This is a genomic window from Paenibacillus sp. 01T431, assembly GCF_056398625.1.
Genome location: NZ_JBFTPT010000016.1, coordinates 1 through 115343, shown reverse-complemented (window position 1 = coordinate 115343; position 115343 = coordinate 1). Strand labels below are relative to the sequence as shown.

Here is a 115343-nt window from a genome sequence, read left to right as displayed (position 1 = left end):
TTAATGGAACGATGCATGTGCCTCTATCAGCAGTCAAGCTGCTGTGGAATGCCACTTATGTGTTTAATGCACAGCTTAAGCAAATTAGCATAACGATTCAGCCGGAGCCAAACGTGCCGCCAGTAGCCCGCTTCGAAGCTCCGTATGAGGTGAAGCTCGGGGAGCCTATCGAATTTAAGGATTTGAGTTACGACCCTGATGGCAAAATCGTGAAGACAGAGTGGACCGGTCGTAAAAGTACATATTTTGAGCCAGGTGTTTATACCGTTACTCAAAGTGTCTACGACAATGATGGCGCACGAAGTGAAGTCGTGTCTCAAGATATTCGTGTAACAGAAGAGGTTATGTATACGCCTTATGAATACTACATGCGTTATGGTAACCCGGGCGATAAATTTGAAGTTGACGGGAAACTGATGAACACCTTCAAAGAGGTGGATACGATTGAATCCAAAGGCGGCCGCACATTGTATATGTCGAATGCGCCGGAGCGTTTCTTTGGAGAAGGTTTGCTGTACGAAGATACTTTGAATGATGCAAGTCGTTTATTCCTTCATCACCGCAACGGCTCAGACGAGCGATTGAAGCTGGCGGTTGTGGTTACGAATAACGAAAGCGAAAGCGTAAAGCTGACGATTGGCAATCGCGGCCTTGCTGGACCAAGCGTTAGTGCAATGCAATTTGGATCGGCTGCAGTGGCTAGATATTTTGCAAGCTCACAGCCGCGCGAGATGATTATTGAGCCTGGCACTTCCGCTGTGCTGCTGCCGGAGCTTGAGAAAATTATTATGAATCCAGACGAAGGTTTCTCGGGCTTGCTTGATGTCGACATGGACGGTAAGCTGACATTTTCCACGATGGCGCTTAAAGTAGACACCGACCCGATTAGTGCAGTGTCTATGGTTACTGAGCTGGAGAAGGTCGGAAATCGCGGCAAGTTCTTCGATACCGATCAATATATTGAAGTGAATGAGAAGGTTGGCGTTACAGAAAGCAAGCTGCGCTTAGGTCAACGTGGCCCTGCTATGGCAGGTGTAGATGCATTGACAGGCGGAATGACAATTAACGGCGGGGAATATGGTGCCGTAACGACGGTCAAGCTCAAAAATGTCGCTTGGGGAACACGGATTATTCTTAATCCTCGAGCGGGAATTTTCCAAGGCGCAGTTAGTGTAAATGGAAAAGTGGTGTACGTCCCTTCAGGCGGTCATGTGAAGGTAGGCGAAGGCGCATTGATCTATACGCAACCGAATCAACCCGCTGGAGCAGCTGGCATGCAGCCTGCGCCAGAAGTAACGATTCAGTATTCATCACCGGGCGCAAGCTCATTACCGATCTTATTCGTATTTTTTCCAGGCTCGGACTTTAAATAACCAATAGAAGGAGGAAACGTCGCTGCCAAGCGATGTTTCCTCCTTTTTTTGTTGTTAGCCCACCTAGTATTGTATAATAGAGATTCATTATCATTTGAACCAACTAGGAGGATGATCAGCATGGATCAACCAATTACAAATAACGGCGCGAGCCGAAAAGAAGCAAAAGCAATGTTCGCAGGAGGCTGCTTCTGGTGCATGGTATCGCCATTCGAGGAAATGCCGGGAATTATATCGGTCGTATCCGGATATACGGGTGGACATACGGTAAACCCAACGTATCAGGAAGTATGCTCGGAGACGACAGGTCATGCGGAAGCGGTACAAATTACGTATGATCCTGCGATCTTCCCTTATGAGAAGCTGCTTGATATTTTCTGGAAGCAAATCGACCCTACGGATGCAGGCGGTCAGTTCCATGATCGCGGGGAATCTTATCGGACAGGTATTTATTATTATGATGAAGAGCAGCGCGAGCTGGCGGAAGCTTCTAGACAAGAGCTTGAAGCTAGCGGTCGCTTCGACCGGCCAATCGTAACGGAAATCGAACCGGCACAAGCTTTTTATCCGGCAGAGGACTATCACCAGGGCTATCACAAATCGAATCCGTATCGTTACAAAATGTATCGTAAAGGCTCTGGCCGCGACGCTTTTATTTCACAAAACTGGGCGATTAAGAAAGACCCTGCAGAATTGAAGCAGCGTCTTACGCCGATCCAGTATGAGGTCACACAAAACAGTGGAACAGAACGTCCATTCACAGGGGAGTATTGGGATCACACCGAGGATGGCATTTATGTAGATATCGTTTCTGGAGAGCCGCTGTTCAGCTCCCGCGATAAGTACGATGCTGGCTGCGGTTGGCCGAGCTTCACGAAGCCGTTGCAAGCAGCAGCTGTTTCTGAGCATACGGACTCCTCGCATTATATGGTACGGGTCGAGGTTCGCAGCAAAGAGGGCGATTCTCATCTCGGTCATGTATTTGATGATGGACCGCAGCCGACGGGGCTTCGTTATTGCATCAATTCCGCCTCACTGCGTTTTATCGGCAAGGATAAGCTGGAGGAAGAAGGATACGGCGAATATTTGCATCTGTTTGAGCAATAAGCTTTTAAGCATCTTATTATAGACATTTGGGTGGAGGAGAAGCTGAAATGAACATAGAAGAAGCGATTCGCACGAGAAGAACGATTGGAAGAGTGAAGAAGGACCCTGTTGACCGTGCACTTATTGAACGGTTGTTGGATGCAGCTGTTTGGGCGCCTAGCCATCATAATACGCAGCCTTGGTCATTTATTGTGATGACGGGTGAAGGCAGAGGGCGGCTTGCAGAAGGATATGCGCGTGTATCCGCGGCCGCTGTTCCTGAGCTGAGCGGACAGCCGCTTGAAGATCGTTTGGCTAAAGAACGTACCAAAGCATTCCGTGCCCCAGTCGTTATTGCGGCAGTATGCTCACCGTCGGATGATCCGCGTGCTGTACTGGCAGAGGAGCTTGCTGCTGCTCAAGCAGCGGTGCAAAATTTGCTGCTTTCAGCACATGCGAATGGACTTGGGGCGATATGGCGTTCGGGCGATCCAATGTACCACCCGATTATGAGAGAAACATTCGGCCTGCGTGAACAAGATCAAATCGTAGGTTTTATTTACCTAGGTTATCCGGATATGACGGCTCCAGAGCCGCAGCGTGTACCTGCCACTGCAAAAACGGTGTGGTTGGTTTAATAAATAAAAAAGAAGGCCGTACCGTTCGATTATGCCGAACGATACGGCCCTTCTTTTTATCTGTATTAAATCATTAATTATATGAGCTTTTTCACTTTAAAATTGGCTTGCAGCACATACCAGTTTTGCGGGAACGGTACGCCGAGCACCCAATAGCCGATGCCGCGAAGCTTATATATTTTGACAAGATTGAATTTGGCTTGAACGCTGCGTGCATCCTCATACCAGACCACATGCTCTCGGCCTTCCTTGTCGTAATAGTTATAGTAAGGTGATTGTCCCTCATCATCATATTGAATAGTGGCTCCGTAAGTATTCGCACGAATTACCGCTTCATGCGGACTGATCGTCGGTGCCCACTTTCCGCCTTGGACGTAGGGAAGTGTCCAATCGTAGCCATACAAAGGCATGCCCATTACGATTTTTTGGGGAGGAATAACGCTGAGGGCATATTGCAGCACCTTGTTGACCTCGTTCAGCGGAGCGACGGCTCGCGGCGGCCCGCCCGACCAGCCCCATTCATAGGTCATGAGAATAACAAAATCGGCAATGCGGCCTAGAGCCTGGTAATCATGCGCTTCATATAGTGTGCCTGCTTGGTCGGCATTCAGCTTGGGCGCGAGGCAAACGGATACGAGATAATTTTCCGGGTGCAGGCTGTCGACGAGATTTTGAATAAAATGTTGAAATAACTCACGATCGGCAGGCGGAACATATTCGAAATCAACATTGAGCGCTAGATAACCTTTCTGCTTCATCATAATGAGAATGCTCGATATGAGTTTTTGTTGAAGCCCGGCATCGGCGAGCACCGCATGGGCAGTATCAGGACTGAATGTGCCGTTTTCGAAATTAGTTAGAACCATCATAGGTGTTGTTTGTGTCTGGTAGGCTGCATTTATAATAGCTGAATCATCTAAAAGCGTAAAAGTACCGTCAGCCTGTACACGGTAACTGAATGGGTTTAAATAGGTTAGATGTTGGCCAATGTCCTCAATTAAACGAACACCGGCAGCGTCAAATTTCTGTGTATAGGCGTTTACTTCAATTGTTGGCCGCACGGTTTGAGGAATAACGAGTGTTTGCCCCGGGTAAATAAGGGCGGGATTAGAGATTTTGTTTATTTTCGCGAGCTCCTGCAGTGTAACGCCATATCGCTGGGCGATTAGCCAGAGCGATTCACCGTAATGTACTTTATGAGTGCTTGCATCAGTTGGAATAATAAGCGCCTGACCAATAACGAGTACGTTTGGGTCGCTAAGGCCGTTTGCATCTGTGATATCGTTTATCGACAAATCGTATATTTGAGAAAGCTTATAGATGGAATCTCCTTTTTGCACGACATGAATATGCACCCTATTCGAGCCTCCTTTTTAAAATGATTAGCTATTGCGGTCTCGGCTGCGGTGCCTGCCTGAATGCTAAGAAAAGACTCTTTTATAATGTATTCATTAAATGGCTCTCGCATTCGAATGGGAAATGACAATCCGTTCGCTTAAGGCAGACGGAGAAATGGGAATGATAAGGAAGAGGCCAAAGAAAAAGTACGAAAGCCAATACGAATGGGGGTTGTACAGAATAGTAAAGAAGGTAAGTTTAGGGAATGATCAGGTGCGATACACCTAAATATGGTTATTTCATACGGGATTTCCGATTATTTTGTTCAAAAAAACGAACCTTTATAAAACATTCTCTTTTAATGTTCGTATTTCATTGACAGTGGTTTGGGGATTAGATAAACTAGAATAGGTTTGAGGCGGAATTGTCCGCTGGAACGTATTGCTGTTTGTTTGTCTTCCTACTATTTCATTTAAAGTTTACTCGTATATATTCGGGATCAGGCCTGAATGTTTCTACCCGAGAACCTTAATTTTCGGACTACGAGCAAAATGAGACGATAAGCGATATCGAATCGTAAGGTTTCGGATCGCCATAAAGCAAATGCAAGTCTGCAAAGTGCCTTGTTAGTTGGACACTGGTTGCCTCCTTTACGGGGCAGCCTTCTGTTGTCTTTTCGGCTCTGCAGCACGATTTGTCTCGTCCTCATTGAAGTGAAGCTTGATTGGCCATGGATTCGCATGAATACCGGTCTGTGCTTCCGCTCCGGTCCTGCGGCATCCCCATTCTTATGGCTGCTGAAGGGCCTTTTCTATTTTGGATGTGTTGTTTTATAGGATGCTTGATCATTAATTATCTTATAGATGAAAGTGGGTTTGAACGCATGTCTGCGAAGGTTGGCGTCATCATGGGCAGCAAATCGGATTGGGACACAATGAAATTAGCCTGCGACGTACTAGAGGAATTGCAAATTCCTTATGAGAAAAAAGTCGTTTCCGCGCATCGGACACCGGATTTAATGTTCGAGTATGCAGAAACTGCAGTAGAACGAGGGCTTAAGGTAATTATTGCCGGAGCCGGCGGAGCTGCACATTTGCCCGGCATGGTCGCTGCTAAGACGATTTTGCCGGTTATTGGCGTTCCCGTGAAGTCCTCGAATTTGAGCGGACTTGATTCCTTGCTCTCTATCGTTCAAATGCCTGGCGGCATTCCAGTAGCTACGGTAGCCATTGGCAACGCAGGCGGAACGAATGCTGGACTGCTCGCGGCACAAATGCTGGGAGCGTTTGATCCCGAGGTGCAAGCGCGTGTAATCGCACGTCGCGAGCGTGTAAAGCAGGAAGTGCTGGAAAGCAGTGAGACGTTATGAGTCAAAAAACGGACAAGCAAACGATCCAGACGCTGTTGCCAGGCAGTACGATCGGCATATTAGGCGGCGGGCAGCTTGGACGAATGATGGCGAATGCAGGCAGCGCGATGGGGTATCGCTTCATTGCTCTTGATCCAACGCCGGATGCTCCGACTGGACAAGTAGCAGAGCAAATCGTCGCAGCTTACGACAATCACGATGCAGCGAGGGAGCTTGCAAAACGATCGGACGTCATCACATACGAATTCGAGAATGTGGATGCAGATGTAGCGGCGATGCTGATGGCAGAGTCTTATGTGCCGCAGGGAAGTGAGCTGCTGTATACAACGCAGCATCGGCTTCGCGAGAAGCGGGCGATTGAAGCAGCTGGCGTACGTGTTGCCCCTTACCGCGAGATTCGCAGCGCAGACGAGCTGCGCGAGGCTGTTACCGCCTTTGGAACACCTTGCGTATTGAAAACAGCTATGGGCGGTTACGATGGCAAAGGCCAATGGGTCATTCGCAGCGAAAGCGAAATAGAAGAAGCGTATGAGACCTTAGCACGAGCGCGCGTCCAACTGGTGCTTGAGCAGTTCATTCGTTTTGATAAGGAAATATCAGTTATAGCGGCGAGAAGTCCGCAGGGTGAGATCAAGGTTTTCCCTGTCGCGGAAAACATACACGTCGATAATATATTGCATTTGTCTATCGTGCCAGCAAGAATTACGGAGGATTTGCAGCAGCAAGCAGAACGGCTTGCAGAGCGTATCGCTGAGGGATTAGGCGTAGTTGGTCTAATTGCAGTAGAGCTGTTCGTTACAGCGGATGGTGAGCTGTTCGTAAATGAGCTTGCACCACGCCCGCATAACAGCGGTCACTACACGATGGAAGCCTGCCGAACGTCACAGTTCGAGCAGCATGTACGCGCGGTATGCAATCTGCCGCTCGGAGATACGACGCTTATGAGTCCTGTTGTTATGGTGAACGTGCTGGGTGAGCATGTCGCACCGCTTCTAGAGCTCACAGCTCGCGCGGATGAAGCGGCTAAGCGCTTGAATGTCGCTCCGAAATTGCATTTGTACGGGAAAAAGGAAGCTGTTGTGAAGCGGAAGATGGGCCATGTCAATGTTTTGGCAGAAACGACGGATGCTGCGCTTAGCTGGATCGAAGAAACAACTATTTGGAAGGTGTGAAGCAATCATGTTAGATCGTTACAGCAGACCGGAAATGAGAGCTATTTGGACAGAGGAAAATAAATTCAGAGCATGGCTGGAAGTTGAGCTTTGCGCATGCGAGGCTTGGTCTGAGCTAGGCGTTATTCCGAAGGAAGACGTTGTCGCGCTTCGCGCATCAGCTGATTTCGATATCGATCGGATTTATGAAATTGAGCAGGACACTCGTCATGACGTTATCGCGTTTACACGCGCCGTATCTGAGAAAGCAGGCCCTGAAGGCAAATGGGTGCATTACGGCCTTACTTCTACGGACGTTGTAGATACAGCTATCGGTTATTTGCTTCTTCAAGCTAACGCGATTCTTGTGAAAGATATCGAACGTTTTATCGAAATTCTTAAGAACAAAGCATTGCAATACAAGGATACGCCGATGATGGGCCGTACGCATGGCGTACACGCGCAACCAACAACCTTTGGTCTGAAAATGGCGCTTTGGTATGAGGAAATGAAGCGTAACCTGGAGCGTTTCCACCATGCTGCGAACAACGTGCAGTTCGGTAAAATGTCCGGTGCGGTAGGTACATTCGCAGATATCGATCCTTTTGTTGAAGAATTTGTATGCAAGAAGCTTGGCATTACCGCAGCTCCAATCTCAACACAAACGCTGCAGCGTGACCGTCACGCTGAATATATGGCGACTCTTGCACTCGTAGCCTCTTCGCTTGATAAGTTTGCAACTGAAATTCGCGCTTTGCAGAAGAGTGAGTTCCGTGAAGTAGAAGAAGCGTTCGCAAAAGGTCAAAAAGGTTCATCCGCAATGCCGCACAAACGCAATCCAATCGGCTGCGAGAACATTTCCGGTTTGTCCCGCGTTATTCGCGGACATATGGTTACAGCTTACGAGAACATTGCCCTTTGGCATGAACGCGATATTAGCCACTCGTCTGTTGAACGTATTATTTTGCCGGATGCAACGATGCTGCTTAACTACATGCTGAACCGTTTGGGCAACATCATCAACAACCTGACCGTGTTCCCGGAAAACATGAAGCGCAACATGCAAGCGACATATGGCGTGCCATTCTCTGGCCGCGTATTGACGAAGCTGATCGACAAAGGCTTCAGTCGTGAGAAAGCTTATGACACGGTTCAACCGCGTGCAATGCAGGCATGGGAAACAAAACGTCAATTCCGCGAACTCATTGGTGAGACAGAGGAAATTACAAGCGTGCTGACGACAGAAGAAATCGATGATTGCTTCGATCCAGCTTGGCATCTAAAGCATGTTGATACGATTTTCACACGTCTTGGATTGATTTAAGGGGAGGCTGGCCTGATGACTGCACCATCGCAAGCTCTATCGACAGCTGTCGATTATATTAAAGCTCCGCTGATTTACAAAGGAAAGGTTCGTGAGCTGTACGATCTGGGCGAGCATTTCCTCATCGTCGTAACCGACCGCATTTCCGCATTCGACTACGTGCTTGACCCGGCAGTGCCGGACAAGGGCAATGTGCTGAACCGTTTGTCCGCTTACTGGTTCGAGCAAACCGCTGACATTCAAGTGAACCACGTCGTTCATACCGATGTGGAGAAGCTTGGCGGTCTCGTAACCGAGCCGGAGCTGCTCAAAAACCGGATTATGGTTACCCGCAAAGCGGAGCGCATCGATATCGAATGTGTGGTTCGCGGCTATATCACTGGCGGCGGCTGGAGACAGTATCAGCAAACGTCAGCGATTAACGGTATAGAGCTTCCAGCGGGCCTCCGCAAAAACGAACGTTTTCCTGCTCCAATTTTTACGCCGGCAGCGAAAAACGACGTTGGTCACGATGAGGACATCCCATTTGAGAAAATGGCTGAAATGGTCGGTGCTGAGCTTGCCGAGGAGCTTCGTGACCGCAGCATCAAGCTGTACGAATACGCTCATGGCTATTGCGCAGAGCATGGCATCATCCTTGCCGATTGCAAATTCGAGTTTGGACTCATCGACGGCAAAGTGATCTTGATCGACGAAATCTTCACGCCTGACTCCTCCCGCTTCTGGGCGGAAGGCAATTATGCGCTGGATATCGAGATCGACAGCATGGACAAAGAGCCGGTTCGCACGTACTTGCTAGGCTCAGATTGGGATCGCGACAGCAAGCCAGCACCGCTGCCGGATTCCGTAGTAGCTGAAACAACGTCCCGCTACCGCGATATCTACCGCCGTCTTACTGGCGTAGAGCTGTAGGAAGCTTTGTTAGCTTAGTGAAGAACGGGAAAACGGGCGTTAAATGCTGCGAAATCGAGCTAGGACGCCGAAATTGATGCAATTAACGCCCAAAATTCCCGCTATTCGCAGCAAATTAGCATTCATAATTGAATTAAAGGGAAAAACGGGCGTTAAATGCTGTGAAATCGAGCTAGGACGCCGAAATTGATGCAAATAACGCCCGAAATTCCCGCTATTCGCAGCAAACTTGCATTTATGATTGATTTAACGGTAGGAACTCCCGTTATATGAAAATCCGGCGATGAAGGCCGGATGGAATGACTTTAACAACGTCGAGCGAGAGCGATGACGCTGACATAGGGGTGCTGAAGCGCATGCCGCTAAGGCAGGCAGTCAGCGAGAGCGCTGCTGCACCCCATTAACAACAGCCTGAGCACGAAAGTGCAGGGCTGCAGCAAAAATATTGACTGGCAGTGCAAGCACAGGCCAATCACAATAATCATGGTGGCCAGCGATAGCGCGGCCGCCAAACAAACGCTTCACCGACCACCCTCGCAAAGGTTTTATCTCAAAGTGTGTGAGCTCGGAGAGTGGGAAGTTGTTGCTGGAGAGCGACAGCGATCGCTTCTTGAAGCCGGGAAATTACCGCAAAGCGTGTAATCAGAATTTCCCGGCTTCGAAAGCGGCGTAAGCAATAACTCCCACGCCCGAGCGGCAATCACATTTTGACGAAAATCTGCTGCGAGAAAAAACCCACATTTTCAGGAGGCTATTATGAAGGCAACCGTCTACGTCACTATCAAGCAAAACGTTTTGGATCCACAAGGAACCGCTGTACAAGGAGCGCTTCACACACTTGGTTTCTCTGAAGTCGAAAAAGTACGCATCGGCAAATATTTGGAGCTTGAGCTTGATACGACTGACCGCGCAGAAGCGGAAGTACGCATTAAAGCTATGTGCGAGAAGCTGTTTGCAAACACGGTTGTAGAAGATTTCCGTTTTGAGCTGGAGGGATAGGGCGATGAAGTTTGCAGTACTTGTATTTCCAGGCTCCAACTGTGACATCGATTGCTACAAAGCAGTCGAAGACACGATCGGCCAGTCGGTTGACTACGTATGGCACACAGCTACAGACTTGTCTTCTTATGATGCGATTCTAGTACCTGGAGGCTTCTCTTACGGCGATTACCTGCGCTGCGGCGCAATTGCGCAATTCGCTGCTGTTATGGCGGAAGTTCAAAAAGCAGCCGAAGCAGGCAAATATATTCTAGGCATTTGCAACGGATTCCAAATCTTGACGGAGGCTGGCCTTCTGCCAGGCGCCTTGATTCGCAACAACGGACTGAAGTTCCGCTGCCATCAAGCGCCGCTTGAAGTGGTAAACAACAACACAGCATTTACCAACCAATATTCGCAAGGTGAAATTATAAATATTCCAATCGCACACGGCGAAGGCAACTACTATTGCGACGACGCAACGCTTGCTGAGCTTAAAGCGAACGATCAAATTATTTTCCGCTATGCGGGCGACACGAATCCGAACGGTTCTGTAGAGAACATTGCGGGCATTAGCAACAAAGCAGGTAACGTAGTAGGCATGATGCCGCATCCAGAGCGTGCAGTTGATCAATTGCTTGGCTCGGAAGACGGCAAACGGATGTTTACATCGATTTTGAATGCATGGAGGGAACAACATGGCGCAGCAGTTAACAGCTAAGGAACCGACAGCGGAGCAAATTGCCGAGCAAAAAATTTACAGCCAGTTTGGTGTATCCGATTATGAATTTGAGCTCATTTGCGGCTTTCTTGGCCGTAAGCCAAACTACACGGAGATCGGCGTATTCAGCGTTATGTGGTCAGAGCATTGCTCTTACAAAAACTCCAAGCCTATTTTGAAAAAATTCCCGATCACAGGACCTCGCGTTCTCATGGGACCGGGCGAAGGCGCGGGTATCGTCGATATCGGCGACAACCAAGCGGTTGTATTCAAAATCGAATCGCATAACCATCCATCAGCGGTTGAGCCTTACCAAGGCGCTGCAACTGGCGTAGGCGGCATTATCCGCGACATTTTCTCCATGGGTGCACGCCCAATCGCATTGCTGAACAGCTTGCGTTTTGGCCGTCTTGAAAATGAGCGCGTTAAATATTTGTTTGAGCACGTCGTTAGCGGAATTGCTGGCTACGGCAACTGTATCGGTATTCCGACAGTTGCGGGCGAGGTTATGTTCGATGAGAGCTACGAGGGCAATCCGCTCGTTAACGCGATGTGCGTTGGCCTAATCGATCATGATAAAATTCAGCGCGGTGTCGCAAAAGGGGTAGGCAACCCGGTATTCTACGTTGGTCCTGCTACTGGCCGCGACGGTATTCACGGTGCTACTTTTGCATCGGTTGAGCTTTCCGAGGAATCAGAAGAAAAGCGTACAGCTGTTCAAGTCGGCGATCCATTCATGGAGAAGCTGGTTATGGAAGCAACGCTTGAGCTGATCAACTCCGGTATCGTTCTTGGTATTCAAGACATGGGCGCAGCGGGTCTTACTTGCTCCAGTGCTGAGATGGCTTCGAAAGCTGGCAACGGCCTTGAGCTTTACCTTGATGAGGTACCGCAGCGTGAGACAGGCATGACGCCTTATGAAATGATGCTTTCCGAGTCGCAAGAGCGTATGCTCTTCGTCGTAGAGCCGCAGCATGAAGCGCAAGCGAAGGAAATTTTTGATCGTTGGGGCATTATTTGCGCCAAAGTAGGTAAAGTAACGGATGACGGTCGTCTTCGTTTGTTCCACCAAGGCCAAGAGGTTGCCGATATGCCGGTTAAAGCGCTCGTTGACGAGTGCCCTGTATACGACAAACCATCGAAAGAGCCTGCATATTACAGCGAGAATGCCGCAGTAGATACATCGGCATATGATGAAGTAACGGATTTGACTGGCGCGCTGGAGAAGGTTCTTGCTTCCCCGACAGTTGCTAGCAAAGAGTGGGTTTACAATCAATATGACTACATGGTTCGTACATCGACAGCTGTTCAGCCAGGCTCCGATGCGGCAGTCGTAACGATTCGCGGTACGCGCAAAGCGCTTGCGATGACAACGGATTGCAACGGACGTTACGTATATCTAGATCCAGAAGTAGGCGGACGTATTGCGGTGGCAGAAGCTGCACGTAATATCGTGTGCTCAGGCGCTGAGCCGCTTGCTGTAACTGACAACCTTAACTTCGGTAACCCTGAGAAGCCAGAAGTATTCTGGCAGCTTGAGAAATCGGCAGACGGGATGTCCGAGGCTTGCGTCGTGCTTAACACACCAGTTATCGGCGGTAACGTAAGCTTGTACAATGAGAACGCGAAGGGTGCTATTTACCCGACACCAGTAATCGGTATGGTCGGTCTTGTACACGACATCGATCACATCACAACGCAAGGCTTCAAAGCAGAGGGCGACGTTATTATTCTCGTAGGCGAAACAAAAGCGGAAATGGGCGGAAGCGAATTCCAGTACGTTACGCAAGGCGCTGCTGCTGGCCGTCCTCCAGAAATCGATCTTGCTACAGAGAAGAAGGTTCTGGATGCTGTCCTTGGCGCGATTCAAAAAGGTCTCGTAGCATCGGCTCATGACTTGTCCGAAGGCGGTATTGCGGTAGCTGTTGCAGAATCATGCATTAGCGGCCGTCTAGGCGCAGAAGTGGCATTGTCATCTGATCTACGTGCTGATCACCTATTGTTCAGCGAATCGCAATCCCGTATCTTGCTGTCGGCTAAGCCGGATCAAGCAGCGGCATTGCAAGCATGGCTTACAGAGCAAGGCGTTGTTCATGCACAAGTTGGTAACGTTAAAGGCAGCAGCCTGACCATAAGCGTAAACGGAAAATCCGGCATTCAGGCGCCGGTAACACAACTGGAGAAGGTCTGGAAGGATGCGATTCCATGTCTGATGAACAAATAAGACAGGAACCTTTGTTATGGACGGGCGACCACTATAACGAAGGTATTGGCCGTGACGATATGTTTGATAAATTGCGTGAGGAATGTGGCGTTTTCGGGGTTTTTAATCTCCCCGAAGCGTCCAACCTGTCCTATTATGGTCTTCATGCGCTTCAGCATCGCGGTGAGGAAAGTGCGGGAATCTGTACGGTTGATACGAAAAATGGCAATAAGTTCGCTTATCACCGCGGTATGGGTCTCGTAAAAGAAGTATTCAACAAGGAAAATCTTGATATGCTTGCCGGGGACCGCTCTATCGGCCATGTACGTTATTCGACAGCGGGAGAAAGTAAGCTTGCGAACGCACAGCCGCTTATTTTCCGCTATCGCGACGGTGACCTTGCGGTTGCTACAAACGGCAATATCGTGAATGCGCCGGAAATTCGTCGTGAGCTTGAGATGTCCGGCTCGATCTTCCAAACGTCCAGCGACACGGAAGTTATCGCGCATCTTATTGCACGTTCATCGAAGGATTTCGAGACGGCTGCGAAGGAAGCACTGCAGCGCATCGTTGGCGGATTTGCTTTCTTGATTATGACGAACGACAAGCTGCTCGTTGCAGCTGATCCGCATGCTCTTCGTCCGCTTGTTATGGGCCGTATTGGCGAAGGTTATGTATTCTCGTCGGAGTCTTGTGCATTCGAGACAATTGGTGCCGTGTATGAGCGTGATGTACAGCCTGGTGAATTGCTCATTCTTGATGCAGACGGCATGCGCGAGGAACGTTACGCGGAGGTTGACCGCCGCGCAACTTGTGCGATGGAGTATATTTATTTTGCCCGTCCTGATAGTGATATCAACGGCATTAATATTCATATGGCCCGCAAACGGATGGGTCGCCAGCTTGCTTCCGAATCTTTTGTTGATGCGGATATCGTAACGGGTGTGCCGGATTCGAGTATTTCAGCAGCAATTGGATATGCGGAGCAAACCGGTATTCCATACGAGCTTGGCCTTATCAAAAACAAATATACCGGCCGGACATTCATCCAGCCTTCTCAAGAGCTTCGCGAGAAGGGTGTAAAAATGAAGCTGTCTGCCGTTCGTAAAGTAGTGGAAGGCAAACGTGTCGTTATGATTGATGATTCAATCGTTCGGGGCACAACATCGCTGCGGATCGTAAACCTGCTTCGTGAAGCAGGAGCGACTGAGGTGCATGTGCGCATCACATCGCCGCCTTTCAAAAACCCATGCTACTACGGAATTGATACTCCTGACCGCAAAGAGCTCATTGCTTCTTCAAGGACAGTAGAGGAAATCCGCAAGCAAATTAATGCTGATTCATTATCTTTTATAAGCAATGAAGGTTTTGTTGAGTCTGTTGGCGGCAATGATGGGGCTTATAATCGCGGCATGTGCCTAGCTTGCTTCGATAATGACTACCCAACACCAGTTAACGAAGAATCAGACAAAAGCTGCAGCTGTTAATAACATAAATGATTAACCTCATGGAGCGATTGCTGCTCCTAAATTAGTTAAGGAGTTGACCGAGAGTGTCAGAAGCGTACAAAAAAGCCGGCGTCGATATCGCGGCAGGCAACGAAGCGGTTGAACGGATGAAGAAGCACGTAAAACGGACTTACCGTCCAGAGGTGCTGGCAGAGCTTGGCGGCTTTGGCGGACTGTTCAGCCTAAACAAGGACAAGTACGATGAGCCTGTACTCGTGTCTGGAACAGATGGCGTCGGAACGAAGCTGAAGCTTGCTTTTGCCATGGACAAGCATGACACGATCGGCATTGATGCCGTAGCCATGTGCGTGAACGATATTATCGTACAAGGCGCAGAGCCGTTGTTCTTCCTTGATTACTTGGCATGCGACAAGGTCGTTCCTGAGAAAATCGAAGCGATCGTTAAAGGTATTGCAGAAGGCTGCGTACAAGCTGGCTGTTCACTCATCGGCGGCGAAACAGCTGAAATGCCGGGCATGTATCAAGGCGGAGAATACGATATCGCTGGTTTTACAGTAGGTATTGTGGATAAGAAAAAAATGATCGACGGATCAACTATCGCTGCTGGCGATGCGGTTATCGGTTTTGCTTCCAGCGGTATTCACAGCAACGGCTTCTCGCTCGTTCGCCGCTTGCTGCTTGAAGACGCAGGTTATTCGCTTGATCAAGAGCTTGAAGAGCTTGGCGGCGCGAAGCTAGGCGATGTGCTGATTGAGCCAACACGCATCTACGTGAAATCGGCGCTTAAGCTGGTTGAGCAAGTGGAAGTGAAGGGCATGGCGCATATTACTGGCGGCGGCTTTATCGAGAACATTCCGCGGGTACTTCCTGACGGTGTGAACGTTGATGTGGAATACGGCTCATGGCCGATTTTGCCAATCTTCGATTTGATGCAAAATAAAGGCGCTATTACGAATCGTGATATGTTCACGACTTTCAATATGGGTATTGGTCTAGTTGTTGTTGTTCCAGCTGATCAAGCAAATGAAGCACTTCGCATCGCTTCTGAGCTTGGTGAGCAGGCTTACCGTATCGGAACGGTTACGGAAGGAAGCCGCATCGTAACGTTTACGGGAGCGGAAGTATAATGGGAGCACTTCGCATCGCTGTTTTCGCTTCGGGACAAGGTACGAATTTCCAAGCGATTGTAGATGCGGTGCAGGAAGGGAAGCTCGATGTAACCATCGAGCTTCTTGTTTGTGACAAGCCTGCCGCTCCCGTTGTGGAGCGCGCACGGAAGGCAGGTGTGGACACGTTCCTGTTCACGCCGAAGGAATACCCGTCTCGCGAAGCTTATGAGACGGAAATTATCGCTGAGCTAGCGCGGCGCGGCGTGGAGCTGATCGTGCTTGCAGGCTACATGCGCATTATTACGCCTTTGCTGGTTGAGCCGTTTTATGGTCGGATGATTAATATTCATCCGGCGCTGCTGCCGGCATTTCCCGGCGTGAACGGCATCGGGCAGGCACTTTCGTATGGCGTTAAGCTGACTGGCGTCACCGTTCACTACGTGGACGGCGGCATGGACAGCGGACCAATTATCGCGCAGCAGGCAGTCGAAGTGCTGGACGGAGATACGGAAGAATCACTCGCGGAGCGTATTCACGCAGCCGAGCAAGCGCTGCTGCCCTCAGTTATTCAGCATATCGCGAAGGGTCGCGTCACACTGAATGGTCGTTATGTGACAGTAAACGGCTAATCGTTTATTGAAATAAGATCTAATATCGGCAAGTGTGGATGCAATATTTGGAGAAGAGAAATTGTTTGGTCAAATAGATGAGGAGGGATTTGCATGGCAATTCGCAGAGCGTTAATTAGTGTTTCGGATAAGTCAGGAATCGTGGAGTTTTCTAGAGAACTGGCTAGCCAAGGTGTGCAAATTATTTCGACGGGCGGTACATTCAGCCTGCTGCAAAAGGAAGGCATTCCGGTTATCGGTATTTCCGATGTAACGGGCTTCCCGGAGGTTTTGGATGGTCGTGTCAAAACGCTTCACCCGGCCGTACATAGCGGCTTGCTCGCGGTGCGTGACAATGAAGAGCATCAGAACACGATGAAGGAGCTTGGTCTGGATTACATCGACCTCGTTGTCGTTAACTTGTATCCGTTCAAAGAAACGATTGCGAAACCTGATGTTTCCTATGAGGATGCAATCGAAAATATCGATATCGGCGGCCCGACGATGCTTCGTTCAGCTGCCAAAAACCACGCATTCGTAACGGTTGTAGTAGATACAGCCGACTACGGTACGGTGATTGAGGAATTGAAAGCACAAGGCGATACGACGCTTGAGACGCGCAAACGCCTGACTGCCAAAGTGTTCCGTCATACTGCGGCTTATGATTCCCTTATCTCTGATTACTTGACCAAGCAAGTGGGCGAATCATTGCCTGAAACGTACACCGTTACTTATGAGAAGGTACAGGATCTGCGTTACGGCGAGAACCCGCACCAGAAAGCTGCATTCTACAGCAAGCCGCTTGCAGCAGCAGGCAACGTAACGACTGCTGAGCAGCTGCACGGCAAAGAGCTTTCCTATAACAATATTAGCGATGCCAACGCTTCACTCGCAATTCTAAAAGAATTCGACGAGCCAGCGGTCGTTGCAGTCAAACATATGAATCCTTGCGGCGTAGGAATCGGCGCTACAATCCATGAAGCTTATCAAAAAGCGTATGCAGCAGACCCAACGTCGATCTTCGGCGGTATCGTAGCTGCTAACCGTACGATCGGTGCAGACACAGCTGAGCTGCTTGGCGGTATTTTCCTCGAAATCATCATCGCGCCTGACTTTACGCCTGAAGCGCTTGAGATTTTGACGAAGAAGAAAAATATCCGTTTGATGAAGCTGGGAGAGCTTTCGGCAGCTGGTGAGCGCAAGCCGGAATGGCTTGTTACTTCAGTTGACGGCGGTATGCTCGTACAAGAGAGCGACGTTCATTCGGTTACAGAAGCAGATTTGCAGTTTGTTACAGATCGCAAACCGACTGCGGAAGAGCTGAAACAGCTGCTATTCGGCTGGAAAGTTGTTAAACATGTAAAATCGAATGCGATTTTGCTTGCGAAGGACGATATGACGATTGGCGTTGGCGCTGGTCAAATGAACCGCGTCGGCGCAGCACGCATTGCAATTGAACAAGCTGGCGAAGCGGCAAAAGGAGCATCACTTGCATCGGACGCATTTTTCCCAATGGGCGATACGGTAGAGCTTGCTGCTAAAGCTGGCATCACAGCGATCATTCAACCAGGCGGCTCAATCAAAGACGAAGAGTCGATTGCTGCGGCTAATGCGAACAACATCGCGATGGTGTTCACAAGCGTACGTCACTTTAAACACTAGAACCTGGCGCAGCTATTCAAATAGGCAGCCGCACGTTAACGACAGACAGCTGGCGCGGGCGGCGGCTGCATTTTTTAAAATAAGTTTGTTAGCTTATAAAGGGCTTGTTTTTATTCGTCAAAGCTGCTTCAGCGTACAAAGGTCGCCGAAGGCGTTTTTACTTGTATTTAGTCATTTGGGAGGTTATCGGTTATGCGTATTTTGGTAGTTGGCGGCGGCGGACGAGAGCATGCAATCGTATGGGCGCTTAAGAAAAGCGAGAAGGTAGTAGAAATTTTTTGCGCACCGGGCAACGCAGGTATTGCTCAGCTAGCTGAAATTGTACCGATCGCGGTCAATCAATTTGATGAGCTTATTCAGTTTGCAAAGGATGCTGCAATTGATCTTGTTTTTGTAGGTCCAGATGATCCGCTTGCAGATGGTATCGTAGACGCATTCGAAGCAGCAGGAATCGTGGCATACGGTCCTCGCAAAAATGCGGCTGAAATCGAAGGCAGCAAAATTTTCATGAAAAATCTATTGAAAAAATACGATATTCCTACGGCGAAATATGAAACATTCACCGATTATGAATCAGCGTCCGCTTACCTTCGCGAGCAATCCGCTCCTATCGTTATTAAAGCTGACGGGCTCGCAGCTGGCAAAGGCGTTACGGTTGCAGCTACGCTAGAGGAAGCGGAGCAAGCGCTGCGCGACATGATGGTTGATAAAGTATTCGGCCAAGCAGGAAGCCAAATCGTTATCGAGGAATGCTTAGTAGGGCAAGAGATGTCCATTCTCGCTTTCGTTGACGGTGAGACGGTTCGCGCTATGGTTCCAGCACAGGATCATAAGCCCATCTTTGATGGAGACAAAGGTCCAAATACAGGCGGCATGGGTACCTATACACCGCTGCCTCATATCGATCAAGCCATTATTGACGAATCGATTCAGAACATCATCATTCCAACGGCAAAAGCGATGGTCAGCGAAGGCCGTCCATTCCGCGGCGTTTTGTTCGCTGGTCTTATGATTACGAAGGACGGTCCAAAAACGATCGAATTTAATGCTCGCATGGGAGATCCAGAAACGCAGGTTGTACTGCCTCGTTTGCAAACGGATCTGATCGACATCGTGCTTGCATCGCTGAATGGCAATTTGGATCAGCTTGATATTCAGTGGAGCGAGGAAGCAGCCGTTTGTGTTGTTGTCGCATCGGAAGGGTACCCAGCTTCTTATCCAAAAGGTCGCGTAATCACCGGTCTTGCAGAAGCAGAAGCGCAGGGAGCTCTCGTGTTCCATGCTGGAACTGCTGAAAAGGATGGGCAATTCGTTACAAACGGCGGACGCGTTCTAGGTATCGTTGGCCGCGGCCGCGACATTGCAGAGGCTCGTGCACGCGCGTATGAAGCGGTTAGCGTGATCGATTTTGAAGGCAAGCAAAACCGAACGGACATCGCAGCTAAAGCACTAATCTAAGTTGCTTAGTACGAAATAAAAATATGGTCTTTCCTTTATTTTGGTCAACCAGAAATCTCTGGTTGGCTTTTTTTTATTTTCGCCTATTTTTGTGCCAAGTGTGTCAAAATCACTCGAAAGGTGTTACTAATTTGTAACTCTATCAATATGCCGCAGCGTTACAATGAATCTATCAGCGAGGAATAGAAGGTGAGTGTAATGAAAAAAGTAAGACAGCGTCGTKTTTTGTTTTTAGGAGTTCTATCGATTGTAGTAATCATGAGCCTCAGTGCTTGTGGGGCAAAAGGCGGATTAAGCTTATCAACGCTTTTGACAGGTGAGAAAAATTCCATTGTAGATAATGGGAACAACGAGAAAGGGCCAGAAACGGGAAGCGGAACCACTGGTGACGGAGATGTCGTTATTATCGGCAACAACGGAGGCAAAGACGGTGATATCATTCATGGCGATGTGGATAATAAGCCAGTCGAACCAGACAAGGGAAAACCTGAAGTTCCTGTAACGGAAAAGCTGGACAAGCCGGATCAAGTTATAGCAGCATCAAAGCCTGACAAAGGTAAAAAACTTATCGCGCTCACGTTCGACGATGGTCCAGACAAGCGTTATACAACCGATATTTTGGATATCCTGAAGGAAAAAGGAGTTAAGGCCACTTTCTTTGTAGTCGGGCAACAAGTTACGAAAAATCCAGAAGTGCTGCAGCGTATTGTAGACGAAGGGCATGCAATTGGCAATCATACAAATAATCATAAGGATTTATCTAAGCTAGACGAGCAGGGAATTATTGAACAATTTAAAGAAGCAGACAACGCAATTAAAGAAGCGATCGGCATAACACCAGCAATGGTCCGCGCACCTTATGGGGCGGTATCGGATACAGTTAAAGCATTAGTGAAAGAAAATCATCGTGAACTAATTGGCTGGAATATCGACACGCGCGACTGGGCGGGCACCTCGTCTTCCGATATGATTAAAATGATTAAGAAAGAAGCCAAACCAAATGGTATGATATTAATGCATTCTTTTGGAAGCAAACATGTTAAAAATACGGTACACGCTTTACCTGCTATCATTGATCTTTTGGAAAATATGGGTTATACGTTAGTGACTGCCGATCAATTGGCTTAACTGGGAACATGCACGAGGAGGCTGCAACGTTGGATAACGCAAGTGATAGTAATGTGAGAAATAGGCGTGGACCAATCATGAGATGGAGCTTAATGCTCGGTGGCTTGATTCCACTCCTATTGCTCGCAGCTGGCTGTCGTTATACAGCCGCGCCTGCAGATCTTCTGCAGAAGCCTGCTATTTCACCCGAGAAACAGGCTATCGTGCAGGCAATTGAAAAAAATTTACCGGATTACAGCAAGCTGACACTTCCTCTTAGAGAGGATCATATGGAAGCCATACGCCTCATTGATGTGGACGGAGACGGAACGGAAGAGGCTATCGTTTCTTATTACAATGAATACAGTTCACCTGAGTTAATGGTGTTCAAATATACGAATTCAGTATGGAAGCCGTGGGTGCTTATTCAGCAGCCGCTGGCCAGATTAATCGATTGGCTGAAAATAGAGGATCTCGATAACGATGGTCAAATGGAAATCATGATCGGGTGGATCGGAGCTTTTGATAGTCCGAATGTGCTCGAGATTTATTCGTTTAAATCGAAGCCAGTACGCAACGACGTCGGCAAATTGACATTGAAGCCTATGGAGACCTTGCCTTATTCTTATGGAGATACGGGCGACATTAATGAAGATGGACGAATTGAGCTTGCGATTATATCRGAGATCGGTACGAATCAAGAAATGGCGCTGCCTGAATTCCATTTAACCATTTACAATTGGATCAACGGGAGCATGCGGGAAATACATACAGAGAACCTGTATAAAGAAGTGAATAGTTATGATCGTTTGCTCATTGGACGGATTTCACCTACTCGTAGAGGTATTATTTTGGAAGCGTCGACCGGCGCGCATAGTACTTATACCACTATGTACGTTTGGGAGCGAAACAAGCTCAGGCTCGTTTATCCGAATCGTTCTATAGGGCAGGAAGGAATTAGCGGAACGCCAACGATGAGCAAGGATATAAATGGCGATGGCATTTTTGAACTGCCATGGACGAAAGAGGCTCCGGGTTATTCAGAGGTTCCTTATTCCGATTCCAAATGGTTGGATGAATGGATGCAATGGGACGGTAAATCTGATTTTGTGAAAATAACAGAGGAATTTTCTGATTATAGTTATGGTATACAGCTTCGTATACCTGAACAATGGTTAGGCCGTTATACGATGCACAGCTTGAACGAGCCGCATGCCCTTGTGTCTATCGATTACTGGAATGAAAAATTGAATAAGACAGCCAAACTGGCGACCTTATATGCAGTACCGCAGAAGCAGTGGGATAGCGTTGAATCAACTTGGAAGCAGCAATCTAAACGATATCGGCAGCTTATGACGGACAGCGGTAATGTTTTTGCGGTTTCATTCGTAGTGGAAGCTCCAGCCGAGTGGCCTGAAGCAGATCGGCAAGCTTTTAGCGAGATGGCAGGGGTAGAAGCAGAGTTTGCATCTTCGCTTACTATCCGTAACGATTAAGAGAGAAAAGCGGGTGCTTTAAGCTATGCGTATATTATTGTTGGAGGACGAGGAGTCCATCCGCGGCTTTGTCCGCATTAATCTAAAGCGCAACGATATGGAAGTGATAGAGGCGGAAACTGGCGAATCAGCGTTAGCGCTTGCAGATACAGAAGGGCCTATCGATATTGCGCTGCTCGACGTTATGCTGCCGACGATCAGCGGGTTTGAAGTGTGCGAGCAGCTGCGTGCCCGCTATCCGCGCATGGGTATTATTATGCTAACGGCGAAGTCGCAGGAAGAGGATAAAATTCATGGGCTGGAGCTAGGTGCAGATGATTATGTGCAAAAGCCGTTCAGTCCAGGCGAGCTTATTGCGCGGATTAAGTCGCTCTATCGGAGAATGAAGCCTCAGCTGGATGATCAGGAGCAAGAGGTTGGTGCTGCATCTGAATCGATTGCGGCAAGTGAGGAAGTGTACCGTGGCGAAGCAGCGCCTATAGCGGCACCGACATCTGCATTTAATGTACAGCGTCCGATAGAAGAACAGCAGCCTACGATGAATTATGGAAGCGGGGGCTTTCATCATCAGGAGCTGCATGTACAGCCGTTCCGGCTCTCTGTAGCAGAGCGGAAGCTGTGGAAGCAGGGCAAGGAAATTATTTTGACGCCTACGGAATGGACGCTTGTACGACTATTGATGGAACGAGTCGGCGAGAGCGTCAGCCGAGATCATATTTTGACAGAGGTATGGGGCAGATATTATGTTGGAGATCTTAAGGTAGTGGACGTGAATATTCGAAGAATTCGCCAGAAAATCGAGAAAAACCCATCCGATCCAGCCTTTATTGAAACGGTTTGGGGTTATGGTTATCGGTGGAAGCGGGGCGGCGACGAATGAAAAGCGTACAAACGAGAATGGTGTGGAGCTATTTGCTGCTCATCGTGCTTGTCGTCAGCGTACTTGGTGGCGTGTTCGCAGCATTAATGTGGAACTACTATTACGGAAGCGCGCAGAGCTCCGTTAAACAACGTGCGGAGTCGGCGTTAACACTGCACAGCCGTTCGCTTTCCTCGCTTACAGTGAAGGATCAGGGCGATTATATTTTGCAATACATGGTTGAAAGCGGCACTAGGCTGCAGCTTCTTGATAGCACGGGGCAAATTCGGATCGATTCCGACGGTTTTGCACCAGATATTCGTTATACGACTGCTGACGTAAAGTCCGCGATTGCAGGGACAACGGGAAGCTGGCGGGGAGTTGACCCTTATTATGGAGAGCGGGTCATGTCGGTCACGATACCGCTTTGGAATGAAACGCGGGTCGTATCCATGCTTCGTTATTCAGCTTCCTTAAATCAAGTAGATGCGATGGTGAGCTTGCTTATCCGGATGGCAACAGCGGTTGGAATCGGAGTTGTCCTGTTGTTTCTTGGCTTAAGCTTGTTTCTCGCCCAGCGAATCGTGAAGCCGATTCGAGAGCTTACTCGAGCGGCGCGCTATATGGCCGAGGGAGATTGGACGCATCGGGCTATTCAGCGGAATGATGATGAAATTGGTCAGCTAGCGGAAACGTTTAATGCAATGGTATTAGAGCTTAGCAAACGTGAGAAGCTGAAGGATGACTTTATTTCTTCGATATCCCATGAGCTTCGCACCCCGCTTACATCGATTAAGGGCTGGAGTGAAACATTAAAGGAAAGCGAGCCTACCGAGGATGATGAAGAGGTAAAGCTGGGCTTATCCATTATTAGCAAGGAAACGGAGCGCTTATCGGGGCTGGTTGAAGATTTGCTCGATTTCTCGAAGCTGTCGGCTAGGACGATGGAGCTGCATAGTGAAGTGCTTGATTTCAATGGTCCGGTTAAAGAAACGGTTAATCAGCTAGGGGTTCGCGAGGAGCATACGCGGGTACGTATTTTGGCTAACTATGGAAAAAGCCCAATTGTTGTTCGAGGGGATGCGAATCGGCTCAAGCAGGTAATCATTAATCTAATTGACAATGCGCTCAAGTTTACACCTGCTGGCGGCACCATTCATGTAGCAACGACCATCGAACAAGATAGCGCGATGCTCACGATAGCGGATACAGGCTGTGGAATTGAAGCAGAGGACTTGCCTCATGTCACTGAAAAGTTTTATAAAGCGAGTACCGGCCATGGCGGATCTGGACTCGGACTAGCTATTTGCAAGGAGATCATTGAGCTCCACGGCGGTCAGTTAACCATTGACAGCGAACGTGGAGCCGGAACAATTGTGACGATTCGAGTGCCGATCATGCATGAGGAATAATCCATTCCCTCAGCTGCTCGCGGTGCTCCTATCGTCATTCTTTATAGAACAGCAGCTTGCGGTTCGCATATACAAACGATATCGCAACTGCGATTCCTATAATAAGCAGCAAGGACAGCCAGTGATCCTTTATAAAGGCAATCCATAAAGGCATAGCTTTGCACCTCCTAAAATGTGAATCTGCCAAACATATGGGTAGTATGTCCCGATTAGGAGCAGTATAAAGTTTGCTGGTTTTATTTTCTTTGTGAGATTGACAGGTACAGAGCAGTGATGATATTATGGTTTTAATATTAATTCATAGTATACGGGTAGGAATTATTATATATAGGCTTTCAGGAGGTTATCGGATGGAAAAGCACTTGACGCTGCGACATAACGAGCTTGAGCTTGCGGCAACGCTGCATTACCCTACGGATGGAAATAAAAACGATTCAGAAAAAAAACAAGCCATCATTATATGCCATGGATTCATAGGCTCTCGCATAGGCGTTGACCGTTTGTTTGTAAAAACGGCTAGAGCGCTTGCGGCGCAAGGCTCTTATGTCCTTCGTTTCGATTATGGCGGCTGCGGCGAGAGCAGCGGTGATTACGGTGCTCTCGGCTTTGATTCCATGGTAGATCAGACTAGAAGCGCGATTGATTATTTATCAAGCATGGAATGTGTTGATCCGCTCAGAATCGTATTGCTTGGCCACAGCCTTGGCGGGGCGGTAGCGATTATGACAGCAGTTAAAGATAAGCGCGCTAAACGTCTTGTGCTTTGGTCGCCTGTTGCTTATCCGTTCAATGATATTGTACGGATCGTAGGACGCAGCAGCTATGACGATGCTGTAACTGGAGGAAGCTCCGATTATCAAGGGTATACGCTGCAGCCTGTATTTTTTGATTCGCTGCTTCAACATCAGCCTTTCCAAGCAGCTACTAAATTTGGCGGCGAGGTGCTGCTGGTTCACGGTACTAGCGATGAGCTTATACCTGTCGATTACAGCTTCTTATACCAGAAGGTGTTCTGGACCCGCAATGAGGGCCTTTGCGATAAGGAAATTATTTTTCAAGCGAATCACACCTACTCCGCTCGCAATCATCAGGAGGAAGCGATTCGCGTAACCTCAGATTGGCTAAACGGACTTGATAAACAGCAAGAAGAATGGCATCACTGGAGTATTTAAAGCGGCATGAACAAATAGAAGGGGCAAGTTCTTGTTAGCCAAGAGCTTGTCCCTTCTATTTTTTTGTCGTACGTCCATGCGGTGCTAAGACCAAGCTTTATGTTGGGAAATTGGGATATGATATGAAAAAATTGGATTTTTTAACCTGGAAAGCAACTTATTTGTCGAGACATACGCCCTCAATTGTGTTTAAATGGAAGTAATATGAAAACGAATACAAGCTATGTTTTAGCGGGAAAAGGCAGGTTAACGCATGAATAAAAGAATTCGAAAATCGGCAGTTTTGCTATTATTATCGCTTATACTCCTTATTACAGCTTGCAGTGGAGGGAAAGGCAGCAACGATACACCGACAGAGACAAATGATATTATTGATCCTAATAGCACGGATGAGCCAGTGACAGCCCCGACGCCGCTCCCTTATGATGCTCCGCTAAGCGGACTGAAATTGGAAAATGCGGCAACCTCAAGACCGATTGTTGTTATGATTAATAATTTCGCAGCAGCTCGTCCACAGTCTGGTTTAACAAACGCTGACGTAATCTGGGAAGTGCTTGCGGAAGGCGGCATTACTCGTTTAATTGCCGTATTTCAGAGTACGAGCGCAATAACCGATACGATTGGACCTATACGCAGCATTAGACCTTATCTTATTGATATTGGAGACAGTTATGGCGCTGTGCTTGCCCATGCAGGGGCGAGCAATGATGGTTATGCAGTACTGCAAAGGCAGGGCAAACCTTATTTGGATGAAATCTCGAATGCAGGCAGCTACTTCTGGAGAAGCAAGGAACGCAAGGCTCCCCATAATTTGTATTCAAATCTAGAGAAGCTGCGTACAGGCGCAGAGAAGAAGAAATACAGCATGGACAAGCAGGTTCCGCCTTATACGTTCGCGGAAGCGGGTTCCACAGAGGTTGGTGTCCCGGCAGCCGACATTACAATAAATTTTATGCTCAAAAATTATAATGTTGGATACAAATACGATTCAGTATCAGGCTTATACAAACGGTCAATTGGCGACAAACCGCATATCGATATGAACAATAATGAACAGCTTTCCGGTACAAATTTGGTTGTTCTTGGAGCGGATCACAAGACGCTTGATAAAGAGGGACGATTGGCCGTCGATCTGACAAAAGGAGGCTCGGCGATTCTGTTCCAGAAAGGCAAAGCCATCGAAGCAGAATGGGTAAGAGCTCCAGATGGAATGATTCGAATTGTAAAGAATGGAGCAGAGCTGCCGTTCGTCCCTGGAAAAACTTTCTTTCATATCGTGCCAAACAAACCGACATTCGAAGGGCATGTAACATGGGTACAAACGTAGCAAGTTGGAGACACTGTTAACAGACGTTGACGGATGAGCTTCCAAGGATCAAAAGGACGCAATCTTGTTACAGGATTGCGTCTTTTTTATATTTTTTATGAAAATCTAAAATTTTTCATAAAACCTTTACATTCTCTTAACAATTCACATGTAAACTATGTTAAGATATTGTGGGCTCATAGCAGTGCGCCTAAACATCAAGTCGTGTAAAGGGGATTACGATGTTCAAGAAAAAGGATATTTTCTTTAAGACGTTCGAAGAAATGGCTGACGCAATTGTCGAGGCTGTGGAGTACTTTGCCAAAGGATTGTCAGACCTATCGGATGTATCAGCTTTCGCCAAGACCATGAAGGAATACGAAAGTAGATGCGACAAGCATGTACACACGATTTTGAAGGAGCTGAACAAAACGTTCATCACTCCGATTGAACGTGAAGATATTATGGCCCTGACGACTTCGCTTGATGATGTGCTTGATGGCATCGAAGCTTGCGCATCTCGTTTTGAAATGTACAACATTCTTGAGAAGGACGAGTACATAACGTTGTTTGGCGATATTCTCGTTCGTTCGTCGCATCAAATTAAGAAAGCAATTTATTTGCTTACAGAACGGAAGCTGCTTGCTATACGCGAGCCAAATATTGCACTTAACGAGCTGGAGAACCAAGCTGACGACCTGCTACGGGTTTGCATCAAGAGCTTGTTCGCAAATGTCACAGATCCAATTGAGCTGATGAAGCGCAAAGAGATTTATGAGATGCTAGAGCAAACGACCGACTACTGCGAGGACGTTGCCAATACGCTGGAATCGATCATTATGCGTAATAGCTAATCTAGAGAGTGGGAGTCTTTTACAATGGATTTAATGGTTCTATGGATTGTCGTATTTCTAGCGCTTTCGTTTGATTTTATAAATGGATTTCATGATACGGCAAATGCGATTGCAACTGCCGTGTCGACTCGGGCGTTAAAACCTAGAGTTGCAATCGTAATGGCCGCCGTAATGAACTTTGTCGGTGCGATTACGTTTACAGGCGTTGCGGCCACAATTGGTAAAGGTGTAGCCAATCCAGCAGAGCTGGAGCACGGCGTTCCCATAGTTATTGCGGCTCTATTGTCAGCAATCGCATGGAACCTGATTACTTGGTGGTTCGGTATTCCTTCCTCATCCTCACATGCTTTGATTGGCTCCCTCGCAGGCGCAGTAATCGGCGGAGCAGGCATGAGCGCAATTAACAGCGGCGGATTGATCAAGATTGTACAAGCGTTGATTTTTTCACCGCTCATTGCTTTCTCCGCAGGTTTTATCATTATGTGGATTCTCAAGAAAATCTTTGCCAAATCAAGTCCGCATCAGGTGAATAAAGGATTTCGCTTCGGTCAAATCCTGACAGCTGCTTTCCAATCGTTCTCTCACGGTACGAATGACGCTCAAAAAGCAATGGGTATTATCGTATTTGCTCTAGTTGCTTCCGGTATTCAAACCACGATGGACGTTCCACTATGGGTTAAAATTTCCGCGGCGACAGCAATGGCGCTCGGTACCTCAGTCGGCGGCTGGAAAATCATCAAAACGATGGGGACAAAAATTTTCAAAATCGAGCCAATCAACGGCTTTGCAGCTGACATTGGTTCAGCAGCTGTTATTTTGACGGCTACGATGCTTCATCTTCCAGTAAGTACAACACATGTTATTACGTCTTCAATCCTTGGTGTCGGCAGCGCGAAACGTTTCTCCGCTGTTAAATGGGGAGTTGCAGGTCGTATCATCGTTGCGTGGGTTATTACAATTCCCATTACAATCATCATGGCGATGTTTTTCTACTGGATCATTCATTTCTTCTTCCTATAAGAAAAGCTTGAAAAAACGATTACTCTTCGGTAATATAGTGATCTGACTCTTTAAATGAGATAGTGAGATAGTGAGGAAAACCTCACTCGCCATGAGCCTAGGCTCATGGGGAATGAGATGTTCCTCACTATTTTTTGTGTTCTCTTCTAACGTTTACCCACTGTGGACAACGTTTATCGAAAATTCGCGAAAATTGCATCTATGCACATAATTAATAACAGCTGTGTATGAGTTCCACATTTGATGATTGTACAGCCGATGCAGCTTCGTTGCTACCATAATATGCGGCAGAATTGATTTGTTTTTCTTTTGAATATTTATATATTTTCAGCATAAGCAGAAAACATATGCACATTGTACGAACAGCTGTGTATGGATTATAAGATGGAAGCTGACGAAAACTGTCGAAGGTTGTACTTGTACACAGTTCACAACAATGATGTACGAATTCGAACAGTTTTTATGTGGACAGACAAGGGAAATGGGTTATCCACAGCTGGATAACTATTTTATTTCTAGTGTGATCATGTGCATAAATGGATGAAATAAAATACACCCCGATCGCTGCGCTATTCGCGGCAATCAGGGTGCTTCACTTTAATAGATGTAGGTTAAATATGTTTAGAATAAACCTTCGAATCCGTGTTTAACGTTTCTTAGGCGCAGTACGGCGACGACGAACTGTTTTTTTGCCTGAGCCGGAACCAGCTCTTGGCTTGCGGCGTTTGCGGCGCTTAGGTTTCCATTCGTCAGAATCATCGTCATCAGATTCTTTTGATTTTTTGCCAAAGGAGCCCATAAGCACTTTGACAAGCGGAGCCATCTGAGAAACGCTCGACATGACCTTCTGGACCTTTGTCACGGTCGTTAAGATTCCGTCGATGCCGCCCAAACGATCGATATAACCTTTAATTTCGCCTAGATTGGCAAGTGAGAAGCCGCTTGCTTTGGTGCTAGTGGTCGATTCTATTAGCTCAGCAGCTGTATCCGGTACAACGACGGGCAGGATATCCTGCGCCTGCTGCGAAGCCGGCGGCATTGTTGGCAGGTTTCCGCCAAAGCTGAAACCGCTCGACTTTGCGCCAGACGATTTGCTGAACGGCTCTTGTGCCAGACGCTGGCCGCCGTGCCAATCGTTTTGCTGGTTGCCGGTACCGGGGTTATTGCGATAGTTCACACGGATCACAACCCTTCTTTTATAACAGTTTATGGAGTAGGCGAACATAAGGATTGGACGAATGTCTCGGGGTGCAGATTTTTTTCTAGATAAATGCCTGCTGCTTGTATGTGAGTTCGCGTCAAATAGGTGGGGCATTTCCTTGCGTTAATTCGGTAATGTTTGAAAAAAACGGTTAAAAAAGTTACAATAGTAACATTAGTTTTAATAGGAGTGAATTCGCATGCAGCTTAAAAAGCTGAACGATAAAGCAATAGATCAATTATTCGAAGCGGTGCTTACATTGAAGTCAGTTGAGGAATGTTATGTTTTCTTCGATGATCTGTGTACGGTGAATGAGATCCAATCGTTATCGCAAAGACTTGAAGTAGCACGGATGCTCGGAAAAGGCAGCACTTATAACGCGATTGAAGCCGAGACAGGCGCGAGTACAGCAACAATATCGAGAGTGAAGCGTTGCTTGAACTATGGCAATGACGGTTATAAAATGGCTTTAGAACGGCTTGGAAGGTAGGAATCATTCGATGAAGCCAGGCATTCTTGTCATTAGCCACGGCTCCAGAGAAGCTGCATGGGTACAGTTAGTCGATGATGCGATGGCAGCAGCAGCGGCTTCGCCCGGTTTATCAGGTGTTCCAATTATGTCGTCCTTTCTCGAGATCGTGGAGGGACGGCTTATTCAGGATGGCATTGATGAATTAGAGCGGCAAGGTGTTACGGATATGTTCGTAGTGCCGCTGTTCGTTTCTTCGGGCAGTACACATGTGGATGAAATTGGGCAAGCATTTGGTTTTCCATGGGTTTCCGATCTGGAGGGTGACTTAGGTACATTTCGAGTCAAAGCCACGATTCATTATGGTCTCCCAATTGACGATGATCCCCAAATTGCAGAGCTGCTCGCTTCAAATATTGCACCCTTATCCACAAGACCAGAGTCAGAAGCGTTACTGCTTATTGGCCACGGAAGCAAAGAAAAGGTATTCCATGAGCGCTGGCAGGAAGGGCTGAAGAAACTTGGCGAGCGGGTTAGAGCGCTTGGTGGATATAAGCGCGCAGAGTATGCCATGCTATTGCCAGACCAAGCGGCAGGAAAACTGGCAGCGATGCAGGAATCGAATCCGCAGGAAGCGGTCATTGTTGTGCCGCTATTTCTGAGCCAAGGCTATTTTACCAATCATGTCATTCCAAATCGGCTTAATGGTTTTGTATATCGCTATAACGGCAAGGCGATGCTTCCTAATGCAGCGATTGAGCAGTGGCTGGAGCATCAGATGATCGACGGTTTACAACGGTTACGCGAAGAGAAGCATGTCACGTTTACAGAATAAATGTTAGGTTGAATGATTGTTAGGGGTGAACCGAGATGGCAATCAAACGAGCAAGACTTATATATAACCCGACATCGGGAAGAGAAGAAATGAAAAAAAGATTGCCAGATATTCTTCAGCGTCTTGAACAGGGCGGTATTGAGACGAGCTGCCACGCCACGATAGGCGAGGGCGATGCGACACTTGCAGCGGCTGAAGCCGCGGACCGCGGCTATGATATGATCATTGCAGCAGGCGGTGACGGTACGCTTTATGAGGTTATCAACGGCTTGACGAACAAGGCGAATCGACCTCCGCTTGGCATATTGCCAGTAGGCACAACCAATGATTTCGCACGGGCGATGGGTATTCCGAAGCATTGGGAGTACGCAGTCGACCTTATTATTCAGCAATATAGCCGGCCGATTGATGTCGGCAAGGCGAATGATCGCTATTTTATCAATATTGCTGGGGGCGGCTCCTTAACGGAACTGACCTATGATGTGCCGAGCAAGCTTAAGACGATGATTGGGCAGCTGGCATATTATATGAAGGGCATGGAGAAAATGACCCGACTTCGGCCAACTGAGCTGACTTTTCATGCAGCTGGTGTAGGGGAATTCCATGATGAGTTCATGATGTTCCTCATATGCAACAGCAATTCGGTTGGCGGTTTCGAGCGATTGGCGCCGGACTCCAAGCTTGATGACGGGCTTCTGGACGTCCTGCTTATCCGCAAATGCAATCTGCCGGAATTTATTAAGCTTGTGACGCTTGCGCTGCGCGGTGAGCATTTGAACGATCCACATGTGATTCATTTTCGGACGGATGAACTAAAGGTGACTACACCGGATTATGTGCAAATTAACCTCGATGGCGAATATGGCGGCGTGCTGCCGTGTACTTTTTCGGTGCTGCCGTCTCATTTGCGTATTTTTGCTGATGAGACTGGGGAATCGACTTACCGTTAAGCACTTATGTATTCGGAAATCTGGGAATGATAAATAGGAACTAGCATGCAACAGCATTGAAGATAGAGCGGAGAGAGTTTATGAACAAAGGTAGAAGCAGAGGCGGCAAAGGCAGATCGCGCAGTGCTGCGAGTACGAGTACTCGAGCAGCGGCGATTCCAGCAGATGCGCCTTTTCAGAAAAATGAAGAAGTCACCGTCGATATTATCGGCCTGACACATGATGGAGAAGGGGTAGGCCGCGCTGACGGCTTTACCCTTTTTATACAGGGAGCACTTCCTGGTGAGCGTGTGCGCGCGAAGGTGATGAAGGTAAAGAAGCAGTATGGTTATGCGAAGCTTGAAGAGCTGATGCTTAAGAGCCCATCGCGCGTGGAGCCGCCTTGTGATATTTATAAGGAATGCGGCGGCTGCCAGCTGCAGCATTTCGATTATCCGGCGCAGCTGGAGTGGAAACGCCAGCATGTTGTGGATAACTTGATGCGAATCGGCAAACTGAATGTGGATGGTGAAGGCAATCTGTCGGATGGAGATAATGTGTCTGCTGGGATTGTTGTTCACCCTACTATTGGAATGGGCGAGCCTTGGCGTTATCGCAATAAAGCATCGGTGCCGATCGGCACCCGTTCTAAAGATGGTCAATTAATTGCAGGCTTCTACGCCCGCGGCAGCCATCGGATTATTGATATGGATGATTGTCTGATTGAGCATGAGCATAATGATGAGGTTATTCGTGTAGTGAAGCGAATTGGACGTGAGCTTGGCGCCACACCTTATGATGAGGAAACTGGACGCGGCGTGCTGCGCCATGTGATGGCACGGACAGGCGTTGTCACCGGCGAGATCATGGTTGTGTTGGTCACGAACAGCAGGAAGCTGCCTTCGTCGGATGAATGGGTGAGGCGCATCCGCGAGGAGCTCCCTGGCGTGAAGAGCATCGTTCAGAATGTGAACGAGCGAAATACGAACGTTATATTCGGTGATGAGACTCGCGTCCTCTGGGGCAGCGAGGTTATCTATGATGAACTCGACGGCATTCGCTTCGCAATATCGGCGAGATCGTTCTATCAAGTCAATCCGATGCAAACGGTGGAGCTTTACCGTAAAGCGGTCGAGTATGCTGGCTTAACAGGCTCGGAAACGGTCATCGACGCTTATTGCGGCATTGGTACGATATCGTTGTTCCTTGCAAGGCAGGCTGGACGCGTTTATGGCGTTGAAATTGTACCCGAGGCAATCGAGGATGCGGCGCGGAATGCAGCGCTCAACGGTATTACGAACGCCTCATTCGAGGCGGGCCCTGCGGAGGTTGTTATTCCACGCTGGCGCAAGGAAGGCATAACGGCCGATGTCATCGTCGTTGATCCACCGCGCAAAGGCTGCGATCCTGCACTGCTTGAGACGATTCTGGCGATGAAGCCGGAGCGAGTGGTGTATGTGAGCTGCAACCCTTCTACGCTCGCAAGGGATTTGCGTGTGCTGGAGGACGGCGGGTATAGGACGACTGAGGTTGTGCCGGTGGATATGTTTCCTTGGACAGTTCATGTGGAAGCTGTAGTTTTACTACATCGTATAAACAATTGATCGGAAAAGTCTGATCCATATTTACTAAACAATAGACATTGAACTAGCTCATGCGAAATTTGCATGAGCTGGTTTTGTGTTTAGAGGAACGGCAGACAATATAAGTACTAAACCATTCATTTTCTGGAATAGTTGCTTCTTACTGCTCTTATTAATGCAACGGGAAGTAATGTAATAGAAAAGATGGCTGTGAATATGTTGAATTGTGTGGTTTTATAAGGGACGAACCATTCCATAAACAGCTTCGAATGAGATATGGAGTTATATATCCGGTTAAATAATGCCCCTTCTTGCAAGTTTGGCGCCCATGAAAAACGATCACAGATGATAAAGAATAATTGTAAAACAAGAAATAGTCCAATCGGAAACATCCAGCTTCTTTTTAGATTAGATCGACCTTTGTTTGGTGTAACTTTCATTTGACCAGATCTCCTTATTATTTCATCACTTGTTATATACTTGTGCGGCCTCCTATAAGTCCTTTCTAGTAAATAGATGTACAGTTAAGTAATAGGAAGCAATGAATAACAGTAAGACAGCAATCGGGATAAGAAATAGCGTTTGGTCATTGCTAAAGCCTTGGTTGTTTATCATATTCATAAACATAGCTGTAGGCTGCGCCAGAGCAATTAGGATAATCATAAATACGAAATTTATAATACCGGTTCCTTTTTTACTAAGTGTGTAAAAGAGCGGCATATAGATGGAAGTTAGAACAAGCACTATTCCTAATGGAACTAGCATGTCTATGACCGAATAATCCGGCTTGTTTAGCTGAGGGAATGCTATTTTAACGAGAGAATGAATCCCATAAGAAGCAAGGACTCCAAAAAATGTGTAAATGATGGCTGTTATGTATTTCGCTTTTACAATATGTTTACGGCTAATCGGCAGCGTGACCAGAAAATTATGGTGATTTTTTTTGATATCGATCATCATACCTAGACTAAGTGACGCACAAGCTGTATAGATAGCCACAAGGTGAATAGATGATTCATGTTTTGGTATAAATGCAATACTGTATACAGCGAGAAAAAGTATAATAAGCCCTAGTGAGCTTTTTAAAGCGATGAAGTCTTTACGAAGCAAGTTAAGCATGAATTCGTCCTCCCTTAGCGGTGTAATAGATGATGTCTTCTAAGGATGGTTTATCGAAAACAACATAATTTCCAAACAGCTGTAAGGCATCTTGCCTATTGTTTACTAAGCCCTCAAACCCAACATCAGTCTCACGAATCCCGATAAAATTGCTTCGTATATCCGAATCAAGCAGTTGCAAGTCACCTTTGACGATTGCGTACCTCTCGAATACTTCATCTTTTGATTCATTAAATACGAGCTTTCCACGATTGATGAAAGTAATGTAGTCTGCAATGCGATCTAAATCTGTTGTAATATGGGTCGAAAATATAATGGTATTTCTCTCGTCCTGCATCATATCCCCAAGTAAATCAAGCAATTCTCTTCTAAACACAGGATCAAGTCCAGAGGTTGGCTCATCCATAATTAAGAGCTCTGCCTCATGCGATAAGGCAACTGCAAGGGAAAACTTGATTTTCATCCCCTTTGATAACTCATCAATCTTCTTCTTAGGAGACAACTCGAATTGTTCAAGTAAGCCGTTAAACTTAGTATTGCTCCACTTTTTGTAGAAAGGTGCGATCATCTCTTTCATATCACGAATCGTAAGATGTTCATAATAGAAGCAGTCATCCGACACGATACCGATGCGCTGCTTAATATCAACTTCATGTTCAGGCATAGCGCAGCCTAATATTTTTACACTACCGGAGTCTGGACGGATCATGCCGAGCATCATTTTGATCAAAGTGCTTTTACCAACACCATTCGGACCAATCAGTCCGGTTATGTAGCCCTTTTTTACATCTAAAGATACATTATCGACTGTAAATTGATTGTACGTTTTCGTAAGATTACGTAATTCTATTGCATTCATGGGGTCTGTTCCTCCTCGAAAAAGAGAGTGAAATGATTGATTAGATCTTGTTGACTCATGTTTAGTTCCTTGCTTTCTCGAATGATTTCTATCATTTTCTCTTCTAATAGTTTCATACGCTGCTCCCGAATAAAGTCTTTATTTGCTCCTGATACGAAACAGCCCTTACCTACAACTGAGTCGATTAACTTCTCTTTCTCTAACTCTTCATAAACACGCTTAGTTGTAATTACACTAACTTGCAAATCCTTGGCAAGCTGCCTAATGGAGGGAAGGAGTTCACCTGCACGTATTTCATTGCTCAAGATGCTCTGCCTAATCTGGTTCATTATTTGGATGTAAATCGGATCGCTTGATGCGTTGGATATAATAATTTTCATGTTTCATTACCTCGTTCTCGTTGATAGAGTATCTACCGTATATATATAATATATACACTATTATCTTTTGCGTCAATATTTTAATTTATTGTGATTATTGGGTAGTGGAGCAACAGTTCATGTAGGAGATGATTCCACGCCTATATTAGCTTTTTTCTGTGGCTTCAAAGTGAAATGCATGTGTTGGATGCAAAGGAATATAGCTAAGTTGAAAAATGAAAGTAACCATTGAAGCAATATCATTTCATTGTAAAAAATGCTTTTAATCAAACATTCCCTATCCGCCAATGATTTGAAATGCTTATAATGCAATTAGAAGATTTTGGGCGTAAAGAGTATGTGTGTACATTAGAAGCAACAAGAAATGAAATCGAACGGAGCAAATAAAAAATGGAGAATAAAATTATAGATATTGGCGTCAACTTGATGCATCGATCGTATAATCAAGATCGTGAGCAGGTGGTTGAAAGGGCGGCAGCGAATGGGGTTTCTCCACTTGTTATCACGGGAACAAGCTTGAGGAACAGTGTGGAAGCTGCCCGCTATGCAGGTCGTTTACCCGGAAAACTGTACTCTACTGCGGGTGTTCATCCTCACGATGCGAAGAGCTGTACAGATGAGACGATGAAGAAGCTCAAACAACTGGCGGCACAGCCGCAGGTGGTGGCCATCGGAGAATGCGGACTAGACTATAACCGAGATTTCTCGCCGCGGGATGTGCAACGCAAATGGTTTACCGAGCAAATTGATTTAGCGCTTGAGCAGGATATGCCGCTGTTTCTACATGAACGGGAAGCTTTTTCGGATTTTATAGCCATGCTTAAGGAACAATCGGTTCAGAAAGCGGTCGTCCATTGTTTTACGGGGACTTTGCCAGAACTTATGGCTTATCTCGAAATGGGATTCCATATTGGAATTACAGGCTGGATTTGTGATGAGCGAAGAGGCAAACACCTGAAAGAGCTTATACGATTGATTCCGCTAGACCGGCTTATGATTGAGACGGATGGGCCATTCTTAACGCCACGGGATTTGAAAGGGAAGCCGCAGGATGGACGGAATGAGCCGGCTTTCTTACCACACATTTTGCAAACTGTATCACGGTGTATAGGAAAACCAGTAGAAGAGGTAGCTGAGGCTACGAGAAAAACGTCTGAGGAATTTTTTGGTTTATAAGAGTTAAGAGATAAGAGGCGCCAGACCAACTTTGATATTGAACTTTTTTTCACTGTCTATCATAAAAGAAAATCAACGGCCTGGTATGTGAAGAAGGACGATACGATTTATTTTGATATGATGGTTAGTGGAGATGAATTAAGAGATAAACAAAACATGAACAGAGACATGAATTGAGTCATTCTATTTCAAGTACAAATCTTAAAATAAGATTGAATCTCTAAACACAGATGATGAAGGATATAAGGATCCAAATAAGCTTTGCTAATAGAAATGACATATAAAACATAGGTTTATCCCAACCGCGATTAACGCGGTTTTTTTTATTCTCAAAACACTACTTAATTATGGAGCAAGCCTTAACAGAAACTTAACTGTCTTCAAAATATCGTAGATGGAATTAAGGTTAAGTTTAATAGCGTGTAAGACTGGAATGCTAGAATGACGGTAAGAAAGGAGACTCAGTACAGGCTAGAATTGAATTAAAAATAATTCGTAATCGTTCAAAATGAGAGACAAAAGGATGTGGATGATTTGAAAAAAAGATTCATATGGACGCTTGCAGCGGCCTTAGTTCTGACCCCGCTTATTCCTACAAACGCAATGGCTTCCAACACCGTAGCTTCGGTTTATTCTAAGACGCTAGAGAAGATTGCTTCTGAGAAAGCGGCACTTCTAACTGAACAATATGGAATACCTAGCGTGCAGTATGCCTTGATCGATAATGGAGTGATCAAAGTATCGGGACAATCAGGAGTTAACGACATAGAAGGAAAAATCCCTTTAACGAAGGAAACCATCTATGGTATTGGCTCTACGAGCAAAATGTTTACCGCGTCAGCAGTCATGAAATTAGTGGATGAAGGTAAGATCAATCTCGATACCCCCGTCGTACACTATATTACGGATTTTAAGATGGAAGATGAACGTTATAAAAAGATTACTCCGCGCATGTTGTTGAATCACTCATCTGGTTTGCAGGGTTCGAGTTTAAACAGTGCATTTTTATTTAATGATCCAGATACGTACGTACACGATTCGCTGCTAAAGAACTTGTCTACACAGAAATTAAAGGCAGAACCGGGAGCTTTTTCAGTGTATTGTAATGATGGATTCACGCTCGCAGAAATTCTTGTAGAAAGAGTCAGCAAAATGACTTTTACCGCATTCATTCATGACAATTTTGCTGTGCCTTTGGGTATGAGCCATACCATGACGCCACAAGACATGGTAGAGACGAGCAAATTTGCCGGCCTTTACTCTCCAGCCTATGAGGGCCAGCTTCCAACGGAGACGACCAATGCGATTGGTACAGGCGGAGTCTACTCTACTGCGGAGGATTTGGTTCGATTCTCGCAAATCTTTACTGGGAAGAGAGCGGACGTACTCTCCATCAAATCAGCACAGGCCATGGAGCAAGAAGAGTATAGGAAGGGATTATGGCCCGAAGAAGCGGATAACTCGATGGACTACGGACTTGGTTGGGATAGCGTACGCTTATTCCCTTTCAATGATTATGGTATAAAAGCCCTCGTCAAAGGAGGAGACACACAGATGTATCATTCCTCCTTCGTCGTGCTTCCCGAGCAGAACATGGCTGCAGCAGTCATTACCTCAGGCGGTAGCTCCTCAATAAATCAGCTGCTAGCGAGTGAATTGCTCCTTCAGGCGATGAAAGAGAAGGGCGCAATTAAAGAGATCAAGCCAGAAAAATCATTTGGCAAGCCGGTTAAGGCTGACATGCCAAAAGACCTTGCGAAGTACGCAGGTTATTACAGTACTCAAGGCGATCAGTGGAATGCACTTATCAAGGACGGGGAACTGGCATTGTCAGGATTGGCCGCTCCAGATCAGAAATTTATATACACCAAGGATGGAGCTTTTGTCGACGAAGATGGAAGCACAAAGGTTAGTTTTGTAAAAGAAAGCAACGGACGGACTTATTTGTGGATGAGCCAGTATGTTTCAGTACCTGAATTAGGCCAGCTTGCATTTTCTGAATACAAAGCGGAGAAATTGGAAGGTGCAGTGCTGGATAAAGAAACGGCAGATGCGTGGGCAAAAAGAGAAGGCAAATCCTACTATCCAGTCAACGAGAAATTCAGTTCCATCGCCAATATGAACATTATTAGGCCAACAATAAAGACAAGCCAAGGTTATTTCAATGATATAAAAATAACAGGTGCCAATACGGCTGAGAGCCAGCATCAGATTCCTGGAACAGCAGGCCGAGATACACTGAGTATTCTTTTTTATGCTAAAGAGGGCGTAGAGTACCTTAATGCGGCTGCAACCGTGTATATGAGCGAGGATGGAGTGAAGCCGCTGTATAAAGGGAAATCGTCGATAACTACAATTCAAGCTGACGGTTATGCTAGATGGTTCAGCGTTCCTGAAACAGCTGCTGGCAAGAAAATGGTAGTCGAGATGCCAGCTAAAGGTGGTTTTATGGTATACGATGAAGCGGGTGCACTGGTGAATAATACGGTCATTAGCGGTAAAAATGAAGTCGTATTGCCTGCGAACGGATATATCGTATTTGCTGGAAATGCGGGATCTGCTTTCGGTATTACGCTAGTGAAATAGAGAGTTGATAAAAAACTAGACTCATATACAGATTTGGCCAGCTATTATAGCTGTTTTTTGTACAGCCTTCAACGGCTTCCAAATGATTGCAGGTACCATCACCAATAAGGCGCAGGGAGCAGAGCTCTTATGCGTCTTTTTTGCGTATTACTCATTCGGCTGTGTTACCCCGCTTCATTCTCCTTATTTACAAAATAAGGATCATATATTATAATCCTTTCATAGACTGACGGTCGGTCTAGAGAACGGAGGAGTTTTCATGAGAACGCTCAAAGAGCCGGAAGAACGGAAAAATGAAATATTGGATACTGCGGAAGCTTTATTCCATACCAAGGGTTACGACAAGACGACGATCAATGATATTTTGAAAGAAATCGGAATTGCAAAAGGAACCTTCTACTATTACTTCAAATCGAAAGAAGAAGTGATGGATGCAATCGTCGTCAGAATTGTGGATAGCGGGGTGCTGGCAGCCAAAGAAATCTCCGCAAATGCTAGTCTTACCGTCCACGAAAAGTTTCTGTACATCATGCTCGCGCAAAAGCCGGCCTCAAACAGCTCAAAAAGCCAGCTTATTGAAACGTTGCATGACGTCAATAACGCCCAAATGCATCAAAAAAGCTTGTCAGAGACGGTGCGCAAGCTGACTCCTGTTTTGCAGGAGGTTACCGAGCAAGGAATAAGAGGAAAGCTGTTTGCGACGCCATATCCGAAGGAAGCAATAGAGCTACTGCTTGTGTCTGCTGTAACCCTATTTGATGAGGGCATATTCAACTGGCAGCCGCAGGAGCTGTCTCAAAAAATTCAAGGCTTCATTTATGCAATGGAAACGCTGCTTGGAGCAGAGAAAGGCAGCTTCGCTTACGTGGCAAGGCTGTTTGAGCAAGCAGACTCGGCGGACGGTAAGGCGAATGGCGAATAATGCTTTTCGAAAATTTATCATTCTGTGGTTCGGGGAACTGGTTTCCAGTATCGGCAGCGGCTTAACCGCATTCGGCTTAGGAGTTTACGTCTTCCAGACGACCCACTCCGCCACGGCAGTGTCACTCGTGACGCTGTGCACCTTTTTGCCGATGATCCTGTTAAGTCCTGTTGGCGGGGTATTGGCTGACCGATTCGATCGACGGCTCATGATGCTGCTAGGTGATGGGGGTTCGGCGCTTGGGCTCATTTATATTGTAATCGTCATGTTCTCTGGCGAGGCACAGCTTTGGCAGCTCTGTGTGGGGGTGACGATCAGCTCTATATTCGCATCGTTGACCGATCCGGCTTATAAAGCGACGATTACCGATTTGCTGCCCGAAGAACAGTTTGCGAAAGCGAGTGGACTTGTGCAGCTTGCCGGCTCTTCTAAGTATTTATTTTCCCCTCTTCTCGCGGGCATGCTGCTTGCTGTGGTGGATATCGAAGCACTTCTGATTATCGATATAAGCACGGTATTTATCACGATTATTACGATTTCTGCCGTTCGCCGAAGCCTGGTTACTAAATCTGTCAGCAAGAAGCAGTTCAGCTTAGCAAAGGACTTGAAAGAGGGCTGGCAAGTTCTTGTATCTAGAAAAGGAGTCTTAGCGCTTACGCTGCTGCTGACCGTAGTCACCTTTTATATGGGCATTTTGCAAACCTTATTTACGCCCATGGTGCTTCCGTTATCTAATGCCAAGACATTAGGGATCGTCCAATCGGTCAGTGCGACAGGGCTGCTGCTTGGCAGCTTGTTTATTGGCGTCTTCAACGTTAATCAGCGGTATACGCGCGTGCTGTCGGTCGGTCTTTTGGTCGCTGGTATTTTCTTCTCGCTTATTGGAGTATCATCGAATATTTACGCAATCGCAGCCGCGGGCTTTCTGTTTTTTGCAACCTTGCCCTTCGTTAATACAAGCGCGGATGTATTGATTCGAACAAATATACCAAACGAAGCACAAGGCAGAGCTTGGGGAATGATCGGAGTGGTCTCCCAATTCGGCTATGTCGCTGCGTATGCATCGGCGGGTCTTTTATCCGACCATATATTTAATCCTCTAATGGATGAAGGAGGGCTTCTAGCCTCCACGGTTGGAAAATGGATTGGCAGCGGCCAAGGGCGCGGTATCGGCTTGTTATTTATTATTTCTGGCGTTTTGGTCATCGTTTTAGCACTTGTAATGGCAAGGATGAAGTCGATTCGGGCGCTGGAGACAAAGTAAGGAAAGGAGGGGCTGACATGCTAGCGAAAATATTAAAAAAAGATTTTAAACGAAATAAGGCGATTACGATTATCCTTTTCGTGTTCATTATGCTGTCTGTGCTGCTTGCTTCCAGCGGGACAACGATGATGACGCAGCTATTTCGCTCGATTAACCATTTGTTTACTGTATCTAGTGCGCCGCACTACGTGCAGATGCACGCCGGACCCGTGGATAGAGCTGCCATTCAGAGCTTTGCGGCAGAGAACTCCCTTGTCAAGAGTGAACAAATCTCTGAAATGCTGGTGATCGACAATGCTAATCTCTATTTTGGCGACAATCAGGAAGCCGATAGCAGCAGCGTAATGGATAACGGCTTTGTCGTGCAGAACAAGAGCTTTGATTATTTACTTACATTAGATAATAAGCGAATTGAGGTTTTGGACGGGGAGATTGCGGTTCCTATTTATTATAGGCAGCAGCATCATTTGAACCTGGGCGATACGATTCGAGTTTCGGCTGGATCATCAGACATGACGTTCACCATTACAGACTTTGTGCGGGATGTTCAAATGAATCCTTCGATTATCAGCTCCAAGCGATTCGTCGTAAGCGCAGCGGATCATGAAACGTTGAAGAGTATGACCGGAGAAATCGAGTATATGATTGCATTTCAGCTTAAGGAACTAAGCAAGCTCAATGAATTCAAGACAGCATACCAGTCAGCCGGATTACCGGCAAAAGGCCCTGCTATTGACTATTCCTTGTTCCAGATGCTTCATGCATTAACGGACGGGGTGGTCGCCGTCATCATTTTTCTGGTCAGCAGCTTATTAATTCTTATTGCGGTGCTGTGTCTGCGGTTCACCATACTGACCACGCTGGAAGAGGATTATAAAGAGATTGGCGTTATGAAAGCCTTCGGCATCCGTCAACAGCATATTCGCAACATCTATCTGACCAAATATATTGTTCTGGCGGGGGGCGCTAGTCTTTTCGGATATGTGGTTTCCCTTTGTATTCGTCCGCTATTCCTATCCAATATGGCGTTGTATATCGGGATTGCTCCGCAAAGCATTCTACAAAGCTTGATTCCTATTTTGGTAGCTGGATTGGTGTTTGCTTTCGTTCTGCTCTTCTGCACCCTTGTGCTGAGACGATTTCATAAAATCTCGGCGGTTGAAGCGCTGCGAGCCGGTGCGATGGGCGAGCTTAAGGTGAATACGAAGCGGTTGCCGCTTTATAAAAGCAGAATTCCTAGTGTTAACGTATTTTTGGCGCTGAAAGATGTCGTCGGACGGTTTAAAATGTATCTTTTATTGTTTATTATTTTTGTCATTTGCTTCTTCATCATCATTGTTCCGGTCAATTTCCTGCATACGATGCAGTCACCTAGCTTCGTTGCGTATATGGGGGTCGGACAAAGCGATATGCGAATGGATTTGCAGCAATCCGATCACATGCAGGATAGATTTGACGAAGTTCAGCATTACCTTGCTCAAGATACGGATATCGTGAAATTTTCTCCGCTCGTGACGAGTAAATACAGCGTCGTAGGAAGTGAAGGAGCATTAGAGAGCATACAGGTTGAAACGGGGGATTTCTCCATTTTTCCATTGAAATACAGCAGCGGCAACGCTCCTATCAACAAAAACGATATGGCTCTCTCCAGTCTGAACGCTGACGCTCTGTCGAAAAAAGTGGGAGACGCGCTGATATTAGTCATTAACGGTAAGCAGCATGAGATGACCGTTAGCGGCATTTATCAGGACGTGACCAATGGCGGCAAAACAGCCAAAGCGCTGCTGCCCTATCAACCGGAGGATGTACTCTGGTATACCCTTAATGCGGACATTAGACATGGCAGCGATATAGGGGCCAAAATAACCGAATATACGGGTCTTTTTCCAGGGGTGAAAGTGACGCATCTCCAAGATTATATGCATCAGACACTCGGCTCGACGATTAAGCAGATCAAGATGGTTACGGTACTTGCCGTTATCATTGCTGTGTTTATCTCCATTCTGATTACTTCGCTTTTCTTAAAGCTGCTGACCGCAAAAGATTATTCCGGCATCGCCATTATGAGAAGCCTTGGTATTGCCGCCGCACATATTCGAAAGCAGTACGTGATACGGATACTGGTTGTGCTTGCAGGCGGTATTCTCATGGGTACGCTTATGGCCCATACGTTTGGGCAAAGTCTGGTAGGTTTGCTGATGTCTTCGATGGGAGCCTCCAATATCCAGTTTGTGACGAACCCATGGGTATCTTATTTCTTGTATCCATTAGCTCTTGGTTTAGTTGTCACCATTGCAACGCTGGTAGGCACGCTATCGATGAAAAAATACAGCATGACGAGAATGATAACCGAATGAGGGGATAAAGCATGAACCACATATTGGAGATTACAGACCTGAATAAAACCTATTCAATAAGCAAAGGGCAAGAACAAGCCGTACTGAAAAATATTAATCTGCAGATACACGAGGGCGAGTTCGTTGCCGTCATGGGGGCGTCAGGCTCGGGAAAGTCGACCTTGCTCTACACAATTAGCGGAATGGATCGGATGACTTCCGGACAAGTCTTGTTTGATGGGCAAAATATTTCCTCCCTTTCAGAGAAGGAATTGGATCAGCTGCGCCAGAACAAAATGGGGTTTATTTTTCAGCAGATCCATCTCCTCAAAAATCTCAGCATGCTCGATAATATCATTCTCTCCGAATATTTTGCAGCCAAAGAGAGCCGGGACTCCATTCGCCTGCGAGCGGAGGAGTTGATGAAGAAAACAGGAATCTCTGCGCTCGCAGACCGCGATATAACGCAGGCTTCCGGCGGACAGCTCCAACGGGTGAGCATTTGCCGGGCGCTCATGAACCAGCCGAAGATTATTCTCGGAGATGAGCCGACGGGAGCACTAAACTCCAAAGCGACGTCTGACATCATGGAGCTGCTTGGCAGCATCAACCAATCCGGAACCACCATACTGCTGGTCACGCACGACGTCAAGGTCGCTGCCAAAACCGAGCGCGTCCTGTTGATGGAGGATGGAGAGATTGTTAGTGAGCAGTATTTAGGGAAATATCATTTTGATAGCGACGATGTTAAGGGGCGGGAGGAAAAGCTTTCTGCTTGGCTGTTAAAGATGGGGATATAATGGGGGAGTCTGGTGCGATGGCTCCTAATGAGGTGATCGACTATATAATCATCCTTGAGCTTTGCCATCTTACCCATATGAATCATGACCGTTCTTTTTGGCGACGCGTAGGAAGCATCATTCCGGATTACAAAGAAAATGAGGAGTATCTGACAAGGCATGGTCAGGCGCTGGCTTTGTAGAAGCTAGAGCTGCGCGGAAAGGTTGGACGATCAGGGTGGAAACTGGTATACTTGCCGGGATTGCTCCTATTAAAGCGATTTCAATTGCTAGTTTTAGCGGGAGCTGATCTACTATGGGCGTCGTCAGGAGTGGTACTAAAGATGAAGAAATATAATTTTATTCGTCCGTTAATGCTGATTGTCATAGCACTGCTTGTAAAAAGCCTTATTACGAATCTTTGTATGGTATTTGGGATGGAACAGGGACCGGCAGAAAATGTTGGTTTCATTAGCATGCTTGTCGCAGCATTCATCATTTATTCGAGAATGGCCCAGAAGCGCCGCAAATAACTATAAGGCCCGAAAGGAGCAGCCATGGACGGCAATAAAATCACATTTGAGACAATCGATCAGTATATCTCTCAGTACCCTCCTGAGATTCAGGACATTTTGGAGAAGATAAGAGGCGTGGTTAAAGTGGCTGCACCAGAAGCGACAGAAAAAATCAGCTATCAAATGCCGACCTTCGTGCTCCATGGGAACATTGTTCATTTTGCTGCTTACAAAAATCATATCGGCTTATATCCGGCTCCAAGCGGAATTGAGGCCTTTAAACAGCAATTATCCCCGTATAAAGGGGCAAAAGGGTCGATTCGCTTCCCTTTAGACGAGCCTATACCTTACGAATTAATTGGTGAGATCGTAAAATACAGAGTAGCTGAGAATATTGAAAAAGCCGCGAATAAAAAAGTGAAGAAAAAGAAATAGGAGCAGAGATGCTCCATTGAAAAAATGCCTCAGAGAATTTTCTCTGGGGCATTTTTTTCGTTTGAACGACTTTTTCGAATAAGGTATTGGGGCAGGTTCAAGCATGAAGTGCCGAAGCTAGATATAATCCCATGTAAGGTTCATGTAGTTGAGCTCTAGCAAGGAAAGATTTTTTAACTTCATTTCATATTCTCTGTGCTCAAATAGTGGTAACATATACTTGTCTTCGTTGAGGTTTTGATGTGAAACGGACGCGAAAAATGATTTTTAAGGTTAAATAAAATCTTACTGATCTGTGGTTTTTTCATAGAAGGTCATTGAAATAGGATGAAAAGTTACTAATGCAACTGAAACAAACTGCTGGTGTAGGAGAAGACGGTGAAATCTCAAAAGGGAGTGTAAAACAATGAATTTAGAAATGGTTATGCAGGAGCTTGAAGCTCTTGGCAAGGATCGAACTAAAAAAATATACCAATCCAATGGCGCACAGGAACCGCTTTTTGGTGTTGCTACAGGCCAAATGAAGCCCATTTTCAAAAAAACAAAAATAAATCAACCGTTGGCTGAGCAGCTTTATGCTACAGGGAACTACGACGCCATGTATTTTGCCGGAATTATTGCAGATCCCAATGCGATGACGGAAGCGGATTATGACCGTTGGATGGATGGAGCTTATTTTTATATGCTGTCCGACTATGTTGTTGCGGTAACCTTGGCAGAAGCCGATATTGCACAAGAAGTGGCTGACAAGTGGATCGAAAGCGGAGAAGAACTGAAAATGTCTGCGGGCTGGAGTTGTTACTGCTGGCTTTTGGGGAGTCGGCCGGATGATGAATTTACCGAAAGCAAAATGGCCTATCTGCTCGAAACTGTGAAAAATACGATTCATGATGCTCCCGAACGAACAAAATATGCAATGAATAATTTTATTTACACAGTAGGGGTATCCTACATGCGGCTCCATGATAAAGCAATGGATATTGCATTGGAAGTTGGTCCGGTAGAAGTTAATCGGGACAAGAAAAAAAACAGTTTTTTGGTCGCATCTGAACAGCTTCAAAAAGCAGTTGATAAACAGCGGCTTGGCTTCAAACGCAAGCATGTAAGATGCTAAAGGTTACTTCGTGGATTGTTATGGCGCTAGCGAGCAAGTAATACAAGGTTATTCTGACGGAAGTCGAGCTGAAGAAGGTAATAGCTTTGTAATAGTTTATATCGCTATGTTAAGCACTCCACACATGTGGAGTGCTTTGTGTCGCTCGTTAGTAATTAGCATTTTAAGAGCCATTTAAAGCCCGAACGTATTCTACGCTAGGGATAACTATGAAGTAGGATTTCCCGGACTAGAATTCTCATTGCAATAAGCAGGTCCCTTATTGATTTCAGTAAGTTTGGGATTGACGGAAAAGATTTTAGCATTGATATCTGTTATACCAAAGTCAACTAATCTGCTAGTGTGCATAATGTTATATTTTTCAGCCGTTTCTTTTGTTTCAAACAAATAAATTCCACCGGCTTCATTTTTTTCGGAATTTTCTGTCCAGATTTTCCATATGAATCCATCTTCTTCGTTGATAATTTTTGCTAAATCAGAAAACGCCTCTGCCATCTCATCTCCGAACGGACCAATCATTTTAAAATCCACTTGTAATACGTACGACATTATAGTCACTTCCCTTTGTTTATTTAGTAGCGGTAAAATATAATTCTCCTAAAATTTCATTCACTTGATAATGATTTGTTGGAAGCTCTTGTTCAATAAAAAATTTTACGTCTGCTTGTTCAACATCATACATGACTTCAATTTCTTTGGAGAAAAGAAGCTTTTCTTTTTCAAGCAAGTCAGAAAGGGAAGCGATTGGTTTGGGTTGTAAATCTTCGAGATTCAGAACTTTTTTCAAACCGTCAACATAGTTATCCAACGGACGGCTGCCAACAATTTTTACGCCCTTATTCTCCTCATTAGTCATAATAATGGTAGGGAAACCTCTGACACCCAACCTTCTAACTAGATCAAAATCTTCATGTAACAATTGAAGACCGACCTGTTGTTCAGCTTCGTTTACAATTGCTTTTCCATCAAGGCCGATATGATTTGCGATTTCAATCATAACCGATTTATCTGATATATTTTGATTAAATGCAAACAGTGCTTCTCTTGAACGACGCAAATATTCTGTTGCTTTTGCATCAGTATGATTTTTTTGAATCACCTTAAATACACGAGAAGGCGGGTAGGATGATTGAACTGGATTATCTATCATTAAAGTCCCATCAATTGGCATTCTTGAATGCTCTCCAACTTCTCTCCAGTGAGGGGCCACATCGGCTGGTTTATGAATGCCGTTTGCCGGATCGATTGGTCCATCATGCCATTTTTCCAGCAAACCGCCCATAACCGTATGAAAGTTAAAAAAGTTCCCGTATTGCTCTACAAAACGACGAAGCACAGGTTCAAGCGCCCAGCAATGCGAACAAATAGGATCGGTTACATAGTAAAGATTAACTGTTTTTGTGGGCTGATTAAAATCAATAATCTCCACTTCCTCCTCTTCAGCTACTCCGCATACGCCTGTTTGTAGATCACAAACCATATTATTATTGTTCCCCATTTTAATTCCTCATTTCTCTTTTAATAAGTAAAGATAAGCGATGAAAAGCAAATACTTATACCTCGCTAGCGAAATACATATTTATTTGCTTGCAATTAAATTTTAAATCATAATAAAAATCATCAACACCAATAGTTCTGCGGATGTGTCGTTTATACAACACATTTAAGAAGTTGTTTAAAAAGTAGGAGGTTAACAAAATGACAGAATCAAAGTCGGACCCCCGAGTTCTACGTACCCGCAAATTAATTATGGATTCTTTCATTGAACTTTCAGGGAAAAAGGAATTTAAAGATATTACGATAAAAGATATAACTACAGAAGCGATGATTAATCGTGCAACTTTTTATTATCATTTTGAAGATATACACAACTTATTGGAAAAAGTACTGTCAGAAGTATTGTTAGTCAATTTGAATTATGACTTTTATCAAAATGACGAACTAAATGAAGAAGTATTTGTTAGCATCTTTGAAGCTGTAACAAATTTTCAAAAGTCATTATCCAGTCGTTGCCATAGAGGCTACGAAGATACCATTGCCCGTATTATTAGGGAACAGCTTGAAATTATTTTTTATAAAATGTTGTTAAAGCAGCATAAAGCGGAGAAGGATGAAGCTCTAAAACTTACAGCTGTCCTATTAAGCTGGGGAATTTATGGGGTTTCTGTAGAATGGCGAAGAAATAGTCACAAGACACCGCCGGAAGAATTTATCAAATTAGCGATTCCTTATATACGGACTGGAATTGATAGAATGTAAGGGGAATTGAATAGCTATTTGAAATCTCTTGTGAAATCGGCTCTTAAGAAAGCTAGTGTGAAAACAAATAAGACTAAGAGTGAGCTGTATAATAATTAGAAGAAGCTTAAAGAGTTAAAACAAGTCAGGGTATATTTGAATAAATCAAGAAGAGGGGTGCACGCAGCCCCTCTTCTTTTTGTTTTATTAAAACTATTTATTATTCGTTTTCCCTCTTATAAACCAACGGATTTTTAATACTCGCTGCGATTCCGCCCGGCTTGCAGCCTGGCAGCCAATTTTCAAGATCAGAGCGTCTTGCCTTGCTGTCTGGCTCACCAACGAGTGTACCGTCTGCATAGTAGATAATGGTCATCACCTTGCGCATATGGTCAGTTGGATTACCCGGAGCAGAGTGGATGGTCCAACCTGCATGGAAGGTAGCGTCTCCAGCCGCCATAGCACCGTAATTTACTTGAGGAATGCTGCGTCCTTCGATGAATTGACCAAGGGTTTTATGTGATTCATCCGAAATTTCTTGCCTGCTGACATAACCCAAATGATTGGTGCCGGAAGCAAAGTTCATTGTACCCACTTCTTCAGGAATAGGGACCAGCGGCATCCACAGCGTAATGGTATTATTGGTATCGAAAGGCCAATAAATTTGGTCTTGATGCCATGGCGTATGACCGCCGCCAGGTTCTTTGAATAATGCTTGATCATGATAAATCCGGACACCCTCAACACCCATTAATTCTGCAGCTATTCTTGCAAAACGTTTTGCCAGTGTGAATGCAGCTGCAGCCTCACTCATCTCCCAAAGGTTGCCTACTTGTATAAAAGCTTTGCCGTAAGTATCCCGTTCAGAGACCGGTTTATCATGGTAATTGTGCTTAAATACCAAGTCACTAATGATTGGTTCATACGTTTCTATCATTTCTGCGGATGCGACATTTTTTAAAAAGAGATGGCCATCTTTTTGATAAGAAGCGATTTGTTCTTGCGTGAGAGAATAGCTTTCTTCAAGCAGGGGCAGCGTGCTTAACCTATTGTTTTCATTCATCATATTTCCTCCTAATTGTATGTGTTTGTTTCAGCTTCGCAATACATACAGTGTAAAGGATTCTTCTATGATCTGGCTTTGTCAAAGCTTCAAATAAGTTTGTCAAAAACAACTGTAATTGTGGGATAGATATGATATTCTGTGAGTAATTACGAGTAGAGGATGAGGATGTTCATGAAACCTGGCATGGATGCAACGATGAACCACCGGATCGTGCCCTATATACGGGAGTGCGATTTTGCGCTGCGAAAACCGTGGGTACTGCCGGAACGCCGCTTGCTTGATTACTTGCTTGTCTATGTACAGGAAGGGGAATGCTTGTTCACAGTTGATGGGGTGGCCTATCCATTCGAAAAAGGTGAGTTTTGTTTCATTCAGCCGAATAGTGTGAATCGTTTGGAAGGGACAACGAATACGGTAACGCCGTTTGCACACTTTGATATATTTTATAGCACGACTAGCGACCAAAGCTTCCCAACACGAGCGGGCCAATTGGATTTGACCCCCTATCAGCATCTTATGCAGCCGAGATTGGACGAGCAGTTCCAAACTCATATTCCGGTGAAGCTGAAGCTAAGTCATCCATCTAAATTTCGGGATACATTTTTGCAAGTGGTGGAATTTTGGCAGTATAAAGACTCCATTATGCAATTGAAGGCACAAACCCGAATGATGGAATTGATCACCTCCATACTAGAGGATTACATACCTGCCAATCATGTGAAGCAAATGTCACCGCAGGCATTAAATTGGATTACTTCTTATTTTTCGTTTAACTTGAGCGAACCTTTATCGGTAGTTGATATGGCGCGAAGAGCTAATCTATCTACTTCAAGATTTAACGATGTATTTAAAATGCAGTACGGTGTAACACCGCATCAATATTTGTTAAAAACACGCATAGATCATGCTTGTGATCTGCTGCTTGCATCCAAGCTGACACAAGAGCAGATCGCAAGTTATTGTGGGTTTTCAGATATTCATCATTTTTCTAAAGCATTCAAGAAGATAGTAGGAATAACTCCTGGTGAGTACAGCAGGGGGACAATGGGTCGATGATACTAGCTTGATCGGTCAAACGATAGTACAGCAGTAAGAAATGAAAGGGGGAATCTGACGAAGCTCTCAAACAAAAGGCAAGCATTCTTTCACATTGTTGTAGATGAGCATGAAGCTATGGAGTGTTTGCCATAAAACTCGAAAAAATTGCAACAAAAGCACCGTTATCTATTTCCAACACCCCCAAATTAAAGTTAAATCCAACACTTATAAAAAATTATAGAGGTATCTTATCATAATAGATGGTTTTAGAAATTTAAATCTAAAAGCAACAATCTATTAATAAACAGCCGTTGTTTTTATTTATTTTTCTTCGTCCTCAATATACTCTCTGGCTTTTTCTAAAACCTCCGATAGTTGAGCTGCATCATGTATTAATGAACAAAAACCACATCCTCACACGTGGTTTAGTTGTGGCAGCATTTATAGTGAGCAAGTTGATTCGCTTTAGCAGTTTCGGCAATATATGATTTGACGCATGGAAGAGGGCTGACATAGCTGAAATAAGACGAGAAGAGTTATAATAGAAGGACCTATTATATGGAGGTTAATCAACATGTCTATATTTACACGCACGGATCATATTGGCGTCATTCAACCGGATATCAACGTATATCAAGCAAAACCAGAGGATACGGAAGCTGTATTGCAGCTTCTCATCCAAACAGCTAAATGGCTAAAGAGCAAAGGCTCTACGCAGTGGAGCGGCTTGTTGAAGGGTGAGGATTCTCATCAAACGCCTGAGGCAATTAAACGCGGTGAAGTATACCTATTTAGGCAAGGCAACCGATTGGCAGGAATGGTCATGCTTATGCAGCAAGCAAGCGCTTGGGATCGCGAGCTATGGGGCGAAGAGGGGCATGAACAGTCCATCTATCTGCATCGACTTAACATTAACCGTGAGGTTGCAGGCAAAAACTTAGGTGAGGCCATTGTGGATTGGGCAGGATCAGGTATTCATTTTGAGGGAAAAGACCGTATTCGGCTGGACTGTATTGCGAATAATCCGAAGCTCAATGCATTCTACCTAAGCTGCGGGTATGAACATAAAGGTTTATCCTCCAATGCGATGGGGGAATTTAATTTATACGAGAAAATGCAGACAGTACAGTAATAGAAGAGGGACGGAGCAGTTCAAACTGCGCCGTCCCTCTTTTGCATTTTTTAAAAAGGTTATTTGCTCGCTAATCCCAAATCATCAAGCAATCTCATCACGGCTACGACTGCCTGTGCTTTCGTCACTTTCGACTGAGGATCAAATTTCGTCTCGGATACGCCTTGCAAAATTTGTTCTTTAACTAATAGTGCAACGGAAGCTTTAGCATAGGATGATATAGAAGCTTGATCACGGAATGACTCAAGCAATGCTGCGTCACCGTCTGCCGTACGATCAATCAGCTTCATCACTTTTGCCAAAATGACTGCCATGTCCTGGCGAGTAATCGTACCGTTCGGATCAAATAGCTGCTCGCTCTTGCCTGTAATGATGCCTAATTCCTTAGCTAATGCAATATCTCCAGCATATTTGGAATCTGCCGCTACATCATCAAATGGAGCGCCTTCTACTTTTGGCACGATGCCGAGGCCTCTGCTGATCATGGAAATAAATTCAGCCCTAGTGATGATCGTGTTTCCTCCGAATTGTTCATTCGATTGTCCAAAAACGATTAATTTGGCTGCTGCACGCTCGATATGGTTTTTGTTCCATTCAGCCGTCACGTCTTTGAAGTTGAAGCTGGATTCGACAATGGTATAGATGCTGTTGCCGTTGCTGACCAGATGAGCGGCAACTCCGCCTTTATCGTCTTTTTTGAACACCGTATGGAGTGGACGGAATTCATTTGTGCCAGGCAAGTAAACAACGCCGTTTGCACGGTTTGTATCTATATCTTTAGCATTCAATTGATAAATACGGGTGAGAACAGACTGGCCAAAATCAGTGACTTCCTCATATTTGTTGTCAGCTATTAGCTTAAAAATCTTAAAATCAAGCGACGAAACTTTTAGCGTATAGCCATTCTTTTTCGCCACTTGTTCAATTGCAGCTGCTTCGCTCGCAGTCGGTGGAGCAATCGAAATTTTGATATCTGATTTCAGGTGAATCGCATGGGCTGGAATGACATAGGTAACTCCGTTCCAGATGATGGACAAATTCGCCTTATCGTTTTTGCTGGCAAGCGCTGCAATAACTTCCTTAGGAAGGATGACATCCACTTGGGCTGCATCGTTGCCGACAGTCACTTTTAGCTCGGCGGAGCTAGCCGCTCCAATAGTTTGAATAGCCGCATCTTTCAAAATCGTAACGGTCCACTTGCCGCCGGATTTCGTAACGTTGGAATCAAGCTCATTTTTATCTTTGACCGCTTGCGGGTTCCCAGATGACGACTCTGGCGGAGCCGTGTAATCTAATGTTTTTGCCTCTAGTTTTGTCATTTCGGACTTTTCGATTATCTCATCCTCATTTTTAGTAATGGCTACTACACCAATGGAATAGGTCGTACTGTGCGTTAGTTGCGTAAACGTGTAGTTTGTAGCAGTTGTAGATTCCACCAATTTATCACCCAGATAAACGTCATACCCATCTGCTTTCGGAGAAGCTGTCCATTGAACGCTAATCGCGTCATAGGTTGAACTCGTAACCGTGAGATGAGCTGGAGATATTACGCCTGCTGTACTTACAACCAGTGCACTGCTTGCAGGAGAAACCTCTGTAATGTTATTGCCGTCTTTTCTGATACTGAGCACGGTAACGGTGTAGTCTGATCCAAGGTTCAGCTTGTCTGCTTTAAACTGCGTATTCGCTGTATATCCTGTAAATATGGCGTTCACGAATACCTCATAGCCAGCAGCCCCTTGGACAGCATCCCATTTGATTTCAAAGGATTGTTTGTCCGCGCTGAGCTTTGTTACATTTTGAGGAGCAGCTAGTGCGTTTTCATTCACCTTCCCGTCAATCGGAAGATCACTGATCAACTGCGTTGTAAGTGTTTTGTTGCGGTCACCGCTAATGTCCCAAGTCATAACGCCAGCCAAATCCAACGTTTTGACAAGCGAAGTGCTATACATCATTGTTGTTTGGTCATTATAAGTAATAAACATTCCGGTTTCACTATTGTAAACATAAGCGACCTTTGAATGCTCGTTCCAGTAACGGGTATATCCGTTTTGGTCTATCATATTGTTCTCAACCTCGGCAAAATCGAACTTACCGCTCTCCCATGATCCATAAGGAATGGATGTGCAGTTTTGATATTCACCGTTTGCGGAACAACCCTTCCAGCCTATTCCATAATAAGGAACACCCATGTTTAGTTTAAAAGCCGGAACGCCGCCGTTCAAATGACCAAGCAAGGCGCCTCTAACATTGTTGCGCTTCGCAGAGGCTCTTACATTATTAGGGTCTTGATAGAGAGGCGAATTATGGAAAGCCCGCAGTTCCCAGCTTCCGCTATAGTCATAGCTCATAATGTTGATCATATCCAGGTATTGAACAGAATTTACGAAGTCAGCATTGACTACGAAATCATCTCCTTGACCGGATGCGATGGTGAGCAAATAATATTTGCCATCGATGGAGCCGGCTGCATCAAGCGCTGCACGAACGGTTTGCATGAGAAGAGTGAAGTTTTGTTTATCCTCTGGACGATTGATATTATCCGATTCTCCGCCCTCAACCGGATATTCCCAGTCGATATCGAGTCCATCCATCTTATACGTACGCAAATATTTAACGACGGAATTCGCAAACGTACGACGTGTGACCTCAGATGCAGCCATGTCGGAGAAATGATTGGAGAATGTCCAGCCGCCTACGGAAGCCATCAGCTTCAGCTCAGGGTTATTATTTTTAATTTTGTTAAAAGCAGCAAGCTGCTCAATATCGACCTTCTGGTCTCCAAGCACAAGCTCTCCGTCGAAAACATAATTCTCTTGCAGCGGAATGTCTTTATTTTGGCAAGCTACACCGTTTGAACCAACTTTACGCCAGCATATATCGGAGAAGGCGTAGTTGAGATGTGTAAGCTGTGAAACATCGATATCTACTGGAAAGTATTGACGATTATTTTCATAGGAAAACCAGCTGCCGTAATAGGTGAAATTAGTGTAGTCCGCACCTGGAATTGTTGTTGCTGCGCTGCTGGCAGCTGATTTCCATAGCGCATTTTTGGCTGCAACTGTAAAGCTGTAGGATTTGCCTTCTGTTAGACCCTCAGCAACATACCGATTGGAATCGCTGGAGCCGATAAGCTTGCCTGCTTCATAGATGTCGTAGCTCGTTGCGCCAGGGGTCGGCGCCCATCCCAGAGAAGCGGTTGTGCGGTTGGCTGTAATGACTTGAAGATCGAGCGGCGCCGCAAGCTCGCCCCATTTGATTTCTAAAGGCGGGCCGTTAACCGGATCTTTGCCGGAATCGCCATTTTGCGCGCCAACCATAAATTTGTAGATGCTGCCTGCTGTAAGTCCACCTTCTGGGAACGTATAGATGAATGTGTCGGAGCCATTCCATATTCCGCCTTTCCATCCACCGTTAACATAGAAGTCATAGCCGTTGGCATCAGGACTGCCTGTCCATTTGAACGTAATATTGGATGATGTAATATCGCTTACCTTTAAATATTGAGGAGGCGTTAATGGCGGTTCTTTATATTCACTTGTATCCTTTGGCGTAGTGAAAGTAATCGAATTGCTCTTCTGTTTATCCGTTAGATTAGCATATTGAGTACCGTTCGGACCTAAGAAGAAGGTATATTTGGTTTCTTCCTTTAATCCGCCAATCGTGCTGCCTCCTACTTGCGTGAAGCCGGAATAAGGATCTTTGTTAAGAGGAGGATTGTCCGGATTCCAAACCCAGTAATCATCTAGCTTATGGGCAGGATCAAAGGTAACGGTTACCGTATTATGTGTAACATTCACAATACTCAGGTTGCTAGGCCCTGGATTGCCAGTCGGCTCATTGGAAGGCTCGCCGGCAAGTGTCGTAAATTCAACGTAGTTGCTTCGCAACACCCGCGTGTAAGGTCTCTTGTACCAAGTGGTATACAGCTTGTACGTCGTATTAGGCTGCAAGTTTTGCAGCTCCACACTGCCGCCTTTCCCTGTAGCTAAATAGTTGTTTATATCTTCTTTTGTTGGATTAGCAGGGTCTGGAGTTACGTAGTACCATACATCAACGTCAGCTTGCTCTGGATGAACATCCCATTTAAGCTGTGCACTCGTCGCAGTGATGGAATCGGTTACAACAGTTAGGTTTTGAGGGACGGGAGGGGCTGCCTCATAGACAGCATCCGTTACGGCTCGAGCAGCTTCGTTCACTGCGGGCAACGCTGCTTCATTCCCATAAGCTGTTGTTGTGTCAAGGAAAGGAGAAACGAGAAGTGCGAGACACATAAACATAATGACAAACTTCATTCCTTTTTTTCTTGCAAAAATATTCACCATATCACCTCTAATTTTCATAGTCGAACATTGCAGCATTAGCATGCATGTGCAAGTCTGGGTGTGGTTGTTTTCTCAATGTGTTACGGAGTATTTTGAGCGGGTTCTTGCTTTTCCGAGACCGAATTTGGCAGTCACAATCACCAACTGTCACGGAATTAAAAGGGGATAATTTGGTATCACCTCCTGCAAAACTTCCATTTATTTTGTATAACTATTCCTAGCATGAGACGTTGATTTCATGAAAGGAAGGGGTAAATTACGATGATAAAAGGGGAATATTTTACAAAAATATAATAAAAATGGGATATTCCGCACAGGAAATAGAGGTTTAACTCGATCTTTAAAAACAACATCGAGTTAAACCCATAGCATGCGAGAAAAAAGCATTTTGAACGGTCATTGTTGTAGTTGTGATAAAATGAAAGAGATTCAGAAATAACCTAATAGAAATGATGGTCGCTATGAAAATCGAATTTGAAAATCATATCATTGAGTTTAATGTTGAATATGCCAATAGAAAAAAGATATATATCCAAATGGACTCATTGGGATTCATAACCGTGAAGGCTCCCAATGGAACAACGGAAGAGAATGTCATGCGGGCCGTGGAGCAGCATGGTAAACAGCTCACTCAGAGATTGCAGCAGATCGCGAAGGTTCGAGATACCCCTAAGACAAAAGAATATCAAGAGCAAGGAAAATTCCTTCACCTTGGAAAAGAGTACTTTCTTCATGAATTGATCGACACAGCTGATCTGAGTGAAGAGGAGTTAAAAATCAATCTTAAAAAGTTTTATTTTGCAAGCTGTAAGAAAATCATTGGAGAACGAATCAAACGATATCAAGAGCAGCTGAAAGTAAAACATAAAAGCTTCGAAATCGAAGAGTCAAGAACGAAGTGGGGAAGCTGCAGCTCAAGTAAAAAATTAACCTTTAATTATCGACTGGCGATGGCTCCGCTTGAGGTGATCGATTATGTCGTCATCCATGAGCTTTGCCATCTGACGCATATGAATCATGATCGTTCCTTCTGGAGACGAGTGGGCAGCATTATGCCGGATTACAAAGAGAAGGAAGAGTTTCTAGCAAGATATGGTCAAGCTATGACACTGTAATCATGATAACTGGCCTCCCGTCAAAAGGAGGTTTTTTGCTGTATCTCTATTATATCGTCTATTTTTCAAATGGTTATGTTTACTTCTTATACATACTAATGATTTTTATCACTAATCGAGGGAAATCATGAACATTAGATGCAGCGTGCTTTATTTCTGTTCTAGCCTTGCTGGCTCCGCAGGTAATTTTCGTATTCAACGGTAAACTCGAGTGCTTGCTCAAAGTCTGGAGACAGGAGAGAAAGTGCCGCTATTACATCTGCTTTCGATGTGACGCTTAATGCGATGATTTGAGGTTGGCGAGGAATACGGAACAACGTATGATCGTGAAATGTGATGGTGACGATGGTCCCTATCGCCTCGTCATTGGAGGAATAAACCGTGCTCCACATCCAACGCTGCTGGTCGGTTTCCTCCGCATTTCCCCATTCTCGCGACAGGTCGAAATGGCCTGGAAGTTTGGGTTCGAGATGGAAACCGGACTCTTTAAATTGCCTATGAACAGGTAGGAACAACAGATTGAGAAATGTTCCATAAGCAGCATCTCCTGCCTCGTTATAAGCTTTTTGCAAAATATCTTGATGGTTTAGAAGGATGGTTTCCCAGCTTTCATTCATATGATTTGTAATATAGCTTCCAATCGCAGCAATGGTACTTTCGTCACTTTCCTCAAGAAATGCTTGTAATGGATTTGTATGCTTCATACGTTATCCCCTTTCAATTTTCTTCGGATTTTGGAGTTGCATTTCAATCTTACAACATTCATGCAAATGAAAAGGTTTGACGTATTTTTCTTAGAAGCAACGGGTCTTCAATGAACAAAACCTTATCATATAGGTTAATCTTCAAAAAATATAGCAAGTCGATAAATGAAGTTGAAATGGAAAATGCGAAACATAATGTGCTTAAAAACTCAATAAACAGGGTACATTCATACAAAGACGAATTCAGGGAGGTAGTACCCATGAGCAAGAAAAAACTATTGATAACTGCAATTGGAGCTGGCGTCACTTATTTAATGAAAAACAAGGATGCGCGAGATAAGCTTGTCCATACGCTGCAAAATTTCAGGAAAAAGAATCGTTAATGGAATAATCGATATTGGGCTCGGCAAATCAGCCTAGATGACAATTGGAAAAGAGAACGACTAGTTGGCTTCGATCATTTATGGTAAGATGTCTAAGACTAATAAACGATACAAAATCAATCAATAGGAGAAGCAGGGTACAAGATGATACCCTGCTTCTTTTTGTTTGGAAACGTTATATGCTTTGAGTAGCATAAAGGAGATTGAAAATGCCTACTATTATTGCGAAACCATTTGATCAAGAAATGCAGAACCTGTTAAGCGATATACACTCCGCCTATCACGCAGGGGAGCTTAGCCAAAAGGACAAATCAGAGCTTCCGGAAAACATTTACGTCATCGAGGCTGAGGACGAGATGGTTGGATACGGAGTCGTTTGGGAGTACGATAACGCCAAGCAGCTGATTCAGAAAGCAGAACAAGATTATTTTAGCGATGATGAGAAGTATTTGGAGCGGGACTTTTATATTGAGATTAAAAACAAAAAGAACTTTGTATTTATAGAAGCACTTGATGTTTTAAAGGAATTTGAAGGCAAGGGTTACGCTGCTGCCTTTATTCAATGGGTTAAAGCAAAATATCCGAATAAAAAGATGTATGTATATACGTTGGATAAAACAAGGAACTTTTGGTATAAGCAAGGCTTTGAGCCTTTGGGAAATACCGTTTGGATGACTTTTAATTAAAGGTTGAAAAATGGGCATAGGCTACTGTCTCAAGGGTAGAGGTTTATGTCGATTATATCGTTTTATTATGCTATACTTACTTGTTATGTCTTAAAGGAACGGTTTTTGGAAATGCTATGCGATTATAAAAGCAGCATGATTGAGAATATAAGGCTTCAAATGAAGGAGAAAAGATGACTTTTAATGATCTAAATTTTAGCCCTGCAATACTGAAGGCGCTAACCAAGGAAAACTACACTAAGCCTACGCCTATTCAGGAGCAGGCCATTCCCGTCGTACTAGCGGGCAAAGATTTGTTTGGCTGCGCTCAGACAGGGACAGGGAAAACGGCTGCATTCGCATTACCCATCATTCAGTTATTAAGCGGCCAACCCACTAAACCGGGGGCACAGCGACGTATTCGCTCATTGATTTTGACACCTACAAGAGAGCTTGCCCTCCAGATAGAAGAAAACATGCGTGCGTACGGACAATTTACCGACCTGCGCAGTGTAGCTATCGTGGGCGGCGTTTCACAGAAGGTTCAGGAGCGTGCACTTCGACAAGGCGCTGATGTTATTATTGCCACTCCAGGCAGACTTATCGATCTTATTAATCAAAAGTTTGTTGATTTGCAATATGTACAAATATTAGTGCTTGATGAAGCAGATCGAATGCTCGATATGGGCTTTATTCACGACGTGAAGAGAATCATCGCCAAAATGCCAAGAAAAAAGCAAACACTCTTTTTCTCGGCTACGATGCCTCCAGAAATTTCGAAGCTTGTCAAAACGCTGCTTGTTAATCCGGCGAAAGTGGAAATAACTCCAGCTTCCTCAACAGTGGATCGAATAGAGCAATCTGTCTATTTTGTAGATAAAGGTAATAAACAAGATTTATTGAATGACCTGCTGCAGGATAAATCCATCGCTTCGGCGCTTGTATTTACTCGGACGAAGCATGGAGCAGATCGCGTAGTGCGCGGACTGACTAAAGTGAATATTTCTGCACAGGCTATTCATGGAAACAAGTCTCAAAATGCCCGCCAAAATGCGTTAACTAATTTTAGAAGCGGTGCAACTCGAGTACTGGTTGCCACAGATATTGCGGCGAGAGGTATCGATATTGACGAGCTTTCGCATGTCATTAATTTCAACCTTCCTAATATTTCAGAAACGTATGTTCATCGCATTGGCCGTACAGGCAGAGCTGGATTAAGTGGAATCGCCATCTCTTTTTGCGAAGTGGATGAAATTCCTTATTTGAAGGATATTGAGAAAATGATTCGCAAAACTATACCTGTAGTAACCGAACGTCCTGATGGGGTTCTGATCAGTTAAGCAACGAAGAAAGCCGAAATATAATAAATTGACCTAGGGGTGATCGTCTGAGAAAGCAAAAGCCAATGTCATTCGAAGATTTGTTGAAGGAATTGCAAGGACAGAAGTCGATTCAGGAAGATCCAAATCATGTTTCATTTGATGATTTGTTTAAAGAATCGTTTATGAGCAAGCATTCCAGCTTTACAAGCTTTAGCGCGTTTCTTGAGAAGGGCAACTTTCAAGTAGAAACAAGAGAAGATGTTCAGAACATTCCGGATGAGCTATTTGATCGACACGTTGCAAGAGAAACGGATTTTGCCAATTGGCAGTCTATGCTCGATACAGCAACTTCGGAATACAGCGGCAAGTAGAACAGTAGAAGTGCCAGCATTGCGTCAATTACAGGCAAGTAGAAGCTTGAGCCCATCGCGGCTCGAGCTTTTTTTTGTTTATTTTGAGGTTAATTTCACATTGTAATGAGCCATTCACGCTCTGTTCATATTCCAAACGTAAACTTCAGCTATCAAGAGAAGGAATGGAGATGGTTGAACATGTTTCTAGCGCTGCGCGAATTGAAATATGCGAAAGGCAGATATTTTCTAATTGGATTAATAATGGTTCTGGTCGCATGGTTAACCTTTATGGTTTCAGGATTAGCCAATGGGCTTTCATCAGATAATGCATCCATTCTAAAAAATATGGACGCCGATTATTTCGTGCTTCAGACGGATTCCGAGCATAAGCTGACGCGGTCCGCACTAGGTACCGAGAAGCTGGAGGAGGTCAGGCAATTAGAAGGACTCTCACAATCCGAACCGCTTGGGCAAACGATGCTTTCGGTATATCGGAATGATTCCAAGAAGAAGATAGATATTGCTTTGTTTGGTATCGAGCCAAGTGGAAAGGTAATGCCTAGTATTACTGAAGGGAAAAGCATGGGGGCGAGCAATGAAGTGGTCGTTGACTCCTCGTTAAAAGAACAAGGCGTGCAAATTGGCGATACGCTAGGTGATCAAGAGCTCGGCATTGAATGGAAGGTCGTCGGTTTTGCCACTAATCAGAAGTTCAGTCATACGCCGGTTGCATTTATGGATATCCAAAATTTTAATAAGCTGATGCAAGCATCCTTTGGTAAACAAACAGCTTCCTATAACGCTATTGTCATTCATACAGATAATCTAAACAAAGAATCATTGCAAAAAAGTGTAGCAGATACGGAGGTTATTACAAAAAAAGAAGCGGTACAGGGCATTCCGGGCTTTAAAGAAGAGCAAGGCTCCCTGACGATGATGATCGCTTTCTTAATTGTTATTGCCGCTTTCATACAAGCTGTTTTCTTCTATGTCATTACACTGCAGAAAATTAGCCAATTTGGAGTGTTGAAGGCAATCGGAGCAAAGACGTCCTATCTGGCAGCAAATTTAGTGGGTCAAGTATTGCTTTTGGCCATTGTGGCTGTTGCAATCAGTATCGGACTTACTTTTGGCGTAAGTGCGATTTTGCCAGCGAGCATGCCTTTTGAATTAGGTGTAAATATATTGTCTCAATATTCCGGTTTACTTATTCTAGTCTCGATTATCGGTGCGTTGCTGTCCTTAAATCGGATTGCAAAAGTAGATGCGATTGAAGCGATTGGGAGGGTTGAATAATGAAGGAAAAACTTATTCTTGAACATGTAAATAAAGTGTATGGCGAAGGTGAAACGGCTGTTACGGCGCTGCAAAAGGTTTCTTTAAGCGTAAAAGCAGGTGAGTTTGTCGCTGTTGTCGGACCATCGGGTTCGGGCAAAAGTACTTTTCTTTCCATAGCGGGGGCGCTGCTCTCACCGTCAAGCGGACGGATCTTAATTAATGAGAAGGATGTTACGAATTTATCCTCAAGTGAATTAAGTGAGGTTAGAGTCAAAAATCTTGGTTTTATTTTTCAAGCATCCAATCTTGTCCCTTATTTAAGAGTAGTGGATCAACTGCTGCTCGTATCGAAGCTAGCAGGTACTGATGGAAAAGAAGCGCTTGTGAAAGCTAAAGCGCTTCTTGAGAAAGTAGGACTGCTGCATCGGATGAATTATTATCCTGAGAAGCTGTCCGGCGGAGAACGCCAACGGGTTGCCATTGCTAGGGCATTCATGAATGATCCCGGCGTTATTCTAGCCGACGAGCCGACAGCAAGCCTCGATTCTAAACGGGGTAGAGCGGTAGTGGAGCTCATGGCTACTGAGGTTAAGCAACGGGGCAAGGCGGCTGTTATGGTCACCCATGACGAGCGTGTATTGGATTTATGTGACCGGATCGTAACGATCAAGGACGGTATGCTTTTTGAGCAAGATGATCATGCTGCTGCGAGCAATAGGCCTGATGCAGTCGCACATAGGTGAATGAAGGTTGATTAAGCAGTGTTCTCTTGCACGTCTTGCATCAATCTTAGATGGGATGTCTCTGAAGGTCTATGACCTTTAGGGACATCCTTTTTTTTCTGAAAAACCCCATGAGGAAGACGGAGTGTGAGTTCATTGGCAGCAACTGTTTTGGGAAAATGCGTTTCGGATCACACACTGAATGTTTAATAAAGTAAGACCCTGCTGCAACAAATATTGGTTATGCATATAGTCAGGGTGAGAGTTAAGAGAGAAGGAGATTAGAACATGGGCAAATGGAAAACATCACGGGTTTGGCGCAGTATTGGTTTGCTATTGCTCATGCTTTGCTGCATGACGTTAATCGTATCTGCTTCTAATCCAAATACCCCTGAAGGTTTTTTAATTATCGCACATCGCGGGGCTTCTGGTGATGCTCCTGAGAATACGATGGCCGCCTTCGAGCAAGCGGAGCGTCTAGGTACTGATTTTATCGAATTTGATGTACAGCTGAGCAAAGACGGTGAACTAGTAGTCATTCACGATGATACGGTGGATAGAACGACGCAGTATACAGGCGCTGTGGACGATTATACATTAAATGAACTTGAAAATATGGATGCCAAAAATGATAAAAAAACAGACGATACGGATGAGAAGATCGTTTCATTCGAAGAAGTTATGCACCGTTTTGCTGGAAAGCTAGGCATGCTTATCGAGATTAAAGAATCAAAGCTTTATCCTGGCGTGGAAGAGAAGGTGGCTGAGGTCGTACGTCGTTATGAGCTTTTGCTCCAAGTTAATGGCTTAGAGGAGGGCCGAAATTTTACAGCGGTTGAACATGTGAAAAATAGCGTGGGTATCATTATTCAATCCTATAACTTTCAATCGACCCGTCTAATTCACTCCCTGCTGCCGGACATCCCAATTGCTGCGCTTATTCAGGAGGATCAGCATCCTCTGTCAGAGAAGACGCTGGATGAACTTGTTTCTTTCGCGGATTACATTCATTACAATCATGAATTGCTTGACGAGAAGATTGTAGAGCAAATTCATCATCGCAACCGGAAGGTCATGGCGTGGACGATACAGTCAGAGCAAGATATGATACGGATGAAAAAGCTTGGAGTGGATGGGGTTATTACCGATTTTCCGGGGTAAGGAGTATACGAGAAACTCTACTCCATCCTATACAAAATTATTCAATCAAATACAAATGTTGCCATAATGTGAGGTTTGATGAATAATAGGGGGAGAAGGGGGGGATGGTCATGAAAATGGCTTTTACTGTCGATGTAGAGGATTGGTTTTGCAGTCCGAACCTGTCTCTTTCCGAATGGGCTGACTGCGAATTAAGGCTTGAGCAGCCTGTTCATCAAATATTGGACCTTCTGGACGAATATGAGGCGACGGGCACTTTTTTTGTCCTAGGCTGGATCGCTGAGAAAAGGCCTGATTTGGTGAAAGAAATATATCGAAGAGGTCATGAAATTGCATCACACGGCTATTCACATCGTCTCGTTTATGATCAATCAACACTAGAATTTAAAGCGGATATTAGGCTGTCAAAAGATATTTTAGAGCATTTGATCGGTTCAAAGGTGAGTGGGTATCGTGCCCCCTGTTTTTCTATGACAGATTGGGGACTTGATATTTTAATAGAAGAAGGATTTTCTTACGATTCTAGTATTAGTCCGAATACACCAAATAACCTATATTCCAAGTTTAATTTGTCCTCGAAAGTTGCGCATTCTTTTAAAATAAAAGATCATCTATGGGAAGTGCCTTTGCCTGCTTTTCGCTTAGGCGGCGTTAATATTCCATGGGGCGGAGGAGGGTATTTTCGAATTTATCCTTATCGTTTTTTTTATAGCGGAGCACGAAAAATTATAGGCGATAAAGATTATTTCGTTTATTATATCCATCCCTATGATTTAGACTACGATCAACCGCAAATTTTTAACACCTCTTGGTCAAATGGCATTCGAAGATACTACGGATTAAGGGATACATACGCAAAAATAAAACAATTATTGTCGGATTTCAACTGTATGTCCATAAGTAAATATGATCCTCAAATCGGGGGGATACATTAGCGTGACCACGAAAACGGAGATTATGTCTAACCGGCGTTTATTGGATGGTGTCGCTTATTTATTTTGCAGAGAAATGGGGATTAGAAGGGTAAAGATACAGAAACCATCGGCAGAAGAAGTGAATACACTCCTTATGAACGGCATTGTATCCGAAGATCTTAAGCTTGTGGAAAAATCATTTGGTTACGCTTGTTATGAATATTACAGGCAGCTTTATGATCCCGATTCCTTTGACCACCTTCTTATCGCAGAGGCCAAAAATCGAAAGAAAATGCTGGACTTATGCTGCGGGGGAGGGGCTACCGTATTCTCTTTACTTCAGAACGAGCCGGATATTATATATGGAATCGATTCGGACGCGCACCAGATCGGCCTTCTAGAAGCACTGCTCCATAGAAGTGAAGCTTCTAACAAAGTAGTCACAACAGTAGCAGATGCGCACCATATACCGCTTGCAAACCATTCAGTTGATTTTGTCGTTTGTAGAGTAGCGCTGCAATATCTTCATGTGGAGCAGGTGCTGCAGGAGGTTTTTCGTGTATTGTCCCCGCGAGGAAGGGTGTTTTTTCTCGTACATGGTTCGGGATATATTTTGGATTATTTATTTGCGCGAAGAGCTATATTGAATAAAAAAAGTTTGAAATTTGCAATACATAAGTTTTTTCATTTAAGCAGTAAGGCTAAGGAGTTTAACCGCGCGCAAGCGAATTTTTTGACCGCAAAGGATTTGAAAGAGAAGCTGGCTGCTGCAGGATTTCGAGACATGAAGGTGCACACCCATAAAGAATGGATGAAAATGGGGGTGTTTCCAGTTTATTTTGCGGTAACGGCTGAGAACTAAATATAGTCTGCTCAAAGGCAACAGTAACCCAAGGTAAGTAGACTTGGGTTATTGCTGCTTGACTATGTACTTTGTTTGCCACTCTCGTGTCAAAGCACATATTAAATACTGCGTACGCTGTCTCTAATCATAAGTTCTGTACCCAGCATGACATGGTGAATGATTTCTTTACCTTCGAGCATTTCAATAAGAATTTGCGCCGCTTGGGAGCCTAACTCGTATTTATGCTGGTGAACGGTAGTAAGCGCGGGTGTGCAATAAGCCGTCAAATCAATGTTGTCGAAGCCGATGATCGATATATCATCAGGTACCTTTTTCCCCATATCCTTAACGCCCTGCAAAGCCCCGAGAGCCATTAAGTCGCTTGAGCAAAATATAGCAGTCACTTCAGGACGGCTGGACAATAGTTGGCGTGCGGCCTCTCTTCCGCCATGCTCGGAAAATGAACCATTCAGCACAAGTGTTTCATCAAAGGGAACACTGCTGCTTTGCAGTGCTTGACGGTAGCCCTCTAGCCTAAGCAGGCTTACAGCTGCTTGCTCATGGCCGTTTATCATGGCGATATGGCGATGTCCCGATTCGAGCAGATGGTTGGTTGCCGCAAGAGCACCCGTTGTATTATCCGAAGTAACGTATCCAACGTTAGGACCTTGGAGAGTGATATCAATAAGGACGCATGGAATATCAGACGATACGATTTCCTCCAAATAAGGATCGTCTAATCGAATACCCATGATGATAACCCCGTCTACGCCTCGTTCCTGGCATAATGTTTTATATGATTTTACCTTTTGTTTCTGAGGTGTTGTACTGAATAGGACAAGGTCATAATCGAGTTCGCCTGAACGGTCATTTATTCCGCAAAGGACTTCGAAAGCGATATTGTCTTTGGAGCTGTCTCTTGTAACATTGGAGAGAAGGAGGCCAAGTGTCTTTGTTTTTTTCGATATGAGCGACCTTGCAGCCATATTAGGGCTATAACCGAGCTGGTCTGCTATAGTCTTAATTTTGAGCCGAGTGCCCTCGTTAACGTCGTCATAGCCGTTCAAGGCACGCGATACTGTAGTAACAGATACACTAGCAGCTTTAGCTATATCTTTAATCGTAACCATACAATACCTCCGAAATGTTGAAAACATGTAATGTATTATGATAAAAATTAAAAAATAAATTGACTCTTGTAAATGCTTTCATCATGATCTATAATTCGATTATAACTTATCCGAAACGTTTTGGAAAGTTAGATTGCTTCGTCGAAAATGAGTAAGCATATTTTTTTGCCTCTTTTCCGAAACGTTTCGGATAAACGAATGTTTGTTTGATTTAAGGGAATAAAAAAGCTATTACAAGAAGAAATGAGGGAAACACTTGGATTATCGAGTCATCAAAGAAAACGATCTATTCCTCATGACGGACCGGAATGGAGATATTCCGGAAGGTGATGTTTCAGGTCAGGGTCTTTACACAAAAGATACCCGGTTCATAAGCAGGATGGAAATCCGAATCAACGGTCAGAAGCCGATACTGCTGTCTTCAGCAGCGGATGAGAATTATATTTCTACGATTCGCCTTACCAATCCACATATGGAAGAGAAGGGCGAGCTTATCTTGTGGCGTGAGTCCGTAGAAATTGAACGTACACGCTTCATTTATGATGGAGCATTGTATGAGACGTTCAAGCTCACCAGCTATTATCCTAAAGCCATTAAATTTGATTTCTCCGTGTTATTGGATGCGGATTTTGCAGATATGTTTGTCGTTCGCGGCTTTCAGCACGGCGATTTGGGAAGAAAGACGGCAGAGAAAAGCGGCCAACGGGAAAGAGTAATTGGCTATCTTGGAGCTGACGATGTACGCCGTGAAACGAAGATTAAATGGGATACAAATGAAAGTCGCATAGGCGAGACAGGCGAGCTCCATTTCGATGTGGAACTGAACCATCGGGAAAGCCATGCAATCGCTTTCTATTTTGCGCCAATCATTGACGGCAATGAGCCGCAGCAGCACGATCCGGCGGAAGCGATGGTTAAGCTTAGACAATCGTATGCGGATTGGAATGGTTCATCCACATCCATCCAAACGGATGTACCGCTATTTAACAAGCTGCATCATCGCGGAGTGCAAGACTTAAGAGTTCTGCTTACGGATATCGGATATGGAGCATTCCCAGTGGCAGGCTTGCCTTGGTTCTCGGTGCCATTTGGCCGTGATAGTTTAATTACTGCGCTGCAGATGTTATCCTTAAACCCGCAAATTGCTAAGGGAACGCTGCTCACGATGGCCGCTTATCAAGGCCAGAATGAAGATGAGTGGCGCGATGAGCAGCCAGGTAAAGTGATGCATGAAATTCGGTATGGCGAACTAGCAAGCACAAATCAGGTTCCATTTACGCCGTATTACGGCACGATTGATGCGACGCCGCTATTCCTTCTATTAGCTGCCGAGTATTATCACTGGACCGGAGATGCTCAGTTTGTTAAAGAGCTAATGCCTCATCTTAATGCAGCACTCGCTTGGGTGAAGGAATATGGTGACTGCGACGATGATTCCTTTGTGGAGTACTATCAGAAATCTTCTAAAGGGATTGCCAATCAGGGGTGGAAAGATTCTGCGGATTCCGTTGTTCACCGCAACGGCGATTATGCAGAGGCTCCAATCGCGCTCGTCGAGGTTCAAGGTTATGTTTACCAAGCGCTTACAAGGCTTGCCCCTATATTCAAGAGCTTAGGCCATGAGGAACAAGCCGCTGGCATGGAGCAAGATGCAGAACAGCTTAGAGTTCGCTTTGAGCGCGACTTCTGGATGGAGGATGAGCAGTTTTACGCGATTGCGCTTGATAAGGATAAGAAGCGCGTAGATTCCGTCACTTCGAATTCAGGACATATTCTAATGTCGGGCATTGCTTCTCCTGAGCGTGCAAGCGCAGTTGCGAAAAGACTGGTTGCTCCTGACATGTTCGGTGGTTACGGCATTCGTACGATGAGTATGGAAGCAGCCGGCTACAACCCGATGAGCTACCATGACGGAAGCGTATGGCCGCATGACAACTCCGTTTGTTTGCTTGGTCTTAGCCATTTAGGCTTCCAAGAAGAAGCGATTACCGTCATGCAAGGACTATTGGATGCAGCAGCAAAGTTTGAGTATTACAGATTGCCTGAGCTGTTCTGCGGGTATGATGATTCGCTTGGTGCGCCAGTTCCTTACCCCGTTGCTTGTTCTCCGCAGGCATGGGCAGCAGGGACACCGCTCACATTTGTGCAAGCGTTGCTTGGGCTTCAGCCTAACGCTCTAACGAAGCAGATTACAATTAAGCCATCTTTGCTTCAAGGGATGAACGAGCTTCTGGTAGAGCAAATGCAAATTGGCAGCGGCGCTCTAAGCCTGCGCGTCACTCGCGGTATCAATGGCCCAGAGGTGGAAATACTGTCTAATCTGACAGGATATGAGCTTCTCATTTCATAGGTTTCACGCTTTATGCTTTATATACAAAGTTCATATTACTAAGGAGGTTGTATGTAAGATGAAGAAAACAGGGGTTTTAATTTTATCTTTAATGCTGGTAGTTGTTCTTATGTTAACGGCTTGTGGCAAGGGCAATGAAGGCAACAAAAACACAGGTAATACAGCAACGAACGGCGGTACAGAACAAGAGGCGACAAAAGAGCCAGCCGCTGAGAAGGTAACCGTTACACTTGCAGGTTGGGGAGCAAGTCCAGAAGAGCAGGATTTGCTAAACCAAACGTTGAAGGAATTTGAAGCAAAATATCCAAATGTAAAGGTTAATTATGAAGTAATTGCCGATCAATACATGGATGTTATCAAAACAAGACTTATTGGCGGTGAAGGCCCAGACGTCTTCTACCTGGATGCATTCGAAGCACCTGCACTCATTGAGCGTAATGTTCTAGAGCCGCTTGATAGCTATGTGACACCAGAATTTGATGTTGCAGACTTTGAACAGCCGATGGTTGACGCTTTCAAACAAGATGGCGTTTCCTACGGTTTCCCTAAAGATTTCTCTACGCTTGCAATGTTCTACAACAAAAAAGACTTTGCAGAAGCAGGAATTACTGCTCCCCCAACAACTTGGGATGAGCTGAAAGAAGCAGCAGTTAAGCTTACTAAAAAAGAAGGCGACAAAACGGTTCGCTTCGGCTTTGGTGTTGCGCCTGAGCTTGCACGTCAAATGTTCATGATTCAAGCATTCGGCGGCAAAGTTGCAGATGAGAATGGCAATGCTGCATTCGCGGCTCCAGATGCTCTTAAAGGTTTGCAGCTTGTAACGGATATGCACAATGTAGACAAATCATCCGGCGAGCCAAAAGAAGTAGGCGCTGGCTGGGGTGGCGAAATGTTCGGTCAAGGCAAAGCTTCCATCGTATTCGAAGGAAACTGGGCAATTCCATTCTTGGAATCCAACTACAAGGATCTAGATTACGGCACAGCTGAGCTTCCAACTGTAAATGGCAAACAAGGCACTATGGCTTTCACTGTTGCTTATGTAATGAACAAGGAATCGAAGAAAAAAGAAGCAGCTTGGCAGTTGATCTCCTTCTTGACTGGTAAAGAAGGAATGAAAACGTGGACGAGCAAAGGTTTCGCGCTTCCAACTCGTAAATCGGTATCACAAGAGCTTGGCTACGATAAAGATGAGCTTCGCAGTGCAATTGTAGCAGGCGCTTCTTATGCAACGCCTTGGCAAGCAGGCTCCACACTTCCTACAATCATGAGCAACTTCAACAACCAATTCGTTGATACATTTATGGGTAATTCGAAGCTTGAAGATGCAATGAAGAAAGCAGAAACGGTTGCGAATAAGGAAATCGCAGCAGCGAAGTAAGCGAGGTGAAGGAGGGAGAGCGCAAGACGCTCCCTCCTTCAATCTCTGATTTTGATATGAAAGGAGAAGGTGCAGCATGACCCATGTCTCTTCATGGAGAAAAAAGCTGAAAAATAACGTAACCGGCTATCTGTTCCTGCTTCCAACCATTCTAGTTCTTGGCACTTTTTTGTTCTTGCCTGTATTCTATTCCCTTTATTTATCGGGACATAAGGTCAATCTGCTTGGCGAAGTAAGTTACAAATGGGTAGGATTTAAAAACTTCACGCGTATGGCAGGCGATGAAAGAGCCTGGATAGCGCTTAAGAACACGGCATCCTTTGCTTTGTTTGTTGTGCCGCTGCAAACGGTGTTTGCTATTTTACTAGCTGTTATTTTGAATGCCAAGCTCAAATTCAAAAACTTCTTCCGTATCGTATTTTTTATGCCGACCATTACTTCGTCGGCGGTACTATCACTTATATTTATGTGGATATACAATTCAAACGGTCTTTTGAACCGAGTGCTTGAATTTATCGGTTTGCATGGATACAACTGGCTTGGAGATCCTGCGGTCGCCATGAAGGCGATCATGCTTATGAATATATGGTCTACCGCTCCATTCTTTATGGTTGTTTTCTTGGCTGCATTACAAGACATTCCTGATGCGCTGTACGAGTCAGCTATGCTTGACGGAGCAGGAGGCTGGAGGAGATTTATTTCCATCACGCTGCCGCTAATTAAGCCTGCGACCTTCTTTACGGTCGTTATGGGTATTATCGGTACCTTCCAACTTTTCGACCAATCTTATATTTTCTCAGCAGGTTCAGGCGGACCGAATAACTCGACCTTGACCGTAGCTCTGCTTATTTATCAATATGCTTTCAAAAATCTCGACTTCGGCTACGCCTCTGCGCTCGCTGTCATGCTGGCTGCTGTCATTATGATCGTGACGCTGATACAGCGTAAGCTATTTGCCGAAGAAAAGCTGAACTAGGAGGGCGACTAGATGGTATTTCAACAATCCAAATGGGGAAAGGCGATTCTTTATTTCCTGTTATTCTCATACGGCTGCATCACTGTTGCTCCCTTTCTATGGGCGCTTTCCTCTTCGTTTAAGCCGCTCAGTGAGATTGTTTCCGGGGGCATCAACTTTATTCCGAAAGAATTCACCTTGCAGAACTATTATGATATTTTCGTGAAAGAGCCGCTTTTCCTCAGGTGGATGTACAACAGTGCCTTGATTGCAGTTGTTGCGACGGTTTGCAATACGCTGTTCAACTCAATGGCGGGTTATGCACTTGCACGTATTGAATTTGCCGGCAACAAAATCATGTTCATCCTTATCTTAGCGGTGCAGATGATTCCAGGCCAACTGACGATCGTACCCGCTTACTTAATTATGAAGCAGCTCGATTTGTTAAACACCTATGCCGCACTGACTTTGCCGATGATGGCGAATGCGACGTTTATCTTTATGATGCGGCAATTTTTCCTCAGCTTCCCGAAAGAGCTTGAGGAGGCAGCCGAGATGGACGGACTTAATCGGTTCGGCGTGTTTTTCCGCATTGCATTGCCGCTTGCGATACCTGCATTAGCAGCTCAAACGATCTTCGTTTTCATGGGTGCATGGAACGAGTTCCTGAAGCCGCTCATGTTCATGTCCGATAAGTCGATGTTTACTTTAACGCTCGGTCTGAATACGTTCAAAGGGCAGTACATTAGCCACTGGAACTACATTATGGCTGCATCGATGGTATTTACGCTTCCAGCGCTGCTGATTTATGCGTTCTTCAATCGATTCTTTATTAAAGGAATTACGTTTACCGGCGGTAAATAACATAGTAACCAAACGGGGCTGTCCTGAGGTCATTTAGACCTCTTGGGACAGCCCCGTTTTTAATTGATTCACATATGCATAGTGAGACATAGTGTGCTCAGTGGGCAGGCTGTGAGCGATAATAAGGCTAATTTCTAGACCTATTTTTGTGATGAAGGCTGATTGGGCGAAAATAGGACTAGATTGTAGATCTATTTTAGTCCGAAAAGGATACAAAGAGGCGATTGGCAGCTCACGAGCGAAAATAAGCCTATTTTCTAGCTCTATTTTTACTAAGCGGGCTGATTGGGCGAAAATAGGACTAGATTGTAGATCTAAATTTGTTTGAAACGGATACAATGATGCAATTGGCAGCTCACGAGCGATAATAAGCCTATTTTCTAGTTCTATTTTTGCGAAGAGGGCTGTTTTGATGAAAATAGGGCTAGATTGTAGATCTAAATTTGTTTGAGTCGAGTATAGAGGGCATATGGCAGAAAAGTCTAAGTTTATGAGTGTTGCTCGATTTGATCATGCTTGCTGTGTAAGGTAAGCCAGCTCGTCATTATGGATGTCTAAAGTCGAATTTATCGTGAGGAACATCAAGACTGTGACCATTAATGATGACGGTATCGTTATCGCTCCAAGTGATGACCGCTTGATCCTCGCGAGCGCTCCAATAAATATTTTTGGTTTTATGATTGCGTTTATTGTATACCAATTCACCGCGAATCATCAAAGGAGTAGTCGCTCCTCCATTAATAAGGTACGCTTTTAAACTGTAAGTCCCATCAGGGGAAGCGGCCTCTATAAGAAATTTCCCCTTCGGCAGTCTGCCCATGTCATAGAAGAGCCAATAAACACCAGCACCAATAGTTAAGGCGAAGAATGTGCAGATAGAAATAAATATGATGAGCAGCTTTTTTAAAATTTTCTTTTTCTCGCTCGCCGCTTGAACATCAATATCTTCATCGAACAACGGTATCATTTCCTGGAAAATTTGGATAACATTAGAATATCACAAGTTACACTCCGGAGAAACCGAATGCGAATCATAACAACAATTAGATATAAACGATGCCCTGCCGAATAAAACAAAAAAAGCAGCCCAATCGGGCTGCTTTTAGTTTTATTAATCGGAGCTGGGAAGCAGCAAGAGCTTATTCCTTAACCGCACCAATGACAATCCCTTTTACAAAGTAACGCTGCAAGAAAGGATAAACCAACAGAATCGGTAATGCGCCGATAAAGATTTGCGATGCGCTAATGGTTCTTTGCGACATATTGGCAACCATTTGCGGATCAAGCTTAGTCATATCCTTTTGAACGATAATCGTTTGCATGAAGCTTGCAAGAGGCAGCTTCTCGGCATCCTTCATATAGATGATACCGTCGAAATAGGAATTCCAATGTCCGACCATAATAAACAAGGAAACCGTTGCAATCGCAGGCAAGGAGATCGGCAAATAAATCATGAAGAAAGTGCGCAGCTGGCCGGCTCCATCAATAAAAGCAGCTTCTTCCAGATCCTTAGGAACAGTACGGAAGAAGTTTAGCAAAAGAATAACGTTATAAACGCCGACTGTACCTGGCAGGATAAGCGCCCATAAAGTATTCATTAGTCCGAGCTTAAGGATGAGGAGGTAGCTTGGAATAAGTCCGCCTGCAAATAGCATCGTTACGACAAAATACCAAAGATAAACGTTGCGAGCGCGGAAGATATGAGAATCTTTGGACAGCGCATAAGCAGCAAGTGTACTAACTAGCATAGCAAGCGCCGTACCAAGGATAGTCCGCTGTGTCGACACCCACAAGGAAGTTAGGAAATTGCTATTGTTGAACGTCTTGGCATAGGCTTCTAATGTGAAACCGATCGGCCAAAAAGTGACCAATCCCGCGTTGGCGGGAGCGGACGCACTCATGGAAACCATGAGAAGGTGATATAGCGGCAGCAAGCATAATATGGAAAGAAGAATCAAAAACACGTTGTTAAATATGCTGAAAATACGGTATGGCAGTGTTTTATGGTGCATACGTTGTCACCCTTTCTAGAAGATTCGGTAACCGGCAAATTTATAAGCAAGACGATAAGAAATTACGATTAGAATCAAGCTGATCCCTGATTTAAACAGGCTAACTGCTGTTGCAAAGCTGAATTGACCGCTGAGTAGACCTTCACGATAGACAAAGGTGTCAATGATATCACCCTGCTGATAAATCAAAGGACTGTACAAGTTGAACACTTGGTCGAAGTTTGCATTTAGTACGTTACCAAGCGCCAAGGTTGCAACTACAATCGCAATTGGAATGAGAGATGGAATCGTAATATGCGTCGTTTGCTTGATACGGCCTGCACCGTCAACTTCAGCAGCTTCATAAAGTGCTGGATTAATACCGGCAAGCGCTGCAAGGAAGATAATCGTATTGAATCCAAATTCCTTCCACACATCACTAAAAATAATGGTGAAGCGGAACCAGGCGCCATCGCCCAAAAAGAAAATCGGCTTAATGCCGAATACATTGCTAATAAATTGATTAATAATTCCTGTCTGTGCGAGCATATCGATCAAAATTCCGGATAGCGTGACCCAGGAAAGGAAATGCGGCAGATAGACGAGCGTTTGGATGGATCTTTTGAGCCCCATGTTCCTGACTTCATTCAGAAGCAAAGCAAAAATGAACGGAATGATTAAGTTCAGCACGATTTTGGAGCAAGCAAAAAATAGGGTGTTCCACGTAATTTGCAAGAAATAATCATTTTGAAACATGTATTCAAAATGCTTCAAGCCTACCCATGGAGAGCCCATCATTCCAAGTGAAGCTTTATAGTCTTGAAATGCCATCATAATACCTGTCATCGGTATATAGGAGAAGATGAAAACCGAAAGTACCGCCGGCAGCACCATGAAATGCAGCATCCAAGGTTGTTTATATTTGTGTTTTGTTTTTGCTCGTGGTGTGGTCTCCAAAGTCACTTGCTTTTCTGTGTTTGCTTCCATAGCTATCCCCCGTTCCATAAAATTGGTTTGTGTATAATAAGAAACCCTGCTATATATAGTAACAAGCATTTCTCTTACTGGACTATAGGACAATGTTAGGATTGATATGGTTTTGTTAGGGGATATCGTCTGGAGGAATGAATGATGGAGATTAGTAACGGTCTTGCTTTTGTCAAAAGAAAGATGGGTGCTCGGTTTAGTCTGTTTTCTAAAATGAATGGGTTGATCTTAATTTTGTTCATCCCCATTGTGATCATGTATACGTATTCAAACGACGTGGCCTTTAACGTTGTCAGCAAGGAGCTTAAGCTATCGAACACGAGACAGTTGTCCTTTTTGTCCAGTCAAATTGACTCGCGGATTAATCAGATGGTCGATTTCTCCAATACATTCTCGAAAGATCCGAATGTGCAGAGATTTAATGGGCTTAAAATATGGGAAGATCGTTATGACCGCATGCAGACTAGGTTTATCGTTCAAGAGAAGATGGCACTGCAATCAGGCGTCATTAACATATGGCCAGTCAGATACACCGTATACTCGCAACAAAACAAAGAGTTGATATCAAATTACAACAATCCTGCTGAGTACGATGAGGAATTTTTAAAGCGAAACATGAGCGGGAAATGGACCTATGGCAATGGCGAAGCTAAGGCCGATAATGAGCCCAGTTACTTTCATTGGTTTTATACCGAATCATATGGCCAGCAAGGTAAACTGAATGGAAGCAATCTGGTCATTGAAGCGAGCTTCAGTTATGAAAATATCCAAAACATGCTGGACACCTATAAATCAGGCGGACAGGGTGATCCGATTTTTTATCATAAAGGTGACGCTCCGATTACGAACCGCAGTGCGGATCAACAGCTTTCAGGAGAGTTGGTTTCCTACTTGGACGAGCAGTCGCTGGAAGACACAACACAGCAGGTAGTGAAGCTGCATGGTGAGAACTATTTGGTGAGCTCGGTTAAATCCACTTATTTGGGCTGGCATTTGGTTGACGTTGTTCCGCTCGATCAAATATTGAAGCCGATATCGATCACTCGCAATTTGTTTTATGTTTCGATGATTTTGTTATTTGTTGTGGGCATATCTGCTTCCATCCTGCTTTACCGTAATGTGCAGCGGCCGATCAGGCAATTGATTAAAGGTTTGCAAAGCGTACAGCGGGGGGATTTCTCGTTTCGGATCAGCTCAAGCGTAAATAATGAATTTTCATTTTTATTTTACCGTTTTAACGATATGTCACGACAAATCCAAGATTTAATTGAAAATGTACTGAATGAAAAAATTCGGTCAAGGGAAGCGACATTGAAGCAATTACAGGCTCAAATTAATCCGCATTTTCTATATAACTGTTTGGGCTATATAATTAATATGGCACAGATGAAAGAACAGGAAGCGGTTGTGTCGATGGCATACAATTTAAGCGCCTATTATCGCTATACGACTCGAACGGAGAGACAAACCGCCGCGCTGGATGAAGAAATTAAATTACTCATTAATTATTTGGACATTCAGAAGCTGCGCAACGGCAGAATTGATTATACAATAGATATCCCAGCAGAAATGCTGAAGCAGCGCATACCGCCGCTTATGCTTCAGCCTATCGTAGAAAATGCGGTCATTCATGGTATAGGGAAATCCTATACATCTGGAGAAATTCGAATTACCGGCGAGATGTCAGACGGGTTATGCAAAATATATATCGATGACGATGGCCCGGAGCTTGAGCCAAGTGTGCTTGAAGCGTTGAATACAAAAATGAGTGAGCCATTGAAAGAGGAAATGGGCTGCGGACTTTGGAATACGAATCAGCGTATCATTCATCAATTTGGCGATAAATCTTATTTATGCTTCAAAAAATCGCCATTAGGAGGATTTCGGACAGAAATCGTATGGGAAACAGCATCTGGAGAAGAACAGAGACCTTATCCTACTTTACAAGGAGATACACAACATGCAGATGATAATCGTAGATGATGAAGCACACTGGGTAGAGAATTTATCGATGCACAAGCCTTGGCATACTCTTGGTATTGAGCAGGTTCATAAAGCTTACTCTGCACATGAGGCGCTTCAAATTATAGAAACGAATCCCATTGATATTGTCATATCCGATATTTTAATGCCCGAAATGACGGGGCTTGAACTCATAGAGAAAATACGGGAACGCGATAAAAGAATGAAATGTATTATTTTATCAGGACATTCGGATTTTGAATTTGCCAAAAAAGCGGTCCAAAATCAAACGGTAGATTATTTGCTAAAGCCGCCAACGGATAACGAACTGTTCAGCGCGGTTAAGACTGCGATTGACCAATTGCAAGCGGAATGGGAAGCGGTCAGCTCGCAAGAGCGGACAGAGTACACGCTGAGGGAGAATCTGCCGCTGCTGCGCGGTCAGTTGCTGATTGATGCGTTAAAAGGCTACCGAATGTCTGCGGATGAATGGACTCGAAAGCTTGAAAGCTATGGCTTGCCGTTCAGTTATGGAGATTGCACACTGCTGCTTGTACGTATGGAAGAGGAATTTGGGCAATATACAAGTAACGGTCAACAGCTGATGGAATATGCCATTATCAATATGGCGGAAGAGATCTTCAGTGAATTTTCTGAAGTATGGGGAGTAAAGGAGGAGCATGGTTATTTAGTGTTTTTGCTTCAACTGAAGGATAAGGGTTCAATCCCTGGAAAAGAGAAGATTTTGGAGAAGCTTGCGATTCAGCTTCAGCATAAAGTAAAACAATTTTTGAAAGGCTCCTTATCCATCGTACTATCAGAATCTTTCAAGTTTCCTGAACAGCTTCAGGATAATTATCGCAAATCGTTTGCTTACTTTAGGCAAATCGTAGGGGACGAGCGAGAATTTGTTATGCGGGTTGGCGATATGGAGCCAAGCGTATCGCATGGTCCGTTGGACGCTCTTTATATGCCGCCGTCTCTGATTAGCTTATTAGAGGCAGGGCGCTGGGAGGCTGCGGAGGATAAGCTGGTAAGCGTTTGCGCGGAGCTCGACGAGAGATGGTCCGACTCATGGGAGCATTGCATGGAGGCTGGATTTTTGATCGCCTCCTCGTTCACACAGCTGGCACATCGGAACGGGCATACGCTGGTCAAGCTGCTAGGGGCAGATATGGAGCCTTTGCAAAGCGGAGAAGCTTTTACATCGATCAGCAAGCTGCGCAAATGGTCGCTTAACGTGCTTTCGAAGCTGAAGGACGGCACCTCAAGTGAAATTAAAGATATACGTTCTTCTTATGTGAAGAAGATTCAAAATTTCGCGGAGGAGCATCTTCACGAAGACGTTTCTTTGCGAGCGCTCGCTGACCATGTGAATTTGCATCCTACCCATCTGTCCAAAATATATAAGATTGAGACGGGTGAAGGCATAAGTGATTATATATCACGTCTGCGCATGGAACGAGCCTGCCATAAGCTGAAAACGACTAGCAAAAAGATTTATGAAATTAGCATGGAAATCGGCTATTTGGACCCGGCTTATTTTATCAAAGTGTTCAAACGCCAGTATGGTGTAACACCGCAGGAATATAGGGACGGCAATCAATAGCCTAACAGAGTCCTATGGAAACTAACAATGTCCTATAGATACCCCCCCGTACAAATTGTTAAAGTTACTCATGTAAGGATCTTACACCGTAGGGGGAAAAGAAAAATGGCTAAATTCAAAAAAGCAGGGCTTCTACTTGCAGCTTTGGGACTCGTTTTCGTTACAGCTTGCAGCGGTAATACCGGCAAGAACGTAAACAAAGAAGAGTCAGGTTCAACGAATACTAGTACTAGTACAGCTGATAGCGCATTCGCCGCTGGCAAATACGATCCACCGATTGAAATCAGCACCGTATTGATGCCGATTAAGAACTATGGCGGTAAAGGCGATACGAAGGAAAACAACGTCCACGATCGTTGGATGCTTGAAACACTTGGTATTAAACATAAGGATACTTGGTATCCAGCAAGTGATGATCAATACAGACAAAAGCTTCAACTTGCTATTTCTTCAGGCGAGAAGCTTCCGGATTTTGTAAAGGTACCAACAAACGCTGTATTGACTAACCAACTTATCGATTCTGGTCAATTTATTGCAATTGATGAGCTGTTTGACAAGTACGCAACAAAAGTTTGGAAGGACCATGCTGAGAAAAACCCTGAGCTTTGGTATCCCTTCACAAGAGACGGCAAGAAATACAATGTGCCATTGATGGAGTACACGAACAATGACAACACGCTGCTTTGGCTTCGTGAAGATTGGATGGAGAAGCTGAAACTAGAGGCTCCAAAAACAATTGCAGATCTAGAAGTCATTATGGACAAATTCAAAAACGAAAACCCTGACGGCCTAGCGCCAAAAGATGTTTATCCACTAGCGATTTCTTTGAAAGGCGCTACGAACACTTGGATGGGCGGACTTGATTGGTTATTCGGTGCTTACGGTTCTGTTCAAGAGCAATGGAACAAAGATAAAGACGGAAATCTTGAATACGGTTCCGTAAATCCAGGAGCAAAAGCAGCACTTGCGAAGCTTCAAGAATGGATGAACAAAGGTTATATCCATGCAGACTCCGCTTTGTGGGATGAAGGCAAGTCAGCAGAAAGCTGGACAAAAGGCGCAGCAGGCATCTTGCCAGGCGCAAACTGGGTACCAGATTGGCCGGCTCCAGATTTGTTGAAAAACGTACCAGGCTCCAAATATAAAGCTTACCCGGTACCTGCAGGTCCGGACGGTTACATGGGTACAAAATGGCAGAACTCTGGCGTAAACGCTAGTATTATGATCAACAAGGATGCGAAGCATCCGGAAGCTATTTTCTTGTACTACAACTACTTGCTTGAAAACCTAGCGAATCCTACGGTTGGAAGCAAATATGAGCATGGCTTTGCTCAAGGCTATGACTGGGATATCGTAGACGGTCAACCAACGAGCAACAAGGATAAAATCCCTGGATTTACGAACGAATTCCCGTTCATTACAGGTCCGGCTCGTATTCCTGATCTATTTATGACAACTTTGGTTAAGCTTGCTGACGGAGCTGCTCCGGAAACACCTTACGAGAAACAAACGGCTGAATTCCGCAAACCTGAAAACTGGTATGCAGCAAAAGTCGTTATGGATCAAAAGGATATTCGCAAACAAAACTACTTTACAGGTGCAGCAACAGAAACAATGGTTTCGAAATGGAATTTGCTACGTCAATCCGAGATGGAAACGTTCAACAAAATCATCTACGGCAAATTGCCGGTTGATGCTTTCGATGAGTTTGTATCCAGCTGGAAAGCAAATGGCGGAGACCAAATCACGAAAGAAGTTAATGAGTGGTTCCAATCCGTTTCTAAAAAATAAAGATCTTGGCCCGCAGAGTCTTCTGCGGGCTTTTTTTTGTGTGATGGGTTATGCGGTGCGAATGGGGGAGGAGGTGGGTGGAATGAACAAGATAAAAAGGGGGAGAGAGCGGGTGGTGCTTGCGAGGTGGAATGTTGTTTATGGAGCGGTGTTGGCGGTGAGTAGATAGTTAGTAAGTCAGTAATTCAGTAAGTGAATGATTAAATGAATGAATGTCGGACGCTCATGTGCGGAACTTTGATAGCGGGTAGTCTGTAGTGGACTAGTGGGTGTGAAACGGTAATGGTGGTATGTTTGTAACGGACGCTCATGTGTGGAATTGTGCTCGCGGGTTGTGTGTAGTGGACAATTGGTTGTAGAACAGTAATGGTGGTGTGCTTATAGCGGACGCTTATGTGCGGAACTATGCTCGCGGGTTGTGTGTAGTGGACAATTGGTTGTGGAACAGTAATTGTGTATGCTTATAGCGGACGCTCATGTGCGGAATTGTGCTTGCGGGTTGTATGTAGTGGACTATTAAGAGTGGAACGGCAATGGTGGTGTGTTTGTAGCGGACGCTCATGTGTGGAATTGTGCTAGCGGGTTGTGTGTAGTTAGTGGACAATTAGTTGTGGAACAATAATGGTGGTGTGTTTGGGCCGGGAGCAGCGCGGATGTTGTGTGTGTGGCAAATGATTCGTTGTAGAATGCTGCTAAGTGGATGGATGAAGCAGACCTGCTTGAGCGTAACGGACACCAGAGCGCTTATTTGTGTAGAATCGGCTGTTTTTGTAGAGCTAACGGACATATGTTCCGCTATTTGGGCTAAAGTGCTTGAATTTATTGTCTTTTTACTAGAATAACGGATCCTATGTCCGTTAAAATCCAGATTAGACGTAATTATTGGAAATAACGGAACCTATGTCCGTTAGGTGCAAGCCTAAGAATGCCTAGAACCGTTTTAAGCTTGTGGTTGTTGAGAATAACGGCATCTATGTCCGTTATTTCGAGTATGCAGCATTCGTAAAAAATAGCTGTTCCAGCACCGCAATTGACATCGTGATAATGTGCTAATAAAGGTGCTGGGTTTGTTTGTATGATGTAACGTAGAGGCTAAATGGACTTCGAAATCATCTGAATATATGCGGCATACATACGTCCTAGCGCTCGCAATAACATCGGCTGCACAAATACGAGCACTAAGCCGATCCCGCCAGCTATCCAAGAGCGCTGAGCAGAAGTAATCTCTGCGTAAAAAGGAAAGAAGGTCCAGGTGGACTGAAATAGATCAAAGTTGAAGAAATCTGCACTCACCTTATAGGCAAATGGGGAAAGCATGACTGCATAGGCGGTAACCGGCAGGACAATCCCTAATGTAAACCCGGTAATACCAATCGGAAGCTGCAATAGGCTGTACAGAATACCTTGGTAGGTTTGACCTTTTCCAAGAAGACGAAACAATGACCGCGAGCCTTCCCAGCTAAGGGATAGTTGATCGTCTACCCGATCAAGCGATTGGGAACTACCTCGATACCAAGCTAGAGTAGATTGCTGTTCCTTGACCATCATCCAGCGACACGCTGCAAGTGTCGCCCACAACATGGGCAACCCAACCCACAAGATGATCAGCGGCAAGCTTACTGATAAACCTGTAACAGCTATTACAAATGCTATGATTCCTTTCGGAAGCGACATTAGAAGCATGGCCCAAGCTTTTAAGGCACTTTGTTTTTGCATGTTTAAACCCCTCTCATACCAACACTTCCTTCAGTATAGAGGGATCATTCTACTTAAGCATTGATCCAAAGACTGGATAGCGTGCTCGACTTTGGTCTAGTATTCTTATCGTTTTTTTGGAAAATAAACTCAGACCAACCGCTCTGTATCCTGCGTTCTCTCAACCAACACGCGCATTAAGCCTTTTAAAACATGAATTTTTTGGAAGCAAAAAGCAAATACCTGCTCTCTAGTCAGCTCCAGCAAGATGGTGCGGCTAATGGCTGTACAATCGGCGGAACGCGGCTGTCCGTCGATGATGGCCATCTCACCAAAGCATTGCCCGACCTCGAGTGTTGCAAGCTGCTCAGATCCTTTGTGCACTTGCACTTTCCCCTCAATAATTCCGTACATGGTGTCACCATCCTCACCAATGCCACAAATTCTCTCACCGGGCTCATACACGGATTCTTCCACCATTCGAGCAAGCTTTATAAAATCTTCTTGTGAGCAGTGGGCAAAAAGGCTAATCTTCTGCAGGACTAGAATACGCCTAATAATCGTCTCGTTTCGGTCTTCAGCTTCAATTGACGCAAGAGCATGATCCTCGACAACGGCTTCTTCTATAGCAGCATCCAGAACGGCTCTTGAAACCTTCTCATTGGTGTTGCGCAATCGCAGCGACAACTGCTTCATCAGCTCCATAGCAATTTCGGTTCGATCAAAAATCATTTCGTAAAATGTACTCGAAGTCAGCTCGTATAGGACGACATCCTCTTCCGCTATAACGGTTGCAGAGCGAACTCTTTGTGTGATGACGCTTATCTCGCCAAAATAATCGTAAGCGCTGAGCTCATTAATTTTGTGGCCATGGATATAAATGCCTGTACGGCCTTGTTCAATAAGATAGAGAGAGTCACCAGGATCTCCTTCGCGAACAATTTCGACTCCTTTTCTTATCCATACCTTTTGCAGGCGCATCGCGATGTTGAAGAAATCACGACCTGTTAAACCAGCGAACAACGCTACACGTTTGAGCAAATGAATTTGTTTCATAAGTGAATCCTGCTCAAGCTTATCGTCTGATTGTGTTAAATAATCAATATTTAGATTAATCCAGGGATCGTTTTGATCATAAAACCACTGTATTGCTTCTTTAACATGCAATTCAGAGGGAGCTTCTTCTCCGGGAGTGGGAGACGATGAAATGATTTTTGTCATGTCAGTCCGCAATTTCCCTTTAAGCAGCTGGTCAATTACTTCAATGGCATTAGCCTGCTGCCTAGCGTTGCCATCCTGCCAATTGGCATACACAGCGTGAATGGACCTTGAGTCATAAAGAAAGGACAGCAGCTGAAAAATCCTTTTTACATGACGAACCCGCATCTGTTCAATCGCCTCAGCTAGATCACTCATACGATCTGTATTACCGATAAGTGCAAGTTGCTCCACCCATTTAAAATAATAGGAAATCTCCTGATCGATCAAATGCTCAGCATGTTTTTTGTCAACTTGATTGGTTCCAGCATGAATCCGAGTTGCAGACTCAAGTGTTTTCTCCCTAAGCTCGCTGGAAAAGAGCAGATAATGCCTCAATAAGGCATCAAGTGCAGCTTGTGTTCCAATTTCCTCTAATACGCGTGGCAAATGAAGGTTAAGCTCTTTCGCAGTCATGCGGCTTTCAAGTATAGGAATGATAATGGCCTCATCATAGCTTGTTAATGCAGCAGTAGCTTGAAGCCTGACCTTGCTATCATCAAGAAGCGGAATAATGAACTGAACCAGCTCGGGTACTCGCAATGTGGAAGCAGACTCCAATGCCCGTATACGAACGAGATGGGAGGAGTCCTCGAACATCGGAATCAACGGTTTGTAAAAGCTGGCAATGCCAATTTGTCCGAACAGGCCTGCCATGGCAATACGCTCTTCTTCCTGTCCATTTTTGAGCAGCTCCTTTAATACGCCGACGGCTTGGAACATGCCTTCTATGCCATAATATTTAATTAATCCGACGATGGCTGCTGCTCGTATATGAACATCCTCATCATGCAGATAGGCAGTAATGCGATCTAATTGCTCTTCCAGCGCATAGGCAGATAAGGCAAGGATGGCATGGGCGCGAATGGTAACTGATGATGAAGAAAGATGGGCTTCAAGCTTCTTTTCACCAAGGGCAGGCGTGCTTAATTGAAGGTATTTTAACGCTTCGATCTGCAGCTCCTGAACGGGATGCTGCAGTAGAGGCGTGATCTGCTCATTCATATCAAACTCTTGAATGCCGCTAAGAATCGCAAAAGCATATAAAGCCTGCTGCTTGTCGTGCCTATGCAGCGCTGACGCTAAAATTTGAATGCTCGCAGGATCTACGAAATCCGGCTCATCTTGCAGGTCCATGCTTTTCGATTGCAGAGTTGATAAAAGCATGCTTAAATAGTTTTTCTTAATTTTTATCGCCGCAACTATACAGCAGCCAATCAACGCAAGAATAAAATAACTGAATTGCTCAATCGCGAACCATTGCGAAAGCACAATAAGACTGATTGCCGCGATTCCTTTGGCACCATTTCGTACGATGCCATCGAGGAAACCTTTGGCTCTGCCGCGCCATTCGGGAGCAACGGGAAACATAATGAGCTGACTTACGGAGGAGTATATCGTATCGCCAAGCACCTTATCGCTTGCTTTAACTGCAGTTGCAATAGCAAGCACAGGCATGAAGAGGAGAGCGAAGCTTCCTGTAAACAAGACGATCGGAAAAACAAGAATGGCAGTCATGACACCGTAGCGGGTTATCATTTTGCCGGAAATGAATAATTGAACAACTAGCGCGAGCAATCCCGCAAATCCATAAAAGCTGCCCATAAAGCTGGCGAGCTCTTCATTTTGCAAGGTGCCGCGAAGAATAACTTTGAATTGATAATCAATAAGCGTAAGCGAGATTGTGAGCGTACCGGCCATGATCGCCACATATTTAAGATGAGGTACGCTTTGGAATAAGCCTTGTTTCTCTTCAACGGCTCGCGTTTGTGCTTTAGATAATTTTTTAATAGTAGTTTTAATCGCGAAAAACTCGGCAGGATTTGGCACTCCTCGCAGAAGCTTAAGGACAAATAGCAGGCAAAGCAGCTGTGCAGCAGCATAGATGAAGATTAAATTTTCGGTTCCTAACGGCTGCACCAGCAGCTTTAGACCAAAGCCGCTCACAATACCGCCAACGAGTCCACCGCTTCCTACAAAACCAATCATGCGTTTCGCTTTGCGCTGATCCATAATGGAGGTCGCGAACTGCCAGAAGCAGACGATCATCAGAAAGTTTAGTACATCGTATCCGACGTAAATGACGGGAAAAATCCAGCTAAAGCCAATCCCGACAGCGAGTCGCGAAAGAAGCGCGAGCATAGAAGCAATGATTATAACTCTAACAACGAGTTGATCGGTGCGGAAGCGTCCGCATAGCTTTTGGTATATAAATCCGGTTAAGAGAAGGGTGGCTGCTTGGGGCAAATACATATACGATAAGACGGATGCGTCGTATCTGCTGAGAAATAAAGTATCTGCTGCTGTTCGACTGATAGTAGAAGCAGCGACGATGAAAAACAGATAACCGAATAAATAAAATATTTTGCTATATTCCGTTCGATCGGATTGAAATTGACGGGAGAGCAGAGTGAATGGATTAACGATACTTTTCTTAGACATGATACTTGTTCCTCTCCGTTTCTCTTCCTGTCCGCAATAGCTTAAGAAGAATAGTATATATGAAGAAAATACATATTGGAACAAAATTTGCTAGAATGCTGCGCGATACGTATGGTCTGTTGAATATGTAGAAATGTTATGCCATTGATGCATCATATACGGCGAAAAGTAAAATAAACGCAAATTGGAGCCAATAGTAGATTCTTTGCTGAAAATAATGTCATGATTTACGCTGTCAGACATTGCAAATGATAATCGTTATCATTTATAATGATAATGAATGTTTATATGTAATGCTTTCACAGGGAGAAGGGAGTGATCCGACACGATGAAAATGAGTGATCACCTAATGTTATGGAATCATGCTTCGATCAAAGTGATGGATATACGCCATACGGTCATGGAACCAGGCGAGGAGCTGCGATCGTATCGCTTGCCAACCAGCGCTTTTTTTTATGCGATTCGCGGCAGTGCGCAGATGTGGTCGGATGGAACGATGCACATGGTGAATCGATTTCATGTTTTGCATGGCGGCAAAGGAATGTGCCTTGATATTACCGCTCATGATGCTTTTGAATATTATATGATTTTTTATAAAGCTATTCTCTCTTTGCCTTCTCGCCAACCTTTAATGAAGCTAATGGAGACGGAGAACCCATTCCAACTGCAATATAGCTTTGTACCTCATTATCCGATCCCCTTATATCATAGTGTTGAGCTAATGAGCAAGGAATGGCGTGAGCCAGAACTGTTGGAGAAATTACATATAAAAATGCTATTCTATCAATTTGCCTATGAGCTTTTAAGTCAAATGAGCAGCCAAAACGTGAAGACCCAAAAGGTGGACCTCGTGTCACAGGTGGTTCGTTATATTCATGAGCACTCTTCAGACCGAGTGACATTGGACGAGCTTGCAGAGCTGCTGGATTGCAGCGTCAGTTACTTATCAAGAAAATTCAAGCATGCGACAGGTAAAAGTCCCATTGAGTATTTGATTGCTGTTCGAATCGACAAAGCTAAGGAACTTTTGCAAAATACAGATGCAACGCTGCAAGAAATAGCCGAGAGCGTAGGTTTCTCAGATGACAGTTATTTCAATCGCATGTTCAAAAAACATGTAGGCATGTCGCTTGGTCAATTTAAAGCAAAGGTTCAAAATAATCCTGTGGATCGTTCAAGATATACAATTGTCCCACGCAGAATCAGGCGTTATAGTGGTAATGGTTATGAAAATCATTATCAATACAAGAAAGTGGGAATATTCAAAATGTATAGAGGATCAAGAACACCAATGGCTGCATCATTATTGCTTTGCTTTGTTTTATTTCTCAGCGCCTGCTCTGCGGGTACGTCAAATACGAGTTCAACAAATGGAGGATCGTCTGCACCAACCACTAATGTGTCTGAAGCAGCTGCAACCGACTCCACACCAGCAAATGTTACCCGCGTAGTAAAACATGCGATGGGGGAAGCAACGATAACTGGCGCGCCTGAGCGTGTTGTCATACTTACAAACGAAGGAACGGAAGCGCTTCTTGCCGTTGGCATTAAACCGATCGGCGCGGTGCAATCTTGGATTGGCGACCCTTGGTACGACCATATCAAAGATGAGATGCAGGACGTTACCGTTGTAGGCGATGAACTTCAGCCGAATATTGAAATGATCGCGAGCCTGAAGCCAGATCTAATAATCGGGAACAAGGTGAGACAGGAAAAAATATATGATCAGCTAAGCCAAATCGCGCCGACCGTATTCGCAGAGGACTTGGTTGGAGATTGGAAAATCAACTTTAAGCTTTATATGGAAGCCGTGGATAAGACGGAAGAGGGCGAAAAGGCGATGGCTGATTTCGACAAGCGTGTTGCTGAAGTGAAAGCGAAGCTAGGCACCAAGGCCGATACCAAAATTTCGGTTGCTCGCTTCTCTGCTTCTCAGGTACGAATCTATCAGAAGCAAACCTTCTCGGGCGTACTCTTAAATGATTTAGGATTTGCACGGCCTGAGTCACAGGATAAGGATTCATTTATTGAAGTGATGTCCAAAGAAACGATTCCAAGCATGGATGGGGATGTATTATTCTACTTCGTCACGGAGGCAGCAGGGAAGACAGATGCATCCAAGGTGGTAGAGGAGTGGATGAACGATCCATTATTCAAAAAACTAAATGTCGTGCAAAACAACAAGGTAATAAAAGTAGATGAAGCGATTTGGAATTCTGCTGGAGGCTACAAGGCTGCAAATTTATTGCTCGATGAGATTGTTGCCTATTTTGATGTAAAGTAGCTTAGCATTGTTAGTCAGCAAGCTGACGTCGTGACTATCAGACGTCAGCTTGTTTTTGATGAAAGGGGTGAAGTTAACATGGCATTAAGGCTCCATAGCCGCAAAAAAAAGCTGGTGAGCCTGGGGGCAGGCGCGGTGTTGCTGCTCATCGGTATGCTCGTTAGTATTCTATATGGCATCCATCTATTCGAATTAAAAGATTTATGGCGTGCCTATACGCAATTTGATGGTTCGGATGCACATTTAATTATTAGAAATACGCGAGTTCCTCGAGCATTAATTGCGGCAGCAGTAGGGGCGAGTCTTGCTATTGCGGGTGCAATCATGCAAGTGTTAACCAAAAATCCGTTAGCTTCTCCATCTATATTTGGCATCAATTCAGGCGCTGTTCTATTTATTGTTGTCAGCTTGGCTATGCTGGGCTCCTCACTAACCATGAACGGAATGGTTTGGATTGCTTTAGCAGGCGCAGCCACTACTTCTTTGCTTGTTTTTACACTGGGAATGCAGGGCAGAAGCGGGTTTGAGCCGATTAAGCTTACGTTGGCCGGAGCTTCTGTAGCTGCATTTGCATCCTCTCTATCCTCAGGCATTATGCTGATAAATAAAGAATCTCTTGATTCTGCATTGTTTTGGATGGTTGGCTCTGTATCTGGGAGACAATTAACTCATCTAACTATTGTGTTTCCGTATATGCTGCTAGGATGGGTCCTAGCGCTGCTATTGGCAGGCTCTTTAAACGTTATGGCTTTGGGCGATGATAGTGCCAAAGGCCTTGGCCAGCGAATGATGCTTATACGGGTTGTATCTGTCCTTGCTGTTGTACTTCTAGCAGGAAGCTCGGTAGCGGTGGCGGGGCCAATTGCGTTCATTGGATTAATTGTGCCTCATCTTTGCAGATACATATTTGGAAATGACTATCGCTGGCTATTGCCCTATTGTGGGCTGGTAGGAGCAATTATCCTCGTATTTGCTGATATTGCTTCACGGTTTATCCTTATGCCCAAGGAGGTGCCTGTAGGTGTCGCTACTGCGCTTATTGGTGTTCCTTTCTTGATTTATGTGGCGAGAAGGAGTAAACATGCATAGAGGAATAGGGAAATCTATCTTAATACTCGCTATATTAAGCATCGCACTGATTGCTTTGTCTATTCTTTGTTTATCCATAGGCGGTGTAAGCATTCCTGTTAAGGAAATCTTCCTTTCACTGCTGGGTAAAAATAAAGAGGGCAGCGACTTAATTATTATGCAGTTTCGTATGCCGCGAATTGTGGCAGCTGTTTTAGTCGGCGCTGCCTTGGCGGTTGCTGGTGCTGTGCTTCAAGGCGTGATACGGAATCCGCTTGCATCACCAGATTTGCTGGGTGTGACCGGAGGGGCGTCAGTTGCGGTTGTAGCTTTTATGACGCTATTCACAGGATACAGTGTTCACTGGATTCCTTTTATAGCTGTCGCGGGGGCCTTCGTTATTGCTGCTCTAAACTATTCGCTAGCTTGGAAAAATGGGGTTTCACCGTTCAGGCTCGTGCTTATTGGTATTGGCATATCGACTGCTATGGGGGCACTTACGATATTTCTGCTTATTAGCGGACCAGCCTATTTGGCTGCGCAAGTGCTGAACTGGATGACCGGAAGCATCTACGGGACGAGTTGGAAGTATATTGAGGTGTTGTGGCCTTGGGTCGCCATCTTCATTCCATTATCCATTCTCTATGCAAAAGAGCTGAACGTACAATCCTTAGGTGAAGCAACAGCCATCGGACTAGGCAGCCGACTTCAATTAAGCCGCATGATCCTGCTGTTCTATAGCGTAGCGCTTGCAGGGGCAGCGGTCGGAATTGCTGGAACTATTTCCTTTTTAGGATTATTGGCGCCACATATGGCTAGAAAGCTTATCGGCCATTCTTATAAACTAGTAATCCCAGTATCCGCTCTTCTGGGTGCGATGATTTTGCTATTGGCTGATCTGGCGGGGAGAACGCTTTTCCAACCGCTTGATATACCAGCCGGCGTCTTTACCGCAGGTATAGGCGCTCCGTTCTTTATGTACCTTTTGTTTAAACGGAAAGCTTTTAAATGATGTTGTTCGCTCAAAAAAGAAGAACGGCGACCGATTATGGTCGCCGTTTTTTCTTGTATAATTCTTTTAGGAAGCTTTACAGCCAAGCAGGCTAAGAAAGTTAATATGACAAGGAGGCAAGCTATGCCCATTTATAATAAATTAGTCCGCGATCGGATTCCAGAAATCATAAAGCAGCAAGGCAAAACGTTCACTACGAGAATACTTGAGAACGAAGAGTATCTGAAAGAGCTGCGTACGAAGCTGGTAGAAGAGACGAATGAATACCTTGAAGCAGACTCTAAAACGGAATCGGTCGAGGAGCTGGCGGATATTATGGAGCTGCTTCATGCGCTTGCTGAATTCCACGACATAACGATTGAGAAGCTGGAGCAAATTCGTGTGGAGAAGGCTGAAAAGCGCGGAAGCTTTAAGGAACGGATATATCTTATGGAGGTGGAGGAGAGCTAGCTAAAAAGAAAATCCCCCGTATTCTGTACAATTCAGGGGGATTTTCCGTGCTAATAGCAGCAACGATTAAACATGCTGCTATCCTAATAGCCTTATTTTCTGCTGCTTAAATTCATCTTCCGTTATAAGATTATCTCTCAACAATGAGGAAAGTTTTAATAATTCATCGGCAACTGAAATTTGATTAGCGTTAGGCGGCTTATCCGTTTCATCCACTTGCTTAATTAAAAAACTCAACATAGCATGCCAATGCGTAATTTCATTATCAACGGATTTGAACATTATATTGTCTTTAGTAATGCCCTTTGGGAAATTCTCAAACGTAATGCGATGGAATGGTGTTGACATATTATTAACAACGATAAGAAGTTGAACTTTCTTGATTAGATCAAGAGTGGTTCTTGAAGCGCTTAGGCCACCAATAATAGCTCCAGTATTTCCAGCCATAGATCTGCCAAGCGAAGCTCTGCCAATGATGTCCGTTCGTGAGGAAGAGGTTACTGTAAAACTGTCATGAAGAATGGTTGACTGTAAAATATCTTTATAGAAGAAAATCTCGCATTTGTAATTGTATTCATTCTTGCTTAATAAAGGCTCAGTATTAGTCTCCTGATTATAAATGATACATATTTTTTTATTTGTTTCATCCAATGCAATATAGCTTTCTTTATCAACTGACATAAATTCTTGTGAAAGTTTAAAATCTTTTATGCCTGGCACCATATCTTTAATTTGTTTTTCAAGATTTATCGATAATTGATAATAATTTTTACTTTTCCGATTAGCGGCAGTAAGTGTGAATAATATAAAACCTGAAAATCCAATCAGCATGATGGTTTCATGACGCGCAAACATACCAATAATACCGACAAGCAAAAATACTGCCAAAAAAAATACAGATGGATTTCTATACATCGTTTCTCCCCTATCAAAAACGAACGCAAATGGTTGGATTTGATCATTCGTTTACTTATTAGGAATATCGTACCATGAAAATCTTCAATTTGTCATAACAATCTTCTCCCCATTTTCTCCTGCCAAACTCTCAAAGATGGTTTATACTAAAAACAACAGAAAAAATCGAATTCGAGGTGAAAGAGAATGGCTTATATGGTCCCAGAGGTTATCCGGACGAGTGCGACTGCTGGGGAGCGGTTATTGTTTCGTACGCTGAAGGATTATCTGCCGAGCGATTATGCGGTTTATTTTGAACCGGAAATTGGGGGAAATCGACCTGGCTTCGTAATCATAGGCCCAGATCTGGGATTGGTCGTTCTTGAAGTGAAGGACTATACGAGGTCTGCTCTATTCGAGGTTGATCGTGACGAGTGGCGTTTGCATGCATCTGGAGGTCAGATCGAAGCTGTGATGAACCCTTATCAAGAAGCAAGGGAGAGCTTGCGGCAGGTGGCGGGCGAGCTAAGAAATGATGACAGCCTCATTGAACAGAAAGGCAAATTTCAAGGACAGCTCAAATTTCCGAACGGCTTCGGAACGGCTTTTACACGGCTGAAGCAGAAGGATTTTATAGAAAATGGTTTGTACGATGTCATTGCAGAGCAATTTGTGCTTTGCCGCGACGAGATCGACCCTGAGGATGCTGGATTTACAGCCGATTTCCTCATTGAGAAGATCCATGGCATGTTTACGGCACGCAAGCGCAGCAGCTACATTTTATCGCAAGAGGAGATCAGGCAGATTCGTAATCACCTCATACCTGAGGCGCGGATCAGCGCGGAATTTCTGCAGCCTGCAAATCAGAAGCAACAGGAGCAGTTCGTGCTGTCGCATCACAATATTAAGGGTATGGATCTGCATCAGGAAAATATGGCAGAGCAGCTTGGCGATCGCCATCGGCTTATCCGCGGTGTGGCGGGGAGCGGGAAGACGCTTGTCCTCGCCAGCCGAGCCAAACATTTGGCCAATCATCATCCGGACTGGAAGATTCTAGTCCTCTGCAGCAGTATCGCCTTGTCCCGAAGTCTTCGGCAAATGATTGACCGGAAGATGGAGGAACCGGAGGATTTGCTTGATTGGATTAGACTAGCGGAGCAAAAGGAAGGCAAGACTCGCGACCAAAACGTCGAGGTCTATAATTTTCATGAGTGGCTGCGAGCAGTGCTGAACGTGAGAGATACGGATGTTGCTAAGCTTATTGGCAAGCTGGAGAAGAAGGAAGCTATTTTACCTACCTATGAAGCAATCCTTATTGATGAGGGTCAGGATTTTCAGCCAGAATGGCTTAAGCTTCTAAGTTATTTGCTTAATCCAGCGACACAAAATTTGCTGTTGGTTGAGGACCGGGCACAATCGTTCTTTAAACGGAAATCGAGCTTGCTGCAGGACACGGGGCTTGATTTTCGCGGACGTTCGCGCATTCTCTCCGTTAATTATCGCAACACGGCTCAAATCGCGCAGTTTGCTTGGGATTTCTATCAACGGCATTCTCTGTTTCAGAACAAGGTTCAGTACGGGGTGTCGAAAGGGGTAGAGATCATACCTCCTCAGAGTACACGGAGAAGCGGGCCTGAGCCAATATTGGAGCGTCGCGGGAGCTTTCAGGAAGAGATGAAGGCTGTCATTGAACAAATGCGATCCTTGCATGACCATCATAAGATTGCTTATTCAGAGATGGTCATCTTATACCGAGTAAAGGACAATTACTACTCCTCCTTCACGGATATGATCAAGAGGGCGCTTAAGGGGCAAGGCTTTCCCGTTTATTGGATCACAGAAAATGCCGATTTGAACCAGGAATCAGACATAGCCGGCGATGCGATTAATGTATCGGACATTGACAGTGTGAAGGGGCTCGATTTCCGAGCGGTCTTCATCGTAAATGCCGAGAACATGCCTTTCTCATTGGAAGAAGTGGAGGAGCGGGAAGTATCGCTGTTTTATATTGCTATGACACGCGCATTGGATTGGCTGCACATCTCCTACAGCGGGGATTCCAAGTTTACGCTTTATTTGGACGAAGTGCAGCAGCAGCGGCTGAAGCAGGAGCATGCTATAAAGAAGATGGGATGAAGCGAATGCTGATTCCAGTTGAAAAAAGGTTGTCCGAGAATGTATCGGGCAGCCTATTTTGCTGTCGTGAGCTTGAAGAGGGTTGGCTTTAGGCTTCACAAGGAATTTGAGGAACTTTGTCGAATGATAGACGAATCAAAAAAATGGGAGGCATCGTCATGGACACAAGACAATGGATGTCAATATTGCTATGCTTTGCGACCGCTGTAATGCTGTTCGTGGCGTTCCTCTCCTACCGGAAACGTCATTTGCAGATGGCGAGAACTATGATTTACATGATGACAGCGGCGTCCTTTTACGCTCTAGGCTACACGTTTGAAATTTTTAGCGACAGCTTAAGCGGTGTGAAGTTTTCTCTTCAGGTCGAGTACATCGGCATCCCCTTTGTCTCTGCATTTTGGCTACTGCTCGTTATCCAGTTTACAGGACTTGCGCCACGCTATCGGAAGCAGCTTGCGGTCTTGCTGTTTCTCGTCCCGACTGCGACTTTCCTCCTTCATCTCACTAACGATTGGCATCATCTTATTTACAAAGAATACGTCTTGAACACGATTAAGACGGTTCCCTTGTACAATACGGTGAAGGGCCCATGGTATTCCGTACACGCAATTTACAATTATACGATTCTGCTACTCGGCATTTTGTTGTTTTTTCCCATGTATTTACGCGCATTGCCTATTGTGCGAACACAGATTGTTGTCCTTATTTTGGGCGCGGCTGCTCCTATGCTGTTCAATATCGCCTACATGTTCAGCAAAGTCATCGATTTCACGCCGCTTGGTTTCGCAGTATCGGGCGTTGTTTATGCTTGGGGCATTTTCCGGTTTAGGCTGCTTCGTTTAACACCGCTTGCATATGCCAAAATGTTCGATACGATCCGCGACGGTGTTGTCCTGCTCGATTATGAGGATCAAATTGTGAACCACAATCGCGCAGCAGAAGAGGTATTTCCTGAGCTTGGCTCGGCAAAAAGTTTTCCTGCTTTCATCAAGGACTTGCTGCCAGACTGCCCTGAGCTGCTCGAGCGAATTGCCGCAACGGAATTCCGAGATGATCGGTTTTCGCTTCAGCGCTTGCAAGGCGATCGGCAAAGGTATTATATTTGCAGCTTGTCTTATATTTATGATACAGGTGTGACGCCTATCGGGAAAATGTTGATGCTCAGCGATATTACGGAGCTGAAGGAGAACGAGGAGAGGCTGCGCGAGAAGTCTGAACGGCTGTCTCGGCTGAATGCCTTCAAGGACAAGCTGTTTACCGTAATGGCTCACGATATCCGTGATCCGATCGCGCTTCTTGTTAGCTTGACTGAGCTGCTGGGCGATGAGCCGAGCGACACCGACATCGCGAATGCTGAAGTATTTCAAGAGATTAGGAGGCAAGTTCGCGGTACCTATCATCTCGTCGATAATCTGCTCGATTGGTATCGCAGTCAAAATGGGGAAGTAGCGTTTCGTCCGCTCACGTGGAATTTGCAGCAGGTAGTTCGCCAAGCGATTTCACTAGCCGGCACAAGAGCCGGCATGAAGAGCATTAGTATCTCAGAGCATATCGACGAGAGGCTGACAGTGAAAGCGGATAAAGAAATGCTCGATCTCATTTTCCGAAATTTGCTTTCAAATGCGATTAAGTACACGGACATCGGCGGGAAAATTGAGATAAACGCATCTATCGAACGGGATCAGGTGACGGTGACTGTACGTGATAATGGGAGTGGGATTGACGAAGAGACAGCGCAGCTGCTGCATCATGATGAGCTGTTTTTCAAGGAGCCTGGATTTGCTAGTCGAGAAGATGGTGGAGAGATGAGGTTTGGTCTCGTATTAACCCGAGAATTTCTTCGCATGCATGGCGGCAGTCTTAGATTCGATAGCTTGCCTGGCGTAGGTACAACATTCTTTTTTACGTTGTCCGGATCATCGAGTCGCGGCGGAACGATTGAAAGGGAAGGAACGGCGGTGATAGCTGATGAAAGTCATATTGATTGACGATGAGCCCGTCATGCATTTAATCATGCGGAAGATGCTCGTGAAATATGCTGAGCTTAAGGTGACAGGAACGTTTGTGAATACGGATGCTGCGGCTGCCTTTCTGAGCGAAAATCCCGACGTCGAGCTGGCGTTCGTGGATATCTCCATGCCCGGTGATAGTGGACTTACATTCGCCGCAAGGCTGGACGAAGCGGGCTGTAAGACACAAATCGTGTTTGTCACCTCGCATAAGGATTATGCGCTAGAAGCTTTTGAGTTGTCCGTGCTTGATTATTTGGTGAAGCCGGTGACTCAGGAGCGGCTGGAGCGGACGATTAACCGGGCACTGGAGAGCAGAAAAATCGTCCAACCGCTGCAGCAAGCAGATACTGCGATTCGGGGTATGAGCCGTGTCAGCGTTGCCACGCTGGGCGACTTTTTTGTGCGTAATGAATCAGGACGCGTAAAGTGGATTTCCAGCAAGAGTGCTGAACTCTTCGCCTATTTACTGCTGAATCGGGGTAGACGAATTTCGCGCTCCCGCCTGGTTGCAGATATATTCGCGGGTATGGCGAGCGTGAATGCCGAAAAATATTTAAATACAACCGTGTACCAGCTGCGTAAATCATTGGAGCCGATAGGGCTCCGGGAAGCTATTCGTTCTGAGAATGACGGTTATGCGCTGGAACTGGACGATGCAGTTATTGACTACGTTGAATTTGAGCGTCAAACGGAAAATCTGGGAAGTATCGACGCGGGCAACGTGGAAGAAGCACTGAACGTTGAAAGGCTCTACACGGGTGATTTGTTCGGCAGCAAAGCTTACGTATGGGCGATTCATGAGACAGATCGGCTGTCAGAGAGGTATGCATCTTTTGTCAAAAATGCAGCAGAGACGCTGCTCACCCTGTCGAACACGGCTGCGGCGTCGAAGCTTCTTCTGAAGCTGCATGGCCGTAATCCGCTTGAAGAATCGGTGGTCGAGCTGCTGATGAAGAAGCATGGACTGGACGGGGATAAGAAAGGGTTAACCGCACAATACACCGACTATGTGAGACTTCTAAAGCGGGAACTGGGCATTCGTCCATCCCAAGAGCTGCTTATGCTGTATGATTCTCTTGTCAGCGGACTTTCCGAAGTAGGAAAATAAATATTTTGAACAGGTTGCAAAAACCGCGAAGCCTTGATGCTGCGCGGTTTTTGTCGTTTTACGCGAAAATCTTTTATTATTCTTTCATCGCAGCCTATTAGACTTAAGCTTAAGTGCTGTTAACGTTGCCGAACTTGGGCTCTATCAAATACAGAGTAAGCTCTTAAGCCAATTGGCGAAGATGGAAGGGGAAATCATTGTGAGGAAACAAAAAGTTAAAATGTTAAGGAGCCTGCTGCTCAAGTGGATGATGATTACTAGCGTAGTTGTCGGTCTTGTAGCTCCCGGCATAGGCAATGCGAGCGGGCAAGCCTTCGCAGCATCTGCAATTCCGGCTAAAGTGCCCGCCGCATTCTCAGATTTAGCGGGCCACTGGGCGGAGAAGACCGTCAGGGAGTGGGCAGGCCAAGGTTTAATTGAGGGTTTTCAGGACGGAACCTTCAGGCCAAATCAAGCTCTAAGCCGGATTGAATACGTAACGCTGGTCAACCGGCTATTCGCGTTCAAAGGAGCGGGGACTAAGCAGTTCACGGACGTCGCTCCGACCGCTTGGTATGCATTGCAAGTGCAAGCAGCCGCGGAAGCAGGGTATATAGAAGGTTATGGCAATGGAACATTTCGGCCAGAGCAGAAGCTAAGCCGGGTAGAAGCAGCTGTTGTGCTTTCGCGCCTTGTGCCGGTAATAGGCAAAGACGGGACTAGCCTGCTCAGCGAGTTTAAGGATGAGGCCAGCATTCCTGGTTACGGACGCGATGCATTGGAAGCCATTGTTGAAGCGGGCTACATTAGCGGGCTTGCGGACGGCACGCTTCGGCCGGTTCAGCCGATGACAAGGGCGGAAGCCGTCATGATGCTCGATAGAGTGCTGAAGCAATCAACTAGGTCAGCAGATGGAATAACCGTTAGCGCAAAGGTTCTTGAAACAGGCGGCACATGGGGCAAGGCGCAAGGGAACTTTGAAGTCGCTGGCGACTTGACCATTGAGGCTCCAGGCACAACTCTTCGCAATGTGACGATTAAGGGAAATCTCACTATTGGGAAAGAAGTCGGCGAAGGAGATGTGTTTCTTAAAGGTGTGAAAGTGCTTGGCAGCACGTTTGTAAACGGCGGCGGGCAGAACAGCGTACATATTGATGGTTCGCAGCTAGCATCTGTCGTCGTCGACAAAGCAGATGGAAGAGTTAGGGTTGTCATCGGTGGAACAACGATTATAAGACAGCTGGATGTGCAATCGGAGGCGAATATTGAATCTCCGATATCTGAAGGCAGCGGGATAGAGGGAATTACGATCTCCTCTTCCGGCGAAGTTATTTTGTCCGGCAAGTTTAAGCAAGTCGAGGTTAAGAGCGATGTGCAGTTAACCATTGCTTCGGGATCTGTAGAAAAATTAACCGTTAGTGAGCAGGTTAAGACAGCAACCATTTCACTTGCGGAAGGCGCCAGCGTTAGCAGCATGGAACTGCATGGGCCAGCGAATGTGAAAGGCAAAGGAACGATTGAGAAAGCAATTGTCGATTCTCAGGGGGTTGTCTTTGAGAAGGAGCCAGCTCAAAAAGAAGTAACCGAGAAAGGTGGTTTAATTGGAGGTGGAGCATCCGGAGGAACTGGTTCGCCGGGCGGGCCAACGGGTCCAACCGATCCTCCTAAACCAACAGATACACCCAAACCAACAGAAACGCCAAAACCAACCGATCCGGTTGATATAACAGTAACCGCGATTGCGAGTCAAGCAGGAGTAACAGGATTCAGACTCGCGTTTAGCTCGCCAGTACCGGGGCTCGCCGCAGCACATCTGACACTAAAAAACGCTGCGAACGGAAACATTACCATTGCATCAGTGGCTACGCTTAATGGGGGCAGCTCTTACTTTATTACAGCCGCTCTCACGGAGGGCGAGTCTTATAAGCTGACGATAGCTAAGGCTGGGTTTCAGTTTGGATCTGAGATTTTATTTCAAGTTCCAAAGACGGAGCAGCCTGCCATTTCGGTTGCAGCATCCGTATATGGGTCCAGTAAAACGGGGTTCTCGTTGCTGCTGAGTCCGTCGGTTGTTGGATTGACGCAAGCTGAGTTTACACTCAAACACGGCAGCGAAAGCATCGCAGTAGGTTCCGTAACGGAGGGTATGGGCGGCAGCGCTTATGATTTATCAGCGTCACTTGCCGAGGGTGAAACGTATTCGCTTACGGTTGCCAAGGAAGGGTACTATTTCGGCAGCGCAGTATCGATATTCGTTCCGATTACTGATCCAGAGGTTGTATCTGTAGTGGCCTCAATATCCGACGTAAGTATAGCTGGCTTCACAATCAAGCTGGATACTCCTGTCGCGGGGCTGACAGAGGATCATTTGACATTAGCGTTAAACGATCCAGGCACTGAGATTGGAGTGACGGAGGTCACAACTGATGATGACGGCAGAACTTATGCTGTCAAAGCGGAAATGGCCGAAGGCGAGACATACTCACTAACGATACGGAAAGCTGGATACAGCTTTGGCGCGGCGCTTATCGTTGCGGTTGCCCCGCCCAGCAGTATTTCTGTCCATGCGGCCGTTAGCCACATCTCGACATCCGGCTTCATGCTGGAGCTCGATCGTACCGTCCCAGCTATCGATGCTCTAAGCTTTATTTTAAAGAATGCTGCTGGAGCGGACATAGGCATTAATATGCTAAGCGCGGTATCTATCGGCAAAGAGTATGAAGTGTATTCCTCCCTAACGAAAGGCGAGACGTATACCTTATTGCTAAATAAAGAAGGTTATGCTTTTGGCAGCGAAATTGTCTTAAAGGTAGAACCTTCCCCAATTCTATCAAGTGTAGAGTGGGTCAATCGTCAAGGCTTTCAGTTGAATTTCCCAAACGACACGGTCGATTTGGCTAAGGCCTTGATCACAATAGAGGATGGAAACGGCAAATCGCTTGCTGTCACTTCTGTCAAAACGAACGTGGATGGGCATTCGGCTATCCTATCAACCGATTTAATGGCTGCTGGGAGCTATCGGTATAGAATTGATGTGGATGATGACCGCTATACGATCGGTACGCTTATCGTTCCAGAGAAGATAGCCGTATCGAAACAAACGGCGTTTGATCCGTCCAATGCAGGGATTATCGTTCACTTCAGCATACCAGTCCCAGGGTTAACAGCAGCTGCGTTTTCCCTAGCGAATACAAACGGTGATCAAATGGCAATAGACAGTATATCCACCCTAAATAATGGTAGCAGTTATTTCGTTAATTCGGCGGCCATGCAGTATCAACCCTTAACACTAAAAATAAGCAGTGAGGGTTATGACTTCGGGAATAGTGTAAACGTTGTTCGGACAACCATCAACCCTTGGTATATAGGCGCTGGTCCAAATAATGTCATGGTTGGGCTTAACCCGAATATAGCGGGTTTGACCGCCAATGATTTCAAGGTCATGGATGCGCTGGGGAATGCGGCAGCCATAACGAATGTCGTGTGGGACCCTCAGCAAAGATTTTATGTTGTCTCTTATAACGGTTTGAGAGGAAAACCATATTTTATTAGCGTTGTACGTGAGGGCTTCGACTTTGGTTTACCGAAATCGGTTACGCTCGCGGAGAAGAACACAATAACTGACATTTCCTATACTGGATTCACCTTTGTTCTTAATCCTCCTGCTTCTATTGATACGGTCAACGGCTTTGTTCTCAGGCGGGCCGACGGAAGCAGCATAAAACTCCGCTCTGCAGTGACAAGCGACGGCGGTTGGAGTTATCGGATTGCTGCTGATCTGACTCCTGGTGATTACGTACTGAAGGTCAGTGCGACAATGGATCAGACGATTTATAACATTCATGTTCCGGTCGTTACTACCATTTCGGCGGATCAGATTGTCGATTCGGGACTTCGGGTTAAGCTTAGCTATGCCTTTGCGGGGTTATTGCCCGGTCAGTTTCTTCTGACTCGCAAGAGTACAGGAGAGCGGGTAACGGTACAAGACGCTGTGACAATGGATGGCGGTCTTACCTACAGGTTGAAGGCTGACTTGCTTGGCGGCAGCTATAACCTGAGTCTTCCTGGTCATCTTCCATCGCAGGGGATCGACTTTGAAGCCGGAGAAACAATCAACGCGGGGAAAGCGACCATTAGCAAAATAGCCATGAATGGCTTTGATCTGACATTTGAACAAGCAGTTCCTGGATTATTGCCGGCTCATATTCAATTAATAGATAATCAGGGCCATGGGGTTAGTGGACTGGCGTTGACCACCACCAACGGAGGATTATCCTATCGTGTCAGTGCAAATTTGATCAGTGGTCGTGACTATACGATCGCCTTCCGCAAGGATTACGTGAAGTTTGACGGGCCGGCGACGTTTTACGTCAATCAATTGGTCACCGGGGTTATTACTGACGTCTCCAAAGACGGGGCAGTAGCGGTTACTTTCTCTACTCCTCTAAGGCAAATAGAGTACGGACAGGGTCTTGCGGTAAAAGATGAACAGGGCAAACGCTATCACCCAAAAACGCTAGTCATGTCTGCCGATGGAATGAACTTTGAGATGTCTTTTGGCGGTACGTTTGCTTTGACACGCGGACAAACATACGCCTTTGATATTGAGGTGGATGGTTATTCGTTCAGCCACCTAACCTTTACCTTGCCTTCCGAAGCAACCGTTGCCGGATTTTCTGCTTCGGGTGTTACCGTACATTTTGACATTCCAGTTATCGGACTTGGGAAGAAAAATTTCGTCATTCGGGGAGCTCAAGGGGAAACGATAAACATAGCTTCGGCGAACACAATGGATTTCGGAAGCAGCTATGTATTGGAAGCAGCGCTGATTCCTAGTAAATCGTATACCGTTCTGGTAAAGCCGGATTTGACTTATCAACGTTACGAGCCAGTATCCTTTGTGTTTACCAAGCTCATTACCGCTTCTGTATCCGAGATGAAGAAGGATAGCTTCAAACTAAGCTTTAGCGAAAAAGTTGCTGATTTGAAGCCAGCCGACATTATTTTGCGAAAACCAGACGGTCAGCAAATTCCGTACACGGAATACTCTTTATCAACAAAAGATCAGGGTTTAACTTATCTGGTGGCGATCAGAGCTGCGACTGGTGCAAAATATTCACTTGAGCTGAACCGAAGTGAATTTACGCTAGCGTCGCCGATCACGGTGGATATTCCCGTAATAGGCTCACTTCAATTGAGAGGTACGACGGCAACGAAGATTTATGTTGATGTCTACCCGCTTATTTCAGATTTGACTGGGGACAACTTTAAGCTGACAGACAGCAAAGGCCGGCCAATCGGATTTACGCTTCATTACGAAGGAGACGCATCCTATTCTCTCATTGGCGATTTTAATGTATCCGAGACATATAGCTTGGTCATCACTTATCCGGGATATGACTTTGGAAATCCGCTGACCGTTGGGCTGAAGGTTCGTGCCGATGCGATACTGTTACGCCAGTCGCAGCAGGGATTCACCATCTATTTCTTCCMGTCGATTCCGAATCTTCAAGCCGCAGACGTGAAGGTTAAAGACAATAACGGAAATACAGTAGCTATTGAATCCATCCAGACGAGTGATGACGGAGCCAGCTATACGGTTACGGTTCCTTTAAAAGGAGGAATCACCTATACCGCTACTGTAGAAAAAGAGGGCTACATGTTCTCTACGCTCGACAAGATTACACTAAACTCAAGATCCATTTCGGCCGTGCAAGCAACGGCTTCGAGAGTCACATTGCATTTTAAGGAACAAACGATGTTAAATACTTCGGATATTCATATAGTGGATGAGAACGGGGTAAACGTTTCGATTCGCACGAACGTGTCAAACGACGGAGGTTATTCGTATGAGCTAGGCGTCGCAATCGTTCCTGATAAGGTCTATTCGGTGTTCATCTCAAAAATGGGCTACGACTATGGTGATCCGCTAGCTTTCTCCATTCGCTCTGTAGGCGTTCGTTTTGGCGGGATGATTAGCGGGAACAATCAAGCTTTTATATTGCATTTAGATCAGCCAGTTCCTCATTTACGAATAAGTGACTTCCAGCTTAAACGTGTGGAGGGCGGTACAAAGGCAATTACCTCCGCAACCACGAGTGATGGGGGTAATAGCTACCTAATTGAAGCTGAGTTTTGGGGAGCGGAGCAGTACACAATCACCGCTGCCAAAGCTGGGTATGATTTCGGAAGCGGAGTTGTGGTTGACGTTCCAATCATCGCAAATGCTGCAGTGCTAAGTTCAGGCGCTTCGGAAATTGTCATTGGTCTTAGCCCTGCTGTACCGGATTTGGATGTAAGCCATGTGGCTATCACAGACGAGGAGGGCAATCGGCTTACTGCAGCTTCGGTCATTACGGAGGATGGCGGACTAACCTATCGGATTAAAGCCTCTTATAAAGGAGGCAAAACTTACTCTTTTGCGTTAAGCAAGAGCGGGTATGATTTTGGACAAGCGTTGTCGGCTTTGCTGCCAAGCGCGATTTCGGTGACTGTGGAAGGCGCTGCCGAGTCGGGACTTGTCGTCTCTGTTGCACCGGGACTAAGCGGACTGTCTGCGAGCAGCTTCGCACTTAAGGATGCCGAGGGCAAATCGGTAATTATAAAAGCAGCAACAACAAATAACGGTGGAAGAACGTACACATTATCCGCAGCGCTTGAAGGCGGGAAAACGTACAAACTGATCATAACAGCAGCAGGATATGATTTTGGAGCGGCATTGAACGCTTTTGTGCCGGTACCAGTAAATCCAACTCTATCAAGTGTCAGTAAGGATGGGTTTAACGTGTTGCTTGATTCGGCTGTACCGGGCTTGCGTGCAAGTGACTTTAGCTTGCGTAATAGTCAAGGCGCTGCGATTGCCATCGCCTCTATTACAGCCGAGAACGCTGGTATCGAATATGCGGTACATGCCTCACTCGAAGAGGGAGCAGCTTACAGTCTGACTTTAACGAAGAGCGGCTACGCATTCAGCAGCGGACTTCCGGTTCTTGTTCCAGCTGCGCCTATACCGGAAGCGCAGGTGCCGATCCGTATGACAGCAAGCCATATTACAACTAACGGTTTCACATTGGAATTAAGCAAAGCAGTCCGTAATATAGATCGCACATGGCTTACACTGCTTGATGACCAGGGACGAGGAATTGGATTCCAGCTTGTAAATCCGAACGGGAACAACCCAGATGCGCCAGATGCAGGACGAATCTACAACATCATTACTCCGCTGTCAGCAGGTGTGAATTACAAGCTGATTGCTCAAATACCGGATCGTGTGGTGGAAGGACCGCTGGATGTTTATATTCCGATGACGGAATATCCGAAAAGTTTAGCTGCGACTAGAAACGGCTTGACGATCACTTTCGTTGGAGCGGGTCCAAAAGATCTGCAGCCGGAAGATGTGAAGCTCTTGTCTAAAGATGGGACAGAGGTCACAGTCACTGGAGTGACAGCGGGTGCAGAGACAGGGTCGTTTTTAATTAAAGCGAATGTGGTTGAAGGGCAAACGTACACCGTAGCTTTTAGCAAGCAAGGCTATATCTTTGCTGGGCAGGAAAAATTAAATGCCGCTTACGTACCGATTGTTATCTCTGTATCGCTTGTAAGAGTGAATGAAAATGGATTTAATCTGCTCCTTAGTGCTCCGATAGAAAATTTGAATATCGAAATGCACAATGGCAGCGCAGTCTGGTATCGCCCAACCTCTGTTTCAACGCCGGACTTTGGGCAAACCTATTTTATTAATGAATATATCGGATACAACAAGGAGTTTAAGCTTCGTCTGAGCAAGGACGGGCATGACTTTGGAGGGGATATGATCATCAGCAACGTGAGTACACCTCCCGAGCTGATCGATGCAGTGTCGAGTGATAACGGCAAAGCCATCACTCTGACCTTTGATAAGCCGCTGGCTGTTGTTAATTCGGGGTCAACGTTTTCTGTGAAAATCAACAACCAATGGCAAAGCGGGGTTATGACAAGGCTGACCTCCGATGCAACGAAAATCGAGTTGACTTGGAGCAGCAGCGGAGCAGTTATCAGTTCCACTTCGACGATAGCCGTCGCTTATAGCGGAATCAACCGGGTCAAGGCAGTCAATCAGACGTATTTGGCCACTTTTGGAGAATTCCAGGTAGCTAATGTCGCTACCCTGGATGGTTTCCTGCAAAGCCATTCCACCCAGTACGATGCCGTTTACCCTGTGCATGTACTGCGGGTTGATTATGGCAAGACTGCGTTAGAATCATTAAGACTACTACGGCAAGCTGGATTTACCACAGCGAACTACGCAAAAGCGGTCAAGAAAGAATATGGTTTGGATTGGAGTGCATTCATCCGCCTATTATACGAAATAGATACAGATGCGCCTACGTTGTTTCAGGCTTTAAGCGCGTCGGGTTATATTTCCAACTATGTCAATCTGATACCGGATTTTGTCACAGCTGGCTATGAAGCTGAAGACATTGCACTGCCGCTTCGTAATCTTGGCTATCAGCCTCGAGATATAATGGCGTCGTTTAAGCTAGCCGGAGTAACAACCGCTTCATCCGCCTATGTTCTGCGTTATACCTATGCGGAAACTGGCGGAAACGCCGCTGTGGCATTGAAGCTAGGCAAGTACAGTATTAGCGAGATTAGGGATGCTGTTCAATCGGTTTACGGCTTAACGAACGAGAGCACCATCGAAGCTTTGGCTGCAGCGAAATTCACGGCAGCAGAATCCGCAGTTGTCATTAAAGAGGCTTATGCTGCATCTAGCGTAGATAATGCGAAACTGCTTGGCAGTGCTGGTTATCCTGCTAACAATATAGGAATTGCGCTGCGAGACCTGTATTCATTCAGCGACGTCAACGAGGCTGTTCTGACTTACTTGGGAGCAGGCATTGAGACAGGACAAGCTTATGTCATCTTAAAAAGCACCTTCGATAAGCAACAAACAGCTTCAGCTATGCTGGCGGCAGGTATTGCTGCTGCCCAGGTCGCCAAAGGTATTCAAGCCTCCGGCGATGGTGCAACCGTTATTGTTGGCGCTATGAAAAGCGGATCATACGGGATCGGTGAAATTGCTAGCGCCGTACTCGGCGCATGGGGTTCCGAAGCGGCTGGACTAAGTGAGGCTATGAGAGGGTTTACGGATCATGGTTATGACATGGAAAGCAAGGCGGGATTGCTTCGAGAAAGCTTCGGGGCTGATATCGCTACGACCATCAGCGTGCTGTATCCGGGGGTGAAGGGCGACCAAAGAAAGACGATGCTGTTGTCATTAATTCGCGCTGGTTATGAGCCTGCGGAACTTACGGCTTATATTCTGAATAATCGAATGGCCAGCAGCCGTTCGGAAGCTCTGACGCTGCTGAGGCAGTCGGGTATGTCTACCGCGCAAGGATTAAGCACAATTCGAAATGCCGTCATTCGCGGAGGCTCGTCCTTCACAATGGAGGATGCGGTGGAAGTTATCTTCCGCAGCTATGACCGCTTCGAGGCTGGAGATGTATTACATGCGCTTCGAACGACTTTTGCAAATGATGAAACGGTAAGCATGGATGCCACTACTTTGGCCCGTTCGCTCACAAGCATCAAAAGCTGGGAGAAGCTAGCCATAGGTCACACTCTAAAAGCTCAGTTAGGCTTGACGCTGCAGCAATGGGTAGAGCTTGAAAGGACTACTGCATTTGATTATTTTAAATGTCCTTGCAGTGTATCAACGGTTGTAAAGGACTCGCAATATTTGTTCCCGGGAACGTCAATACAGGAAGCGACAGTGGCGATGAGCCTCTCTAGCTTCTATACGCTGGATGACATTATTGAAGGAACAATTAATCTTTACCCTACTGGCGGAGTGCGTGCGAAAGGATTGCCGTATTTGACCGCAGCGCTAAAAGACTCGGGGTATAAATTTACGGAAATTGCACAGGCATTTGAAGCGCGGGGCTGGACGGAATGGATTGGGGCTTTCAGCAAACAAGGCATAGCCGCTAGTGAGGTTGCTGCCTATCTGAACCAACGGACCGAACCGCTAACGATAGGGCAAGTCATCACACGCCTTGCTCCATATTCGGTAAGGGATATTGCATTAGTGCTTAGAACGGAATTCGGCTTGCCATCGTCAGAGGCGTCTGCGCTTCTGCTTGTCAGCTATTCGTCAGAAGAAGTAGGTACTGCCATCGCTTCTGCTTATGGCGGAGACCCTATGACGATTTGGATCAAAGTGCTGAAGGAGCAAGGCGCAACGGCCATTTCTGTCATCAATACGCTGGGTGCGCTGTATCCGTCTTATTTTGACTCAGGCAAGGTTGGGCCGGCACTGATTAAGGGTGGATATTCGAAAGAAGAAGTAATGGAAGGACTTCTCATCCACACCCGAAGAATGGGTAATATGAAATCGACCATAGCGATTCTGCAGTCTTTGTACGGACAAGAGCAAGTGACGATTGCTGGTCTGCTTGACGCTTCGTCCAGCAAAGAGCCTAAGGATGGTATTGCATTTCTTAGAATGAGCGGTTATTCCTTATCCGTTGTTGCTCGCAGCCTGAAAGATTATTATCAGCTTACTTCCAGCGAAGCTTCATATTTGCTGGCAAAAGAATATCCTAACGACATCGACGATATTCTGCTTGGCCTTGCATCCTTATATGGTCAAGGACTTGATGAAACAGTTGCAGGTGCGTTGGAGCAGCAAGGCATCACGACCTTTGATGAAGCGGTTAATTATCTATACGTCACAGGTTTCCCGATGAAAGATATCGTGAGCGTTGGCAAAAACCATTTTGGCCAATCGCCTGGGGCAATCGCGCTCCGCTTGTCAGCGGTATACTTGTCGTCAAGCAATGTGCTTATCCAGGCAGTAGCTTCAGCTTTTAATCAATCCGTTGAGTTAACGATGTATCAGCGGCAGGCAGCAGAAGGATCAGCATCCTTTGCCAGTGGAATTGAACTTGCTTATAAGGCGCAATTCAGCTTAGTTTCGATCGTGAAGATGGCAAAGGATGGTTATGGTATTTCATCGGGTGCAGCTCTTCAAGCACTGCTGGATACTGGCCGGTATCGCCAGAGCGACGTGCTTTCTGCTATATCGAATGTGTACGGCAGCTCCCAAAACGCAAGCATTGTTGATTCTTTAGAGGCTCAGCACCTGGTGACATTAAAGGATGCAATACCTTATCTGACAAAGATGAGATTCAGCCTCCGGGATATGATTCAGGTAGGAAAAGATTATTACAAGCTCGATTCCTCTAAAGTGGTACAAGCCTTAATGGATGGTGCAGTCGATGAGGAGAGTCGGATTTTGGCGGAAGTTTCTGCTGTTTACGGTTTAGCGTTAGAGCAGGTTACGATTCAGGCCATGATCGATCTCGGCATCGGAAAGTTAGCGGATGCGATTCCACAGCTTAAGCTCAGCTACAGCTTGCGGGATATTATCCGAATTGCCAAGGATTATTACCATATGACAGCAGGTGAGACACTAGCCATTCTCTCCGAAACAAATGGATATTCATTTAATGAGCTAGTAGCAACTGTATTTGAAGTTTACGGAAAACCGATCGAGGAAAGCTTATCCAGCCTGCTTAAGAAGAGCAGAATCTATACGCTGGAAGAGGCTATTCCGCTCCTGAGAGGCATGGGCTATACGCTCCATGATATTGTGGGCGCAGCTAAGGATTATTTTGGATTTGCAGCAGACAAAACGATAACGGTCCTAACCGCTCTCCAAGTAGACAACGAGAAGGTTATTGAAGTGACAGTAGCTGCCGTTTATGGGCAGTCATCAGAGTCTACGGCGCTGCAGTATCTAGAAGAAGGAGGAATCACGGACGCAGCAGCGGCCATTCCTTACTTGTGGAAATCAGGCGTTCCGATGATAGATATCGTACGCGTGATGAAAGGCTTTTACGGTAAGACAGCCGGCGAAACCGCGGCATTGCTAATTGGCAGTGAGCTGTTCGAGCTGAACGTCATTCTGAGCAGCGTAAATGCAGTGTACGGACAAGCGGTGAATGGCGCTTTAATCGAAGTGATCAAAGCAGGAGGAGTAACATCAGCGGAAGCTATGGCGGATCAGCTCTTACATGCAGGCTACCGCTTGGAGGACATCGTTAAGGCGAGCAAGGAGCAATATGGCAAGACGAGAGAAGAGGCGCTTGCGATTCTTCAGGGACTTGCCGTTTATCAAGAAGCAGCCATTCAATCAACGCTTAATAAAGTGTACGGAGAGGCTTTTGCTCCGGTGAGCATTATCAAGGATGTCCTTAAGCTGAAAGGTGTTGCGACGCCACAAGGAGCGGTTGTGTTCTTGCGGGATGCCGGCTATGAGATTAAGGAAATTGTCCAATATCTTAGGTTTGACTATAAACTCGACTCAGGAGCAGTTACTGAATTGCTTTCTCCCTATTATCCGGCGGAAGTGTTTGGACTTGCTATAGTGGGAGTTTATTATACCAACACAAACCTAAGGGTATTGGAAGATATTTTCCCGGCAACCACCGCATTTGTGCCACTCAATGTTGTGCGGTTTATGAAAGCCAAATTCACTGTCGCGGATATCGTACTCGCTATGAAACTGTTATTTCAAATGGATGCAGCAACGATAATGGAAACTATTCCGGAAACCTTAATTCCGCAGGATCAGGTACGGATGGCCGCAGGTGAAGTATTCGGCGGCAATCCGCTAATTGCTTACCTCGCCCGTATGAAGTCGAAAGGAACGGACGCCGCCGGGATTGCTACCGAGCTTGAACGGCAAAACCTGCTTGGTCCTGATCGTTCCGGATATTTGATCGACACGTTATTGACGCTTGGTTTTGATCGAGCGAGCATTATCCGTGCTTTCTATATGTTCTTCACGGCCGGCAGAGGGACGGCAACAACAATCGAGGAGCAATCGGCGCTGTTCGTCAAGCTGGGGTATTCAAAAGCGGGAGACATCATTGACGTTCTGAGGCAGAATGGGTACGTAAACAGTACCAGCTATGCATATCGCGTATTCACAACCGTCAAGATGACTTTATCGAGCGTTTCTATGGTCGATATTGCGAAGGAAATGAAAAATCGCGGTTATGACGGTAGAGAAATTTTGAACACGCTGAATCGGTACGATGCGCGAGAAGATTCGATCTTTACACTTCTGAAGGAGTATGGTTATAACGCAGAAGAGGCGCTGCGGTACATGAAAGAGCAGACGCTCGAAAATAAACTATATTGGCTGAATAAAAACGGATACGCTGTCGGTGAATACTTAAAATACACCTTCAATTGGGATAACGACACGATTTCTATTTTGAGGCAGTTGGATATACCTTCCACCGACCTCTCGAAGGCTTTGCACAGCAGTGGCTACAGTCTTTATTATATTTCCAAGTTCTTGTACGACGGAGGATTCAAGGAAATTGCTGAGCTTACTAGAGCGTTGCTGGCGGTAAACGCCCACGTACAATGGGTTCCTTACAATTTGCTTGAGCTGGGTCACTGGTCGCTTAAGGAGATAGCCAAGGGGATGCTTGATTCTGGGCTGATCACTCTCGTAGAGCTTAGCGATGCCATACGGATGGCTAACAACAACAACTTGGATGAGACGTATCTGATTATTAAGGAAATATCGACACGTGAGCAGCAAGCTTTTTACGATGATCTGTCCAGTGCGGAACGCATGCTGCTCAGCAATAATGAAATTGCCATTATCGTTACATTGACGACTCTTCGGGGCGATAGAGTAAGGATAGGTGAGGCGACTAAGCTAATGCGAAACACAGAGAGAGTGGACTATAAGGACTCCGTCATTATGACAGCTCTTTCTGGATATAACGTCCTCGATGCTCTTGATGCGGTATGGGATGTTTATCGCTTTGAAATTGGTGTCGCTATTCTTAAGACGATGATCGGTCAGACTTGTACGAAGGTACTTACGGAATTCAAGGATTACTACAGGCTGGGAAATCTGGTTTACAAGATCGTATCAAGAGTGATGAAATAATTTATTCAACCCATGATGCAGAATATCGCAATTACTAGAAAGCACCCTTTCAAAGCCATTTATCATGTATGGCTAGATAGGGTGTTTTTTCTTATGATTTAGTTTCGCCGCTAACGTAATTAATTCTACTCGAAGAATAGTCTGTTTTTCCTTTAGTTGACAAAATCTATCCTTCACCTTAAATTGAATATAAATACATTATATCGTATAAATATTCATTAGAGGTGAAATCATGACTCATTTATTATCACTAAGAGAGTACGACGCGGACACCATTCACTCCATCATCAGGCAAGGAATCGAGATAAAGAACAACCCAGAACGCTATTACCACGCAGCAGAGCGAAAAGGTCTTCTTATGCTTTTTCAGAAAACTTCTACTCGTACGAATCTATCGTTTCAATCCGGGATTAACCAAATGGGCGGGTACTCAGTCGTGATGGATTGGGATGCCAGCAACTTCAGCATTTCCCCGATCCAGTATGAAGCGCAGTATGCATCAAGAAATTGTGATGTGATTATGGCGAGATTAAAGAAACATTCTGATGTGCTCGAATTAGCGAAGTACTCCAAGGTTCCCGTCATTAATGGCTGCTGCGACAAATATCATCCTTGCCAGGCTCTTGCGGACTTAATGACCATCTATGAGGTCGCAGGTACTTTTACGGGAATAACGCTTACGTACGTTGGCATTCATAACAATGTTGCCAATTCTTTGGTCGCAGGCTGTATGGCGGTTGGAATCAAGCTGTTGCTGGTTACTCCGATCCTTAACGAGCCATCTTGGGATGAGGAGCTAATGCAAACGGCCTATCAAAGCGGATGGGTGGAAAAGGTTGTTGATTTGCCTAGTGCGGCAGCTAGATCTGACTTTGTATACACGGACACTTGGATCGATATGGAGTTTTTTTATGAAGACCACAATCAAGATGAGAAGAAGCGAAGAATGGAGCAGATGCTTCCTTTTCAATTGAACAAAAGTAATCTTGCTGGTCACTCACCCTACTTAATGCATGACATGCCTATTCATCCGGGCTTCGAGATAGAGGAGGAGTTAGTGGAGTCGGAGCGTTCCATCATCTATCAGCAAGCTGAGAACAGGATGCATGTTCAAAAAGCTTTGCTTTTGCACTTACTTAAATAAAGTTATCAAAAAAGCTCATCCACGCATACTAAGCGCAGTTGAGCTTTTGATTTTTTTTGGATGGTCTCAAAATGAGCCATGACCGGCTATGATCTCTCTGACCTGCGTCATTGTATCATTAAAGCGGGTGTCGTCATGGTTCCATATGACCACATCAGCATGCTGCATATACTCGCTCTTTAGTTCAATCTCCTCCGCGCGTTGCACCCTTTTGGCGATTTCCTCTGGCATTCCGCCTCTTATTACCAATCTTCTCTTAATGGATTCAACATCCGCACCTACATAGATTGCAATCACATGATCATACCGCTTCTTTAAAGCGAGTACGCCAGCAAGGTCCATTACAATATGGGCATTCCTATTTTGATCGAATACTTCTTCAATGCTGGATTTTAGTGTGCCGTAATAATGCTCGTTGTATCGTGTCCATTCAATAAAGGCATCTGCACGAATGTGATTTTCAAACTGGCTCGTTTCCATAAAAATATAATGAATCCCGTCTGCCTCATTCGGCCTCGGGAGTCTGGTTGTTGAAGTAATAATTTTTTGAAAGCCGCTAAGGGTCAGCTCTTTCTGGATTTCGGATTTACCTGAAGCGGAAGGGCCATAAAATGCGAATATTTTCCCCAAACGAAAGCTCTCCTTTATGAATTGTTCATCGATCTCTTCTAATAAAGACCATATATTGTTAAAATGTTTCTAAATGACAAGGAGCTGGGAGCGAGCCTATGATTCTCTATAAACATTCTTCAAATTCATTTTATAATGATACGGATATTCAGAGGCATATTAATATAGAAAATGCCAAGCAAAGAATTTCAGTTCGGGATGACTTTGAACGTGATTTTGGCAGAATCATTCATTCAGCAGCGTTCCGTCGCTTACAGTCCAAGACGCAAGTCATTGGGATCAGCGAAGGAGATTTTCACCGAACACGGCTTACACATTCCCTTGAAGTATCTCAAATTGCAAGAGGAATTGCCACAACCTTAAATGAAAAAAGCAATATTTTTAAAGAGACGGAAAGTAAAATAGATATTTCTCTTATTGAGGCAGCTGCTTTAGCTCATGATTTGGGGCACCCGCCATTCGGGCACCAAGGCGAACGTGCATTGAATAAATGCATGAGCGCATTCCAGCTTAACTTTGAGGGAAATGCGCATACGTTCAGGCTTTTGACGAATACGACTAGCGACGGGGACATGGAAACGGGCCTTGATTTAACAAGAGCTGTTTTATTGTCCATTTTGAAATACCCAGCCAGCATGAAGCAAGTTAATAATCCCGAGATCACGGGCAAACCGCCTAAATGCAGTGTTTTTGAAGAGGACGAGCATGTATTTCAGTGGGTGATTGAGAGCTTTTCGCCTGAAGAGAAGGCTTATTTCATGCATGTTTCCGACTTGCAGGCTGGTAAACATAAGAAGACTTTAAATAAAACGTTTGAATGCTCTATTATTGAGCTCGCAGACGATATTGCTTACGCAACCTATGATTTAGAAGATGCCTTCAAGCTTAATATGATCAAAATAGATGATCTATGTGAGGTAGCAAATAAGCATAAGCATATTTCATCCGCTAGAATTGCAGAGTCTTTACGGGTTTTTATGGAGAACAGCGGGGAGCGGCATAAACAGACGAAGCGTTTTTTCGCTGATTTGGTTTCTGGATTCATACATGAGATTACGGTTGTTGAGACCCAGCCTGCATTCTCCTCCAACCGGTTGCGCTATAAGGCAGTAATTACTGAGGATGCTATGGAGCTGCTGGAGGATTTGAAGAAGCTGGTCGAAACGCATGTGATCTTCTCACAGAAGGTTCAAACCTTTGAATGGCGCGGCGGCAAAATAATTGAAAAACTCTTCGATGCGATGTTCAATGATCCAAACCTGCTTCCAGAAGATAAAAAGCTAAGATGGCATGTAGCTAATGATCGGATGAATGCCAGATTGGTTTGCGATTACATTGCTGGAATGACAGATACCTATGCATTAAAAATGTATTCTCGTTTATATGAAGCTGCTGGAGGCAGGTTGTTTGATATTTAATTTGAATGGTTATAAGGATACATTCAATTAGATCATATCTATTAAGTGCTAGGCTGCAACAGCTGTACGCAAGCATCTTCCTCTAATGAAGGAAGGTGCTTACGTGGTATGAATAATGGAAGCATCCTAATTAGAAGAAGAATAAAACTATAGAACATGAATCTCGCTATATTTAAAGTTTATAAACTATTTTCAAAAAACACTTGCATTACTAGACGAGTACATGGTATATTCTATTTCTGGCCGAGAGACACACGCGGACAGCAAGCAAAACAAGCATGACAAACGAAAGAATAGATTGCTCTTTGAAAACTGAACAACGAGTAATAACTGCCCTTACGATTCTAACGAATCGTGAGAAAAGCGATAAAAAAGTAATGAGCATTTCAAACACCAATTTGGAGAGTTTGATCCTGGCTCAGGACGAACGCTGGCGGCGTGCCTAAT

At 45.2% G+C, this 115343-nt stretch carries 87 protein-coding genes, 1 pseudogene and 1 riboswitch (1 of these 89 running past the window's edge); of the genes and pseudogenes, 68 read left to right on the top strand and 20 right to left on the bottom strand.

Translation table 11 applies throughout. The features are described from left to right. The 3 genes from AC1DM9_RS26475 to AC1DM9_RS26465 all read left to right on the top strand — a co-directional run. On the top strand, positions 1-1373 hold the 3' portion of the coding sequence (locus AC1DM9_RS26475) for a stalk domain-containing protein (RefSeq protein ID WP_477583053.1). It extends 385 nt beyond the left edge of the window; 1373 of the gene's 1758 nt are visible here — the last part of the coding sequence; its start codon lies off the left edge, out of view; the stop codon is at positions 1371-1373. Between the two features lie 120 nt (positions 1374-1493). After that, entirely contained in the window at positions 1494-2480 is a 987-nt protein-coding gene (msrA, locus tag AC1DM9_RS26470) for a peptide-methionine (S)-S-oxide reductase MsrA (RefSeq protein ID WP_083682630.1), read from the top strand. A gap of 47 nt (positions 2481-2527) precedes the next feature. Further along, on the top strand, positions 2528-3097 hold the full coding sequence (locus tag AC1DM9_RS26465) for a nitroreductase family protein (protein ID WP_339206944.1): 570 nt from the start codon (positions 2528-2530) through the stop codon (positions 3095-3097). 77 nt (positions 3098-3174) lie between these two features. On the opposite strand, the gene AC1DM9_RS26460 is transcribed toward AC1DM9_RS26465, so the two are convergent. Beyond that, entirely contained in the window at positions 3175-4452 is a 1278-nt protein-coding gene (locus tag AC1DM9_RS26460; RefSeq protein WP_477510455.1) for a LysM peptidoglycan-binding domain-containing protein, read from the bottom strand. A gap of 446 nt (positions 4453-4898) precedes the next feature. Beyond that, positions 4899-4998: riboswitch (purine riboswitch) on the top strand. 320 nt (positions 4999-5318) lie between these two features. Between AC1DM9_RS26460 and purE the strand changes: the two genes are divergently transcribed. From purE to AC1DM9_RS26440, 4 genes are read left to right on the top strand one after another with little or no spacing between them, the layout of a single operon-like run. Next, positions 5319-5804 carry a 5-(carboxyamino)imidazole ribonucleotide mutase gene (purE, locus tag AC1DM9_RS26455; RefSeq protein WP_339206946.1) on the top strand — a complete coding sequence of 162 codons (486 nt, stop codon included), beginning with the start codon at positions 5319-5321 and terminating at the stop codon, positions 5802-5804. After that, complete coding sequence (purK, locus tag AC1DM9_RS26450) at positions 5801-6976, top strand: 5-(carboxyamino)imidazole ribonucleotide synthase (protein ID WP_477510456.1); 1176 nt, start codon at positions 5801-5803, stop codon at positions 6974-6976. The genes purE and purK overlap by 4 nt, the downstream gene beginning before the upstream one ends. Positions 6977-6983: 7 nt before the next feature. After that, positions 6984-8279, top strand: coding sequence for an adenylosuccinate lyase (gene purB, locus AC1DM9_RS26445; RefSeq protein WP_076271100.1), 1296 nt, complete (start codon positions 6984-6986; stop codon positions 8277-8279). Between the two features lie 15 nt (positions 8280-8294). Beyond that, entirely contained in the window at positions 8295-9191 is an 897-nt protein-coding gene (locus AC1DM9_RS26440; protein WP_076271099.1) for a phosphoribosylaminoimidazolesuccinocarboxamide synthase, read from the top strand. 375 nt (positions 9192-9566) lie between these two features. On the opposite strand, the gene AC1DM9_RS26435 is transcribed toward AC1DM9_RS26440, so the two are convergent. Next, entirely contained in the window at positions 9567-9716 is a 150-nt protein-coding gene (locus AC1DM9_RS26435; protein WP_477549176.1) for a hypothetical protein, read from the bottom strand. Between the two features lie 228 nt (positions 9717-9944). Between AC1DM9_RS26435 and purS the strand changes: the two genes are divergently transcribed. The 16 genes from purS to AC1DM9_RS26355 all read left to right on the top strand — a co-directional run bounded on the left by purS (position 9945) and on the right by AC1DM9_RS26355 (position 28625). Then, positions 9945-10190 (top strand): phosphoribosylformylglycinamidine synthase subunit PurS, encoded by a 246-nt coding sequence (purS, locus tag AC1DM9_RS26430; protein ID WP_175598164.1) that lies wholly within the window; start codon positions 9945-9947, stop codon positions 10188-10190. Positions 10191-10194: 4 nt separating this feature from the next. Beyond that, positions 10195-10890 (top strand): phosphoribosylformylglycinamidine synthase subunit PurQ, encoded by a 696-nt coding sequence (gene purQ / locus AC1DM9_RS26425; protein WP_076271098.1) that lies wholly within the window; start codon positions 10195-10197, stop codon positions 10888-10890. Further along, positions 10868-13114 carry a phosphoribosylformylglycinamidine synthase subunit PurL gene (gene purL, locus AC1DM9_RS26420; RefSeq protein WP_339206949.1) on the top strand — a complete coding sequence of 749 codons (2247 nt, stop codon included), beginning with the start codon at positions 10868-10870 and terminating at the stop codon, positions 13112-13114. Before purQ ends, purL begins: the two co-directional genes overlap by 23 nt. Further along, positions 13096-14580, top strand: a complete 1485-nt coding sequence (gene purF / locus AC1DM9_RS26415) for an amidophosphoribosyltransferase (protein WP_076271096.1) — start codon at positions 13096-13098, stop codon at positions 14578-14580. Before purL ends, purF begins: the two co-directional genes overlap by 19 nt. A gap of 65 nt (positions 14581-14645) precedes the next feature. Next, positions 14646-15689, top strand: coding sequence for a phosphoribosylformylglycinamidine cyclo-ligase (gene purM, locus AC1DM9_RS26410; protein WP_441884063.1), 1044 nt, complete (start codon positions 14646-14648; stop codon positions 15687-15689). Next, positions 15689-16300: a phosphoribosylglycinamide formyltransferase gene (purN, locus tag AC1DM9_RS26405; RefSeq protein WP_441884066.1), complete on the top strand. Its 612-nt coding sequence runs from the start codon at positions 15689-15691 to the stop codon at positions 16298-16300. Before purM ends, purN begins: the two co-directional genes overlap by 1 nt. Positions 16301-16393: 93 nt before the next feature. Then, positions 16394-17941, top strand: a complete 1548-nt coding sequence (gene purH, locus AC1DM9_RS26400) for a bifunctional phosphoribosylaminoimidazolecarboxamide formyltransferase/IMP cyclohydrolase (RefSeq protein WP_441884069.1) — start codon at positions 16394-16396, stop codon at positions 17939-17941. A 192-nt stretch (positions 17942-18133) separates the two neighbouring features. Then, positions 18134-19399 (top strand): phosphoribosylamine--glycine ligase, encoded by a 1266-nt coding sequence (gene purD, locus AC1DM9_RS26395; RefSeq protein ID WP_441884072.1) that lies wholly within the window; start codon positions 18134-18136, stop codon positions 19397-19399. A gap of 198 nt (positions 19400-19597) precedes the next feature. After that, positions 19598-20527, top strand: coding sequence for a polysaccharide deacetylase family protein (locus tag AC1DM9_RS26390; protein WP_477583049.1), 930 nt, complete (start codon positions 19598-19600; stop codon positions 20525-20527). Positions 20528-20556: 29 nt separating this feature from the next. Further along, on the top strand, positions 20557-22002 hold the full coding sequence (locus tag AC1DM9_RS26385) for a hypothetical protein (protein WP_441884078.1): 1446 nt from the start codon (positions 20557-20559) through the stop codon (positions 22000-22002). A 25-nt stretch (positions 22003-22027) separates the two neighbouring features. Beyond that, positions 22028-22882 carry a response regulator transcription factor gene (locus AC1DM9_RS26380; RefSeq protein WP_441884081.1) on the top strand — a complete coding sequence of 285 codons (855 nt, stop codon included), beginning with the start codon at positions 22028-22030 and terminating at the stop codon, positions 22880-22882. Next, positions 22879-24273: a sensor histidine kinase gene (locus tag AC1DM9_RS26375; RefSeq protein ID WP_477510464.1), complete on the top strand. Its 1395-nt coding sequence runs from the start codon at positions 22879-22881 to the stop codon at positions 24271-24273. The genes AC1DM9_RS26380 and AC1DM9_RS26375 overlap by 4 nt, the downstream gene beginning before the upstream one ends. A 350-nt stretch (positions 24274-24623) precedes the next feature. Beyond that, the gene (locus tag AC1DM9_RS26370) at positions 24624-25445 is read left to right on the top strand and encodes an alpha/beta hydrolase (RefSeq protein ID WP_475446354.1); all 822 of its coding nucleotides are present in this window, start codon (positions 24624-24626) and stop codon (positions 25443-25445) included. Between the two features lie 253 nt (positions 25446-25698). Then, positions 25699-26772 carry a DUF3048 domain-containing protein gene (locus tag AC1DM9_RS26365; RefSeq protein ID WP_477549178.1) on the top strand — a complete coding sequence of 358 codons (1074 nt, stop codon included), beginning with the start codon at positions 25699-25701 and terminating at the stop codon, positions 26770-26772. A gap of 221 nt (positions 26773-26993) precedes the next feature. After that, positions 26994-27605, top strand: a complete 612-nt coding sequence (locus tag AC1DM9_RS26360) for a DUF47 domain-containing protein (RefSeq protein ID WP_076271086.1) — start codon at positions 26994-26996, stop codon at positions 27603-27605. Positions 27606-27629: 24 nt separating this feature from the next. Then, positions 27630-28625, top strand: a complete 996-nt coding sequence (locus tag AC1DM9_RS26355; RefSeq protein ID WP_076271085.1) for an inorganic phosphate transporter — start codon at positions 27630-27632, stop codon at positions 28623-28625. A gap of 646 nt (positions 28626-29271) precedes the next feature. Here AC1DM9_RS26355 and AC1DM9_RS26350 read toward each other — a convergent pair. Next, positions 29272-29802: a tyrosine protein kinase gene (locus tag AC1DM9_RS26350; protein ID WP_477583047.1), complete on the bottom strand. Its 531-nt coding sequence runs from the start codon at positions 29800-29802 to the stop codon at positions 29272-29274. A gap of 223 nt (positions 29803-30025) precedes the next feature. On the opposite strand from AC1DM9_RS26350, the gene AC1DM9_RS26345 reads away from it, so the two are divergent. From AC1DM9_RS26345 to rlmD, 4 genes are all read left to right on the top strand, one after another. Further along, positions 30026-30316 (top strand): YerC/YecD family TrpR-related protein, encoded by a 291-nt coding sequence (locus tag AC1DM9_RS26345; RefSeq protein ID WP_054026535.1) that lies wholly within the window; start codon positions 30026-30028, stop codon positions 30314-30316. Between the two features lie 10 nt (positions 30317-30326). Continuing rightward, on the top strand, positions 30327-31130 hold the full coding sequence (locus AC1DM9_RS26340) for a sirohydrochlorin chelatase (protein ID WP_477583045.1): 804 nt from the start codon (positions 30327-30329) through the stop codon (positions 31128-31130). A 41-nt stretch (positions 31131-31171) separates the two neighbouring features. Then, positions 31172-32080: a diacylglycerol kinase gene (locus tag AC1DM9_RS26335; protein ID WP_179089927.1), complete on the top strand. Its 909-nt coding sequence runs from the start codon at positions 31172-31174 to the stop codon at positions 32078-32080. Positions 32081-32160: 80 nt separating this feature from the next. Beyond that, a complete protein-coding gene (gene rlmD / locus AC1DM9_RS26330; RefSeq protein ID WP_477583043.1) occupies positions 32161-33663 on the top strand; it encodes a 23S rRNA (uracil(1939)-C(5))-methyltransferase RlmD in 1503 nt (500 codons plus the stop codon). A 116-nt stretch (positions 33664-33779) separates the two neighbouring features. Here rlmD and AC1DM9_RS26325 read toward each other — a convergent pair whose 3' ends face one another. The 4 genes from AC1DM9_RS26325 to AC1DM9_RS26310 are packed head-to-tail and all read right to left on the bottom strand — an operon-like array spanning position 33780 to position 36000. Next, positions 33780-34082, bottom strand: a complete 303-nt coding sequence (locus AC1DM9_RS26325; protein WP_477583041.1) for a YfzA family protein — start codon at positions 34080-34082, stop codon at positions 33780-33782. A gap of 52 nt (positions 34083-34134) precedes the next feature. Then, positions 34135-34761 (bottom strand): ABC-2 transporter permease, encoded by a 627-nt coding sequence (locus AC1DM9_RS26320; RefSeq protein ID WP_477583039.1) that lies wholly within the window; start codon positions 34759-34761, stop codon positions 34135-34137. Beyond that, complete coding sequence (locus AC1DM9_RS26315; RefSeq protein WP_477583037.1) at positions 34754-35620, bottom strand: ABC transporter ATP-binding protein; 867 nt, start codon at positions 35618-35620, stop codon at positions 34754-34756. The genes AC1DM9_RS26320 and AC1DM9_RS26315 overlap by 8 nt, the downstream gene beginning before the upstream one ends. Then, a complete protein-coding gene (locus AC1DM9_RS26310; protein ID WP_441884111.1) occupies positions 35617-36000 on the bottom strand; it encodes a GntR family transcriptional regulator in 384 nt (127 codons plus the stop codon). The genes AC1DM9_RS26315 and AC1DM9_RS26310 overlap by 4 nt, the downstream gene beginning before the upstream one ends. Before the next feature lie 390 nt (positions 36001-36390). On the opposite strand from AC1DM9_RS26310, the gene AC1DM9_RS26305 reads away from it, so the two are divergent. The 10 genes and pseudogenes from AC1DM9_RS26305 (at position 36391) to AC1DM9_RS26260 (ending at position 47127) form a co-directional block, all read left to right on the top strand. Next, positions 36391-37176: a TatD family hydrolase gene (locus AC1DM9_RS26305; RefSeq protein WP_477583035.1), complete on the top strand. Its 786-nt coding sequence runs from the start codon at positions 36391-36393 to the stop codon at positions 37174-37176. A 534-nt stretch (positions 37177-37710) separates the two neighbouring features. Beyond that, positions 37711-39762, top strand: coding sequence for a serine hydrolase domain-containing protein (locus AC1DM9_RS26300; protein WP_477583033.1), 2052 nt, complete (start codon positions 37711-37713; stop codon positions 39760-39762). Between the two features lie 259 nt (positions 39763-40021). Beyond that, positions 40022-40684 (top strand): TetR/AcrR family transcriptional regulator, encoded by a 663-nt coding sequence (locus AC1DM9_RS26295; RefSeq protein WP_477583031.1) that lies wholly within the window; start codon positions 40022-40024, stop codon positions 40682-40684. After that, positions 40641-41948 carry an MFS transporter gene (locus tag AC1DM9_RS26290; protein WP_477583029.1) on the top strand — a complete coding sequence of 436 codons (1308 nt, stop codon included), beginning with the start codon at positions 40641-40643 and terminating at the stop codon, positions 41946-41948. Before AC1DM9_RS26295 ends, AC1DM9_RS26290 begins: the two co-directional genes overlap by 44 nt. Positions 41949-41965: 17 nt before the next feature. Then, positions 41966-44305 (top strand): ABC transporter permease, encoded by a 2340-nt coding sequence (locus tag AC1DM9_RS26285; protein WP_477549188.1) that lies wholly within the window; start codon positions 41966-41968, stop codon positions 44303-44305. An 11-nt stretch (positions 44306-44316) separates the two neighbouring features. Beyond that, positions 44317-45084, top strand: a complete 768-nt coding sequence (locus AC1DM9_RS26280) for an ABC transporter ATP-binding protein (protein ID WP_477583027.1) — start codon at positions 44317-44319, stop codon at positions 45082-45084. A 14-nt stretch (positions 45085-45098) separates the two neighbouring features. Then, a pseudogene (locus AC1DM9_RS26275) lies at positions 45099-45266 on the top strand (M48 metallopeptidase family protein); the annotation flags it as partial. A gap of 141 nt (positions 45267-45407) precedes the next feature. Next, the gene (locus AC1DM9_RS26270; RefSeq protein WP_076271073.1) at positions 45408-45596 is read left to right on the top strand and encodes a hypothetical protein; all 189 of its coding nucleotides are present in this window, start codon (positions 45408-45410) and stop codon (positions 45594-45596) included. 24 nt (positions 45597-45620) lie between these two features. After that, the gene (locus tag AC1DM9_RS26265) at positions 45621-46013 is read left to right on the top strand and encodes an iron chaperone (RefSeq protein WP_477583025.1); all 393 of its coding nucleotides are present in this window, start codon (positions 45621-45623) and stop codon (positions 46011-46013) included. A gap of 406 nt (positions 46014-46419) precedes the next feature. Continuing rightward, positions 46420-47127, top strand: a complete 708-nt coding sequence (locus AC1DM9_RS26260; protein ID WP_477549191.1) for a DNA alkylation repair protein — start codon at positions 46420-46422, stop codon at positions 47125-47127. A 207-nt stretch (positions 47128-47334) separates the two neighbouring features. Here AC1DM9_RS26260 and AC1DM9_RS26255 read toward each other — a convergent pair whose 3' ends face one another. Both AC1DM9_RS26255 and AC1DM9_RS26250 read right to left on the bottom strand, forming a co-directional pair. Continuing rightward, positions 47335-47676, bottom strand: coding sequence for a monooxygenase (locus tag AC1DM9_RS26255; protein ID WP_477583023.1), 342 nt, complete (start codon positions 47674-47676; stop codon positions 47335-47337). A 19-nt stretch (positions 47677-47695) separates the two neighbouring features. Next, positions 47696-48625: a DsbA family protein gene (locus tag AC1DM9_RS26250; protein ID WP_477583021.1), complete on the bottom strand. Its 930-nt coding sequence runs from the start codon at positions 48623-48625 to the stop codon at positions 47696-47698. Positions 48626-48825: 200 nt separating this feature from the next. Between AC1DM9_RS26250 and AC1DM9_RS26245 the strand changes: the two genes are divergently transcribed. Then, positions 48826-49386, top strand: a complete 561-nt coding sequence (locus AC1DM9_RS26245; protein ID WP_441884144.1) for a TetR/AcrR family transcriptional regulator — start codon at positions 48826-48828, stop codon at positions 49384-49386. Between the two features lie 199 nt (positions 49387-49585). Here AC1DM9_RS26245 and AC1DM9_RS26240 read toward each other — a convergent pair whose 3' ends face one another. Beyond that, on the bottom strand, positions 49586-50431 hold the full coding sequence (locus AC1DM9_RS26240; RefSeq protein ID WP_477510480.1) for a phytanoyl-CoA dioxygenase family protein: 846 nt from the start codon (positions 50429-50431) through the stop codon (positions 49586-49588). Between the two features lie 171 nt (positions 50432-50602). On the opposite strand from AC1DM9_RS26240, the gene AC1DM9_RS26235 reads away from it, so the two are divergent. Together AC1DM9_RS26235 and AC1DM9_RS26230 are read left to right on the top strand one after the other, a co-directional pair. Continuing rightward, the gene (locus tag AC1DM9_RS26235; RefSeq protein WP_441884150.1) at positions 50603-51487 is read left to right on the top strand and encodes a helix-turn-helix domain-containing protein; all 885 of its coding nucleotides are present in this window, start codon (positions 50603-50605) and stop codon (positions 51485-51487) included. A 556-nt stretch (positions 51488-52043) separates the two neighbouring features. Next, positions 52044-52601, top strand: a complete 558-nt coding sequence (locus AC1DM9_RS26230) for a GNAT family N-acetyltransferase (RefSeq protein WP_477510482.1) — start codon at positions 52044-52046, stop codon at positions 52599-52601. A 59-nt stretch (positions 52602-52660) separates the two neighbouring features. Here the strand turns inward: AC1DM9_RS26230 and AC1DM9_RS26225 are convergent, their stop codons facing one another. After that, entirely contained in the window at positions 52661-56944 is a 4284-nt protein-coding gene (locus tag AC1DM9_RS26225; RefSeq protein WP_477583018.1) for a glycosyl hydrolase family 18 protein, read from the bottom strand. 443 nt (positions 56945-57387) lie between these two features. Between AC1DM9_RS26225 and AC1DM9_RS26220 the strand changes: the two genes are divergently transcribed. Next, entirely contained in the window at positions 57388-58041 is a 654-nt protein-coding gene (locus tag AC1DM9_RS26220; RefSeq protein ID WP_477583016.1) for a M48 family metallopeptidase, read from the top strand. Between the two features lie 161 nt (positions 58042-58202). Here AC1DM9_RS26220 and AC1DM9_RS26215 read toward each other — a convergent pair whose 3' ends face one another. Further along, positions 58203-58745 (bottom strand): DUF6022 family protein, encoded by a 543-nt coding sequence (locus AC1DM9_RS26215; RefSeq protein WP_441884161.1) that lies wholly within the window; start codon positions 58743-58745, stop codon positions 58203-58205. 260 nt (positions 58746-59005) lie between these two features. On the opposite strand from AC1DM9_RS26215, the gene AC1DM9_RS26210 reads away from it, so the two are divergent. The 9 genes from AC1DM9_RS26210 (at position 59006) to AC1DM9_RS26170 (ending at position 66405) form a co-directional block, all read left to right on the top strand. Next, a complete protein-coding gene (locus tag AC1DM9_RS26210) occupies positions 59006-59128 on the top strand; it encodes a hypothetical protein (RefSeq protein ID WP_256711082.1) in 123 nt (40 codons plus the stop codon). A gap of 209 nt (positions 59129-59337) precedes the next feature. Next, positions 59338-59814 carry a GNAT family N-acetyltransferase gene (locus tag AC1DM9_RS26205; RefSeq protein WP_441907889.1) on the top strand — a complete coding sequence of 159 codons (477 nt, stop codon included), beginning with the start codon at positions 59338-59340 and terminating at the stop codon, positions 59812-59814. Positions 59815-59987: 173 nt separating this feature from the next. Then, positions 59988-61133, top strand: a complete 1146-nt coding sequence (locus tag AC1DM9_RS26200) for a DEAD/DEAH box helicase (protein WP_477510485.1) — start codon at positions 59988-59990, stop codon at positions 61131-61133. A 65-nt stretch (positions 61134-61198) separates the two neighbouring features. Next, entirely contained in the window at positions 61199-61486 is a 288-nt protein-coding gene (locus tag AC1DM9_RS26195; protein ID WP_076271489.1) for a hypothetical protein, read from the top strand. A 105-nt stretch (positions 61487-61591) separates the two neighbouring features. Beyond that, positions 61592-62764, top strand: a complete 1173-nt coding sequence (locus AC1DM9_RS26190; RefSeq protein WP_441884167.1) for an ABC transporter permease — start codon at positions 61592-61594, stop codon at positions 62762-62764. After that, the gene (locus AC1DM9_RS26185) at positions 62764-63489 is read left to right on the top strand and encodes an ABC transporter ATP-binding protein (protein WP_179089941.1); all 726 of its coding nucleotides are present in this window, start codon (positions 62764-62766) and stop codon (positions 63487-63489) included. Before AC1DM9_RS26190 ends, AC1DM9_RS26185 begins: the two co-directional genes overlap by 1 nt. Before the next feature lie 267 nt (positions 63490-63756). Further along, entirely contained in the window at positions 63757-64629 is an 873-nt protein-coding gene (locus tag AC1DM9_RS26180) for a glycerophosphodiester phosphodiesterase (RefSeq protein ID WP_441884173.1), read from the top strand. A gap of 110 nt (positions 64630-64739) precedes the next feature. Further along, positions 64740-65564: a polysaccharide deacetylase family protein gene (locus tag AC1DM9_RS26175; RefSeq protein WP_477549199.1), complete on the top strand. Its 825-nt coding sequence runs from the start codon at positions 64740-64742 to the stop codon at positions 65562-65564. Between the two features lies 1 nt (position 65565). After that, the gene (locus tag AC1DM9_RS26170; RefSeq protein WP_441884179.1) at positions 65566-66405 is read left to right on the top strand and encodes a class I SAM-dependent methyltransferase; all 840 of its coding nucleotides are present in this window, start codon (positions 65566-65568) and stop codon (positions 66403-66405) included. 101 nt (positions 66406-66506) lie between these two features. Here AC1DM9_RS26170 and AC1DM9_RS26165 read toward each other — a convergent pair whose 3' ends face one another. Further along, positions 66507-67517 carry a LacI family DNA-binding transcriptional regulator gene (locus tag AC1DM9_RS26165; RefSeq protein ID WP_477510490.1) on the bottom strand — a complete coding sequence of 337 codons (1011 nt, stop codon included), beginning with the start codon at positions 67515-67517 and terminating at the stop codon, positions 66507-66509. Positions 67518-67773: 256 nt separating this feature from the next. On the opposite strand from AC1DM9_RS26165, the gene AC1DM9_RS26160 reads away from it, so the two are divergent. The 4 genes from AC1DM9_RS26160 (at position 67774) to AC1DM9_RS26145 (ending at position 73064) form a co-directional block, all read left to right on the top strand. After that, a complete protein-coding gene (locus tag AC1DM9_RS26160; RefSeq protein WP_441884185.1) occupies positions 67774-69867 on the top strand; it encodes an amylo-alpha-1,6-glucosidase in 2094 nt (697 codons plus the stop codon). A gap of 58 nt (positions 69868-69925) precedes the next feature. Beyond that, entirely contained in the window at positions 69926-71245 is a 1320-nt protein-coding gene (locus AC1DM9_RS26155; RefSeq protein ID WP_477549201.1) for an ABC transporter substrate-binding protein, read from the top strand. Between the two features lie 76 nt (positions 71246-71321). Next, positions 71322-72221, top strand: a complete 900-nt coding sequence (locus AC1DM9_RS26150; RefSeq protein WP_441884191.1) for a carbohydrate ABC transporter permease — start codon at positions 71322-71324, stop codon at positions 72219-72221. A 12-nt stretch (positions 72222-72233) separates the two neighbouring features. After that, positions 72234-73064 (top strand): carbohydrate ABC transporter permease, encoded by an 831-nt coding sequence (locus AC1DM9_RS26145; RefSeq protein ID WP_076271479.1) that lies wholly within the window; start codon positions 72234-72236, stop codon positions 73062-73064. Positions 73065-73608: 544 nt separating this feature from the next. On the opposite strand, the gene AC1DM9_RS26140 is transcribed toward AC1DM9_RS26145, so the two are convergent. From AC1DM9_RS26140 to AC1DM9_RS26130, 3 genes are all read right to left on the bottom strand, one after another. Beyond that, positions 73609-74031, bottom strand: coding sequence for a DUF5412 domain-containing protein (locus AC1DM9_RS26140; protein WP_477583012.1), 423 nt, complete (start codon positions 74029-74031; stop codon positions 73609-73611). A gap of 172 nt (positions 74032-74203) precedes the next feature. Continuing rightward, on the bottom strand, positions 74204-75076 hold the full coding sequence (locus AC1DM9_RS26135; RefSeq protein WP_339207057.1) for a carbohydrate ABC transporter permease: 873 nt from the start codon (positions 75074-75076) through the stop codon (positions 74204-74206). Between the two features lie 15 nt (positions 75077-75091). Further along, a complete protein-coding gene (locus AC1DM9_RS26130; protein WP_339207058.1) occupies positions 75092-76042 on the bottom strand; it encodes an ABC transporter permease in 951 nt (316 codons plus the stop codon). 141 nt (positions 76043-76183) lie between these two features. Here AC1DM9_RS26130 and AC1DM9_RS26125 point away from each other — a divergent pair, with 141 nt between their 5' ends. The 4 genes from AC1DM9_RS26125 to AC1DM9_RS26110 all read left to right on the top strand — a co-directional run bounded on the left by AC1DM9_RS26125 (position 76184) and on the right by AC1DM9_RS26110 (position 82246). Beyond that, positions 76184-78025 (top strand): cache domain-containing sensor histidine kinase, encoded by a 1842-nt coding sequence (locus AC1DM9_RS26125; RefSeq protein WP_477510494.1) that lies wholly within the window; start codon positions 76184-76186, stop codon positions 78023-78025. Next, positions 78003-79613, top strand: a complete 1611-nt coding sequence (locus AC1DM9_RS26120) for a response regulator transcription factor (protein WP_477510495.1) — start codon at positions 78003-78005, stop codon at positions 79611-79613. The genes AC1DM9_RS26125 and AC1DM9_RS26120 overlap by 23 nt, the downstream gene beginning before the upstream one ends. 105 nt (positions 79614-79718) lie before the next feature. Beyond that, positions 79719-81404, top strand: a complete 1686-nt coding sequence (locus AC1DM9_RS26115; protein ID WP_339207061.1) for a type 2 periplasmic-binding domain-containing protein — start codon at positions 79719-79721, stop codon at positions 81402-81404. A gap of 653 nt (positions 81405-82057) precedes the next feature. Next, entirely contained in the window at positions 82058-82246 is a 189-nt protein-coding gene (locus tag AC1DM9_RS26110; RefSeq protein ID WP_477510496.1) for a hypothetical protein, read from the top strand. Positions 82247-82496: 250 nt separating this feature from the next. On the opposite strand, the gene AC1DM9_RS26105 is transcribed toward AC1DM9_RS26110, so the two are convergent. Both AC1DM9_RS26105 and AC1DM9_RS26100 read right to left on the bottom strand, forming a co-directional pair. Continuing rightward, positions 82497-83120 (bottom strand): sensor domain-containing protein, encoded by a 624-nt coding sequence (locus tag AC1DM9_RS26105; protein WP_477583010.1) that lies wholly within the window; start codon positions 83118-83120, stop codon positions 82497-82499. A 129-nt stretch (positions 83121-83249) separates the two neighbouring features. After that, the gene (locus AC1DM9_RS26100) at positions 83250-86798 is read right to left on the bottom strand and encodes an Npt1/Npt2 family nucleotide transporter (protein WP_477583008.1); all 3549 of its coding nucleotides are present in this window, start codon (positions 86796-86798) and stop codon (positions 83250-83252) included. A 328-nt stretch (positions 86799-87126) separates the two neighbouring features. Here AC1DM9_RS26100 and AC1DM9_RS26095 point away from each other — a divergent pair, with 328 nt between their 5' ends. From AC1DM9_RS26095 to AC1DM9_RS26080, 4 genes are all read left to right on the top strand, one after another. Further along, positions 87127-89082: an ABC transporter substrate-binding protein gene (locus tag AC1DM9_RS26095; RefSeq protein WP_477583006.1), complete on the top strand. Its 1956-nt coding sequence runs from the start codon at positions 87127-87129 to the stop codon at positions 89080-89082. Between the two features lie 78 nt (positions 89083-89160). Beyond that, complete coding sequence (locus tag AC1DM9_RS26090) at positions 89161-90171, top strand: FecCD family ABC transporter permease (RefSeq protein WP_477583004.1); 1011 nt, start codon at positions 89161-89163, stop codon at positions 90169-90171. Beyond that, on the top strand, positions 90164-91162 hold the full coding sequence (locus AC1DM9_RS26085) for a FecCD family ABC transporter permease (RefSeq protein ID WP_477583002.1): 999 nt from the start codon (positions 90164-90166) through the stop codon (positions 91160-91162). The genes AC1DM9_RS26090 and AC1DM9_RS26085 overlap by 8 nt, the downstream gene beginning before the upstream one ends. Positions 91163-91285: 123 nt before the next feature. Then, entirely contained in the window at positions 91286-91612 is a 327-nt protein-coding gene (locus tag AC1DM9_RS26080) for a pyrophosphohydrolase domain-containing protein (protein ID WP_441884227.1), read from the top strand. A gap of 78 nt (positions 91613-91690) precedes the next feature. Here the strand turns inward: AC1DM9_RS26080 and AC1DM9_RS26075 are convergent, their stop codons facing one another. Continuing rightward, entirely contained in the window at positions 91691-92527 is an 837-nt protein-coding gene (locus AC1DM9_RS26075) for an SHOCT domain-containing protein (RefSeq protein WP_477583000.1), read from the bottom strand. 186 nt (positions 92528-92713) lie between these two features. Between AC1DM9_RS26075 and AC1DM9_RS26070 the strand changes: the two genes are divergently transcribed. The 5 genes from AC1DM9_RS26070 (at position 92714) to AC1DM9_RS26050 (ending at position 112848) form a co-directional block, all read left to right on the top strand. Continuing rightward, a complete protein-coding gene (locus AC1DM9_RS26070) occupies positions 92714-94642 on the top strand; it encodes a 3'-5' exonuclease (protein ID WP_477582998.1) in 1929 nt (642 codons plus the stop codon). 158 nt (positions 94643-94800) lie between these two features. Then, positions 94801-96630 (top strand): sensor histidine kinase, encoded by a 1830-nt coding sequence (locus tag AC1DM9_RS26065; RefSeq protein WP_477582996.1) that lies wholly within the window; start codon positions 94801-94803, stop codon positions 96628-96630. Continuing rightward, positions 96611-97762 (top strand): response regulator, encoded by a 1152-nt coding sequence (locus AC1DM9_RS26060; RefSeq protein ID WP_477582994.1) that lies wholly within the window; start codon positions 96611-96613, stop codon positions 97760-97762. Before AC1DM9_RS26065 ends, AC1DM9_RS26060 begins: the two co-directional genes overlap by 20 nt. Before the next feature lie 199 nt (positions 97763-97961). Continuing rightward, positions 97962-111704: an S-layer homology domain-containing protein gene (locus tag AC1DM9_RS26055; RefSeq protein ID WP_477582992.1), complete on the top strand. Its 13743-nt coding sequence runs from the start codon at positions 97962-97964 to the stop codon at positions 111702-111704. A gap of 232 nt (positions 111705-111936) precedes the next feature. Further along, positions 111937-112848 (top strand): Rossmann-fold NAD(P)-binding domain-containing protein, encoded by a 912-nt coding sequence (locus AC1DM9_RS26050; protein WP_477582990.1) that lies wholly within the window; start codon positions 111937-111939, stop codon positions 112846-112848. Positions 112849-112914: 66 nt separating this feature from the next. Here AC1DM9_RS26050 and AC1DM9_RS26045 read toward each other — a convergent pair whose 3' ends face one another. Continuing rightward, a complete protein-coding gene (locus AC1DM9_RS26045; protein WP_477582988.1) occupies positions 112915-113478 on the bottom strand; it encodes a guanylate kinase in 564 nt (187 codons plus the stop codon). Between the two features lie 98 nt (positions 113479-113576). On the opposite strand from AC1DM9_RS26045, the gene AC1DM9_RS26040 reads away from it, so the two are divergent. Then, complete coding sequence (locus tag AC1DM9_RS26040) at positions 113577-114896, top strand: anti-phage deoxyguanosine triphosphatase (protein WP_477582986.1); 1320 nt, start codon at positions 113577-113579, stop codon at positions 114894-114896. Positions 114897-115343: the final 447 nt, after the last annotated feature.

Bases quoted from the DNA above. Each gene is read 5' to 3' on its own strand.
- msrA (WP_083682630.1), top strand. From the start codon at position 1,494: ATGGATCAACCAATTACAAATAACGGCGCGAGCCGAAAAGAAGCAAAA.
- AC1DM9_RS26465 (WP_339206944.1), top strand. From the start codon at position 2,528: ATGAACATAGAAGAAGCGATTCGCACGAGAAGAACGATTGGAAGAGTG.
- purE (WP_339206946.1), top strand. From the start codon at position 5,319: ATGTCTGCGAAGGTTGGCGTCATCATGGGCAGCAAATCGGATTGGGAC.
- purK (WP_477510456.1), top strand. From the start codon at position 5,801: ATGAGTCAAAAAACGGACAAGCAAACGATCCAGACGCTGTTGCCAGGC.
- purB (WP_076271100.1), top strand. From the start codon at position 6,984: ATGTTAGATCGTTACAGCAGACCGGAAATGAGAGCTATTTGGACAGAG.
- AC1DM9_RS26440 (WP_076271099.1), top strand. From the start codon at position 8,295: ATGACTGCACCATCGCAAGCTCTATCGACAGCTGTCGATTATATTAAA.
- purQ (WP_076271098.1), top strand. From the start codon at position 10,195: ATGAAGTTTGCAGTACTTGTATTTCCAGGCTCCAACTGTGACATCGAT.
- purL (WP_339206949.1), top strand. From the start codon at position 10,868: ATGGCGCAGCAGTTAACAGCTAAGGAACCGACAGCGGAGCAAATTGCC.
- purF (WP_076271096.1), top strand. From the start codon at position 13,096: ATGTCTGATGAACAAATAAGACAGGAACCTTTGTTATGGACGGGCGAC.
- purN (WP_441884066.1), top strand. From the start codon at position 15,689: ATGGGAGCACTTCGCATCGCTGTTTTCGCTTCGGGACAAGGTACGAAT.
- purH (WP_441884069.1), top strand. From the start codon at position 16,394: ATGGCAATTCGCAGAGCGTTAATTAGTGTTTCGGATAAGTCAGGAATC.
- purD (WP_441884072.1), top strand. From the start codon at position 18,134: ATGCGTATTTTGGTAGTTGGCGGCGGCGGACGAGAGCATGCAATCGTA.
- AC1DM9_RS26380 (WP_441884081.1), top strand. From the start codon at position 22,028: ATGCGTATATTATTGTTGGAGGACGAGGAGTCCATCCGCGGCTTTGTC.
- AC1DM9_RS26375 (WP_477510464.1), top strand. From the start codon at position 22,879: ATGAAAAGCGTACAAACGAGAATGGTGTGGAGCTATTTGCTGCTCATC.
- AC1DM9_RS26370 (WP_475446354.1), top strand. From the start codon at position 24,624: ATGGAAAAGCACTTGACGCTGCGACATAACGAGCTTGAGCTTGCGGCA.
- AC1DM9_RS26365 (WP_477549178.1), top strand. From the start codon at position 25,699: ATGAATAAAAGAATTCGAAAATCGGCAGTTTTGCTATTATTATCGCTT.
- AC1DM9_RS26360 (WP_076271086.1), top strand. From the start codon at position 26,994: ATGTTCAAGAAAAAGGATATTTTCTTTAAGACGTTCGAAGAAATGGCT.
- AC1DM9_RS26355 (WP_076271085.1), top strand. From the start codon at position 27,630: ATGGATTTAATGGTTCTATGGATTGTCGTATTTCTAGCGCTTTCGTTT.
- AC1DM9_RS26345 (WP_054026535.1), top strand. From the start codon at position 30,026: ATGCAGCTTAAAAAGCTGAACGATAAAGCAATAGATCAATTATTCGAA.
- AC1DM9_RS26340 (WP_477583045.1), top strand. From the start codon at position 30,327: ATGAAGCCAGGCATTCTTGTCATTAGCCACGGCTCCAGAGAAGCTGCA.
- rlmD (WP_477583043.1), top strand. From the start codon at position 32,161: ATGAACAAAGGTAGAAGCAGAGGCGGCAAAGGCAGATCGCGCAGTGCT.
- AC1DM9_RS26325 (WP_477583041.1), bottom strand. From the start codon at position 34,082: ATGAAAGTTACACCAAACAAAGGTCGATCTAATCTAAAAAGAAGCTGG.
- AC1DM9_RS26320 (WP_477583039.1), bottom strand. From the start codon at position 34,761: ATGCTTAACTTGCTTCGTAAAGACTTCATCGCTTTAAAAAGCTCACTA.
- AC1DM9_RS26315 (WP_477583037.1), bottom strand. From the start codon at position 35,620: ATGAATGCAATAGAATTACGTAATCTTACGAAAACGTACAATCAATTT.
- AC1DM9_RS26310 (WP_441884111.1), bottom strand. From the start codon at position 36,000: ATGAAAATTATTATATCCAACGCATCAAGCGATCCGATTTACATCCAA.
- AC1DM9_RS26305 (WP_477583035.1), top strand. From the start codon at position 36,391: ATGGAGAATAAAATTATAGATATTGGCGTCAACTTGATGCATCGATCG.
- AC1DM9_RS26295 (WP_477583031.1), top strand. From the start codon at position 40,022: ATGAGAACGCTCAAAGAGCCGGAAGAACGGAAAAATGAAATATTGGAT.
- AC1DM9_RS26285 (WP_477549188.1), top strand. From the start codon at position 41,966: ATGCTAGCGAAAATATTAAAAAAAGATTTTAAACGAAATAAGGCGATT.
- AC1DM9_RS26280 (WP_477583027.1), top strand. From the start codon at position 44,317: ATGAACCACATATTGGAGATTACAGACCTGAATAAAACCTATTCAATA.
- AC1DM9_RS26270 (WP_076271073.1), top strand. From the start codon at position 45,408: ATGAAGAAATATAATTTTATTCGTCCGTTAATGCTGATTGTCATAGCA.
- AC1DM9_RS26265 (WP_477583025.1), top strand. From the start codon at position 45,621: ATGGACGGCAATAAAATCACATTTGAGACAATCGATCAGTATATCTCT.
- AC1DM9_RS26260 (WP_477549191.1), top strand. From the start codon at position 46,420: ATGAATTTAGAAATGGTTATGCAGGAGCTTGAAGCTCTTGGCAAGGAT.
- AC1DM9_RS26255 (WP_477583023.1), bottom strand. From the start codon at position 47,676: ATGTCGTACGTATTACAAGTGGATTTTAAAATGATTGGTCCGTTCGGA.
- AC1DM9_RS26250 (WP_477583021.1), bottom strand. From the start codon at position 48,625: ATGGGGAACAATAATAATATGGTTTGTGATCTACAAACAGGCGTATGC.
- AC1DM9_RS26245 (WP_441884144.1), top strand. From the start codon at position 48,826: ATGACAGAATCAAAGTCGGACCCCCGAGTTCTACGTACCCGCAAATTA.
- AC1DM9_RS26240 (WP_477510480.1), bottom strand. From the start codon at position 50,431: ATGATGAATGAAAACAATAGGTTAAGCACGCTGCCCCTGCTTGAAGAA.
- AC1DM9_RS26235 (WP_441884150.1), top strand. From the start codon at position 50,603: ATGAAACCTGGCATGGATGCAACGATGAACCACCGGATCGTGCCCTAT.
- AC1DM9_RS26230 (WP_477510482.1), top strand. From the start codon at position 52,044: ATGTCTATATTTACACGCACGGATCATATTGGCGTCATTCAACCGGAT.
- AC1DM9_RS26225 (WP_477583018.1), bottom strand. From the start codon at position 56,944: ATGAAAATTAGAGGTGATATGGTGAATATTTTTGCAAGAAAAAAAGGA.
- AC1DM9_RS26220 (WP_477583016.1), top strand. From the start codon at position 57,388: ATGAAAATCGAATTTGAAAATCATATCATTGAGTTTAATGTTGAATAT.
- AC1DM9_RS26215 (WP_441884161.1), bottom strand. From the start codon at position 58,745: ATGAAGCATACAAATCCATTACAAGCATTTCTTGAGGAAAGTGACGAA.
- AC1DM9_RS26210 (WP_256711082.1), top strand. From the start codon at position 59,006: ATGAGCAAGAAAAAACTATTGATAACTGCAATTGGAGCTGGCGTCACT.
- AC1DM9_RS26205 (WP_441907889.1), top strand. From the start codon at position 59,338: ATGCCTACTATTATTGCGAAACCATTTGATCAAGAAATGCAGAACCTG.
- AC1DM9_RS26200 (WP_477510485.1), top strand. From the start codon at position 59,988: ATGACTTTTAATGATCTAAATTTTAGCCCTGCAATACTGAAGGCGCTA.
- AC1DM9_RS26195 (WP_076271489.1), top strand. From the start codon at position 61,199: ATGTCATTCGAAGATTTGTTGAAGGAATTGCAAGGACAGAAGTCGATT.
- AC1DM9_RS26190 (WP_441884167.1), top strand. From the start codon at position 61,592: ATGAGCCATTCACGCTCTGTTCATATTCCAAACGTAAACTTCAGCTAT.
- AC1DM9_RS26185 (WP_179089941.1), top strand. From the start codon at position 62,764: ATGAAGGAAAAACTTATTCTTGAACATGTAAATAAAGTGTATGGCGAA.
- AC1DM9_RS26180 (WP_441884173.1), top strand. From the start codon at position 63,757: ATGGGCAAATGGAAAACATCACGGGTTTGGCGCAGTATTGGTTTGCTA.
- AC1DM9_RS26175 (WP_477549199.1), top strand. From the start codon at position 64,740: ATGAAAATGGCTTTTACTGTCGATGTAGAGGATTGGTTTTGCAGTCCG.
- AC1DM9_RS26165 (WP_477510490.1), bottom strand. From the start codon at position 67,517: ATGGTTACGATTAAAGATATAGCTAAAGCTGCTAGTGTATCTGTTACT.
- AC1DM9_RS26155 (WP_477549201.1), top strand. From the start codon at position 69,926: ATGAAGAAAACAGGGGTTTTAATTTTATCTTTAATGCTGGTAGTTGTT.
- AC1DM9_RS26150 (WP_441884191.1), top strand. From the start codon at position 71,322: ATGACCCATGTCTCTTCATGGAGAAAAAAGCTGAAAAATAACGTAACC.
- AC1DM9_RS26145 (WP_076271479.1), top strand. From the start codon at position 72,234: ATGGTATTTCAACAATCCAAATGGGGAAAGGCGATTCTTTATTTCCTG.
- AC1DM9_RS26140 (WP_477583012.1), bottom strand. From the start codon at position 74,031: ATGATACCGTTGTTCGATGAAGATATTGATGTTCAAGCGGCGAGCGAG.
- AC1DM9_RS26135 (WP_339207057.1), bottom strand. From the start codon at position 75,076: ATGCACCATAAAACACTGCCATACCGTATTTTCAGCATATTTAACAAC.
- AC1DM9_RS26130 (WP_339207058.1), bottom strand. From the start codon at position 76,042: ATGGAAGCAAACACAGAAAAGCAAGTGACTTTGGAGACCACACCACGA.
- AC1DM9_RS26125 (WP_477510494.1), top strand. From the start codon at position 76,184: ATGATGGAGATTAGTAACGGTCTTGCTTTTGTCAAAAGAAAGATGGGT.
- AC1DM9_RS26120 (WP_477510495.1), top strand. From the start codon at position 78,003: ATGCAGATGATAATCGTAGATGATGAAGCACACTGGGTAGAGAATTTA.
- AC1DM9_RS26115 (WP_339207061.1), top strand. From the start codon at position 79,719: ATGGCTAAATTCAAAAAAGCAGGGCTTCTACTTGCAGCTTTGGGACTC.
- AC1DM9_RS26110 (WP_477510496.1), top strand. From the start codon at position 82,058: ATGTTGTGTGTGTGGCAAATGATTCGTTGTAGAATGCTGCTAAGTGGA.
- AC1DM9_RS26105 (WP_477583010.1), bottom strand. From the start codon at position 83,120: ATGCAAAAACAAAGTGCCTTAAAAGCTTGGGCCATGCTTCTAATGTCG.
- AC1DM9_RS26100 (WP_477583008.1), bottom strand. From the start codon at position 86,798: ATGTCTAAGAAAAGTATCGTTAATCCATTCACTCTGCTCTCCCGTCAA.
- AC1DM9_RS26095 (WP_477583006.1), top strand. From the start codon at position 87,127: ATGAAAATGAGTGATCACCTAATGTTATGGAATCATGCTTCGATCAAA.
- AC1DM9_RS26090 (WP_477583004.1), top strand. From the start codon at position 89,161: ATGGCATTAAGGCTCCATAGCCGCAAAAAAAAGCTGGTGAGCCTGGGG.
- AC1DM9_RS26085 (WP_477583002.1), top strand. From the start codon at position 90,164: ATGCATAGAGGAATAGGGAAATCTATCTTAATACTCGCTATATTAAGC.
- AC1DM9_RS26080 (WP_441884227.1), top strand. From the start codon at position 91,286: ATGCCCATTTATAATAAATTAGTCCGCGATCGGATTCCAGAAATCATA.
- AC1DM9_RS26075 (WP_477583000.1), bottom strand. From the start codon at position 92,527: ATGTATAGAAATCCATCTGTATTTTTTTTGGCAGTATTTTTGCTTGTC.
- AC1DM9_RS26070 (WP_477582998.1), top strand. From the start codon at position 92,714: ATGGCTTATATGGTCCCAGAGGTTATCCGGACGAGTGCGACTGCTGGG.
- AC1DM9_RS26065 (WP_477582996.1), top strand. From the start codon at position 94,801: ATGGACACAAGACAATGGATGTCAATATTGCTATGCTTTGCGACCGCT.
- AC1DM9_RS26060 (WP_477582994.1), top strand. From the start codon at position 96,611: ATGAAAGTCATATTGATTGACGATGAGCCCGTCATGCATTTAATCATG.
- AC1DM9_RS26050 (WP_477582990.1), top strand. From the start codon at position 111,937: ATGACTCATTTATTATCACTAAGAGAGTACGACGCGGACACCATTCAC.
- AC1DM9_RS26040 (WP_477582986.1), top strand. From the start codon at position 113,577: ATGATTCTCTATAAACATTCTTCAAATTCATTTTATAATGATACGGAT.